This is a genomic window from Streptomyces sp. SLBN-8D4, assembly GCF_049739545.1.
GTDB classification, from domain to species: Bacteria; Actinomycetota; Actinomycetes; order Streptomycetales; family Streptomycetaceae; genus Streptomyces; species Streptomyces canus_C.
In genome coordinates this window covers 8,090,524-8,204,021 of sequence record NZ_JBMGQC010000001.1, presented here as the reverse complement: position 1 = coordinate 8,204,021, position 113,498 = coordinate 8,090,524, and the positions used below count along the sequence as shown (strand labels likewise).

Genomic DNA, 113,498 nt, shown 5'->3' with positions numbered 1-113,498 from the left:
GAGGGCGAGTTCCTCGGTGGAGGTGTCGCCGGCCTCGCCCTGGGCGGCGGCCAGCGCCCGCTGGACGAAGGCGAGGCGGCGCTCGGCCTCGGCCCGCTGTTCGTCGGCGCGCTGCGAGCCGGCGAGCGCGCGCTCCTCGGTCTCCCGGTCGACGTGCCCGGCGTCCTTGCGGGCGGGGGCGGGGTGCTCGGTGGCGCCGCAGACCGCGCAGGGCTCGCCGTCGGTGAGCTGTGCGGCCAGCTCGGCGGCGATGCCGTTCAGCCGCCGCTCCTTGACGTCCAGCCAGTCGGCGCGGGCCTGCTGCGCACGGTCCGTCGCGTCGATGACCTGCCGCTGGGCGTCGTCGGTGTCCCGGGCGAACTGGTCGCGCTGACGAGCGGCGGCGAGCCGCTTGCGGGCGGGCTCGCGCTGCACGGCCAGCTGTTCGGCGCGGGTGGCCGCCTCCTGGGCGGACTCGACGCCCTGCTGGAGCCCCGCGCGGGTCTCCTCCCACCCGGCGAGCCAGGCCTCGGCCTCGTGGAGGACGTCCTCGTCGGACCGCTCCTCGCTGTCCAGCTCGGTGCGCTCGCGTACGAGTTCGGCGAGCCGCTGCTCGGCGCGCCGGGCCGAGTCCAGTCCGCCGAGCTCCTCGGCCGTCCGGCGTGCGGCGGCGGCGAGTCCGGCGGCGCCCGCGTCCACGAAGGTCGCCGGCAGCAGCTCACGCGCGCGTGTCTCGGCTTCGGCGGCCCGCCGGTGCTCGGCCTCGGCCGCCTCCCGCAGTTCCAGTGCGGGCGCCACCGCCTCCGCCTTGCGGGCCCGCTCCATCCGGGCCTGCGCCTGGTGGTAGCCGTCGGCCCGCTCCTCCAGCAGCGCGGCCCGCTCGCGTGCCTGCGCGAACCGGCGTTGCAACCGGTCGACTTCGCGTACGTCGGCCAGCGCACGCTCGGCGGCGGCCTGGGCGGACTCGGCGGCACCGAGCCCGCAGTGGGCGATCGTCAGCTGTTCGCGGGCGGTGCTGCGGGCCACGGCGGCCGCGCTCAGGACGGCCTCGGCAAGCCCCGGCTCACCGGGCGTCAGCTCGGGCAGCTCCATGGCGCCGCCGGCCGCCTGCTGCATGCGGTGCGCGTCGGCCAGCAGGGCCGCGTCACCCTCGCGCACCTGCGCCTCGGCCGCGCGGCGCCGCTCGGCCAGCCGCTTCTCGACCTCGGCGAACCGGTGGGTGTCGAAGAGCCGTCCCAGCAGCTTGCCGCGCGCCTCGGCGTCGGCCCGCAGGAAGCGCGCGAAGTCGCCCTGGGGCAACAGCACGACCTGGCAGAACTGCTCGCGGCTCATGCCGAGCAGCTGGGTGATCTCCTCACCGATCTCCTGGTGGGACCGGCTCAGGTCCTTCCAGGCCGCGGCGGCGCCGTCGTACTCGCGCAGCCAGCTCTGCGCCTTGTCGAGCGTCGTGCCGGTACCGCGCTTCTTCGGGCGCTCCCAGGGCGGTTGCCGGGTGATCTCCAACCGGCGTCCCGCGACGGTCAGTTCGAGACGGATCTCGGTGCGGGTGCTCGGGGCGGCGTGATCGCTGCGCAGTGCCGTCCCCTGGCCGCTCTGCCGGGCCCCCGGTGCCGAGCCGTACAACGCGTAGCAGACGGCGTCAAGCACGGAGGTCTTGCCGGCCCCCGTAGGACCGTGCAGCAGGAACAGTCCGGCCGCCGACAGCTCGTCGAAGTCGACCGTCTGGGTGCCGCCGAACGGCCCGAAGGCGGTGATGTCCAGCCGGTGCAGCCTCACCGCGCCACCTCCCGCACGGCCTCGTCCGCCCGCACGGCGTCGAACGCGTCCCGCAGCACGGCCTGTTCGCGCTCGTCGGGCCCGGCCCCGCGCACGTGGGCCACGAAGTCCTCGGCGATCTCCTGGTCGCTGCGCCCGGCCAGCCGCCGGGCGTAGGACACGTCGGGGTCGTCCGGCGCCCGCTCGGGATCGAACACGAGGCTGAGCGTGTGCGGGAAGCGCTCGCAGAGGCGGGCCATGGGTTCGGCGGGGCGGACCGGGTCGGTGAGGGTCGCCTCGACCCAGGCCTCCTGCTGCGGCACGAGCCGCGGATCGGCGAGGAGTTCCTCCAGCGACCCGCGGATGCGGGCCAGCGCCCGTGGCACGGGGCAGTCGACGCGCTCGGCGGTGACCGCGCCCCCGGCATCCAGGTCGACCAGCCACATGCTCTTGCGGTGGTCGCTCTCCGAGAAGGAGTACGGCAGCGGGGAGCCGGAGTAGCGCACCCGCTCGGTGATGGTCTGGCTGCCGTGCAGATGCCCGAGGGCCGCGTAGTCGACCCCGTCGAAGACACCGGCGGGAACGGCGGCCACTCCGCCCACGGTGATGTCCCGCTCGCTGTCGCTGGCCTCGCCGCCGGTGACGAAGGCATGGGCGAGGACCACGGACCGTGTCCCCGGCGCGCGCGTCGCGAGGTCGGCGCGGACCCGGTCCATGGCGGCGGCGAGCACGGCCTCGTGACCCGTCTTCTGCACCCCGAACTCGTCCTTCACCAGGGCGGGTTCCAGATAGGGCAGGCCGTAGAAGGCCACATCCCCATGGGTGTCGGCGAGCACCACGGGAGTCCCGCACGCCGCGGGCTCGGTCCGCAGATGGATGCCGGCGCGCCCGATCAGTCCCGCGCCGACGCCCAGGCGGCGGGCGGAGTCGTGGTTCCCGGAGATCATCACCGTCGGCACGCCGAGGTCGGCGAGCCGGTGCAGGGCGTCGTCGAACAGCTCGACCGCGGCGAGCGGCGGCACCGCACGGTCGTACACGTCTCCCGACACGACCACCGCGTCCACCGCGTGCTCCCGCACGGTGGTGACGAGGTGACCGATGAACTCGGCCTGGGCCCCGAGCATGTTGACCCGGTGGAACGCGCGGCCGAGATGCCAGTCGGAAGTGTGCAGCAGTCTCATGATCCCCGACCCTAACGGCCGGGTCTGACATCACGGGCGGTTACTCCCGTATCGCCCCGTCATGACCGGACACAAGCAAGGGCGTTATGTCCGAAAAGAGCAACTAGGCGTCTCCGTACGCCTCTCCCCCGAGCTCGAACCCCGCCGTCCCAGCGGTCGCGTCCGCCAGCCACCCCCGGAACGCCTCCACGTCCGCGTCCGGCAAGCCGATCTCGATCGTGACCGCCTCGCCGTAGCGGACGTCCCGCACCTCGCGGCCGGTCGAGCGGAGGTCGTTCTGCACCTTGCCGGCGCGCTGGTGGTCGACGGTCACCGTGGCGAGGCGGAACCGGCGGCGCGTGCGGGTGCCCACCGCGTCCAGGGCCTCGCCGACCGCGCCGCCGTACGCCCGGATGAGCCCGCCCGCACCGAGCTTGACGCCGCCGTAGTAGCGGGTGACGACGGCGACGACGTACCGCATGTCGCGGCGCAGCAGCATCTGGAGCATGGGGACTCCGGCGGTACCGCCGGGTTCGCCGTCGTCGCTCGCCTTCTGGATCGCGGCTTCGGCGCCGATGACGTACGCGTAGCAGTTGTGGGTGGCGTCGGAGTGCTGCTTGCGGACGGCGGCGACGAAGTCCTGGGCCTCCCGCTCGGTGGCCGCCGGGGCGAGGGCGCACAGGAAGCGGGAACGGTTGACCTCGGTCTCGTGCACACCCGCGCGGGCCACTGTGCGGTACTCGTCCGGCATCCGGTCAGCCTAATCCGTGCCCGGGCGTCGGCCACGCGTGCGCGTGGGCCTCCCCTGGTCACTTCCTCCCGCGCGGCACCATGACGGAGGTGAGCAGCGCCGTCCCCGGCGCCAGATCCCGCCAGGACGTGCCGTGCCAGGCCAGCACCGCGATCGCTGACGTCGGGAACTTCACCCGTACCTCGTCCAGCGCGTCGTCGAGGCCGTCCCCGGCCAGGGTGAGGACCAGCTCCTCAAGACCGGGGTTGTGCCCGACGAGGAGCAGGGTCACGACCTCGGGAGGTGTCTCGTGCAGGGCCGCCAGCAGCTCCGGTACGTCGGCCCCGTACAGCCCGGGGTCGAGGCGTACCGGCGGCGGGGTGCCCCACTGGGCGGACGCCAGCTCCCAGGTGTCCCGAGCGCGTACGGCGGTGGAGCACAGGGCCAGGTCGGGGAGCAGGTCGGAGGCGGCGAGGACGCGGCCCGCCTCCGGAGCGTCCCGGCGGCCGCGGGGACCGAGGGGCCGTTCGTGGTCGGGGACGCCCTCGGGCCAGGCGGACTTGGCGTGTCGGAGCACGACCAGGCGGCGCAGCGGGCCGGCTCCGGTGCGCGCGATCATGCCGGGGATCCCAGGTCGCGGGTGAGTTCGAGGCCGAGCAGCCGGTCCGCGTAGGCGTACGTCTCGAAGCGGGCGCCCTCCGGCAGGTCCGACTCCTCGACCCACCGCAGCACACGCAGCACCTCGGGTACGTCCAGGTCGTCCTCCCAGGCGGTACGGAGCCGTCCGCGCACCTTGTCGGGGACGGGCCGGGACGGATGCCGGGCCCACGCGGCGACGGCCCGGCGCCAGCGCTGGAGGGTGCCGCGGGCCTGGGCCAGGGCTGCCTCGTCGAGCCGTGCGGGCGTGCTCCGGGACGGGGTGAACAGGGCGAGACGGACCTCGGCGGGATCTGCGCCCTCCGGGAGGTCCGGGGTCTCGACGGGCGCGACGGCGACGCGGATCCCGTCCGGAGCCGCGCCGCCCTGCGCGACGACATGGACGACCTGGCTCTCGCCCCAGCCGGGGCCGACGTCCCGGCGGTCCTCGAAGGGCCGGATGCCCAGGGCGGCGGCGCCCGCGTGCAGCTCCGCCTGTTCGCGGTCGCCGGTGAGCAGCGCCCACACGGGCGTGCCGCCGATCTCCAGGGCTCGGGCGAGGAGGTCGGCGACGAGCAGGATGCGGAGGGCGGAGGCGTCGTAGCCCGGCACATGGGCCTCGACTCGGGTCAGGCCCCTGCGGGCGGGGACGGCGTCGACGGGCTCGCCGGTTCGGGCGTCGGTGATGCGCAGCACGGGGCGAGCGTAGGCGGACGAAGGGCGCCGCGCAGGTGACTGACCGGTATTCCGGACACGGTTACGGGATTCAACCAACCGCGCCCGCGCGGAGTGGGTGCGGACGCGGACGCGGTCCGGTACGGCGAGCGCGGACGTCTCGCGAGGAGGTCGGCCACCGGCTGCCGTGCGCCCCATCCCTCAGAGCCGTACGATCCGGCGCGGGCCCTCACCTGGTGGGTCGGTCGTCCGATTCCGGCTGCTCCAGCTGCGAGGCCAGGACCGCGGCCTGGACGCGGCGCTGGACGCCGAGTTTGGCCAGCAGCCGGGAGATGTGGTTCTTGACGGTCTTCTCGGACAGGTAGAGCTTCTTGCCGATCTCGCGGTTGGTCAGTCCGTCGCCGATCAGCGTGAGGATGTCCCGCTCACGGGGCGACAGGCTCGCCAGTTCGGGCGCGATCACCGGCGTCTCGACGGGGTCGGCGCGCAGGGAGCGCATCAGACGGGCCGTGGTCGCGGGGTCCAGCATGGACTGGCCGGAGGCGACCGTGCGGACCGCCGAGACCAGGTCGGAGCCCTTGATCTGCTTGAGGACGTAGCCCGAGGCCCCGGCCATGATGGCGTCGAGTAGGGCGTCCTCGTCGTCGAACGACGTCAGCATCAGACAGGCCAGCTCCGGCATCTGGCTGCGCAGTTCACGGCAGACGGTGATGCCGTCGCCGTCCGGGAGGCGTACGTCGAGCACGGCCACGTGGGGGCGCAGCGCCGGGCCGCGCACCAGGGCGTGCTCGACGGTGCCGGCGTCGCCGACCACCGAGATGTCCGGTTCGGCGTCGAGCAGGTCGGTCAGGCCCCGTCGTACGACCTCGTGGTCGTCCAGCAGGAAGACACGGATCGGGTTCTGCTCCGTGAAGGTGCCTGGCTCGGTCATGACGACCCCTCGTTCCCCGGTGGCGGACGGACTCGGGCTGTCCGTGAGGACGATCATCGCGCGCGGGAGGCGGGACGCACTAGGGCCGACCGGCCCAACGCGCGCCGGCGGGCGGGGCGCCCGCGGAGTCCGACGGGCCGTGCTCCCCCTCCGGCTCGAAGTCCACGTCCACCACGCCTTCGACGGCTCGCACCAGACGGGCGGCCACGGGGATCAGGGACGTGTCCCGGACCCGGCCGACGAGCCGCACCGCACCGTCGTCCACCCGGACGCGGACCGAGGAGCCCGGTGGCGGGAAGAGGTACGCCACGATCTCGCGCCGCACCTCCTCGGCGATCTCCTCGTCGTCGCGCAGGAACACCTTGAGCAGGTCGGATCTGCTGACGACGCCCTGCAGCAGTCCCCGTTCGTCCACCACGGGCAGCCGCTTGATCCGGGCGTGGGCCATGGTGCGGGCGGCCTGCGCGAGCGTCGCGTCCGGGCGGGTGGTGAGCGCCGGTGAGGTCATCAGCTCCTCCGCGGTGACGGCCCCGGCCTTCGCCAGGTCGGTCAGGCGGCGCAGCTGGGTGCGGCTGTCGGGGTCGCTGTCGCGGAACTCCTCCTTGGGCAGTAGATCGGCCTCGGACACGACCCCGACGACCCGGCCCTCTCCGGCCGTGCGGCCGACGGCGGCGACGGTGCGGGTCATGACGTCGCCGACGGTGTGCGGAGTGCCGTGCATGCTGGCTCCTCTCCCTCGGACGACTCCCTCAGACGACTCCCTCAGACGATGCTGCCGGAGCCGTACGGGGCGTACAGGTCCAGGAGCCGGATCCGCGCGGAGTGCAGTCGGTGGGCGAGCACGTCCCCGACCCACTGAGCCACTGCGCTGCCCATGGCCGGGTCCTCCCGGCACATCTGGCGGACGGCCGTGGCGTCGAACTCGTACGCCCGCACCGGGCTCGTCGCCTCGGCACCCAGGTGCCAGCAGTGCGGGGCGAACAGCCAGGACCAGCCGACGAGTTCGTTGTGCCGCAGGGCCTCGATGACGGCCGGCCGACGTCCCGGCACCCGCATGTCGAGCTCGACGGTGCCCGTCCGGATGATCCAGAACCGGTCGGCCCGGCTCCCCTCCTCGAACAGCCGCGTCCCCTGCGGGAAGGACACCTCATGGGCGACGCGCATCAGCCGCTGCCGGTGCTCGGCGGGCAGGGCGCGCAGCATGCTGGGCGTGGGCGTGGTGATCATGACGTGCCTCCCGACGGATGCGGAACCGCTACCGCCAGCGTCCGCCCGCCCCCGGCCACGTCCCATGGGCCGTTCGACCCTCCAGCCGAGCCACCCGGCTCCCCGCGAGCCACCTCGTCGACGCCTCCCGCGAGGCCTCCCTGGTCGTGGTCGGGCGCCGGATCCGCCGCGGCGCGCTCGGCACCCACATCGGGCCCGTCACGCACGCCGTCCTGCACCACTCCATCGCCCCCGTCGCTGTCGTCCCGCACAACTCCACGACTGACCCCAGCTAACCGCAACTGACCGCAACTGACCGCCGCTGCGGATCGTGAACGCCTGCCTGTGGGAACGCTACGAGGGCGCCGCTCTCGCCCACGACCTCGGCGAACCCGCCGGAGGGGTGCTGCCGCAGGACGTGGTCCAGGGTGCCGTCCGGCGCGCCGGCGCCCGTCATCCCGAGCTGAAGGTGACGTCCGAGGTGGTCTTCGAGGAGCCCGAGTACGCACTGGTGCGGGAGAGCCGCGGCGCCTGTGCGCTGGTGACCGGCACCCGCGGGCGCGGCGGCATGACCGAGGCCCTGCTGGGCTCCGTGAGCCTGACAGTGGCCGGACACGCCCACTGCCCGGTGATCGTCGTCCGGGGCAGCCATGACAACCGGGTCCGGTCCGGGCGCCAGGGCCTCATCGTCGTCGGGGCCGGAGACAGGACGACCTCGGCCTTCGCCTTCGAGGAGGCCGCGCGGCGCGGGGCGGCGGTGGAGGCGATACGGGCCTGGCGCTGCCCGGCACGCGCGAGCACCGACCACCCGCTGCTCGCCGGGGAGCCCGCCCGGCTGCACGAGCGGCAGGCGGTCGAGGCCCTGGACTCGGCACTCCAGGACGCGCCCGGCACTGCCGAGCTGCGCCGCCGAACCGTCGAGGGTCCTGCCGGGGCGGTGCTGGTCGACGCCTCGCACCACGCCGACCTCCTGATCGTGGGCGCCAGGCGCCGCCCTCGGCACTTCGGGCTCCAGCTGGGGCGGGTGGCCCACCGGGTGCTGCACCACTCCGCCTGCCCGGTAGCGATCGTGCCCGAGGAGGGGTGAGCGGCTCCGCTCAGAGACTCGCCGCGTGGTCGGGGACGTAGGTCTGCAGGTCGCGCGGCGGGCGCTGGTACCCGGTCGACCTCGGCCGTTCGGGCAGTTCGAGGACCGGCGGCGGGACCTCGCGGTACGGTACGGAGCCGAGCAGGTGGGCGATCATGTTCAGCCGGGCCCGGCGCTTGTCGTCGCTCTCCACGACGAACCACGGCGCCTCCGCGATGTCGGTGTGCACCAGCATCTCGTCCTTGGCCCGGGAGTACGCCTCCCAGTGGGTGATGGACTCCAGGTCCATCGGCGACAGCTTCCAGCGCCGCAGCGGGTCCTCCAGACGCTTGCGGAACCGCTCCTGCTGCTCGGTGTCGCTCACGGAGAACCAGTACTTGCGCAGCACGATCCCGGCCTCGACGAGCATCCGCTCGAAGATCGGGCACTGGCGCAGGAACAGCTGGTACTCCTCCCTGGTGCAGAAGCCCATCACGTGCTCGACGCCGGCCCGGTTGTACCAGGACCGGTCGAACAGCACGATCTCGCCGGCCGCCGGCAGGTGCTCGACGTACCGCTGGAAGTACCACTGGCTGCGCTCGCGCTCGGAGGGCTTCGGCAGCGCCGCGATCCGGGCGACACGGGGGTTGAGGTGCTCGGCGACCCGCTTGATGGTGCCGCCCTTGCCCGCCGCGTCCCGGCCCTCGAACACCACGACCACCCGGGCGCCCTCCGCACGCACCCACTCCTGAAGCCTCACCAACTCCGTCTGCAGACGCAGCAGTTCCTTCTCGTAGGTCTTGCGCGGCAGCTTCTCCGCGCCCTTCTCGGCCATGCCGCCTCCACCCTCCGACCACCGCCGGACAGCCATCCCGTGCCCAAGGTCGAAACCTGGCCGCCACCGTACGTTCCGCCACCGGCCCACGCACGCCGAAGGCCCGTCGACGCGCGGCCGAGCCTCCCCTGGGGCGTACCCCCGTCCTGCAGCCGCACCGCCGGGTGAGACCTGCGCACGGACCGTCCGTCCGGGCCGACGCGGAACGATGGTATCGGGGCGCCCGGCAGCGCCTCCGCGGTGGCACGGCAGTGCCGGGGCGCCCGGGCACGCCCGTCCGGCAGTCACCCACTCGCTCCCGGAGGTTGCCGAGCCGGCCGCCCGGGCAACCTCCTCCAGCCCGCCGCCACCCTGCGGCGCACAGCCCCGAGCACCCGCAGCCGGGCCTTGAGCCCCCACCAGGCTGCGCCCCGTCGGCACTGCGCCGGACAACCGCCGCAGCGCACCACGCGACACGGCGGAACGGACCCCCCGAACGGCCAGCGCCCGCCAGGGCCACACGCCGGGAAGACCAGGACCGCAACCGGTGTTCCCACACATGCCGAAGTCCCCCTCCCAAGGAGATCTACCGTGTACGGCGACCAAGCCACGATCCGCAAGATCCTCACCGAACTCGGCGACACCTGGGCCGTCGTGGGCCTGTCGTCGAATCAGGGGCGCGCGGCCTACCGCGTCGCCGAGGTGCTCCAGCGCCACGGCAAGCGGATCGTGCCGGTCCACCCCAAGGCGGAGACGGTGCACGGCGAGCAGGGGTACGCCTCCCTCGCGGACATCCCCTTCGACGTGGACGTGGTCGACGTGTTCGTGAACAGCGACCTGGCGGGGGCGGTCGCCGACGAGGCCGTGGCCAAGGGCGCGCAGGCGGTGTGGTTCCAGCTCGACGTCATCGACGAGCCCGCGTACGACCGCACCCGTGCCGCCGGCCTGGACATGGTCATGGACAAGTGCCCTGCGATCGAGATCCCCCGCCTGGGCTGATTCCTCTCCCGAATCCCTGAAACACTCGCAAGGAATTCCCCGCAGAGAAGTCAAATATACGACAACCGCCTTTAGTTCAAAGGAGGTTGATTCGTAATCTGGGGCCGCTCACACAGTAAATGTATGTAATTCGTGAGAGGCCCCCTAATTTATGGTAAGCGTCGATTCAGCACCGGGGACAAAGGGAACACCGGGCGGCGGCCTACGGCGGGACGTGGGGCTGATCGGGCTCATGTGGGCCTCGGTGGGTTCCATCATCGGCTCGGGCTGGCTCTACGGCGCCCAGGAGGCCGTCGTCGTGGCCGGCCCCGCGGCCGTGATCTCATGGGTGATCGGCGCGGTCGCCATCGCGCTGCTCGCCCTCGTCCACGCGGAACTCGGCGGAATGTTCCCGGTGGCGGGCGGCACCGCCCGCTATCCGCATTACGCTTTCGGCGGCCTCGCCGGAATGTCCTTCGGCTGGTTCTCCTGGCTCCAGGCGGCGACCGTGGCGCCGATCGAGGTCGAGGCGATGATCGGTTATGCCGGTCACTGGTCGTGGGCGCAGGGACTCCAGCACTCGGACAAGACGCTCACCACGAGCGGACTCCTCGTCGCCGTACTCCTCATGGCCGTCTTCGTGGTCGTCAACTTCCTCGGCGTACGGGCGCTCGCGCACACCAACAGCGCCGCCACGTGGTGGAAGATCGCGGTACCGCTGGCGGCCATCTTCATCATCGCGATCGGCAACTTCCACCCGGGCAACTTCCACTCGGAGGGCTTCGCGCCGTTCGGTGCCAAGGGGGTGCTGAGCGCGATCAGCACCAGCGGCATCATCTTCGCCCTGCTGGGCTTCGAGCAGGCCATCCAGCTGGCGGGCGAGAGCCGCAACCCCAGGCGTGACCTGCCGCGCGCGACCATCGGCTCGGTGGCGATCGGCGCGGTCATCTACGTACTGCTCCAGGTCGTGTTCATCGGCGCGCTGCCGCACAGCACGTTCGCGCACGGCTGGGCGAAGCTCGACTACCCCGGCATCAGCGGCCCATGGGCCGGCCTGGCGACCCTCGTGGGCCTCGGCTGGCTGAGCGTGGTGCTCTATCTGGACGCGGTGATCTCGCCGGGCGGCACCGGTCTCATCTACACGACCGCGACCTCGCGGGTCTCCTACGGCCTGTCCAGGAACGGCTACGCACCCAAGCTGTTCGAGCGGACCGACCGGCGGGGCGTGCCCTGGTTCGGCCTCGCGATCTCCTTCGTGACCGGCGTGGTCTGCTTCCTGCCCTTCCCGAGCTGGCAGCAGCTGGTCAGCTTCATCACCTCGGCGAGCGTCCTGATGTACGCCGGTGCCCCGCTGGCGTACGGCGTCTTCGCCGACCGCCTGCCCCAGCACGAGCGCCCCTACCGGCTGCCCGCCGGCTCGGTCCTGTCCCCGGTGTCCTTCGTGGTGGCCAACCTCATCATCTACTGGGCGGGTTGGCACACCCTGTGGCGGCTGGGCGCGGCGATCGTCCTCGGCTATGTGCTGCTCGGCGGTTACGCGCGCTACGCCCTCGCCAAGGGCCTGCCCGACGCGCCCCGCCTGGACTGGAGGGCCGCCCGGTGGCTGCCGGTCTATCTGGTGGGACTGGGCCTGATCTCCTGGCAGGGCGGCTTCGGCGGCGGCTCGGGCCGGATCGGTCTGTGGTGGGACATCCTGCTGATCTCGGTCTTCTCCCTCGCGATCTACTACTGGGCGCGGGCCACCGCGTCCCCGGCCGCGGAGATCGAGCGCAGCATCGACGAGGTCGCCGTCACCGACGCGCCCGCACACTGAGGCACCCGGCACCCGGCGCCCCTCCCCGCCCGCACCGCGTCGCCGACATAATGGCCCGGTGACCTCCCACTCCAACTCCGGTGCGCCGCAGCGCTTTCCGGTCGTCATAGTCGGTGCCGGACCCGCCGGGCTGACGGTCGGCAACATCCTCCGGGCCGCGGGCGTGGACTGCCTCGTGCTGGAGGCGGAGACCCGCGCGTTCATCGAGCAGCGGCCCCGCGCGGGCGTCATCGAGGAGTGGGCCGTGCGGGGTCTGCAGCGGCGCGGTCTGGCCGACGCCCTCCTGGAGCGCGCCCAGTTGCACACCGAGTGCGAGTTCCGCTTCGCCGGCGAGCGCTTCCGCTTCGGCTACGGCGAGCTGACGGGACAGCACCACTTCGTCTATCCGCAGCCCCTGTTGGTCACGGACCTGGTCCACGAGTACGCCGACGCGAGAGGCGGCGAGATCCGCTTCGGCGTCCAGGACGTCCGGCTGCACGACCTGGAGACGCCCCGGCCGTCCGTGTCGTACACCGATGCCGACACGGGCGAACGGCGGCTGGTCGAGTGCGAGTTCGTGGCCGGCTGCGACGGGGCCCGCGGGGTGAGCCGCACCGTTCTTCCCGAGACCACGCACATCGCCCGGCACGACTACGGCATCGGCTGGCTGGCCCTTCTCGCCGAGGCCCCGCCGTCCTCCGACTGCGTCCTGTTCGGCATCCACCCGAACGGTTTCGCCGGGCACATGGCCCGCAGCCCCGAGGTCACCCGCTACTACCTGGAGTGTCCGCCCGGCGACGACCCCGAGAACTGGTCCCACGACCGGATCTGGGCCGAACTCCAGCAGCGTCTGGGCGCGGAAGGCACCCCGCCGCTCACCGAGGGCCCGTTGATCGAGAAGCGCGTCCTCGACATGCACAACTACGTCGTCGAGCCCATGACGTACGGCCGCCTCTTCCTCGCGGGAGACTCCGCCCATCTGACCGCGCCCATAGCGGCGAAGGGCATGAACCTCGCCCTGCACGACGCATTCCTGCTCGGCGACGCGCTCGTCGCCCACCTCGGCAAGGACGACGGCAGCGGCCTCGACGGCTACTCGCAGGCCTGTCTGCGGCGCGTGTGGGACTACCAGGAGTTCTCGCAGTGGCTCTCGGAGGTCTACCACGGCACCTCGTCGGGCGACGAGTACCGCGCGGGCACCACCTTCGCCCGCCTCCGCCGCCTGTTCACCTCACCGTCGGCCGCGGCGGCCTTCGCGGAGCAGTATCTAGGTACGGCGGCCGCGTACTGATCCCTCAGTCGTGCACCGGCCGGTCGCTGAGCCGGTGGTCGGCCACGTTCAGGGCCTCGTCGACGAGCCGGCGCAGATGCCCGTCGCGCAGGGTGTAGATCACCCGGCGCCCCTCCTTCCGCGTGTTCACCAGCCCGGCCAGCCTGAGCCGCGCCAGGTGCTGGCTGACGGCCGGCCGGGCCGCCCCGCATGCCTCGGTGAGGGTCGTGACATCGGCCTCTCCCCCGGTCAGGGCGTGCAGGAGGGTGAGGCGGGTGCGGTCGCCGAGCAGCGCGAGGATCTCGGCGGCGAGGGCGAACTGTTCCTCGCCGGGGGTGCGCGGGTGCGCATCGTGTGCAGTTGATAGGTGCGTGCGTGCGCTCATACGCACATAATGGCTCCGTGGGCGCGGTACGTCCACCAGCGCGCGCATCGGAAGGGGCACCACGTGAGCGACCACGACCACCACCACGGCCATCCGCATGGTCACGAGCACCGACGCCACGGCTTCCGTCACCGCCTCGGTCACCTCCTCACCCCCCACTCCCACGAGACCGCCGACAAGCTCGACTCCGCCCTGGAGTCCTCCGCCCGCGGCCTGCGCGCCCTGTGGGTCTCGCTGGCGGTGCTGGGGGTCACGGCCCTGGCGCAGGCGGTCGTCGTGGCCGTGTCCGGGTCCGTCGCGCTGCTCGGCGACACGGTGCACAACGCGGCGGACGCGCTGACCGCCGTACCGCTGGGCATCGCCTTCGTGCTGGGCCGGCGTGCGGCCACCCGCCGATTCACGTACGGCTACGGCCGTGCCGAGGATCTCGCGGGCATCGTGATCGTGCTGACGATCGCCGCGAGCGCCGCCTTCGCGGGATGGGTGGCGATCGACCGGCTGCTCGATCCGCGTCCCGTGGCGCACGTCCCGGCGGTCGCCGCGGCGGCGCTGGTGGGCTTCGCGGGCAACGAGTGGGTCGCCCGCTACCGCATCCGGGTGGGCCGGGACATCGGCTCGGCCGCGCTGGTGGCGGACGGACTGCACGCCCGCACCGACGGGTTCACCTCACTGGCCGTGCTCGTCGGGGCCGGCGGCTCGGCCCTGGGCTGGCAACTCGCGGACCCGATCGTGGGGTTGGCGATCACGGCCGCCATCGCGCTGGTACTGCGCGATGCGGCTCGCGAGGTGTTCCGGCGGGTGCTCGACGCCGTCGACCCGGCCCTCGTGGACCGGGCCGAGGACGCGCTGCGGGAGGTCGAAGGGGTGCGCGGGGTCGGCGAGTTGAGGCTGCGCTGGATCGGGCACCGGCTGCGCGCGGAGGTGGCGGTCGTGGTGGACGGGGAGATGACGGTACGTCAGTCGCACGCGGTCGCCGTCGAGGCCGAGCACGCCCTGCTGCACGCGGTGCCCCGCCTCACGGCAGCCCTGGTGCACGCCGACCCGGCCCCGGCCCCGGGCGAGACCGACCCGCATCTCGCCCTCGCCCACCACGCGCCGGCCTGAGGTCAGGCGACGCCGAGCCCTTCGAGCACCACCGCACCGGGCAGTTCCGCGAAGGCCTTCCCCGGCACCAGCAGCTTGCCCCGCCGGCGTCCGCTGCCGACCAGGACGTACGGCAGGTCGACCACGGCCGGGTCGACCAGCACCGACCAGTCGGCGGGAAGCCCGATCGGGGTGATGCCGCCGTACTCCATGCCGGTCTCCCCCGTCGCGGTGTCCATCGAGGCGAACGAAGCCTTGCGCGCGCCGAGTTGACGACGGACGACCCCGTTGACGTCGACCCGGGTGGTGGACAGGGCCACGCACGCGGTGAGGGTGGTCTCGCCCCCGCGCTTGCCGGCCACCACGACACAGTTCGCCGACTGTTCGAGGAGCTCCCGGCCGTAGTGCTCCACGAAGACCGCGGTGTCGGCCCACTGCGGGTCGGTGTCGACGTACACGATCTGCTCGGCGGGGACGCTGCCGCTCCAGTGGCGTACGGCGTCGGCGACCGGGCGGATCAGCTCGTCGAGGGCGGCGGGGGCAGGGGTGGCGTGGTCGAAGTGTCCGATGGGTGCGTCCATGGCGGCACGCTAACAGCCGCTCAGGACACCGCCGGTACCGAGACGGCCATGACCATCTCCGTCGGTACCGTGCCCTGATTGCCGTACGTGTGCGGGGTGTTCGCCTCGAAGGAGGCGCTCGCGCCCGCGGGGACCCGGTGCTCCACCCCGTCGACGGTGAGGGTGAGCTCGCCGGCCAGGACATGCACGAGCTCGACCGTGCCCGTGGGGTGCGGGTCCGACGGGCTGCTCTCGCCGGGCATCAACCGCCAGTCCCACATCTCCAGCGGGCCAGGGGCCTCGGCGCCCGCGAGGAGCCGGTTGTAGCTCCCCGCGTCGGTGTGCCACAGCCGTACGGCCTGCTCGGCGGGGACGATCCGCACTTTGGGTCCCTGCTCGTAGTCGAGGAGCGTGGTGATGCTGATCCCGAGGGCGTCGCCGATCTTCACGACCGTCCCGAGACTGGGGTTGGTGCGGGCCTGCTCGATCTGGATCAGCATGCCGCGGCTGACGCCCGCTCGGGCGGCGAGCGTGTCCAGGGTGAATCCGCGCTCGGTCCGCCAGCGCTTGACGTTGCGCGCGAGGGACTGGGTCAGGAGGTCGAGGTCCGACACGTCACGTCCAATATTCTGTATGACACAGTGCAACTGAATGAACTACGGTGGGGTGCACCCGATCGTTCACCGAACTGTACTGCGAGGCGACCCATGACAGCATTCTTCGCCCTGGCCACCAGCCTGTTGTGGGGGCTGGCCGACTTCGGCGGCGGGGTGCTGACCCGACGGCTCCCGGCGCTCACCGTGGTGGTCGTGTCGCAGGGGATCGCGGCGGCCGTACTCGGCGCGATCGTGGCGGCGACCGGGGGCTGGAGCGAGGCGGGGCCCCGGCTGTGGTTCGCGTTCGCCGCGGGGCTGGCCGGACCGGTCGCCCTGATCTGCTTCTACAAGGCGCTCGCGCTGGGCCCGATGGGAGTCGTCTCCCCGCTGGGCACGCTGAGCGTGGCGGTCCCGGTGGGCGTCGGTCTCTGCCTCGGCGAGCGTCCCGGGGCGGTGCAGGCCGCGGGGATCGCGGTGGCCGTCGTCGGAGTGGTCCTGGCGGGCGGTCCCCAGGTGCGCGGGGCCCCGGTGCAGCGTCAGGCGATCGTCCTCACCCTGATCGCGGCTCTCGGCTTCGGCACGGTGTTCGTCCTGATCGCGGAGGCGTCCACGACGGTCACCGGCCTGTTCCTCGCCCTGTTCGTGCAGCGCCTGGTCAACGTGGCGGTGGGGGGCGCCGCTCTGTACGTCTCGGTGAAGCGGGGCGCCCCGGCCCTCCCGGCCACCGGCTTCCCCTGGCCGTCCCTCCCCGCGCTCGCCTTCGTCGGCCTCGCGGACGTGGCGGCGAACGGCACGTACTCGGTGGCCGCCCAGCACGGCCCGGTCACCGTGGCCGCCGTCCTCGCCTCGCTCTACCCGGTGGTCACGGCCCTGGCCGCCCGCGGCTTCCTCAGCGAACACCTCCGGACCCTCCAGGCAGCGGGCGCGGGCCTGGCCCTGGTCGGCACCCTGCTCCTCGCTACGGGCTGACTGCACACGGTTCAGTTCAGGGACCAGGGTGCATGTCGGTCCGCGTGGGCCGAGGGGGCAGTGGCGCTTCGTTGCGGGGCGGGCCCGGCCGACTGGGCCGAGGGCGGCGGAAGCGCCGAGGCCAGGTCAGCTCGGCCGGCCGCCTTCGCGACCCCGTCCAGGCGGATCACCGAGGGCTCGACCCACCTTGCGCCGAACTGCCCAGCCCCTCGGCCGAGTCGGCTCGCCAGGCACCGCCCCCACCCCTGAGCCCAGCCCACACCACGCACCTCTCAACGAACCGGCCCGGTCACGCCGCTGGCCCAGCCGAGTCCCCCTCCGCACTTCCCCGACCCGGTACACACCCGCCCTCGGCGCCCGGCGCTCCTCAGTCCAGTCCCGCAAGTCTTGTCGCCGCGTCCTCGTCCAGTTCGGCGAGTCTCGCCGCTGTCTCCTCGTCCAGGCCGGCCAGCGCGTTGAGCTGTTCCGCCGTGGCGCCCTCCGGGATCGGGACCGGTGCCGGGGTCCTGAGCGGTGGCTGCCAGCCGTCCTCAGCGGTCCATCGGCGTACGACCCGGGCGGGCGCCCCCGCCACCACGGCGTGGTCCGGCACCACACCCCGGACCACGGCACCGGCGGCGACCACGACGTTCCGGCCGATCCGCGCCCCCGGCAGAATCACCGCCCCGGTCCCGATCCAGCACCCCGGCCCGATCTCCACAGGCTCCATCCGCGGCCACTGCTTGCCGATGGGCTCGTGGGGATCGTCGTAGGAGTGATTGGTGGACGTGACATAGACGTACGGCCCGAAGTAGCAGTCGCTGCCGATGGTGACCGTGGTGTCGGCGATGACGTGGCTGCCGCGCCCCAGCACGACTCCGTCGCCGATGCGCAGGATCGGCTCCGGGCCGAGGTCCAGGTCGGGCATCAGACCGGCGGTCAGGGTGACCTGCTCGCCGACGATGCAGTGGGAGCCGACATGGATCCACGGCTCACCGAACACCGTGCCCAGCGGAAAGGCCAGGCGGCTGTGCGCACCCAGCGCGCCGAAGCGGAAGCGCCCCGGGCGCTCGGCCGTGACCGAGCCCGTGCGCTGCACCCAGGCCCAGCCCGCGTGGACGGCACGCTGGACGAGGCGGCCCCGCCAGGATGAGAACGCGTTCTTGTTCTTCGGCACGAGCTCACGGTACTGAGCACACGCCGTCCGCATGAGTCCGAGGGCTTGTGATCTTCGCCCCACCGGGTGGCGTACGGTTCGGGATATCGCGAACCAGGAGGCGAAATGGCGCACAAGGCGTTGATCACGGGCATCGGCGGAAGGGAACCGAGGATCGACGGGGAGGCCTTCGTGGCGCCCACCGCCTCGGTGATCGGGGACGTGACGCTTCAGGCGGGGGCCAGTCTCTGGTACGGCGCGGTGGCCCGCGGCGACGTAGAACGCATCTCAGTCGGCGCCCAGAGCAACATCCAGGACAACTGCACGCTGCACGCCGACCCCGGCTTCCCGGTGACGATCGGCGAGCGGGTCTCCGTGGGGCACAACGCCGTAGTCCACGGCGCGACGGTCGAGGACGACTGCCTGATCGGCATGGGCGCGACGGTCCTCAACGGCGCGGTGATCGGCGCCGGTTCGCTGGTCGCGGCACAGGCACTGGTCCCGCAGGGCATGCAGGTCCCGCCGGGTTCCCTGGTGGCGGGCGTACCGGCGAAGGTGCGACGGGAGCTGACGGAGGAGGAGCGACAGGGGGTCACCCTGAACGGAACGCTCTACGCGGACCTGGCCAAGGCCCACCACGAGGTGCACGAGGCACCGTGAGGGTCACTCGGCGGCCGGGACGGGCTCCGGTTCGGCCGCCTGCGGCTGGGCCGTCGCCTTCTTCGCCTTGCGCTTCAGCACGAGCATCGAGGTGAGCCCGATCAGCACGGCCAGCACCAGCCCGAGCCACGAGAACCGCTTCAGCCAGGACTCCGCGACGATTCCGACGTAGTAGATGACCGCCGTCGTGCCGCCCGCCCAGATGATCCCGCCCAGGACGTTGGCGATCAGGAACTTCCAGTACGGCATCCGCAGCACACCGGCGAGCGGCCCGGCGAAGATCCTCAGCAGTGCGACGAAGCGGCCGAAAAACACCGCCCACATGCCCCACTTCTCGAAGGACCGCTCCGCCGTGGCGACATGGCCCTCGCTGAAGTGTCTCGGGAACTTGTCGCCCAGCCAGGTGAGCAACGGCCGGCCGCCCTTGCGTCCGATCGCGTAGCCGATGGAGTCACCGACGACCGCCCCGACGCTGGCGCATGCGCCGAGCACCACGGGGTTGACCCCCGCGTGCTGCGAGGACAGCAGCGCGGCGGAGACCAGGATGATCTCGCCGGGCAGCGGAATGCCCAGGCTTTCCAGGCCGATGACCAGGCCCACCAGGGCGTAGACAGCGGCCGGGGGCACGGTGTCGAGCCATTCCTGGACGTGCAACGCCGGTTCCTCCTGAGTCGCGTTCCCGGCGCGCGCCACTACAGACGCACGCCGAGGCAGCCTACCGGTTCACGAGAACCGGTGTCCGGTGCGCGGGGTCACCCGCCGATGCCCCGCACCGCACCGGCGAGGAGTGCGGCCGGCGTCGAAATACCGGGCGCCGTCACCGATCTCACGGTGCCCACGACCGCGCCCACCGCCGGTCCGGCGTCGCTGTGGTCGACCTGGGCAACCCGGGTCCGGTACTGCCCGGGTGGGGTTCCGTGCTGGTCCGAGGGCTGACCGGAACTCGGTTCGCGGGAGGCGTCGGGACCGGAAGGCGGGGCCGGGGCGAGATGGGGTGCGACCGGATCCTCGCCCGGCCCTCCGGAGGGCAGGCCGGGTTCCGTGTCCTGCGGCGACCGCGTGCCCTGTTGTCCCGGCGCGCTCTCGCCGGTGGACTCCAGCAGCCACCGCTGTCCCTTCGAGCCGTTCCGCTCGGTGATGACGACGGTGTCACCCTTTCCGGGCGCGACCAGGAGCCCCTTCCCGCGGCGCAGCAGCAGTTCGCCGCGCACGGTGAGGTCGTAGCGGACCTCCCCTGTGCGGGTCAGGCAGTCGGCGACCACGACCGACCGCCTCTCGGTGTCCGCGTCGAGGCAGAGCCCGGGGTCGGCCGCGCTGCGCAGCAGTCCGTCCGCCTGGTACGTCCACTGCTGGGACCCGGCGGCGGAGCACTCCGCCAGTACGGCCTTCGCCCCCGCCACGGTCCGGGCGTCGTGGGTGTCGAGACACAGACCGGCGTCGGCACTGCGGAGCCTGCCGTGGCCGACCTCGACGGGGTGGCTCATGGAGGCGGTGGACGGGGACCCGGTGCCCTGGGTGACCTCCGACCGGCTCGGCCGTACGGTGTTGCCGCTCACCGCGCCCCAGGTGGCGCCCGGGGTCGGAGCCCCGCCGTCCTCGGACCAGCCCTTGGCGACCAGCACCGTCGCGAGCAGGGCCAGGGAGGTCAGACCGGCGCCCACGAGAACGGCCCTGGCGCCCCTGCGCGGCTGGGCGAGGAAACCCGCCGGGACAGGGCGGTGCCGCCCGCCGGGCTTCGTGCGGGCCGTACCGGACGGGGACGCGACCGGGGCCGGGCGCTCGGCCACCCGCGCAGGCCGTGAGTCGAGATAGCGGTGGGCGCCCCAGCCGAGCACCGTCTCGGCGAGCAGCACCTCCAGGCCGCCCTCGAAATGGCTGAGCTGTTCGGCGGCGTGACGGCAGTAACGGCATTCCGTCAGATGTTTGCGAACATCGGGCAGAAGGCCCCCGCCCCGACGAATCGGGACATCCAGGAGACGATTGTAGAAACGGCATTCACTGGTGGGCGCGAGTTCCCGGTGGGCACGGACACATCCGGTACGGAATTGCTCGCGCGCCTGCTCGACGGCGGCCGCCGCACGGGCCGTGTCCACACCCAGCAGACCGGCCGGTACGGATATGGGTTCGGCCTCGACCTCGACATGCCACAACAGGCATTGGGAAGCCCCGGGAAGGGCCCGGAATGCGCGCTCGGCGAGCAGTCGCCTTTCGGGGGTGGCGGACCTCGCCGCGCGTAGACCACGGCCGCCGATCGTCTTGCGGAGTTCCGGCAGTACGCCGGCGATTTCGTCGTCCGCGGCCCACTCCTTGACGAACTCCCTGACCGCGACGAGAAGTTGGGGACGCAGTGCGCCGTCACCCGCCCGGCCGAGCACGCGGTGAAAAGCAGCAGCGGCCGCCATCGAGGCCGAACCGGACCAGGAGGCGAGGCAGATGACGGAGTACGCGTAGGTCGCCTGCCAGTGTCGCGCCATCAGCAGGGCGACGGCATGGCCGTCCACGCCGTTCTCCCCCAGCCGGGCCAGGAGATTGCGGTCGGACTCCGCCGGACCCGATCCGGGGCGTGGCGGGTAAGGGGGACGTGGGGGGTAAGCGGATTGCACGGGACCTATTCCTTCCAAGCCGAAGGAACGCATGGAATATGCGCTCCCCGGAAAGCAGGTGCCTGATTGGTGCATACCTATGCCGTGTCAGATTGTGACCCGGCCGTCGCAGGGCGCTCACCTTCGCACGATTGGCGCACAGCAAACAAGAAGGTGGAGTGAACCATGTTCAAAAAGAGGCGAGTTCAGAAAAGTTACCGCCGGTATCCGCACCCGTATTCGAAATAAGCGGGACACGGGAGTCGGGTTGTGCACGGCGGCCGGATGCTTGGCACACGAAATCTCCCGCCCCCGCCCGGTCCGCAGCGGGGTCCACAGCGGACTCTCGGGCATCTCCCGGTGTGCTCTCATGCCCGTGCCGCAGCATGATCCGCATGATCGTCCCCCACACGACCGACACCCCCGTCCCCACCCGCACGGTCCGCAAGGCGGTCGTTCCGGCCGCCGGGCTCGGCACCCGGTTCCTGCCGGCGACCAAGGCGACGCCGAAGGAGATGCTCCCGGTCGTCGACAAGCCGGCCATCCAGTACGTCGTCGAGGAGGCCGCCGCGGCCGGGCTCGACGACGTACTGATGGTGACCGGCCGCCACAAGCGTGCCATCGAGGACCACTTCGACAACGCCTTCGAGCTGGAGCAGGCCCTCGCGGCGAAGGGCGACGCGGTACGGCTCGACGCCGTGCGCGATCCCGCACGCCTGGCCAACATCCACCACATCCGCCAGGGCGAGCCGCTCGGCCTCGGCCACGCGGTGCTCTGCGCCCGCCGCCACGTCGGCGACCAGCCCTTCGCCGTCCTCCTCGGCGACGACCTGATCGACCCGAGCGAGACCCTGCTCAGCACGATGCTCGACGTCCGCGAGCGGCACGCGGGCAGCGTGGTCGCCCTCATGGAGGTGCCTCGCGAGCAGATCCACCTCTACGGCTGCGCGGCGGTGGAGCCGACCGGGGAGGAGGGCGTGGTCCGCGTGACCGGCCTCGTGGAGAAGCCCTCCCCCGAAACCGCCCCCAGCGCCTACGCGGTCATCGGCCGCTACGTCCTCGACCCCGCCATCTTCGACGTCCTGGAACGCACTGAGCCGGGCCGCGGCGGCGAGATCCAGCTCACCGACGCCCTCCAGACCCTCGCGACCGACGCCTCGGTCCACGGCGTCGTCTTCGACGGCCTCCGCTACGACACCGGCGACAAGGCCGACTACCTCCGCACGGTGGTCCGCCTGGCCTGCGCCCGCCCCGACCTGGGCCCGGAATTCACCACCTGGCTCAAGGGGTTCGTGGCGGAGCTGGAGAGCGGGGAGGGGGTCGGACGGGGACGGGGGTGGGCGGCCTGAGGGACGGATGCCGCCGCTCCCTCCAACTCAGCCGTTCGGGCGCAGGGTCCACACCACCGTCATCTCGCCGGTGACCGCCCCGTCGCCGCGGCGGATCTCGATCGTGACCGGGAACTCGGGGCGCTCCCCGGCGTCGAGCTGGGCGACCACCTCGGAGGCCGGGCGGCCCAGGGTCGCCGTGGCGGTGACCGGGCCCATCGCGAGCTTGCGGTAGGCGATCTCGGCGTTGACGGCCAGCGGGACCGCACGCGAGAGCTGGTCGCCGAAGGCGGCCAGGACGACCGCCCCGCTGGCCGACTCGGCGAGCGTGAACATGGCCCCGGCGTGCGGCCCGCCCACGTGGTTGTGGAACTCGCCCTGGTCGGGCAGGGCGACCACGACCTTCTCCGGGCCGGTCTCCAGGAACTCGAGGTTCAGGGTCCGCACCATGGGCACGGTCGCGGCGAGCATCTCACCGACGGACATCTGGTCTGCGCTCATACCCAGGATGTTACCCACGGGTAGATCGCACTGACCAGGCCCGGCACCAGTGATCGGCGTCTCCTCCCGGTCTGGCCCGCAAATCGTTTGGCAAGGCGGCACCACGGCGGCGATAGTCGGCCGGTGACCCCCTCCACCGACACCTCCCGCGTCCGCAGGCCCGCCTGGGCGAGCCGCAACTACGGCCTGCTGACCGCCGCCGCGTTCATCACCAACCTCGGCAGCAACGCCGCACTGATCGCCGCCGCGTTCGCCGTGCTGGAGGCGGGCGGCGACAGCGGCGACGTGGGCCTGGTGGCCGCCGCGCGCACCCTCCCGCTGGTGGTGTTCCTGCTGATCGGCGGGGCCGTGGCGGACCGCCTGCCCCGGCACAGGGTGATGGTCGCGGCCAACACCCTCAACTGCCTCTCCCAGGGCGCGTTCGCCGTCCTCGTCCTGGCCGGCGAACCCCGGCTGTGGCAGATGATGCTGCTGACCGCCCTCGGCGGAACCGGCCACGCGTTCTTCAGCCCGGCGGCCGAGGGCATGCTGCTGTCCTCGGTGAGCGGCGAACAGGCCGGCCGGGCCTTCGCGGTGTTCCGGATGGCGATGCAGGGCGCGGCGCTGGGCGGTGCCGCGCTCGGCGGTGCGATGGTCGCCGCGGTAGGCCCCGGCTGGGTGCTCGCGGCGGACGCCCTCGCGTTCGCGGTCGCCGGTTCGCTGCGTGCCTTCCTCGACGTCAGTCACATCCCGGCCCGCGCACCGGGCGCCGGCATGCTCGCCGACCTGCGGGACGGCTGGCGCGAGGTCGCGAGCCGGCCGTGGCTGTGGGGCATCGTCGTCCAGTTCTCCGTGGCCAACGCGGTCCTGGGCGCCGCCGACGCGGTCTACGGCCCGCTCGTCGCCCGGGACGACCTGGGCGGCGCGGGCCCCTGGGGCGTGGCCCTCGCCTTCTTCGGCGCCGGGACCGTCGTAGGGGCTCTCCTCATGACCCGGTGGAAACCGCACCGGCTGCTGTTCGTGGGAATCCTCTGTGTGTTCCCGATGGCGTTGCCGTCCGCCGCGCTGGCCGTGCCGGTGTCGGTGCCCCTGCTGTGCACGGCGATGTTCGTGGCCGGCGCGACCGTCGAGGTGTTCGGCGTCTCCTGGATGACCGCCCTGCACCAGGAGATACCGGAGGACAAGCTCTCCCGCGTCTCGGCCTACGACTGGTTCGGTTCGGTCGCCCTCATGCCTCTCGCGGCGGCGCTGGCGGGGCCCGCGGAATCGGCGTTCGGACGCTCCGCGGCCCTGTGGGGCTGCTCGGGCCTGATCGCCGCGGTCACGGCGGCCGTCCTGTGCGTGCCGGACGTCCGCAACCTGCGCCGGAGCACCAAGCAGGTGGCCCAGGTCGCCGTGACCGGCTCAGCCGATGCCGAACGCCCCGTCGGGGGGCTCGGGTGACGCCACGGCCTCCGTGTCCCGCACCGGCCGCGCCGCAGCGATGAACTTCCGCAGCCCGGCGCCGTGTTCGACCCGGGCGGGGAACGCGTCGGCCGCCGTGCGCCGTGCCATGGCCGCCGTGTCGAGAGGCACCCGCGCGGCGACGAGCACCGCGTTCCCGAACCGCCGCCCGCGCAGCACCCCCGGCTCGGCGATCAGCACGAGCTCCTCGAACGAGTCGGCGAAGTTGGCCAGTTGGGACCGGAGAAAGGCGAAGGGTGCCGCGTCGGCGAGGTTCGCGAGATAGAGCCCGTCGCTCCGGAGCACCCGTGCGGCCTCGCGGGCGTACTCCAAGGAGGTCAGGTGCGCCGGGACCCGGGACCCGCCGAAGACGTCGGCGACCAGCACATCGGCACAGTCCGCAGGGGCACTTTCCAGCCACGCCCGCGCATCGGCCGCGTGCAGCGCGATCCCGGACCCGTCCGGAAGCGGCAGCTGCTCGACGACCAGGTCCAGCAGAGCCCGGTCGGCCTCGACGACGTCCTGCCGGGACCCGGGCCGGGTGGCGGCCAGATACCTCGGCAGCGTCAGAGCACCCCCGCCGAGATGCACGACGTCCAGCGCCCGCCCCGCCTCCCCGATGCCGTCGAGGACGTGCCCGAGCCGCCGCGTGTACTCGAACTCCAGATGCGTCGGCTCGTCCAGGTCGACGTACGACTGCGGAGCCCCGTCCACGGTCAGCAGCCAGGCACGCTCCCGATCGACGTCGGGCATCAACTTGGCGAACCCGTGATCGACGGCACGGGCGACGGGAAGCGACTCGGTCATGCTGCAATTGTGCCTGGCCGAAAGCGCCCTGTTGGGGGCGCGGGGAACTGCGCGACCAGTCACAAACCGGCCCGCAGTCCCCCCACGACCGAACCGCCCTCATACAAGGGCAGTGACGGTCCCCGCCCCGACGGTCCGCCCGCCCTCACGGATGGCGAATCCGAGCCCCGGCTCAAGCGGCACGTCCCGACCCAGTTCAACGGTCATCACGACGCGATCCCCGGGCCGGGCGACCCCCACCTCACCCAGGTCCACATCCCCCACGACATCCGCCGTACGGATGTAGAACTGCGGCCGGTACCCGGTGGAGACGGGTGTCGTACGCCCGCCCTCCCGCGCCGACAGCACGTACACCTGCGCGGTGAAGCGACGGCTGGGCACGACACTGCCGGGCTCGGCCACGACATGGCCCCGCCGTACCGCGTCCCGGGGAACCCCGCGCAGCAGCAACGCCACGTTGTCCCCGGCCTGCGCCTCCTCCATCGGCTTGCCGAAGGTCTCGACGCCGGTCACCACCGTCTCCAGGGCGGCCCCGAGCACGTCGACCCGGTCCCCGACCCGCACGGTGCCCCGCTCGACCGCACCGGTCACCACGGTCCCCCGGCCGGTGATGGTCAGCACGTTCTCCACGGGCATCAGGAACGGCGCGTCCAGATACCGCTCGGGAATGGGCACGTAGGTGTCCACCGCGTCGAGCAGCGCCTCGATCGACGCCGTCCAGCGCGGGTCCCCCTCCAGCGCCTTCAGCCCGGAGACCCGTACGACGGGCACGGCGTCGCCGCCGTAGCCGTGCGCGGTGAGCAGCTCGCGGACCTCCAGCTCGACGAGCTCGACCAGTTCCTCGTCGGCCGCGTCGGCCTTGTTGAGGGCGACCACCACGTGGTCGACGCCCACCTGCCGCGCGAGCAGCACGTGTTCGGCGGTCTGCGGCATGATCCCGTCGAGCGCGGAGACGACGAGGATCGCCCCGTCGAGCTGCGCGGCCCCGGTGACCATGTTCTTGACGTAGTCGGCGTGGCCCGGCATGTCCACGTGCGCGTAGTGCCGGGTGTCGGTCTCGTACTCGACGTGCGCGATGTTGATGGTGATCCCGCGCGCGGCCTCCTCCGGGGCGCGGTCGATGCGGTCGAACGGCACGAACGTGCCGCTGCCGCGCTCGGAGAGCACCTTGGTGATGGCGGCGGTCAGGGTGGTCTTGCCGTGATCGACATGACCCATCGTGCCGATGTTCAGGTGCGGCTTGGTGCGCACGTAAGCGGTTTTGGACATGGCTGTACCTCGAAGCCTCTTCGTGTTCGCGGAGGAACGGGGACCCCGAGGACTCGCCGACCCTCCCCCTGCGGGGTCCGCCGGACTGTCCGGGAAGGGTCAGCTTCGGGCGCCGTCTGCGGCGACCAGGAACACGGGAACGGCAGCCTTCGGCGCATCCGCGACTGCGGATGCTGCGAGAGCGAAGGCGTACCGGAACATGACGCAGATCATGTCCGACGCGTCGTCCCACGTCGAACGGTTTTTTGTCACCGCCCGTCGTCGCCCGTCCGCACAACCGACGGCATCCGTACGGCGATCACCCCTCGGTGTCGGTTACCGTCACAGGATGCTCGATGCCACCACCCGCTCTGGGGGCACCGCCACGGCCACTCCCCCGGCCATCGCCACGGAGTTCGCTCTCCCCGCCCCCGCTCCGGTGGGTCTCACCGCCCGCTGCACGAGAGTGCTGCTGTCGCCGTGGTCCCGGCTCTCCCTGCTCGTCGCGCTGCTCGCGGGCGCCGCGTCCACGGTCCTGCTGTTCGAGCCGCAGAGACTGCTCTCGGACGGCTGGCCGCCCCAGCTCGGCGGAGTGGCGGCCGCTGTCGTGTTCGGGGTGGCGTACGGGCTGTGCACGGTGGCGTTCGTGCCGCGGCCACTGCTCAATCTGGCCGCCGGAGCCCTCTTCGGGTCGCAACTCGGGCTCGCCTCGGCGCTCGCGGGCACGGTGCTCGGCGCGGGGATCGCGTTCGGTCTGGGCCGGGTGCTCGGGCAGGAGGCGCTGCGTCCGCTGTTGCGGGGGCGATGGCTGAAGGCGGCGGACGGGCAGTTGAGCCGGCACGGGTTCCGCTCGATGCTGGCCGCGCGGCTGTTCCCCGGGGTGCCCTTCTGGGCTGCCAACTACTGCGCCGCCGTGTCCCGAATGGGTTATGTGCCGTTCCTCGTCGCGACGGCGCTCGGGTCGATCCCGAACACCGCCGCGTACGTGGTCGCTGGGGCGCGGGCCTCAGCCCCGACCTCGCCGGCGTTCCTGATCGCCATGGCCGCGATCGCCCTGCCGGGGTTGGCGGGTGCGGTGGTCGCGTGGCGCAAGCGGCATCATCTGCGTCGCCCTTGAAGTCTGCGGCGCCCCTGAAGGACGCCGATCACACCCTCTCCAGAATCATCGCGTTGGCCAGTCCGCCCGCCTCGCACATCGTCTGGAGGGCGTAACGGGCCCCGCGTTCCCGCATCGCGTGCACCAGCGTCGTGGTCAGACGGGTGCCGCTCGCTCCCAAGGGGTGGCCTATCGCGATCGCGCCCCCGTGGACGTTGACCTTGGCCGGATCCGCGCCCGTCTCCTGCCGCCAGGCCAGGACCACGCTGGAGAACGCCTCGTTGACCTCGAACAGGTCGATGTCGTCGAGGGTGAGGTGGGCCCTGCGCAGGACCTGCTCGGTGGCCGGGATGACGCCGGTGAGCATGAGGATCGGGTCGGAGCCGGTGACGGCGAAGCTGTGCAGGCGGGCCAGGGGGCGCAGGCCCAGGCGTTCGGCCGTCTCGCCCGACATGATGAGGACGGCCGAGGCGCCGTCGTTGATCGGGCTGGCGTTGCCCGCCGTGACGTTCCACTCGATCTGGGGGAAGCGTTCGGCGAAGTGCGGGTCGTAGTAGGCGGGCTTGAGGCCGGCGAGGATCTCGGGGGTGCTGCCCGGGCGGACGCACTCGTCGCGCGAGACGCCCTCCAGGGGTGCGACCTCGGCGTCGAAGAGGCCCTGCTCCCAGGCCGCCGCGGCCTTGCGGTGCGAGGAGACGGCGAAGTCGTCCATCTGCTCGCGGCCGATCGACCACTTGGCGGCGATGAGTTCGGCGCTGATGCCCTGCGGGACCAGGCCCTCCTCGTAGCGTGCGGCGACCCCGGGGCCGAAGGGGTCCTTGCCCTCGGGGACGTTCGACCACATCGGCACGCGGCTCATCGACTCGACCCCGCAGGCGACGACGATGTCGTACGCGCCCGCCATCACGCCCTGCGCGGCGAAGTGCACGGCCTGCTGGGAGGAACCGCACTGGCGGTCCACGGTGGTCGCCGGGACCGTCTCCGGGAACCCGGCCGACAGGGCCGCGTAGCGGGTGGTGTTCATGGCCTGCTCGCCGACCTGGTCGACGGTGCCGCCGATGACGTCGTCGATGAGCGCCGGGTCGACGCCGGAGCGCTCGACGAGGGTGCGCAGGGTGTGGGCGAGGAGTTCGACGGGGTGCACGTGCGCGAGGGCGCCGCTCGGCTTGCCCTTGCCCACGGGGGTGCGTACGGCTTCGACGATGACTGCGTCACGCATGGTGCGGGCCTCCATCAATGATGGGCGATTACTAGCGAGTAGGAAATCCAAACTCACCATAGTTCGACGAGTTGGAAAATCCAACCCTCCCTTAGACTGGGGTTCATGGCCGCCACCAAAGACCCGCGCCCCTGCTCCATCGCCGACACCCTGGCGCTCGTCGGCGAGAAGTACTCCCTGCTCGTGCTGCGGGAGGTCTGCCTGGGCAACAGCCGCTTCGACCAGCTCGTGCGCAACATCGGGGCCCCGCGCGACATCCTGGCCACCCGGCTGCGCCGGCTTGTCGACGCCGGGATCCTCACGAAGCGCGCCTACAGCGAGCGGCCGCAGCGCTTCGAGTACCGGCCCACGCAGGCAGGGCTCGAACTGGAACCCGTGCTGCTGACCCTCATGGCCTGGGGAGACCGGCACGTGCGCAACGACGACGGCCGGCCGATGGTCGTCGAGCACGGCTGCGGCAACGAACTGCTGCCCGTGGTCACCTGCTCCGCCTGTGGGGACACGGTCCGCCACGAGGACCTGACAGCTCACCCCCAGGCCCCCGGCTGGACGGTGACCGGACCGACGGCGGCCTGACCGCCCCTGTGGCCGGGCCGTCACCGGGGGGCGTTACGCTGCCCTCGCACCCCGATCACCGCGCCCGGTGATGCGGCGCGCCCCGACTCCCGCCACACGACCAGCACTTGGACGCCGTAACTTCATGTCTTGGTTCGAATCACTCATCCTCGGACTCGTCCAGGGGCTGACCGAGTTCCTTCCCGTCTCCTCCAGCGCCCATCTGCGCCTGACCGCGGCCTTCTCGGGCTGGAAGGACCCCGGGGCGGCCTTCACCGCGATCACCCAGATCGGCACCGAGGCCGCCGTGCTGATCTACTTCCGCAAGGACATCGGGCGGATCGTCTCGACGTGGAGCCGTTCCCTCGTCAAGAAGGAGCTGCGCGGCGACCACGACGCCCAGATGGGCTGGCTGGTGATCGTCGGGTCCATCCCCATCGGCGTGCTGGGGCTGCTGTTCAAGGACCAGATCGAGGGGCCGTTCCGCGATCTGCGCATCACCGCCACGATGTTGATCGTCGTCGGTATCGTCATCGGCGTCGCGGACCGGCTGGCGGCACGCGACGAGACCGGCGGGCGGCATCGCGCGCCCAAGCAGCGCAAGGGACTTGAGGACCTCGGCGTCAAGGACGGCCTGATCTTCGGCCTGTGCCAGTCCATGGCCCTCGTCCCCGGCGTCTCCCGCTCCGGCGCCACCATCAGCGGCGGCCTCTTCATGGGCTACCGGCGCGAGTCCGCGGCCCGTTACTCCTTCCTCCTCGCCGTCCCGGCCGTACTCGCCTCCGGGCTCTTCGAGTTGAAGGACGCCCTGGAGAGCGACCACGTCTCCTGGGGCCCCACGATCTTCGCCACGGTGATCGCCTTCGTCGTCGGTTACGCGGTCATCGCCTGGTTCATGAAGTTCATCTCGACCAAGAGCTTCATGCCCTTCGTCTGGTACCGCATCGCCCTCGGCGTCGTCATCATCGCCCTGGTCACGATGGGCGTCCTGAGCCCCCACGCGGCGGAGTCGGCGGGCTGAGTCACCGGCGGTCCGCACCCGACCGCCCCGCAACCGGGCGGCCGCCCCGAAATCCGTGACCCATCACATACGTTGTGCGTAGCCGTCCGGTAGCGGACTGTCAGTGCTTGCGCCTAGGCTTGTGCGCATGTCCCCCGATTCCGTGACCCGTGGTTCCGTGCGGTCTGCTGCCGAGGTGAACGAGCAGATCCGGGCGCTCTGGATGCGTGCCGGCGGCACGCTGTCGTCACAGGAGCGCGCGGAGTACGAGCTGTTGGTGGTCGAATGGGCGGCCGCGATCCGCGATGACGTCATCAAGGCGGCCTGAGCTCCCAGGAAAAAGGCGCATCCCTCGAAGTGAGGTCATGCCATGAGAGCGATCGTCGTGGGCGCGGGCATCGGCGGCCTGACCGCGACACTGAGCCTGCTCCGGGCGGGCCATGACGTGACCCTCGTCGAGCAGTCGCGGCGGCTCACCGAGATCGGCGCCGGCATCCAGCTCGCCCCCAACGCCACCCGCGTACTGCGCCGGCTGGGGCTGCTCGACACCGTCGCCGAACAGTCCACGCGCCCGGCCCACATGAGCTTCCGCACCTGGTCCGACGGTTCCGAGATCTGCCGTTACGTCATCGGACGCGAGGCGGAGGAGGAGTTCGGGGCGCCGTACCTCCAGCTCCACCGGGCCGATCTCCAACGCGCCCTGGTGGCCGCCGTACCGCCCGATGCGCTGCGTCTTGCCACCGCCGTCGTGGGGATCGACCAGGACGACAGCGCGGCCCACGTGACCACGGCGAGCGGCGAACGCCTGGACGCCGACCTCGTCGTGGCCGCCGACGGCATCCGCTCCGCCGCCCGCCGGTGGCTCTTCGGCGCGGACGAGGCGGTGTTCTCGCACACCGCCGCCTACCGGGCCCTCCTCCCCGCCGCGGAGGTCGCCGACCTGGATCTCCCCGAGTACGCGGGCTGGCTCGGCCCGGACCGCCACGTCGTCCACTACTGGCTGCGCGGCGGCGAACTCCTCAACATGGTGGCCGTGTTCGTGACGGACCGGGCCGCCCAGGAGTCGTGGACCGCGCGGGCGGAACCCGGTGAGCAGCTGCGCACCTTCGCCGGCTGGGACCCCCGGCTGCTGAGCGTTCTCGACCGCGCGGGCCAGGTGTTCCGCTACGGCATCCACACGCGTGCCCCGCTCCCGCGCTGGAACCTCGGCCGGGTCACGCTCCTCGGGGACAGCGCCCACGCCATGGTGCCCTTCCAGGCCCAGGGTGCGGCCCAGGCCGTCATGGACGCGGCCGTCCTCGGCGACTGCCTCACCGACACGGCACCTGCCGAGGTGCCCGAGGCTCTGGATCGGTACGTCCGCAGACGGGCCCCGGCGGCCACGACCGTGCAGGCGAGCTCCACCCGCGCGGGCGACGACTACCACCTGCCGGACGGCCCCGAGGCCGAGGCCCGCAACGCCCGCATGGTCGCCCTCGCGGCCGAGAACAGATTCGGCCCGCACTCCACCGCCTGGCCCCTCGACGTCCTGGCCAACGACTGACCGCCCGCCCCCGCTCACCAGCCGCCCCGATCGTCCCCATCGTGCAGGCGACCTCCACCCCCGCCGCCGACGACAACCCCAGGCCCGACGGCCCCGCGACAAACGCCCGCAACGCCCGCATGGTCGCCCTCGCGGCCGAGAACAGATTCGGCCCGCACTCCACCGCCTGGCCCCTCGACGTCCTGGCCAACGACTGACCGCCCGCCCCCACTCACCAGCCGCCCCGATCGTCCCCACCGTGCAGGCGACCTCCACCCCCGCCGCCGACGACGCCGACCCCAGGCCCGACGCCCCCGCGACAGACGCCCGCAACTGATTGCCCGCCCCACTCACCGGCCGTCCCGATCGTCCCCCGCCCCGCCCTCCGAATGTCCCCGCACGCCCCTTGGCTCGGCTCGCCCCATGCCCAACACTGAGCCGATGACGCAGCGTGTGGAGCTCGCGACCGTGATGGACCGGCTGACCGTGGACGCACTCGTCACCGATTACGCCGTGGCCGTGGACGACGGCGACTGGGAGGCGTACCGGGGACTGTTCACCTCGGACGGGCGGGCCGACTACCGCTCGGCCGGCGGGATCGAGGGGGACGCGCACCACGTCGCCGCATGGCTCGCGGAGAGCCTGCGGCTGTTCTCGATGCGCCAACATCTGATCGTCAACCGCCGCGTCCGCTTCGGCACCCTGGACCAGGACACCGGCGACACGGCCGTCGTCCAGGCCGACTACATCAACCCCATGCGCCTCGCCGACGACGCCCCCTCCACCGCCCCCGACTTCGTCTGCGGTGGCCGCTACGCCTTCGCCCTGCTGCGCACGGACGACGGCTGGCGGCTGCGCGAGGTCGTCGTGCGGGAGAAGTGGCGGCGTCTGCCGGACCCCCGGAGCACACCTGTGATCAACTGAGCCGACACCCTCGGGGTGGTCAACCACACGCACACTGGTCACCCGCACGGGGTAGGAGGCGCCGTATGAACTTGTTCGGCCACTGGCTTGCCTCCCCGTGGCGGCGCTCGACCGTCGCGGTGCTGGCAGGCGCCCTCCCCGTCCTCGCGTTCCCGGCACCGTCCCTGTGGTGGCTCGCCTACGTCGCCCTCATCCCCTGGATCGCACTGATCCGCTCGGCTCCTACGGCGAAACGGGCGGCGTACGACGGCTGGGCCGGCGGTTTCGGGTTCATGGTGGGGATGCACCACTGGCTGCTGCCGAGCCTGAGCGTGTTCATCTTCGTCATCGGCGCCCTGCTCGGCGCGCTGTGGGCCCCATGGGGCGCGCTCGTCCGCCACTTCCTGGCCGGAACTCCCTCGCGCGGCCGGATCGCCGCCGCCCTGGCCGTACTGCCGTCGGGCTGGCTCGGCATCGAACTCGTCCGCTCCTGGCAGGGGCTCGGCGGCCCCTGGGGCGTGCTCGGCGCCAGCCAGTGGGAGGTCGCTCCGGCCCTGCGGCTGGCCTCGGTGGGCGGGGTGTGGCTGGTCAGCTTCCTGATCGTGGCCGTCAATGTGGCGCTCGCCGTGCTGGTGACGGTCCGCGAGTCCCGGGTCCCCGCGGTGGCGGGCCTGGTCGCCACCGCCGCCGTGACCTCGGCGGCCTGGATGTGGTCGCCGCGTCCCGACACGGGCGGCAGCACCCGGATCGCCGTCGTCCAGCCCGGTGTCGTCGACGGCCCCGACCGGCGCTTCGCCCGCGAGGAGCAGCTGACCCGCGACCTCGCGGGGCAGGACCTCGACCTGATCGTCTGGGGCGAGAGCAGCGTCGGTTTCGACCTCGGGGACCGGCCCGACCTGTCGAAGCGGATCGCGGCGCTCTCCGAGGAGACCGGCGCCGACATCCTCGTCAACGTGGACGCCCGCCGCTCCGACAAGCCCGGCATCTACAAGAGCTCGGTCCTGGTCGGCCCCGGCGGGCTCACCGGCGACCGCTACGACAAGATGCGCCTGGTCCCCTTCGGCGAGTACATCCCGGCCCGCTCGCTGCTCGGCTGGGTCACCTCGGTCGGCAAGGCGGCGGCCGAGAACCGCAGGCACGGCTCCGAGCAGGTCGTGATGAACGTCGGCCACGGGCTGAAGGTCGGTCCGATGGTGTGCTTCGAGTCGGCCTTCCCCGACATGAGCCGTCATCTCGCCGAGGACGGCGCCCAGTTGCTGATCGCCCAGTCGTCGACCTCCTCCTTCCAGCACAGCTGGGCCCCCGAGCAGCACGCCTCGCTGGCCGCCCTGCGCGCAGCCGAGACGGGCCGACCGATGGTGCACTCGACCCTGACCGGGGTCTCCGCGGTCTACGACGGGAGCGGCCGGCGCGTCGGACAGTGGGTCGCCACCGACGCCAGCACCGCGCGCGTGTACGACGTACCCCTGGCCACCGGGACGACGCCGTACGTCCGCTTCGGCGACTGGCCGGTGCACGCGGCGCTGCTGGTCCTCGCGGTGTGGTGCGCCGTGCAGCTGGGGCGGCGGTTCAGGCGGCCTGCTCCCGCACCGCGCGTACCACCCGCTCGCACAGCTCATGGGTCGCCAGCGCGTCCCGGGCGCTGAGCACCTTTCCCGCGCGCACGGCGTCGAGGAAGGCGAGCACCGCCTGCTCGATGCCGCGCTGCCGGGCCACCGGCACCCAGTCGCCGCGCCGCCGCACGGTGGGCTGGCCCTTGTGGTCGACGACCTCGGCGAGGTTGAGGACCTGCCGCTTGGTGTCCTGCCCGGACACCTCCAGGATCTCCTCGGCCGAGCCGCTGAGCCGGTTCATCACCCCGAGCGCGGTGAAGCCCTCCCCCGCCAGCTGGAGCACGACGTGGTGCAGCAGGCCGTCCTCCACGCGCGCGCGTACCGTCACGTCGTCGACCGGCCCCGGCACCAGGAACCGCAGGGTGTCGACGACGTGGATGAAGTCGTCGAGGATCATCGCGCGCGGCTCCTCCGGGAGCCCGATCCGGTTCTTCTGCATGAGGATCAGCTCGCGCGGGTGCTCGGCGCACTGCGCGTAGCCGGGGGCGAACCGCCGGTTGAAGCCGACGGCCAGGCTCACGTTCCTCCGCTCGGCGAGCGCGACCAGCCGTTCGGAGTCGGCGAGTTCGTATGCGAGCGGCTTGTCGACGTACGTCGGTACGCCCGCCTCCAGCAACCGCGCGACGATCTCGGGGTGCACGCTCGTCGGCGCGTGCACGAACGCGGCGTCGAGGTCCTGGGCGAGCAGCGAGTCCAGGTCCTGGTGCCGTTGCCCCTCGGGCAGGTGGAGCCCGTCGGCGACCCTTGTCAGCGTCGCCGGGGTCCTCGTCTGCACATGCAGTTCGACGCCGGGCCGACCGCCGAGCACCGGCAGATACGCCTTCTGCGCGATGTCACCGAGTCCGATGCAGCCGACCTTCACGTGGACTCCTCCAGTTGTCTGGCCAGGGCCTTGCCGGAAGCATACGGCGGCGCCGATGGGCCTCGGCCGGCGACCGGGAATTCGCTGGTTGTCGGGGATGAGCTGGGTAAGGATGCGGACATGACGACTCAGCGCGCCGAACCCCCGACCACCGCCGACGAACGCATCATGCTGGAGGGCTGGCTGGACTACCACCGGCAGACGCTGGCCTGGAAGTGCGAGGGTCTGACCGACGCCCAGCTCAGGACCGCCTCGGTGGAGCCGTCCACGCTCTCCCTGCTGGGCCTGGTGCGGCACATGGCGGAGGTGGAGCGCAGCTGGTTCCGCCGGGTCCTGGCCGACGAGGACGCGGGACCGATCTACTACAGCGAGGCCGACCCGGACGGCGAGTTCCGGCTCACCGAGGCCGACACCTGGCAGGAGGCGTACGGCACCTGGCAGGCCGAGATCGACACGAGCCGGGAGAACGCGGCCCGCTTCGGCCTCGACGACATCACCGTGGGCAAGCACCGCCGGACCGGCGAGCGGTTCAACCTGCGCTGGCTCTACACCCACATGATCGAGGAGTACGCGCGCCACAACGGCCACGCCGACCTGATCCGCGAGCGCATCGACGGCGCCGTCGGCGACTGACGTCAGCATCGGGCGGCCCGAGCACACCGTACGGGGGCGGAGATCACCCGTGCGGGGCAACCTCTGCTTGTCCGCTGTCGCCGAGGTCGCCCGAACCAGCAGAGTGACGCGGGTGCATCGAACCACGACTACCGCAACGCTCCTGGTCACCGTGGCTGTCTCGGCTCTCACCGGCTGTGTGACGGTCCAGCGTCCACCCGTGTCCGGGCCGCCGACGACGGCACCGTCGCAGCTGCCGGCGCCGGGGCACGCCCGTCCGGACGGTCAGGCGGAGCCGCAGATCGTGCAGGCCCCGGCCCAGGAGGCGCTGTCCATGATCGACCCGTCCCCGTCCTCGAAGCCGGGGGGAACCACGTCCCGCGACCGGACCCCGGGGGCCGCCGGGGCCCCCGCGCGGCCGCAGCCCCCACAGCCGGCCCACGCGCATCCGGGACACCACCCGGAGCGCCCCGCGCGCCCGGCCCGTCCCGAGCCGTGGAACCCGGACGCCCCGCACCACCGCAAGCCGCGCGTCGAGATCCCGGACGTGGCCAGGTCGGTCCCCAAGTCGGTTCCCAGGGGCCCCAAGGACGTCTGTGGGCTGGGCAGGAAGTACGGCCGCTGGCAGGAGGGCAGCCCCGAGTCGGTCATCTGCGACCAGACCTACGGCCGTTGAGGCACTCGGATCTCAGGGCCGCTGCCGCGGGGGCCCCCACCTTCCGTCGCCGGCGGATCCGCCGTCACCGAGCCGCAGCTCCAGTCTGCTGATCGCCGCCCGCACCCCGTCGCTGTAGCTGTCCTCCCCCAGGGCGTCCGCCGCCCTGCGGGCCCGGCGCAGATGGGTGCGGGCGGCGTCCGCGCGGGCGAGCCGCACATAGTCGGCGGCCAGGTTGAGGTGCAGTGAGGGATACAGGGCGCGCACGGCGATCGCGCTCTCGTGCCGGGCCGGCCGGTCGTCGGTGAGCTCCTCGGCGGCCGTCAACGCCCTGAGGTCCCAGGCGAGTTCGTCGCAGGGGTCCTCCTGGGCGTCGGCCATGAAGTGGGCCAGGGTGCAGCGGTGCAGCGGGTCGCCGTCCTCGCCGATCTCCGCCCACAGCTCCAGGAAGCGGTGCCGGGCCTCCTCGCGGTCCCCCGCGTAGCACAGCATGACGACCTGCCCGATCCGTGTCATCACGGCATCCGGCGCCGTCTGCTCCTGTCGCTCCGTCACGCGTCCTCCAGGCCCTGGTCGGGTGTCGTCGCTGTCCTTCCCGACGCTAGCCGTCCGCACCGACAATCCCGGTCAGGCGGCACCGGGCCCGGTCGGTGCGGCACCGGGCCGGTGGCGGGGTCAGCCGAGGTTCGGGATCGTCCAGTCGATGGGCTCGTGGCCCTGCCGGGCGACCGCCTCGTTGATCTGCGTGAACGGGCGGGAGCCGAAGAACTTCTTCGCCGACAGCGGGGAGGGGTGCGCGCCCTTGACCACCACGTGGCGGCTCTCGTCGATCAGCGGGAGCTTCTTCTGCGCGTAGTTGCCCCACAGGACGAAGACCGCCGGGTCGGGTCGCTCGGCCACGGCGCGGATCACGGCGTCGGTGAACTTCTCCCAGCCCTTGCCCTTGTGCGAGTTGGCCTCGCCGGAGCGGACCGTGAGCACCGCGTTGAGCAGCAGAACGCCCTGCTGGGCCCAGGGCATCAGGTAGCCGTTGTCCGGGATCTCCAGGCCCAGCTCCTCCTTCATCTCCTTGTAGATGTTGCGGAGGGAGGGCGGGGTCTTGACACCGGGGCGGACCGAGAAGCACAGGCCGTGGCCCTGGCCTTCGCCGTGGTACGGGTCCTGGCCGAGGATCAGGACCTTCACCCGGTCGTAGGGCGTCGCGTCGAGGGCGGCGAAGACCTCCTCGCGCGGCGGGTAGACGGGACCCCTAGCCCGCTCGTCCTCGACGAACTCCGTCAGCTCCTTGAAGTACGGCTGCTGCAGCTCGTCGCCCAGAACCCCGCGCCAGGACTCGGGCAGCATGGCGGTGTCGGTCACGTCAATTCCTCACGATGTGCGGTCACTTGCAGGCTTCAGAACCTACAGGCGCCCACTGACAATCGCTGCCGTGAGGGGACCTACCAGCTGGTCTTCCAGTACAGCTCCCACATCGTCATCATGGTCGCCGGGTCGATGACCTTCTCGAGACCGGCGATCTCCTCGTTCGCGGCCACGTACTGCTTGCCCTGCCACAGCGGGACCAGCCGGGCGTCCTTCACGAAGACCTGCTGGGCTTCCTCGATCTGCGGTGCCACGGCCCCGCGGTCGCTCTCCGCGCGCGACTCGGGGAGCAGTTTGCCGGTGATCTCGGGGGCGTCGTACGGGGTGCCGAGCGCGTTCTGCTTGCCCACGAAGGGCGAGATGAAGTTGTCGGCGTCGTGGAAGTCGGGGAACCAGCCGCGCCCGAACACCGGGTACTCGCCCTTCTGGTAGCCCTCGACGTAGGTCTTCCACGGGCGGCTCTTGAGGGTGATCGTGAACAGGCCGGAGGCCTCCAGCTGCTTCTTCAGCTCCTGGAAGGCGGGCTTGGTCGTCGAGCCGTAGCGGTCGCTGGTGTACCAGAGGGTCAGCGGGACGCGCTCGGTGATCCCCGCCTCGGTGAGGAGCTTCTTGGCCTTGGCCACGCTGGGGTCGCCGAAGTCGTCGAAGAAGCTCGTGGTGTGGCCGGTGAGTCCGGCCGGGACCATGGAGTACAGCGGCTCGACGGTGTCCTTGTAGACGTAGTGCACGAGCGCCGGGCGGTCGACGATCTGGGCGACGGCCTTGCGGACCGCGGGCTTCGCGGACCACGGGTCGCGGGGGTTGAACACGAGGTAGCTGATCTCGGTGGTGGGGTTCTCGATGAGCTGGAGCCCCTCCTTCTGCTGGTTGACCTCGATGTCCACGGTGTCGGAGGCGCCGAGTCCGCGGTAGACGACCGAGATCTCCTTGTCCTTGAGGGCCTTGACCATCTCGTCGGACTGCTTGAAGTAGCGGATGGTGACGGCCTTGTTCTTGCGGTCCGCGATGCCCTTGTAGTTGTCGTTGCGGACGAGCTCGGCCTTCTCGCCCTCCTGGTAGGAGTCGAGGCTGTAGGGCCCCGAACCACTGATCTTCCCGTCCTTGCGGATCGAGGTCGCGGAGTACTCCTCCGGGTCCACGATCGACATGGCCGGCGTGGTCAGCACCAGGGGGAAGGTGGCGTCGGGCTGGCTGAGGTGGAAGACCACCTCGCGATCGCCCTTCACCTGGACCCGGGACAGCGTTCCCAGCAGACCGGCGGGGCCGCCGTTGACGTTGATCTTCTTGATGCGGTCGATCGAGTACTTGACGGCGTTGGCGTCGAGCGTGTGCCCGTTGGAGAACTTCAGGCCCTCGCGCAGCGTGCAGCTGTACACGGTGCTCGACGCGTCCGTGAACTCACAGCGCTCGGCGGCGTCGGGTTCGGGGTCCGACCCGCCCGGGGAGTAGTTCAGGAGCGTCTGGTAGACGTTGCGGAACAGCTCCCAGGAGTTGTCCCAGGAGGCCGCCGGGTCCAGCGTGGCGGGGGCGCTGGTGGTCCCCACGACGATCGCCTTCCCGCTGTCGGAGGAGTCCGAGGAGAACACACCACATCCGGCCACCGTGGATATGGACACGAGCGCCGCGAGAGGCGGCAGGTACCGGTTCCGCTTGAACACGCGCTTGCTCCTCGAATGCCGTGCCGAGAGTCGGCAAAACATACCGCAGTGGTGCGCACACTCAACCGGTTCGTCCACGGGCGACTTGATCATCTCATCGGTGATGACCCTGTAGTGCACTTGTGAGGCTTTTGTGCGTCGACACGGGCGCCGTCACTGTCAACGGACGCCCGTGCCGAGGCGACGACTTTCAGCCCACGCCGGCGTTGAGGAAGATGCCGCCGTCCACGACGAGCGTCTGACCGGTGACCCAGTCGGACTGCGAGGAGGTGAGGAAGGCCGCGGCCCCGCCGATGTCGGAGGGCACCCCGAGCCGGGCCAGCGGGTAGGACGCGGCGGCCTCCGCCTCCCGGCCCTCGTACAGGGCCGACGCGAACTTGGTCTTCACGACGGCCGGGGCGATCGCGTTGACCCGCACCCCCGGCGCGAACTCGTGCGCGAGCTGCTGGGTGAGGTTGATCAGCGCGGCCTTGCTGACGCCGTAGGCGGCGATGAAGGGCGAGGGCGCGATGCCCGCGACGGAGGCGATGTTGACGATCGCGCCGCCGTTGTCCTTCTGCCAGGCGTGCCAGGTCTTCTGCGCGAAGCCGAGCGCGGAGATCACGTTGGTCTCGAAGACCTTGCGGGCCACGTTCAGGTCGAGGTCGGCGATGGGCCCGAACACCGGGTTGGTACCGGCGTTGTTGACCAGGTAGTCGATACGGCCGAAGGCGTCCATGGCGCGCTCGACGGCGGCGGTCTGGTGCTCCTCGTCGTGCGCCTTGCCCGCGACGTAGACGGCACGCTCGGCGCCGAGCTGCTCGACGGCCTCCTTGAGCGAGTCCTCGGTGCGGCCGGTGATGACCACCCGGTCACCGCGCGCGACGAGCGCCTCGGCGACGCCGTAACCGATACCGCGGCTGGCGCCCGTGATGAGCGCGACCTTGCCCGAAAGCTCGGGGAGTTGCGAAGTCATGGTCCCGTTTCCCTAGTCGAGCGGTCCGCCGGCGACGTACAGCACCTGGCCGGAGACGAATCCGGCCGCCTCGCCCGTGAAGAAGGCGATGGCGTTGGCGATGTCGTCGGGCTCGCCCACGCGCGCGACCGGGATCTGGGTGGCGGCCGCGGCCTTGAACTCCTCGAAGCCCATGCCGACGCGCTCGGCGGTCGCGGCGGTCATGTCGGTGGCGATGAAGCCGGGGGCGACGGCGTTGGCGGTGATGCCGAACTTGCCGAGCTCGATGGCGAGGGTCTTGGTGAAGCCCTGGAGACCGGCCTTGGCGGCGGAGTAGTTGGCCTGGCCGCGGTTGCCGAGCGCCGAGGACGACGACAGGTTGACGATCCGGCCGAAGCCCGCGTCCACCATGTGCTTCTGGATGGCCTTGGTCACCAGGAACGAGCCCTTGAGGTGCACGTTCAGGACGGTGTCCCAGTCGGAGACGCTCATCTTGAACAGCAGGTTGTCGCGGAGCACGCCCGCGTTGTTCACGAGGATCGTCGGCGCGCCGAGCTCCTCCGCCACGCGCGCGATGGCGGCCTGCACCTGGGTCTCGTCCGAGACGTCCGCGCCGACCGCGATCGCCCGGCCGCCGGCCGCGGTGATCTGCTCCACGGTGTCCTTGCAGGCTGCCTCGTCGAGATCGATCACGGCGACCGCGCGGCCCTCGGCCGCCAGTCGTACGGCGGTGGCGGCGCCGATGCCGCGCGCGGCACCGGTGACGACGGCTACCCGCTGCTCAGTGGTGGACATTGCTGATTCTCCTCGCCCTTGAGAACGTTCGGCCCGACCAGGTCGGTGAGCGACCGCTTAGTACCTTCGGCACGTGACGCTAGAAGCCCTGGCACGCGGTGTCAACGTCCCACGGGACCGGTGTGATCCATTACCTCACCAGCAGGTCGAGCAGACGCTCCGGCTCGGCCGCCGGATCCAGGGTGAGTCCGGTGTGCACGGGGCCCGGCTGCACGACCGTGGAGCGGGGTGCGACGAGCCACCGGAAGCGGCGCCCGGCGTCGTCGCGCGCGGCCTGCCCGGCCGTCTCGCCGCCCGCGCAGACCGCTTCGACGCCACTGAGGGCGGCCCGGACGCCTGCCACGTCCGCGGCGGGATCCAGCGCGCGCAGCCGGTCCTCGTCGAGGTGGGTACGCACACCTACGTACGCCTTCGCCCGGCAGTAGACGATTACGCCGGCGTTGATGGACTCGCCGCGCTCGACTCGGGGAACGACCCTCAGCAGGGCGTACTCGAAGACATCCCGTTCGCTGGCCCGCCCGCCCTTGATGACGTGGCGCTCCACCACACTGCCGGCCATGTGGATGTGGCGCTCGCTCACTTGTCCCCCTCGATGCCGCTGATGCGTTCGTGGACTGCGGCGGCCCGCAGGAGCAGGGGCCGGGCGTACGCCCTTCTGAGCTCGTCCGGGGTGTCGAAGCCGGGCTCGTCCGCCAGCCAGGCGTCCGGGATCTCGGCGGTGACCTCGGCCAGCAGGTCCTCGGTGACGCGGGGGGCCAGTTCGGCGGCGGCGGTGGCGAGATCCGGCGCGAAGGGCTTCAGGACGTGGTCCGAGGCGTCGTAGGGACGGGCGGCGGACTTCTCGGCGCCGGGCCAGTTGTGCTGCCAGATCATGGTCGCGCCGTGGTCGATGAGCCACACCTCCCGCTGCCACCACAGCAGGTTGGGGTTGCGCCAGGAGCGGTCGACGTTGTTGACCAGCGCGTCGAACCAGACGATTTGGCCGGCCTCCTCGGAGCTCACCGGGAAGGCGAGCGGGTCGAAGCCGAGTGCTCCGGAGAGGAAGTCCATGCCGAGGTTCGTGCCGCCGCTGGACTTGAGAAGCCCCTGCACCCGCTCGTCGGGCTCGCCGAGCCCCAGGTCCGGGTCGAGGTCGAGGGTCAGGAGCCGCGGCACCCGGAAACCGAGCCGGCGGGCGAGTTCCCCGGCCACCACCTCGGCGACCAGCGTCTTGCGGCCCTGTCCGGCGCCGGTGAACTTGATGACGTACGTCCCGCGGTCGTCGGCCTCGACGAGCCCCGGCAGCGAGCCGCCCTCACGCAGGGGCGTGATGTAGCGGGTCGCGATGGCTTCCTTGAGCATCGCCCCAGGTTACTGGGGGGTGTCTGAACAACAGGCACTCCGGGGCCGTACCTCAGGGCAGTTCGGAGAATCCGTGGAAGGGGACGTCAACATGGCCAGCGAATCGATTCATCCCGCATCGGCCCCCAGTCGCCGGGTCGTCGTTGCGGCGGTCGGCGCTGCGGGACTCGCCCTCACCCTGAACGCGTGCGGGTCGGGGGACGACGCCTCCTCGTCGTCGGACGCGCCCGCCGCCGGCAGCGTCCTCGGGAAGACCTCGGACATCCCCGAGGGCGGCGGCAAGATCTTCAAGGACTCGGGCGTGGTGGTCACCCAGCCGACGGCGGGCCAGTTCAAGGCGTTCTCGTCGAAGTGCACCCACCAGGGGTGTGCGGTGACGGGGATCGCCGACGGGGTCATTACCTGCCCGTGCCACAAGAGCGAGTTCTCGGTGGCCGACGGCAGCGTGAAGAAGGGGCCGGCGACGCAGCCCCTGCCCGAGGAGAAGATCACCGTCAGCGGCGACTCGATCACGCTGGCATGAGGTGTCAGGCGCGGCGCGGCCGTCGGAGACAGGCCAGTACTTCGTCCGTGGTCGCGAGCGTGGCGACGAGGGCCAGCGTGTGACGGATCATCGCCGGGGTGTAGTCGGAGGGCACCCCCGCGATGGCGTCCGTCACCACCAGGGCGCGGTAGCCGCGGTTGACCGCGTCGAACACGGCGTTGGGCACCGCCACGTTGGCGGAGACGCCGGTCACGACCAGCGTGCGGCAGCCGAGGTTGCGCAGCAGCGCGTCGACCTCGGTGCCCTGGATCGGCGACAGGCCGTGCAGCCGTCGTACGACGAAGTCCTCCTCGCTCACCTCGATCGGGGGCGCCACCCTTACCGCGGTGGTCCCGGACAGCTGCTGGACGGGCAGGCGTTCGGCGGCCTGGAAGAGGCGGGCGTTGCGGTTGGCGCCGCGCCCGTCCGGACGGCGTTCGGCGATCGCGTGGATCACCTGGACCCCGCTCTCGTGCGCGGCGGCGACCAGCCGGGCGACGTTGGCGAGTGCGCCCGAGGTCCGTGCCGCACGGGCGAGTTCGGGCAGGGCGCTCTCCGGTCCGACCACGCCCTGCTGGCACTCGACGGTGAGCAGGACGGTGCTCTCGGGATCGATCAGCTCGCTGAGTTGTTCGTACGACGGCACGGTTCCCCCCTTGTCGCCGACGGCCCGGAGCCGGTGACAGTAGCGACCATTGCGTGTGGGCGGAAGACGACCCATCCTTTTCTGACGTGATGTCAGAGGATCTCTCCTCTGACACGACGTGAGAGAAAGAGGGGGACGCATGACCGTCACTCAGCGCCGGGGCCGGAAGATCATGATGACGCCGGGCGAACTGGACGAGTTCCTCACCAGCCAGCGCACCTGCCGGGTCGCCACGGTCTCCGCCGACGGCGCTCCGCATGTGAGCACGCTCTGGTTCGCCTGGGACGGCACCTCGATGTGGCTGTACTCCGTGGTGCGCAGCAAGCGCTGGACGGATCTGCGCCGCGATCCGCGGGTCGCGATCGTCGTCGACACGGGCGAGGAGTACGACGAACTGCAGGGCGTGGAGCTGTCCGGGACCGTGGACTTCGTGGGCGAGGCCCCGCGCACCGGCGAGCTCCGTGCCGAACTCGACGTGCCCGAGACGTTGTTCGCCCGCAAGAACTTCCGGCTGGAGGAGATGCCGCACGACGGGCGGCACGCGTGGATACGGCTGACCCCGGAGAAGATCGTCTCCTGGGACTTCCGCAAGCTGGGCTCCGCCTGACTCACACGGCCTGCTCCGCCGCCGACTTCAGCGCCTCGACCGCCGCCCGGATCGACGGGCGGCGGTCGGCGTCCGCGCGCCACACGGCGTAGATGTGCCGGCTGACCGACTGCCGTACGGGCACGGTCCGCACGCCCTGCGGGACCGGACCGCGTCCGAGCCGGGGCGCCACGCACACGCCGAGTCCGGCGTCGACCAGGGCGAGTTGGGTCGGGTGCTCCTCCGCGCGGTGCGCGACGCGCGGTTCGATCCCCTTGGAGCGCAGGGTGTGCATCAGCCACTCGTCGCAGAACTCGCCCTCGCCCCAGGTGACCCAGTCGTCGTCGGCGAAGTCCTCCAGATCGACCTCATCGCGGTGCGCGTGCCGGTGGGTCGCGGGCATCGCCACGTCGGCCGTGTCGTCGACGATCGAGAACTTCACCAGCCCGTCCGGCATCGGCAGCGGCTTGTTGTACCAGTCCAGGACGACCGCGAGATCGTAGTCGCCGCGGATCACGGCGTGGACCGCGGCTTCCGGGTCCATCTCACGCGAGCCGATCCGCAGCGCGGGATGCGCCGAGCGCAGTTGGGCGAGCGCCGCCGGGAACAGTCCGCGCACGGCCGTCGGGAACGCGGCGAGCCGCAACTCCCCCACCACCTGGCCGCGCTGGGCCTCCAGGTCGGACTGGGCGAGTTCGACCTGGGACAGGATGCGCGCCGCGTGGTCGGCGAGGAGCCGGCCTGCGTCGGTGAGCCGCACTCCCCTGCCGTTCTTGGCTAGCAGCTGCTGGCCGACCTCGCGCTCCAGCTTGGACATCTGCTGCGAGACGGCCGATGTCGTGATGTGCAGGCCCTCGGCGGCGCCGCTGACCGAGCCGTGCCGGGCGAGGGCGTCGAGGGTGCGCAGGCGCTCCAGGTTCAACATGTAAGCGATCCTACGAGATATCTCGCGGAAATACTCGCTTGTGCTACGAGATCGCTTGCCGGATCGTGGTCGGCATGACCACCGCGACCGTCGCCGAAGCCCCTGTCCGGGCCGCCCGCCGCCCCGCCCTCGACTGGCGTCTGCGCTTCGGCGTGCTCTCGCTGATCTGGGGGTTCAGCTTTCTCCTCATCAAGGTGGGCACCGAGGGGTACGCCCCCTTCCAGGTGACGCTCGGGCGGCTGGCGTTCGGGACGTCGGTGCTGGCCGCGGTGATGGCGGTGAAGCGGGAGCGGCTTCCTCGCGGGGTGCGGACGTGGGGGCATCTGACGGTCGCCGGGTTCCTGCTGAACGCGCTGCCGTTCTCGCTCTTCGCCTACGCGGAGCTGACGATCCCCTCCACGCTGGCGGGGATCTGCAATGCGACCTCGCCGTTGTGGGGGATGGCGCTGTCCGTGGTCGCCCTGTCCGAGGACCGGCCCACGCGCGTGCGTGTCGCGGGGCTCGGTCTCGGATTTCTGGGGGTGCTGACGGTTCTCGGCGCATGGCAGGGGTTCAGCGGACTGGACGGCAGGGGGACGGCGATGGCTCTGCTGGCCTCGCTCAGCTATCCGGTCGGGTGGATCTACGTGCGACGGACCCTGGCCGGAGTGGGGTACTCCCACATATCCCTGACGGGGGCGCAGTTGCTGCTGGCCACACTGCAACTGGCGGTCGTCACTCCACTGTTCACCGGTGTGCCGACCCACGTCGAGCTGCTGCCCCTGCTCGCGGTCGCTGCCCTGGGGGCGCTCGGTACGGGACTGGCCGTGCTCCTGCAGTACGGGTTGGTCGCCGAAGTGGGGCCGACCACCGCGCAGATGGTCACGTACTTCATTCCGGTCATCGCCACGGGCGCCGGGGTCGCGGTGCTCGGGGAGTCGTTGAGCTGGTCGACGCCGGTGGGGGCGGTGGTCGTTCTTGCGGGGGCCGCGCTGACTCGGGTTCGGCGGGGCGCCTGATGCGGCGGGGCCCGACGATCGCCTGCGGCTGCGGGTTCGTTGTGGCTGGTCGCGCTCACGCGGCGGAGCCGCATATCGACACAGCCCCGCACCCCTGCGCAGGTCGACCGTGCCCCGCTACACATGGTTCCGGGTCGGTGCAGGGCCCACCGCCTTCGCGATCGCGTTCGCCAGCGAGGGGACTTCGCCACTGCGCAATGTCGCCACCGTCACCCTGATCCCCTGCGGTGTGCCCATCCTGAAGCGGGCGCCCGGGGCCACCGCCCACCCTGCGTGCAGAAGGCGGGACACCGCGCCCGTCTCGTCCGGGACCGGGATCCACACATTGAGGCCGCTGCGGCCGTGGGCCTCGACCCCGCGTTCCGCCAGTGCGCCGATCAGCCGGTCGCGGCGCTCACGGTAGGCGGCCGCCACCTCCGCGGTGTCCAGTACGCCGTCCGTCCACAGGTGCACCACCGCCCGTTGGGTGATGCGGCTGACCCAGCCGGGACCCAGGCGGTGGCGGCCGTGGACGCGGTCGACGGTGACCTCGTCACCGGTGAGGACGGCCAGCCGCAGATCGGGACCGTACGCCTTGGCCACCGAGCGGACGAAGGCCCAGTGGCGGGTGACTCCGGCCAGAGGGTGCAGGGGGAGGTCGACGATGCCGTGACCGTGGTCGTCCTCGACGAGAAGGATGTCCGGGTGGTCCCCGAGGACCGCGCGGAGGGCACGCGCGCGCGTAGCGGTCACCGAGGCGCCGGTCGGATTCTGCGCCCGGTCGGTGACGATCAGGGCTCGGGCGCCCGCCTCCAGGGCCCGGCGGACGTCCTCGGGGCGCGGCCCCTCGTCGTCCACACCCACCGGGGCGATCCGCAGACCCAGCGCCGGGACCAGGTCGAGGAGGCTGCCCCAGCCGGGGTCCTCCACGGCGACCGTGTCGCCCGGCTTGAGGTGGGCGGCCAGCACCCGCTCGATCACGTCCAGGGATCCGGAGGCGACGGCGAGAGGCCCGTCCGGGACGCCGTCCGCATCGAGCGCACTGCGCGCAAGGCGCGCGAGCTCGGGGTCCACGGTCGCCTCTCCGTACAGGACCGGCTCCCGGTCGCCCTGTGCGGCGGCCGCCGCGAAGGCGGGCGCCAGCGGGGGCAGCAAGGCGGGGTCCGGGTTGCCGTTCGCCACGTTCCGCACGCCCTCCGGTACCTCCACCCGGATGTCCTCGCGGCCCGTGGTCGCCGGCTTCGGCCGGACCCGGCTGCCTCTGCGGCCGGCGGTCTCGATGACCCCGCGCTCGCGCAGGGTGCGGTACGCCGCCGCGACCGTATTGGGATTCACGCCCAGCTCGTTGGCCAACTCCCGCATGGGTGGTAGCAGTTGGCCGGGCTCCAGCTCCCCGGCACCCACCGCACGCTCGACGCTCGCCGCAATCTCCGCTGCGCGTCGCCCTTCGATCCGATATTCTCCTAGCACAAAGCAGATTATGCACTAGTGCAATGGAGACCGCAATGCAGGGGACCACCGCGACCACGCCGGAGCCGACCGCCTACGCGCCGACGGACCGCACCGTCCCGACGCGCTCCCCCGACCGGGCCTCGTACGACAGGGAACTGGTGCACTCGATACTCGACGAGGGCTACGTCTGCCATCTCGGCTTCGTCCGGGACGGCGCCCCGGTGGTGCTGCCCACGCTGTACGGCCGGGTGGGCGAGCGGCTCTACGTCCACGGCTCGACCGGTTCGCGCCCGCTGCGGATGACCGGCCAGGCGGACCCCGGGCTGCCGGTGTGCCTGACGGTCACGCACGTCGACGCGTTGATCCTGGCCCGCTCGGCCTTCCACCACTCGATCAACTACCGCTCCGTGGTGGTGCACGGACTCGCGTACGACGTCACGGACCCCGAGGAGAAGCGCCTCGCCCTCGACGCCCTGGTCGACCACGTGGTCCCGGGGCGGGCACTCGACTCCCGCCCCGCCAACAAGAAGGAACTGGCCGCCACCGCCGTCATCCGCCTCGACCTCGACGAGGTCTCCGCCAAGCTCCGCACCGGCGGTGTCAACGACGAGCCCGAGGACCTCGCCCTCCCCCACTGGGCCGGCGTGGTCCCGCTGCTCAAGGGCTACGGCACCCCGGTCGCCGACGGGCACCTGGACCCCGGCACCGAGGTCCCGGACTACCTCGCGGTGCTGTGATGCTGATCCATCCGTGGGACGCGGCCCGTGACGACGCCGAGTGGCAGCAGTGGCTCGCCGTCCACGACTTCGGGCAGCTCGCCGTCAACGGCCCGGCGGGCGACCCGCCGTTCGTGCAGCCCTTGCACTTCGTCCACGACCCCGCCCGGGGCGAAGTCCTCACCCACCTCGCGCGGCCCAACCCGCTGTGGGGTGCGCTGGAGGCGAGCCCGGACTGCCTGCTGAGCGTCGTCGACGACTACGCGTACGTCCCGGGCCCGTGGCAGGCCGACCCGGACGGCCCGTCCGAGCACGGCACGCCCACGAGTTTCTACGCGGCGGTGCAACTGCGCTGCCGGGCCCACGTGGTGGACGACCCGGCCGAGAAGGCGGTGCTCCTGAACCGCCAGGTCGGTCACTTCCAGCCGCAGGGCGGCTCCGCGCGGGTGGCGGTGGGCCAGGTGCCGTACGGGCGGATGCTGTCGGGGATTCGCGGACTGCGGCTCGAAGTGACCGGTGTGCGGGTGAAGTTCAAGTACGCCGGCAAGAGAAGCGCAGAGGTGCGGGACCGGATCGCGGACAGGCTGGCGGAGCGGGCCGGTCCCGGGGACGCGGCGGCGCGCGAGCACCTGCTGCGGCGGCAACGCGCCTGAGCGGAGGGGCCCTTCATGGAGAAGGGCCCCTCCGCCTGTCAGGCGGGCACGCACGTCTCGGTCACCGCGAGCCCCGCGACCGCGCCCAGCATCAGCAGGGTGCCGAGGAGGACGGCCGGGGTGAGGCGCTCGCCGAGGAGCAGGACGGCGAGCACCGCCGCGCTCACCGGTTCGAGCAGCATGATCACGGAGACGGTGGTGGAGCGGACGACCGCGGCGGCCGCGAAGTAGAGGCCGTAGGCGAGAGCCGTCGGGACGGTCGCCAGGTAGGCCAACAGGCCCAGGAGCAGGGCGGGTCGGGCCGTGTGCGGGAGCAGTCCCTCGGCCAGTGCGAGGGGCAGCAGACACAGGCTGGTGACGGCGAACACCGCCACCGACGTTCCGGAGGACTCCGCCCGGGCGGCACGCGTGATCAGGGTCATCACACAGCAGCCCGCCGCTGAGAGCAGCCCGAGCAGCACACCCAGGGGGCGCACCGACGCGTCCGCACCGCCCAGCGTCAGCACACCGAGTCCGGCGAGCGCTCCGGTGACGGCGACGGCTCCGCCGCGCCCGAGCCGCTCCCCGAGGGTGAGGCGGGCCCCGAGTGCGATGAGCACGGGGCCTGCGCCCAGGGTGACGACGGTGGCCACGGCGAGGCCGGTGGACCGTACGGCGGCGAAGTAGGCGGTCTGGAACACCGCGAGCCCGACGCCCGACGCGCCGACCCGCAGGGCCCTGCGACCGAGCGGTTCCGGGGCGGCCGTACGCGCGCGTGGCCGTACGAGACGGACCGCGAGCAGCACCATCAGTCCGGCCGCGCAGCGCCAGAAGGACAGGGACACCGGGCCCAGGTCACTGGTCCGGTAGACCAGGGAGGCGACCGCTCCCGCGGTGCCCCAGGTGGTGCCGGCGACGATCAGATAGAGGAGGCCTCGCCCGACGGGCAGGCCTGAGGAAGCATGCGACACGTGTTCTCTCCGCAGTCGCGCCGAGGCGCGGAAGTTCGGAAGAGGACGCCCGCTCGTGGGCGGGGTCCGCGGACTTCGTCTGCGGGCAGCACCGTTCGGCCCGGCGACAGACCGGGCGTGGTCTCCGGAGGGCCCGCCTCAGGCGGCCGGCGGAGAGACGATCCGGGTGCGTGTGTGCATGATCCGGGAGCCTAGGCGGCGTTCTCCCGGGCGGGCAACCGGGTTTCGGCGCCCCCGGCGGCGACCGGCTCCGCGGACCCCTTGGCCGGGGTCGAGGACTGCGCGATGAAGGCGCCCAGCAGGACGACCGCGCCACCCACGATCTGCGGTGCCGATAGGTGCTCGCCGAGCAGCACCCAGGCGAGGACGGTCGCGACGACCGCTTCCAGGCAGGCCACGACCCCGGCTATGGCCGGTGAGAGCCTGCGCACCGAGACCACGCCGGTGACATAGGCGAGGACGGTGGCGATCAGCACGATCCAGCCGAGCAGCAGTCCGGCCGCGACCGGGGTGCCGTTCATGTCGGCGCGCTGCGCGAGGACGGAGAAGTCCATGGTCCAGGGGTGGGCCACGGCGGTCAGGAGGGCGGTGCCGACGAGCAGGCCGTAGGCGATCACGCCGAGCGGGTCGGGAGCCAGGTCCCCGGAGTCGCTGCCCTGGTCGGACAGGACGAAGTAGCCGACCTGGCAGCAGGCGGCGCCGAGTGCGAGGAGCAGTCCGAGGGCGTCGAAGCTCAGGCCCGACCAGACCTCGACGACACAGGCGAGCCCGCCGACCGCGAGGACCACGCCGAGCGCGGCGGCGCGGGTGACCGGCCGCCGCTGCACGAACCGCACCCAGCCGAGCACCAGGGCCGGGGCGAGGTACTCGACGAGCAGGGCGACACCGACCGGGATGCGGGAGATCGAGGCGAAGTAGAAGGCCTGGACGCCCGCCACGCCGAGCAGCCCGAAACCGGCGAGCAGGGCGGGACGGCTGCGCAGCAGCGCGCGGTGGCGGACGGCGAGCGGCAGCATCACCAGGGCGGCGCCCGCCACCCGCAGCCACACCACGTGGAGCGGATCGAGGCCCGCCTCGATCAACGGCTTGGCCGCGACCCCGGATCCGCCGAAGGCGAGCGCGGACACCAGCGCGAGACCGAGTCCGACACCCTTGCCGTCACCGAGACCGGCTCCCTTGCCGTCACCGGCCGCCCTGCTGCTCTCAGACGTGTGCACCGGCCCATGATGACAGGGCACGACATGAGCGTCACCCCCGTTGACTCCTGTCTCATCGACTGGACCGCGGCGGCCCGCCCCACAGGCCCCCGGGCAGACGGTCGTCGATCCGCGCCGACACGGCCCGGGCGTCGATTCCCGCACGGGTCAGCACCTCGACGGCCCGCGACTCGGGGTCCACCAGGATCGCCGCGAGCAGGTCGATCCCGCGGGCCGGCCCGTCGGCGCGCTGCTCGGCCCGGACGCAGGCGTACTCCATCGCGCCCGCGGCGAGCGGTGAGAAGCCCTCGGCCACCGGCACCACGGGGACCGCGCCGGAGTCCTCGACGCTGCCCTGCCAGCGCAGGCCGTAGCCGATGCTGCGCTGCACGAGATATCCGAGGAGCCGCGGCAGCTGGGGATCCGCGTCGAGGACGGCGTACGCCTCGGCGTCGGCGTCCAGCAGGGAGTGCAGCAGATGGGCGGTGTCGATCTGCCGGTCCCCGTCCCTCAGCGCCCGCCTGCGGGCACCGGACACCACCGCTGCCAGTTCCGCGCTGAGCCTGACATCGCCGTCCGGGCGGACCGGCGGCGGGCCGCTCTGTTCGCGGGCCGACTGCCGGGGGATACGGGGGTGCACATCCCCCACCCCATCAGTCCCACCGAATCCGGGCATCCCCGAGGGGAAGCATCTTCGCGTCCCACGGAGAGCGGACGCCGGCGCCAGGATCTCCTCCTTACGGATGAGATCACGCCGTTCCGCCCTGGTGGGCGCGCACCACCTTGCCGTGCGCCCCTCGCGCAACCGTCGCACGACGTCGTTCGTCCCACACAGGAGTGGAGAGCGGGAGCCGGCTGGTGACATTGCCGGCCGTGGACGGCAGGCAGTACGTGTACCGGGTGTACGCCCCGGAGGACGCGCTGCTCGCCGACCTGTTCTGGGAGGCGTGGCACTGTCACGACGAGAGCGCGCACCCGCGCGCGTGGGATCTGTTCGACGCGGCGGTGATACGGCAGGTGGGGTGAACACCCCTTCCTGTTTCCCTACGTTCTGACGTTTCATCAGTATTGAATGTTGCGCCCCCTGCGGCTACTTTCCGCGACACCACAGCCCGACACGAAGAGGTGGCCGCATGGCGGAAATCAGCGCGGAGGCACGCATCCCGGCACCCGCGGAGAAGGTCTGGGCCCAGCTCACCGACTGGTCCGCGTACGGGGAGTGGAACGCGACCCACACCAGCTTCCCCAACGGCGGCCCTACGGTCCTGGAACCGGGCGGGACCTTCCAGGAGAACATGAAGCTGATGGGCTTCCCGGCCGAGGTCGAGTGGACCATCGACCAGGTGGAGCCGGCCCGGCTGTTCGCCATCCGGGGCAAGGGCCCGATGGCGGTGAGCGTGGCCACGCGCTACACCCTGACTCCCGACGGGGACGCCACAACCGTCCGCATCGACGGCGAGTTCACGGGCGCGGCCGTCTCCCTGATGGCGGGCAAGCTGAAGGACTCGGGGACCGCCGCACTGAACGAGTCACTGCGGAAGCTGGCCGGACTGGTGTCCTGACGGCGGCACACCTGACGGCGCCACACAGGAAGGCGCCCCGGGAGTCTCCTCCCGGGGCGCCTTTCGCCGCCGTACGCCTGTGATCAGTCCTCGTCGGCGAGGATCAGGTACAGCTTCTTGCGGGCCTCGTTGATGACGGCCACCGCCTTCTCGCGCTGTTCCTTGCTGCCGGTCTTCCAGACCTGGCCGAAGGCCTCCATCAGACCGAAGCCGGCCTGCCGGATCTCGCCGAGCGCCTCGAAGTCGATGCCGCGGGAGGCTTCCTCCCAGGGCGCGTCGGGACCCTCGTCGGCCGCGGTACGGCCGGCCTCGGTGAGCGAGAACAGCTTCTTGCCGCCCTCGGTCGCACTGGCGATCAGCCCCTCGTCCTCCAGCAACTGGAGGGTGGGGTACACCGAACCGGGGCTGGGCTTCCACGCCCCGCCGCTGCGCTCGGCGATCTCCTGGATCATCTCGTAACCGTGCATGGGCCGGTCCTTGAGCAGGGCCAGGATCGAGGCGCGCACGTCACCGCGCCGCGCCCTCCCCCTGGGTCCGCCCCGCCCCCTCGGCCCCCAGGGCCCGGGGCCGAAGCCCGGCCCTCCGAAGCCGGGGCCACCGGGGCCGCCCGGACCGAAGGGCCCGAAGGCACCCCGCAGGCTCTCGGGACCACCACGGCCCCGACGACCGGCTCCACCATGTCCACGCTCGAATCCGTGGGAACGCATCGCAGTCACTCCATTCCATCGTTGATCTGTCGCGATGCTTCAACGATATATCGGAACCGATCGCATGGCAAGGCCCTCAAGTCGGATCGCGTGTCCCGTCTCACCCGGTCGCGCGACTGAGGGCGCTCCGGTTCGAGGATGTCGATGCGGTACGTACGTTCCGGTGGTCGCGCGGTGAGCGTCACTTCCCGGGGTGGCACTGTGCGGCGACGACCGGGCGGCACGTCGGCTTCGAGTCGCGGCCGGAGCGGGACCGACTGCTGCTGATGGAGTTCGATCCGAATCCGGTGGGGATCGGCTCGCAGCCGTTCTGGCTGCACTGGCATGACGGTGAGCGGGAGCGTTCCTCTTAAGCGATCTCGATGCTGAGTTGGGAGCCCAGTTCCTCGAAGCCCAACGCGGCCGCAACACGCCGGGAGGCGGGAGGGCGCGCGCGCCACTGCGGCAGCAGGCCGGCGGCAAGGGCATGAGCGACCGCAGCTGAGCCCGTCACTCGGGCCAGTCCTCGCCCTCGCACTTCTGGCGCCGTCAGCACGCTGATGTGGGCCGTCCGCCCCGGCCAGACCTGATATCCCGCAGCAGCAACCACCTGGCTGTGCTCGCGGACCACGAACGCGGGCGACGTGATCTCGTCCAGAGCAGCCTCACCGGCGTCCTCATGACCAGCCGCTTGCTCCAGGATCCGCAAATCCGGTTGAGCAGCTGACAGTTGCTCCACCGTCAACGCGCCGGCTTCCACCGGCCGGAAACTGGCTGGGGACACATAGGACAGCGCCGCCGGCCCGAGCACCCGAGCCACCGGAAGGGCCTCCCGGACCAAAGCGCTGTCCACGACGGCCTCGACCGGCAGTCTCCCGAGTGCGCCACGAACGATCACGGCGGCACTTTCACTCGGCGCGGTCACGATCGCAGATCCGCCCAGCGCAACCACGCCGACCCAGCCCACCGGGCACAGCCCGGACCGGGGGGAGACCACGACGTTCACACCGCCCGACGGGGCGAACGACACCGGCACTTGGGCCAGGTCTTCCCAGAGCTCACGGGCCCGGACCACTAACGCATCCATCGACGGCGACCAGATGGATTGAGATGCCGGGCTGCTCAAAAACCGCCCCGAGAGGATGGGCCGAACCATTTCGGCGGTGCTCCCGTGCCGGGCGGCGGCGCCAGTATCGCGTGAGTCGCGAGCGAGGTCGGAGAGCAAGAGCCGTCACCCATGGGCAGAGGAGTGGGCCCGTGTTGGACCTGCCATCGCCTTCTTCACGCGTGGGTCTGCGGCGAGCCCGGCCGGCAGCCGGGTGGCCGCGTCGAATTTCGCGGACAGTAGCTGCTGCACGGTGACCTTGGCCGTCCTGTCCGGAATATCACTGGTGCGCCCTCCCATCGAGGACCGGGTCAGATCAGCACCTCGCAGATCGGCTTCGGTGATATCGGCTCCGCTGAGGTCGGCGGAGCCGAGTGTCGCATCGCGCAGGTCCACTTTGTTCATGAACGCTTTGCGCAGGTCCGCACCTCCCAGGTAGGCGCCTCGCAGATCCGCGAAGACCTCGGCTTGCCGCAGGTCCGCCGCGGGCAGGAACGCACCACGCAGATCCGTTCCCAGCAGGTTGGCGCGACGCAGGTCCGCAGCATCCAGGTAGGCGTCCCGCAGATCCGCGGCCATGAGCGACGCGTCGCTCAGGTCCACCTGGCTCACACTGACATTCCGCAGGACCGCATGGAACAGATTCGCTCGGCGCATGACCAAATGCTGGGCCTCCATATCGCTCAGCCGGGCTTGACTCAGATCGGCGCCGCTCAGGTACGCATCGTTGACGGACGCGTCCCGCACGTCGGTGTGGCTCAGATTCGCACCGCGCAGGTCGGCACCGTTGAGGTTGACGTGGGGGAGATACGTTCCCTCAAGGTCTACGACGGCCGTACCGTCGTGCCGGCCGTCCCTGACACACAGCACCGATAGGGCTGCCGCCGCGTCCCTGGTCAGACGGTCCAGGGCGGCAGCGCCCTTCTTCGGTTTCGGCGCGTGTGCACGAATGTAGGCGGAGAGGACCTCGACGACGGTGTGCTGATCGCGTGGGGAGTCCTGCATGATGCGCTGCAGGGCGTAGATGCCACCCAGGCGGACGTCCTCGGAGTCGTCGCCGAGGTTGCCGATGGCCGCGTTGTAGCGGTCGGTTATCTGCCCCTCCCGGGCGATGGCCTGCTCATGACCGACCTGTTTGATCGAGACCCATGCGAAGGCGGCAACGGCGAGGGACGCCATCGTGGCGAGCAGGCCGAGGGAGCGTTCCAGGCGGACCCACCAATTGATGCGCTCGGCGGCACCGCTGTGCGCCGCGCCTGGATGCGGATCACCGGCGGCGACCGACCCGGTGAGCGTACGGGGCCGCCCAGTGGCCCCTGCGCGCTGGCCGCGCTGCCGGGCTCCGAGTGGGGAGCCGACCGACGTCCTCCGCGGTTGCCTCCTCCGCCCGGCGATGCGCTGGATCTGCGCACGCCGCGCCCCCGGCCGTGGTGTGCCCCCCGTTGTCATGAACCCACTGTGCGCCCACCAGCGGGCAGCCCGCTCACCGTTTGCACAACCGACGCACGTCGGGTGACTCCCTGGTGCGGGCCTCGGCGAGTCCGTCGGGCTGCCGGCGCAGGTCCAGGACCTCGCCCGGGTCTGCTGATCGCCACCAGCGTCGGGCCCTGCGGCCACGAGCCCGGCCCGATGGTCTCCGCAAGCTCCCGGTACGCCGCCTTGCCCGCAACGTTCAGGTCGAAGTGGGACCTGCGCCCGGCCTTGTTGCTGGCGTTGACCCGCGAGAAAGACCAGTTGGTGCACCTTCGCCTCGTTGGCCGGCGTCGATGAGGACCACCTTGGCCCCGTGCCGAGACAGGTTCCAGCCCACACCGGCTCCGAGAATGCCCACTCCGATGACAGCAACGCGTTCAGACCGCTGCGCGCACCCGACGCTCACGAACGGCCCCCTTCCAGGGGTGCGGCCCGACTCCCACCACCCAGCGTGCCCTCACCCCTGTTCCTCAGGCGATCCGGTCCGCGGCGGCCTCGTCGTCGCTCATGGCCGAGTAGACGGTGACGATCGACGCGACGTCATCCACCTCGACGGGACCGACGATCCTCAGCCACGCGAGCTCGGGCATCCGCCGAACCGACCGACCATATCGGCGGTTTCGGCGGGCCAGGGGTACGGCGTCCGCGGCAGGTGGACCAGGTCCGCCCATGATCTCCGCCGGATCTAGTCGCCGGTCGTGCCGTCGAGCATCTCGCGCAGGATGTCCAGGTGGCCGTTGTGGCGGGCTGTCTCCTCGGTGAGGTGGAGGAGGATCCAGCGCAGATCGACGTGGAGGCCGTTGCGGCCCGCTCGCTGGGCCTGCTTGTCCAGGCTGGTCCCGGCGACCAGTTCGCGATAGCGGGCGCTCTGCTCGGCGTATTCGTCGAGCAACTGCGGGAGCGGGAAGTCGACGGCGATACGCATCTCGCGGTCGGGGTCCTCCTCGGTCCAGGGGCCCCGGTCCTCCTCGCCGAGGAAGACCACTTGGAACCAGTAGTACTCGACCCAGCGGAGGTGGTTGATCACTCCGCTCATGGTCATCAGCGGTGAGCCCGGCAGGAGCGACTTGCGGGCGTTCTCCGCAGAGACGCCATCGCACTTGGCGCGGGCGGTGTCACGTGTGTAGTCGAGAAACGTGGTGAGCTGGGTGCGCTCGTCCCACGCGGGCGGCGTGTCGTCGATTCTGGTCATCGAGCGAAGCGTCTCCGATCACCACGACCTACGTCGAGGTATTTAACGACAGACCCAACTCGCTCCACCCCGGCTCCTTCCCCGGCGGGCGGCTACAGCGATTCGGCGCCGGTGGGCGCCCCGGCATGATCCGCCGAGCAGGCCCTGGTTCCTGGCCTGCGGGCATGACGGAGCACCCCGGGTTCGGCGCGATGCTGGCGCGACTGCCGGACTGGCCACAGAGGCCTCGTCCGGCATGCCCTGGCCGACCGATCCGGGCTGGGCTGGGCGAAGGCGAGGTCCGTGCGGTGCTCGCGGGGGACGGCCCCGGTGCGGAGCTGCTCCGGCGGCCGACGCCCGCGCCGGGCTTCCCCACCGTCGACACCGACGTCGCACCGGAGACCTACGCAAGGAAGGGTGGCCGCCATGCCCGACCTGTTCGTCCACGCTCGACGGGCGGTCCGGGACGACATGGCGCCGCTGGACGCCACGACTGCGCCCCGGGTGGAGAGCACGGTGACAGCCTCGGTGCGTCTCCCGGCGGCGGAACGCCGTGACCTCCTGCGGCTGGTCCACTCACTGCCCCAGGAAGGGGGTGATCGGCTCAGGTCGCAACGAACTGGCCCCGCGCCTGGTGACGGACCTCGCCGCCCTGCCGGGGATCGACGCCCGCGCCCAGGCACGACACGTCTGCGAGCTCGCGCGCTCCCTGCGGGGCCCTTCCCGAGACGCGCACCTCTCCACAGGTCAGCGGCACGATCAGGACTGACGTCGTCGGGACGGGACGGTCACTTCAGGGCCTCGCGCAGCGTGCCGGCCATCAGGTCGATGGCTTCCTTTCCGGCCGCCACCGGGCCGGTGTGGGTGAAGTAGTGGTCGACCCCCTCGAAGACGCGGTGGGTGACCGGGACACCCGCGGCCTCCAGGGCCTTGGCATAGGCGTCCCCCTCCTCGCGCAAGCGGTCGTTCTCCGCGGTGACGACCAGGGCGGGCGGAAGTCCGGCGAGATCGTCGGCGAGGCCGGGCGAGACGAGAGGGTGGGCGAGGTCGGCGGGGTCGGGGACGTAGGCGGCGGTGAAGATCCGCATGAGCTGCGGGGTGAGCAGCGGCTTGGCCACGAGGGACCGCTTGGTGGCCGGGTCGGCGAGCTGGTCCAGCGGTGCCGAGTCGAGGATCTGGAGCCGGGGCGAGAAGGTGCCGCGCTCCCTGGCCAGGCGGCACACCGCGGCGGTCAGGTTGGCCCCGGCGCTGTGTCCGCCCACGGCGAGCCTCGAACCGTCCCAGCCGCCGGCGGCGCCGTTCTCGGCGACCCAGGCGGTGACGTCGTAGGCCTGGGTGACCGGTGCGGGGTACGGCCGCTGCGGCGCGACCGCGTAGTCGACGTTGATGACGACGCAGCCGGCCGTGGCGGCGATGTAGCGGCAGATGTGGTCGTCCTGCTCGGGGCGGGCGACCACGAACCCGCCGCCGTGGAAGTTGACGTACACGGGGGCGGGGGTGGCGGTGGTGGCCGGCGGACGGTAGACGGTGCACGTCACCGGCCCGGCACCGGTTTCCACCCGGAGGGTCTCGGTGCGCGCCGGGATGTCGGTGAAGCGCAGGTCCTTGTGTACACGGGACATCACGCGGCCGAGCAGGAGCTGGATCCCCCTGGCCTTGGTTCCGGAGCTGAACGACATGACTGAGCACCCATCGCTACAAGATTAAAATAACAGGAATCCTGATAATGGATGCTCCCCGTCGGGAGCGCAATGGGCGGACTCTCACTCCGCCGTCGGCACCGACCGGAGCGTCAGCGCAGTCCTCGACGCGACCCGGGTCAGCTTCTGCGGATTGCGGACGTAGTACAGGCCGGTGATACGGCCCTCCTCGACGCGGACCGCGAGAACTCCGTCGATCTCGCCGTTCACCCGCAGGACGAGCGCCGGGCTGCCGTTGACCTCGGTGGCCTCGCCGGTGAGGGTGACGGTGAACTTGGCGATTCCACCCGCGATGAAGCGGGCCACCTTGTCGGCGCTGACGATCGGACGCAGTGCGGCCTGCTTGACGCCGCCGCCGTCGCTGACCAGGACGACGTCGGGGGCGAGCACGTCGAGCAGCCCCTGGAGGTCCCCGGTCTCCAGCGCGCGCCGGAACGACGCCACCGCCGCCCGTGCCTCACCGGCGGACGCCGTCCTGCGGGGCCGCCGGGCGTCGACGTGCCGACGGGCCCGGTGGGCGATCTGGCGCACCGCGTCGGGGCTCTTCTCCACGGCGGCCGCGATCTCGTCGTAGTCGACGTCGAAGACCTCCCGCAGCACGAACACGGCACGCTCGGTCGGTGACAGGGTCTCCAGGACGCACATCAGCGCCATCGACAGACTCTCGGACAGCTCGACGTCCTCGGCCACGTCCGGTGCGGTGAGCAGTGGCTCGGGCAGCCAGGGCCCTACGTACGCCTCCTTGCGGCGGGTCAGGGTGCGCAGCCGGTTGAGGGCCTGCCGGGTCGTGATGCGGACCAGGTAGGCACGCCGGTCCCGGACCTCCCCGAGGTCGACCTTGATCCACCGCAGCCAGGTCTCCTGCAGGACGTCCTCCGCGTCGGCCGCCGACCCGAGCATCTCGTAGGCGACCGTGAAGAGCAGGTTGCGGTGGGCGACGAAGGTCTCGGTCGCCGGGTCGGTGGTGTGCTCGCTCATGTGTGGGTTCCTCCCCCGTCGCAGCGCGCTGTCTAGGCCGTCTGTCCGGCGGTGACCGGCGCCTCGGTCAGCTTCTGCCGGCGCTTGGCGTCCTTGGCCCACCAGGTGCGTACACCGGGCTTGCGCGCCTCGTAGCCGAGCTGCCAGACGGTGCTCCGGCAGATGATCTCCTTGAGCCTGGCACCCAGGAAGCCGCCGAGGTAGAGGCCGATCGCCGTGTCGTCCTTGCGCGCGAACTGGAAGATCCCGACCCGTCGGCCCAGGCTGATGCACTGACCGGCGAACCCCACGTCGACGGTGGCGGGCCGCTCGCCCGCGATCCTGCTCAGCACGGTCTGCGCGGCCTGCGGGCCCAGCTGCACCGCGGACTGGCAACCCATCCGGTACGGCAGGTCCGACGGCGCGGCCGAGTCGCCGGCCGCGACGATGCGCTCGTCGTCCACGCTGGTCAGGGTCTCGTCGGTGCGCAGGCGCCCCAGGGCGTCGGTGCTCAGCCCGCTGCGCGCGGCGAGGTCGGGCACACCGAATCCGGCGGTCCAGACGGTCACCTCGCTCAGCAACTCACGGCCGTCGTCGAGCCGTACGGCATCGCGGGCCACGGCCGTCACCCTGGTCCCGGGGCCTTCGAGGACGGCCACCCCCAGGCGGGCCAGGCGCCGCGCGACCGAGAGCCGGCCCCGCGGGTGCAGGTACGGGCCGAGCACACCACCGCAGACCAGGGTCACCGCGCGCCCCTCCTCCGCCAGTTCGGCGGCGGTCTCGATACCGGCCGGGCCGGCTCCCACCACCGTCACCGGTGCCGTCGAGGGCACGGCGTCGACGACGGGCCGCAGTCGCCTCGCGTCCTCCAGGGTGGCGATCGGGTGGGCGAACTCGGCCGCTCCGGGCACGTCCGGGTCGGCGCTGCCGCTGCCCACCGCGTAGACCAGGTAGTCGTAGCCGAGCCTGTCACCGGTCGCCAGCGTCACGCCGCGCCCGGCCGCGTCGATCTCGGTCACGGTGCCGACGAGCAGCCGCACCCGCTCGGCGAGGACCTTGCGGTACGGGGCCACCGCGTCGTGGGAGCCGCCGACCAGCTGGTGCAGCCGGATCCGCTCGACGAAGTCCGGGCGCGGGTTGATCAGGGTCACCGTCACGTCGTCGCGCTGGGTCAGGCGGTTGGCCGCCATGACGCCCGCGTATCCGCCGCCGATCACGAGGACTTCGGTGCTCATGATGTCTCCTCCGTCTCAAGGGGTTCGGCCTCAAGACACCGGGTGGGCGGACGCTGTGACAGCCTGTGACCCGGATCACTTTCCAGGAGCGGGAATTCGGTCCAGCGGCCTCCGATTGGCCTTGTCCCGGCCGCGAGATCACGCCGTACCGTCGGCCCATGCGCATTCGAATCGTCGACGCCTTCACCGACCGCCCGTTCGCCGGCAACCCGGCCGGGGTCCTGCTCCTGGACGACGCTTTCCCGGACGACGACCGGCTCCAGAACATCGCCCTGGAGGTCAACCACGCCGAGACGGCCTTCGCCCACCGGCTTCCCGCGGGCGGCGAGGCCGACTGGGCGCTGCGGTGGTTCACGCCCGCCACCGAGGTGAACATGTGCGGGCACGCCACGCTCGCCACGGCCCACGTCCTGCACGGCACCGGCGCCCACCGGGGCCCGGTGCGGTTCGCGACCCGCAGCGGTGTCCTCGTCGCCACGCCCGGCGAGGACGGTTCGATCACCCTGGACTTCCCGACCGCCCCGCTGACGCCGGTCGCGCTTCCCGAGGGGGTCGCCGAGGCGCTGGGCGCCGAGCCGCTGAGCGCCTTCGACACCGGTCCGAACATCGGTGACCTGCTGCTCGAACTGGCCGACGAGAAGACCGTCCACGCCCTGCGCCCCGACCTCAAGGCCCTGGGCGCCTACTCCGAGCGCGGGATCATCGCCACCGCCCGCGCCGAGAACCCGGACCTGGGCTACGACTTCGTCTCCCGCTGCTTCTTCCCTAACGTCGGCATCGACGAGGACCCGGTCACCGGCAGCGCCCACACCGCCCTGGCGCCCTACTGGGCGGAGCGGCTCGGCCGTACGGATCTGACCGGACTGCAGGCCTCGCCCCGCTCCGGCCGGGTCCGCACCGGGTCGCGCGGCGAGCGGACCCTGTTGACGGGCCGTGCGGTCACGGTGATCGAGGGCGAGCTGCTCGCCTGATCACGCGGTCGGCAGCCAGCCCACCTTCCCCGCGAGCAGCGCGTAGCCCACGAACGCCCCGATGTCGAGCAGGGAATGCGCCACCACCAGGGGGCCCACCCGGCCCCACCGCCGGTACAGGTAGACGAACACCACGCCCATGACCATGTTGCCGAGGAAGCCGCCGATGCCCTGGTAGAGGTGGTAGCTACCGCGCAGTACGGAACTGGCCACCAGGGCGGTGCCCGGGGTCCAGCCCAGCTGGTTCAGCCGGCGCAGCAGATAGCCGACGACGATCACCTCTTCGAGGATCGCGTTCTGCATCGCCGACAGGATCAGCACGGGGTACTTCCACCACACGTCGGGCAGCGCCTCGGGCACCACGGTGAGGTTGAAGCCCAGGCCGCGTGCGGCCAGGTAGAAGGCGATTCCGGTGCTGCCGATCACCGCCGCGATCCCGGCCCCGCGGGCGAGGTCGGGGCCGGGCCGGGTGCGGTCGAAGCCGAGGGTCCGCATGCTCTGGCCCTCCCGCAGGAGGAAGTGCGCGACCAGGGCCACGGGCACCAGGGCCGACGCGATCCCGAAGAGCTGCCAGGCGAGATCCAGCCAGGGGCGGCCGGGCGCGGCCGAGGCGTTGAGGGTCGCCGCCTGGTCCTTGAGACCCCCTGGTTTGGTGACCGATCCGACAAAACTGATCAGCGCGGACACACCGCTCGCACCGAGCGAAAGCCCCAGAACGAGCAGCGTCTCGTCACGGAAGAACTTCCGTGAGAGCGCCATCTGCGGAAAAGAATCGGCCACTGCCCCTTCCTCCGCCTGCACACCTGCCTCCAGTTGAGTAATCCAGCCTCATCCGTATCCCCGCGCCGCTAGGGTCCTTCGAAAGAAGTTACGAAGATCGTGCGCAAGGCCGTCGGGGGGACGGACGCCGTACGGGGGCGTACCTCCCTCCTTCCTGCCGCCAAGGCTGTGCCGGCACGAGGTTCAGGGGAGGGCACCACCGACATGGGACGTCACAGCTTGCCCGATCAGTATGGGGCGGGCGGCAGCAACCCCCGTCCACGCACGCGCCGCCGCACCGTGGCCCTCGCGACCGCGCTCGTCCTGGCCGTCGCCGGCGGTACGGCCGCCGCCGTCCAGGGCGGTCTGCTCTCCTTCGGCTCCTCCTGCCGGGACGAGGCGGTACGGATCGAGGTCGCCGCCTCCCCCGACGTGGCCCCCGCCCTGCGCGCCGCGGCCGGTCGGGCGCACGACGAGAACCTCACCTCCGACGGGCGCTGCCTCGCCATCTCGGTGACCGCGCGCGAGTCGTACAAGGTCAGGGACACGCTCGGGGCAGGCAAGGACCCCGGGGCGCAGGTGTGGGTGCCGGACTCGGACGTGTGGCTGGAGCAGCTCTCCACGGACGCGGGCGCGACGAAGGTGGCCCGCGTGGGCAACGTGGCCTCCAGTCCGGTCGGGATGGCGATGGTGCCGACCGCCGCGAAGTCGCTGGGCTGGCCGCAGAAGACGTACGGCTGGCTCGAACTGGCGGGCGCCACCCTGCAGGGCGACTCCCTCAAGCTGGGCGCCGCCGACCCCGCGCGCAGCGCGTCCGGGCTGCTCGCCCTGACCCGGCTCAGCAGTGCGGCGGGCCGGGTCGAGGACGGGGCGACGCAGGCCGCGGCGATGATGAAGTCGCTCTCGCAGCGCATCTCCGACAGCGACGGCCAGCTCGTGGAGACGCTGCCGCGGGACTCCTCGGGCACCGAGCGGGGCAATCCGAAGCGCAACCAGGCGCTGGTCGTGTCCGAGCAGGCGGCCTTCGCGCACAACTCCTCGGCGGAGTCCGGGGACGATCTGGACTTCTTCTACCCCAAGGACGGCTCACCGCGGCTGGACTACCCGTACGCGCTGGTCGACGAGACACGGCTGAGCACGGACGAGAGCCGGGCTGCGATCCGCTTCATGACCTATCTGCACAAGCCCGAGCAGGAACAGCTGCTGACGGACCGGGGGTTCAGGACCTCCGACGACCAGGTGTCGTCCGCACTGGTCGCGAAGGCCGGCGGCCGGGCGCCGCAGCCGTACGCGGCGGCGGCCGGTGAACCCGCCTCCGCGACGGCGCTCCAGGAGGCCCTCGGCATCTGGACGATCACCGTCCAGAGCGCGCGGATCACCACGGTCGTGGACGCCTCCGCCTCCATGTCGGAGCCCGTGCCGGGGACCGGCCGCTCCCGCATGGACGTGACCAAGGCGTCCCTCCTCCAGGCCCTCGCCACCTTCACCCAGGAGGACGAGATCGGCCTGTGGGAGTTCTCCACCAAGCTGGACGGCGACAAGGACTACAAGATCCTCGTGCCGACGGACCGGCTGGGCGACAGCACGGCCGCGGGCACCACCCAACGGGAGCGGCTGTCGGCGGCGTTCGGCGGCCTTGAGCCGGTGCCGGGCGGCGCGACGGGGCTGTACGACACCACGCTCGCCGCGTACAAGGCGGCGACCTCCTCCTACGCCGAGGGGAAGTTCAACGCTCTGGTGGTGCTGACCGACGGGGTCAACCAGGACCCCGGCAGCATCTCGCGCGGGGCGTTGATCTCCGAACTGGAGAAGCTCTCCAGCCCGGCCCGCCCGGTCCCCCTGATCGTGATCGCGGTGGGCCCCGACGCCGACCGAGCGGAGGCCGAACAGCTCGCCGAGGCCACCGGTGGCTCCGGCCAGCAGGTCAACGACCCGGCCCAGATCCACACGGTGATCCTGAAGGCGATCGTGGCCGCGGGCGCTCAAGGTGGCAGCGGCGGCTGACCCCGCGTCCGCCGGCGCCCCTCACCCCAGCGGCGCCGGCTCCGGCAGCCCCACCGGCCAGGTGTGCACCGGCTCTCCCGTGCGCATCAGCTCGCCGTACCGCCGTGTCGTGGCCGCGAGCGCCGCGTCCCGCGACAGTCCCGCCTCCAGTGCCCGGTGGAACGTCGCCGCCTGCCAGGAGGCCCCGTTGGCCCGGCGCCGGCAGCGCTCCTCGATCACCCCGAGATACAGGTCCCGGTCGGCGGGCTCGACGCCCCACGCCGCGAGCCCGGCCTCCGCCAGCGGCAGCAGTTCGTCCCGTACGAGGCTCACCGCGTCGACCTCGACCGTGCCGCCGTACCGACCGCGCCGGGGCCAGGTCATGCGCGCGTCGATGCCGTGCCGGCAGGCCGCGTCGAAGTTGGCCGCGCCCGCCTCGAAGGGCATCCGGGTCCACACCGGGCGCGACTCCTCGGCGAGGGCGCGGACGAGGCCGTAGTAGAAGGCCGCGTTGGCGATGACGTCGGTGATGGTGGGTCCCGCGGGCAGCACACGGTTCTCGACGCGCAGGTGCGGGACGCCGTCGGCGATGTCGTAGACGGGCCGGTTCCAGCGGTACACCGTGCCGTTGTGCAGGACGAGTTCGGCGAGCGAGGGCACCCCGCCCTCGTCGAGCACCTTCAGCGGGTCCTCGTCGTCGCAGATCGGCAGCAGGGCCGGGAAGTAGCGCAGGTTCTCCTCGAAGAGGTCGTACGCCGAGGAGATCCACCGCTCCCCGAACCAGGTGCGGGGCCGCACGCCCTGGGTCTGGAGTTCCGGCGGGCGGGTGTCCGTCGACTGCTGGAAGAGCGGCGGCCGGGACTCGCGCCACAGCTCGCGGCCGAAGAGGAAGGGCGAGTTGGCGCCGACGGCGATCTGTACGCCGGCCACCGCCTGCGCGGCGTTCCACACGTCGGCGAAGCGCCCCGGGGTGACCTGGAGGTGCAGTTGCACCGAGGTGCAGGCGGCCTCCGGGGCGATGGACTTCGAGGTGCAGGTGAGGCGTTCCACCCCGTCGATGTCGAGGACGAAGTCCTCGCCGCGGGCGGCCACGATCTGGTCGTTGAGGAGGGTGTAGCGGTCGACGTCGGACAGGTTGGAGGAGACCAGGTCGTCCCGGTCCAGGGTCGGCAGGATGCCGATCATGACGATTCCCGCGTCGAGCTCGCCCGCTTTACGGTCGGCATATGCCAGCGAGGTACGGAGTTCCTCCGCGAGCCGGTCGAATACCCGCCCGCCCAGCCGGTGTGGGGCTATGTTGACTTCCAGGTTGAACATGGCGAGTTCTGTTTGGAAATCTCGGCTTGCGATGCGTTCCAGTACCTCTCCATTCAGCATTTTCGGCATACCGTCGGTGCCGACCAGATTCAATTCGATCTCCAGACCCATCAGGTTCTTGGGGCGATCGAACCGCTGCTCCGCCAGTAGCCGCTCCAGCCCCGTCAGGCACCTGCGGAGCTTGTCGCGGTAGCGCTGGCGATCGGACAGGTCGAACTGGCCTGCCACGACCTTCTCCCCCATGAAGGGTCCCTCCTCGCTGCGTCATGAGTCAGGTGGGATGATGCCCAGTCGGAACGATCGATAACGTCCCGCCGCGGCCCCGAGCCCGCTACGCTGTCGGATGTGACCGGTGGCACATTCACTCGGCATGGGGCCGTCAGCAGTTTCGAGTGCCCCGAAGAACTCGTGAAAAACGCCGACGAGAATTGGCCGACCGCTTCCCGAACATTCCCCGAGGTCACCGGCGCGAAGCAGCCGCGGTATCGGGATGATTCTCGCGTATCGCCGACCGAATGCGTCCTTGCCCGATACAGCGGAAACGGCTAGACGAAACATCGACTGAACACATGTCGTATAAACTCCGCGAACAAGGCAGAGGGTTGGCACCCGCGGTCCTGGATCCTGCCGTCAGGTGACGTACGGCAGTCCCACCCGCACCTGCGTCACCGGACCCCGGCCCCCGCCTCTCTGACCCCCTGAGCTGACAGCGTCGTCCGCCCCCGCCCTCGTGCCACCGTGCCTGTCGAATGAGAGGCGACCCACCATGCCGCTGCATGTCCCTCCGGCTCCCGCACCCGCACTTCGCTCCGTCCTCACCGCACTCGCCTCGCCCACCGCGGTCCGCGAGGCCCGGACCCCTTCCCTGTTGCGCGCCCAGGGCCCCGTCACACCCGAGCTCCCGCTGCCCGTACACGTCCTGGACGGATCCGCCACCAGGCTGGCCGGATGGCGGTTCCTGATCCGCTGCGGCGAACGCTCGGTGGCCGCGGCCGAGACCATGCTGACCCCGGACGGCTGGGCGTTCTCGCACTTCTTCGAGGGGCCCTACATCGCGTCCACCGAGCGCGCGCTGCGTCAGGCGGAGGTGATGCAGCAGTCCTACCAGCCGCGCCTGCTGTCGATCCCTGGCCTGTACATGCTCGCGCTGTGGCTGCACGGCGACTGCGCGGCGGACGCCGCCACTGGCCGCCTCGCCGCCACCGACCTGCTCGTCCCGCTGGCACCGGCCCCGCCCGGTATCGCCGCGCACCGCCCGCACCGGGCCGACGAACTGCTTCCGGTGCTGACCCATCGGGTGACTCCGGCCCCGCTGCTCGGCTCGCCCGCCTGACACCCCGCCCGGCGTCCTCGTACCCCGCCCCGCATTTCCGGGTAGCGGGGTACGACTCCGTTTCGGGTGGCATTAAGGTCGTACGCAATCCCCGGGGATCACCCGGAAACCATTTGCTCGTACGAGCAGAGAATTGCTCGGACGAGCCGATTGCGGGACCCGTTCCAGGCGGACTAGCCCTTTCAGGCCCCCTCGAACCACCCGAAGGGACAGTGCAGTTGGACTGAACCGTCCGACCGGGTGACGCGTCTCCAACCTGTGAAGAAGTGGTGATGCGAAATCCCTGCGGATAGACGCCCGTAGGGCAACACTGGGTTCCGACTGAGTTATCGCAACGGGGGACGTCATGACCACAACACAGCGAAAGATCCCACCAATGTGCCAGCACCAGCCGCCGTGTCCCACCGCCGACTCCGCCGACCGGGAATCCGCCCGTCTCGTGGCGCACCACCCGGAACAGGGCTGGAGCCTGCTGTGCAACGGCGTTCTGCTCTTCGAGGACACCGGTGAGCTCCTGCCCGACGGTCGGGTCATCGCCCCGCACCGCCCACTCGCGGCAGCCACCGCCGCCTGAGCACGACCGGGCGGCGGCCGCCGTACCGCCCGGGGACCTTGAGGGGCCGGCTCGCAGCGACTGTCTGCGCACCGGCCCCGACGCATGTCGGTCGGCGATCACTCCCTGTGACGCCTTGTGTATGGGCCCACTTTTCCGGAAGACTCCTGGAAGTTCCGAGCCCGACGTATTCGAGGCTCCGACGCGGAGGTGGGCAAGTGACAGCAGGCGAGGCCGACGCCGAACCCCGGGGCAGAGTCACCATCACGGAGATCGCCCGGCAGGCCGGGGTCTCGGTGCCGACGGTGTCCCGAGTGGTCAACGGCCGGTCGGACGTGTCCCCGCACACCCGCGCGCGGGTCGAGGAACTGCTCCAGCAGTACGGCTACCGCAAGCGCCCCGCGGCCCCCGGCACCCGCGCCGCCCTGCTCGACCTGGTCTTCAACGACCTCGACAGTCCCTGGGCCGTGGAGATCATCCGTGGTGTCGAGGAGGTCGCCCACACGGAGGGCGTCGGCACCGTGGTCTCCGCGATCCACGGCCGCTCCGGCGACGCGCGCGAGTGGATGCGCAACCTGCGCGCCCGCGCCTCCGACGGGGTCATCCTGGTCACCTCGGCGCTTGACATGGTCCTCCACGACGAACTGCGCGTGCTCGGTGTCCCGTTGGTGGTCGTCGACCCGGCCGGCTCCCCCGCACTGAACGCCCCCACCATCGGCGCGGCCAACTGGTCGGGAGGGCTCGCCGCCACCGAACACCTGCTGTCCCTCGGGCATCGCAGGATCGGCCTGATCGCCGGGCCGCCCCGGCTGCTCTGCTCGCGGGCCCGCCTCGACGGCTACCGCGCCGCCCTCGAAGGCGCCGGGCTCACCTTCGACGAGGCCCTGGTCGTGCCCGGCGACTTCCACCCGGAGTCCGGCTTCGCGGGCTGCGAGAAGCTGCTCGACCTGCCCGAGCCGCCGACCGCGGTGTTCGCGGCCAGCGACCAGATGGCCCTCGGCGCGATCGAGGCGCTGCGGAGGCGTGGGCTGCGGGTGCCGGAGGACATGAGCCTGGTGGGTTTCGACGATCTTCCGGAAGTCCGCTGGTCGGCTCCGCCGCTGACGACCGTCCGCCAACCCCTCGCCGACATGGGAAAACTGGCCGTCCGCACGGTCCTCGAACTGGCCCGCAACCAACGCCCGGACTCGCCGCGCGTGGAACTGGGGACGGAATTGGTGGTGCGCTCCAGCACCGCACCACCGACCACTACCTGAGGAGCCAGAACGCCCGTCTCCCGCCCGGGCGGCACCGGCGAATGGCGCGCCCGGCAGCCGGCCCGGACCCGGCCATCAGGATCCCCGCCACTCCTCGACCGTCGCTCAAGCCAACCGGCGGCCCCGGCAGGACAACGTGAATCCGCCGCGGCCGCCCAGGCCCGCCCCTCTTCCTCGCCCCCTACTTCAGCGCGGCCCGAATCGCGTAGTACGCCGGCTTCGGCTGGAGTTGCTCGTCCCAGGGCAGCGCGGCTCCCTGGCCCTCGAAGAACGCCGGGATCCAGGAGTACTTGTCGGTGTAGTCCCAGATGGTGATGCCGACACACCGCCGCACCGCGAGGCACGCGTCGGTCAAGTCGGCGTACCACTGGGCCTGTTGGGCCAGCTTCTCCTCGGTCGCGGGCAGGATCATCCGGATGTCGACCTCGGTGAGCGCGGTGTCCAGGCCGAGCTTGGCGAAGCGGCGGAGGTTGTCCTCCAGGGTGGTCGGATAGCCGTACTGGAGCGCCAGATGGGTCTGGAGTCCGATCCCGTCGAGCGGAACGCCCTTCGCCTTCAGCTCCTTGGCCAGGTTGTAGTAGGCGTCGCTCTTCGCCCCGATCCCCTCGATGTTGTAGTCGTTGAGGTAGAGCTTGACCTTGGGGTCGGCCTGGCGGGCCCAGCGCAGGGCGTCGGCGATGTACCCGGGGCCGAGGGTCTTGTAGAAGACGGACTCGCGGTAGGTGCCGTCCTCGTTGAAGGCCTCGTTGACGACGTCCCAGGCGAAGACCTTGCCCCGGTAGTGCCGTACCTCGGTCTGGACGTGCTTCTTCAGTACGGGCCTCAGCTCCGCCGCCGTCCACTCGCGCGAGGTGATCCAGTCGGGCAACTGGCTGTGCCACACGAGGGTGTGACCGCGCACCTTCTGGTGGTTCGCGCGGGCGAGGTTCACGATCTCGTCGCCGTTGGTCCAGTCGAAGACCCCCGGCTGGGGTTCGGTGGCGTACCACTTCATGCCGTTGCCCGGCGTGATCTGGTCGAACTCGCTGCCGAGGACCTTCTTGTACGGCTCGTCGACGAGCTCGGGGTTGTCGGTGGCGCTGCCGAAGTAGCGGCCGTGGCGCTGGGCGAGGTCAGCCAGTGTGGCCGGCTTCCCGTGGGCCTGGGCGGGTGCGCCGAGGCCGGTGACGACCAGGGCCGCGGCCAGGACTCCGACGAGTCTCAGACGGTTTTTGCGCATGGGGCGACTCCTCACGTGCGGGTGCGGGGTGGGTGAGCCGTACTTTTCGAGACGCCGCCGTCAGCCCTTCGTGGCACCGGCGGTGAGGCCGCCGACGAGCTGGCGCTCGGCGACCGAGTAGAAGGCCAGGGCGGGCACCATCGCCAGGACGAGATAGGCGAAGACACGGGCGTACTCCGCGGAGTACTGGCCCTGGAACTGCTGCACCCCGATGGGCAGCGTCCACCACGTGTTGTCGGTGAACACCAGCAGCGGCAGCATGAAGTTGTTCCAGCTGGTGACGACGGCGAGCACCGAGACCGTGCCGAGCGCGGGCCGTGCCATGGGCAGCAGCACCCGCCAGAAGAACCCGAAGGAGCTGCACCCGTCGAGGGTGGCCGCCTCCTCCAGTTCCCCGGGGATCTCCCGGAAGAAGGCCCGCAGGATGATGATCGTCATCGGCAGTCCGAAGGCGGCCTGCGGCAGGATCACGCCCAGCGGGTTGTCCAGCAGCCCCAGATAGCGCAGCAGCAGGAACAGCGGCAGGACCGCCACCGCGAAGGGGAACATCAGCCCCATCGTGAAGAGCGTGAACAGCGCCTCCCGGCCGCGGAAGGCGAACCGGGCGAAGGAGAACGCGGCGAGCGCGGACAGAGCGACCACCAGCACCGTCGTACCGACCGCGATCAGGGTGCTGCTGCCGAGCAGCCGCCAGAAGTCGCCGCCGCCGAGGATGTCGGTGTAGTTGCTGGTCAGCCAGTGCTCGGGCAGCCCGAAGGGATTGCTGGAGAGCTCGTCGGTGGACTTGAACCCGGACAGGACCGCATACACGAGCGGCACGATCATCACCGCGCCGACGACGACGAGGATCACGTGCAGCGGCAGGGTGCGCACACCCTCTGTACGGCGCGTCACTTGCCGTCCCCCCTCATCGTCGTGGTGGCCCCTTCGAGGTCGCGGCGGAGCACGAACCGCTGGTAGGCGAGGGCGAAGACGAGGCAGATACCGAACATGACCACGCTGATCGCGCTGGCGTAGCCGACCTGGTAGCGCTTGAAGCCGTACTGGAACATGGTCACGGCCATCGTCTCGGAGTGGTGGTCGGGCCCGCCCTGGGTGATCACCCAGACCAGGTCGAAGAGCTGGATCGCACCGATGACGGACAGGAAGACGCTGATGCGCAGGGTGGGCGCGAGCAGCGGCAGGGTGACGTTGCGGAACCGCTGCCAGGCGCCGGCGCCGTCGATGAGCGCCGCCTCGGTCAACTCCCGTGGGATGGACTGGAGTCCGGCCAGGTAGAGCATCATGTGGAAGCCGAAGTACTTCCAGGTCATGACGAGGAAGAGCGTCGCCATGACATACGACGGGTCGGCGAACCACAGCCCGCCCAGGCCGTCGAGTCCGACCGCGCCCAGGACATGGTCGGCGAGTCCGTCGTCCGGGGCGAAGACCATGCTGAACAGCACGCCCGTGATCGCCTCGGACAGGACGTAGGGCGCGAAGAACAGCATCCGGTAGACGGCCCGGCCGCGGAGCTTCTGGTTGAGCAGGACCGCCATGGCGAGCGCGAACGGCAGCTGGAGCACGAGGGAGAGCAGCACCAGGACCAGGCAGCGCCACAGGTCGCCGAGGAAGATCGGGTTGTCGAAGAGGTTGGTGAAGTTGTCGGTGCCGACGTAGTCGGAGGGCATGCCGAAGCCGCCCCAACGGAAGAAGGCGGCGTACAGCGCGAACAGCATCGGCAGCAGGACCATGCCGATGAACAGCACCAGGGCGGGCAGTTGGAAGCCCACCGCGGTCAGCCAGTGCAGTACGCGCCGGCGGCCCCGCCCCCGGGCCCTGACCGATTCCGGGGGCGGGAGATCGGTGCCCGGACCGCTCCGCTTGTCTGCGAGGAACGTGGAGGTCATCGCGGGCTACTGCTCTTCCTTCGCGGTCTGCGTGATCGACTGGGCGACCTGCTCGGGGGACTTGGAGCCGGCGATCAGCGCGGCCACGCTGTCGTTGACCTCCTGGCCCACGGCGGGGGCGTACGCCTGGTCGAGGTAGAGCTGGAAGCCGGTGGCGGCCTTCAACTGGGCCTGGACGAGCTTGAGGTTGGGGTCGGTCATGGCCTTCTCCGCGTTCGGCAGCACGGGAAGGATGCTGGTCTTCTTGACCAGTTCCAGTTCGGTGGCCTCGGAGGCGAAGAACTTCAGGAACTCGACGGCCGCCTGCGGGGCGCCCCGGCGCAGGGCGTGTCCGCCGCCCCCGCCGAACACCTCGGTGATGGCGCCCTTGCCGCCCTCGACCGCGGGGAACGGGAAGAACCCGAGGTCGTTGCCGAGGCCCTTCCCGGCGTCGGCCTCCACGGACGGGGCCCACTGGCCCATGAGCTCCATGGCCGCCTTGCCGTTGCCCACGGCGGCCGCCTGGCCGGTCGGGGTGGAGTAGGCGGCGTTGAGGAAGCCCTTCTGGAAGGGCTGGAGGTCCACGAGCTGCTTGAGGTGCCGGCCGGCCTCGACGAATCCGGCACCGGTGAAGTCCTTGTCCTCACTGGCCTTCTGGAGCGCGTCGATGCCCGCGGTGCGCATCGCGAGGTAGGCCCAGTAGTACATGCCGGGCCACTTCTCCTTGCCGGCGAGCGCGATGGGCGTGATGTTCTTCGCCTTCAGCTTGCTCACGGCCTCGAGGAATCCGCCCCAGGTGGTGGGCGGTTCGCTGACACCGGCCTGCTGGAAGAGCTTCTTGTTGTACCAGAAGCCGATCATGCCCATGTCGAACGGAATGCCGTAGACCTTGTCGTCGTAGATGTACGGCTCCTTGGTGACCTTCAGCAGACCGTCCGCCCACGGCTTGGTCCGGTCGGTCAGATCCTCGACGAGGCCCGCGTCGACCTGCTGCTTGAGAACGCCGCCGCCCCAGGTGTGGAAGATGTCGGGGAGCTTCCCGGAGGCGGTCAGCGCCGTCATCTTCGACTTGTAGGCGTCGTTCTCCAGCTGGACGATCTTTATCTTGATCTTGGGGTTCGCGGCCTCGAACTTCTTGGCGAGGGCCGCCCAGACACTCTTCGACGGCTCGGTGGTGGAGATGTTCCACCACTCCACCGTGGTCGTCCCGTCGGACGAACCTCCGTCCGAGTCGCCGCCACAACCGGTCAGTGCCGTCATGCCCAGACCGGCCGCGGCGGACGCCGCCAGAAAACCACGGCGGGACAGTGCCGGGTCGCCCATGATGCGCTCCTTGGGTACGGGACGGAGCCGTCCTTGTCCGTCCTGAGGTCCGAAAGTTTCGGAGTAGATCCAGAAAGCTTCGCTGCTGCCGCACCCTAGAGACAGCTACTAAACGGTGGCAACCCCCTGTGCACGGGGAATGTTCGGGGATTGACCCGCCAACTCGTCCCGGAGGGCCTCGCGTCGGGGAACGGGGAGCGCTTGCCGTGCGAGCACTCGCCCTGCGACCGCGATCCGGGACGCCCCGCCCGGCTCCCCCCGACGGCAGGGCGCCGAGGCGTCGAGACCACCTGAGGGTCACACAGCGGGCGGGGGCACGGCGGCCGGACCCGGCGGCCGTGCCCGGAACTCGGAAGCCGGACGACGCTCCCGCGCGATGCAGGGCGATCGACTCACCCGCCGGACAGTCACTCCGTACGGGGCGGTCCACAGTGCACGAGGACGGCGGTAGCCTCCTACGGCTATGTCGTCGCGCCCGTGTGCGCCTGCCCCCCTGAAGTGCCGAAACATTCGCCATCTCTGGCGAACATTACGAAGCGGATCGGTGTCGTCGCCCGGCACACCCGGTCGGAACACCACGCCGGGTGCCGATCGGCGAGACGGTGAGTTCACGGCCCCGGTCCCGACATGACGCTGCGTGTCCACCTCGGCCGACCCGCCCCAGCAGTTCGAACCGGGACGAGACAGCCCCCTCAACTGGACCGTCCCTCGTCTCCGACGTCCCTCATGCCGAGTCTTAACGGAAGTTTGACGCCCCTGCAGCCTTGCACCGCGGGCCCGAGCGTCACTCTCCGCTTACGCTGGTCCCGCCGTCGGACGGGCGGCCGGACCCGAACCGAGCCGTACCTAGGAGCGCCCCCGATGGCCACCACCGAGCACCCGCCCCCGAGCCGTCTGCGCTCCTGGATGCTGGAAGGCCTCTCGGACATGGGCAAGGGCGGCGGCCATACCGGTCCGCACGCCAAACCCGAGCCCCCGCACAAGGGTCAGCCCTGGTGGCGGGTGATGTGCCTGACCGGCGTCGACTACTTCTCCACCCTCGGCTACCAGCCCGGCATCGCCGCCCTCGCCGCCGGCCTGCTCTCCCCCATCGCGACCATCGTGCTCGTCCTCGTCACCCTGGCCGGCGCCCTGCCCGTCTACCGTCGCGTGGCCGAGGAAAGCCCGCACGGCGAGGGCTCCATCGCCATGCTGGAACGCCTCCTGTCGTTCTGGCAGGGCAAGCTCTTCGTCCTGACCCTGCTCGGCTTCGCCGCCACCGACTTCCTGATCACCATCACCCTCTCGGCGGCGGACGCCTCCACCCACCTGGTCGAGAACCCCCACCTGACCAGCGCCCTGCACGACAAGCAGATGCTGATCACCCTCGTCCTGGTGGCCCTGCTCGGCGCGGTCTTCCTCAAGGGCTTCCTGGAGGCCGTGGGCGTCGCGGTCGCCCTGGTCGGCATCTACCTCGCCCTCAATGTGGTCGTGGTGGTCGTCGGTCTGTGGCACGTCGTCACCGCAGGGCACGTCGTCACCGACTGGTCCAGCGCCCTGACCGCCGAGCACGGCAACGTCTTCGCCATGGTCGGCGTGGCCCTGCTGGTCTTCCCCAAGCTCGCACTCGGCCTGTCCGGCTTCGAGACCGGCGTCGCCGTCATGCCGCACGTCAAGGGCGACGCCGGCGACACCGAGGAGCGCCCCACCGGCCGGATCCGCGACACCAGGAAGCTGCTCACCACCGCCGCCCTGATCATGAGCGTCTTCCTGATCGCCACCAGCTTCATCACCACCCTCCTGATCCCGGAGAAGGACTTCGAGTCCGGCGGCCCGGCCAACGGCCGCGCCCTGGCCTACCTCGCCCACGAATACCTCGGCGGCGCCTTCGGCACGGTCTACGACGTCTCCACGATCGCCATCCTGTGGTTCGCCGGCGCCTCCGCGATGGCCGGCCTGCTCAACCTGATGCCCCGCTACCTGCCCCGCTACGGCATGGCCCCGCACTGGGCCCGCGCCGTGCGCCCCATGGTCATCGTCTTCACCCTGATCGGCTTCCTGGTCACCTGGACCTTCGACGCGAGCGTCGACGCCCAGGGCGGCGCCTACGCCACCGGCGTCCTGGTCCTCATCAGCTCAGCGGCGATCGCCGTGACCATCGCCGCGCACAAGGCCGTCCAGCGGGGCTGGACGATCGGCTTCGCGGTCATCTCGACGGTCTTCCTCTACGTCACCGTCGCGAACATCATCGAACGCCCCGACGGCGTCAAGATCGGCGCCTGCTTCATCGCCGGCATCATCCTCGTCTCCCTCCTCTCCCGCCTTGCCCGCGCCTTCGAGCTGCGCGTGACCAGCGTGACGCTCGACCCGATGGCGGAACGTTTCATCCGGGACATCGCCAGCCGCAAAATCCGCTTCATCGCCAACGAACCCGACCAGCGCGACAAGGCCGAGTACCGCGAGAAGATCGAACAGATCCGGGACGACCACGACCTCCCCGGCGAGGACTTCGTCTTCGTCGAGGTCACCGTCCTGGACCCCTCCGAGTTCGAGGCCGGCCTCACCGTCCGCGGCGAGGTCCTGCACGGCCGCTACCGCGTCCTGACCCTGGAGTCCTCCTCCATCCCGAACGCCCTGGCCGCCCTCCTCCTGCATGTGCGCGACCTCACCGGCTGCATCCCCCACATGTACTTCGAATGGACCGAGGGCAACCCCTTCCGCAACTTCCTGCGGTTCTTCCTCTTCGGTCAGGGCGAAGTCGCCCCCGTCACCCGAGAGGTCCTCCGCGAGGCGGAACCCGACCGCGCCCGCCGTCCCCGGGTCCACACCGCCTGATCCACGCAGCCGGCGGCACATTCCCCCGAGCGAACAGTCCCCGGCGCAAAGAAGAAGGGCCCCGTCCGAGACGGGGCCCTCTTCACGTCAGGTCAGTCGTCGTACGCGTCCAGCGGCGGGCACGAACACACCAGGTTCCGGTCACCGAACGCCTGGTCGATCCGTCGTACCGGCGGCCAGTACTTGTCCGCCACCGACACCCCGGCCGGGAACACGGCCTCCTCGCGCGTGTACGCGTGCTCCCACGCACCGCCCAGCGCACCGGCGGTGTGCGGAGCGTTCCGCAGCGGGTTGTCGTCCGCGTCCCACTCCCCTGCCCCGACCTTCTCGATCTCCCCGCGAATGGCGATCATCGCCTCGCAGAACCGGTCGAGCTCGGTCAGGTCCTCGGACTCCGTCGGCTCGATCATCAGTGTCCCGGCCACCGGGAACGACATGGTCGGCGCGTGGAAGCCGTAGTCGATGAGCCGCTTGGCCACGTCGTCGACGCTCACCCCGGTCGCCTTGGTCAGCGGCCGCAGATCGATGATGCACTCGTGCGCCACCAGTCCGCCGGGACCGGTGTAGAGCACGGGGTAGTGCGGCTCAAGCCGCTTGGCGATGTAGTTGGCGGAGAGCACCGCCACCTGCGTGGCCCGCTTGAGCCCCTCACCGCCCATGAGCCGGACGTACGCCCACGAGATCGGCAGGATCCCCGCGGAGCCCCAGGGAGCGGCCGAGACGGGCCCCACGCCGGTCTCCGGGCCGGCCTCGGGCTGCATCGGATGGTTCGGCAGATACGGCGCCAGGTGCGCCCGTACGCCGACCGGACCGACGCCCGGGCCACCGCCGCCGTGCGGGATGCAGAAGGTCTTGTGCAGGTTCAGGTGCGAGACGTCACCGCCGAAGTGCCCCGGCTTGGCCAGCCCCACCAGGGCGTTGAGGTTCGCCCCGTCGACGTACACCTGACCGCCGGCCTCGTGCACCTGGGCGCAGATGTCGGCGACGTGCTCCTCGAACACGCCGTGCGTCGAGGGGTAGGTGATCATCAGCACGGACAGCTCGTCGCGGTGCTGCTCGATCTTGGCCCGCAGGTCCTCGACGTCGATCTCGCCGTCCCCGGCGGTCTTCACGACGACGACCTTCATGCCCGCCATCACGGCGCTGGCGGCATTGGTCCCGTGCGCGGACGACGGAATCAGACACACGGTCCGCTGGTCGTCCCCGTTGGCCCGGTGATACCCGCGCACGGCGAGCAGCCCGGCCAGCTCGCCCTGCGAGCCCGCGTTCGGCTGCAGGGACACCTTGTCGTACCCGGTGACCTCGGCGAGCTGCTCCTCCAGCTCGCGGATCAGTGTCAGATACCCCTGCGCCTGCTCGGCGGGCGCGAAGGGGTGCAGCTGCCCGAACTCGGGCCAGGTGACCGGCTCCATCTCCGTGGTCGCGTTGAGCTTCATGGTGCAGGAGCCCAGCGGGATCATGCCGCGGTCGAGCGCGTAGTCGCGGTCGGCGAGCCTGCGCAGGTAGCGCAGCATCGCGGTCTCGGAGCGGTACTGGTGGAAGACGGGGTGGGTGAGGAAGTCGTCGCCCCGCAGCAGAGCGTCCGGCAGCGCCTCCTCGGTGGCCGCGTCCAGCGCCTCGATGTCGGCCTCGACCCCGAACGCGTTCCACACGGCACCCACCTGGGCCCGCGCGGTGGTCTCGTCGCACGCGAGGGACACGTGGTCGGCGTCGACGAGGTGCAGGTTGACGCCGTTCCGGCGCGCCGCGGAGACGATCTCGGCGGCCCTGGCCGGCACCCGCACGGTCAGCGTGTCGAAGTAGGACCCGTGCACGACCTCGACCCCACCGGCCGTCAGCCCCGCGGCGAGGACGTTCGCGTACCGGTGCGTCCGCCGCGCGATGCCCTTCAACCCGTCGGACCCGTGGTAGACGGCGTACATCCCGGCCATGACCGCGAGCAGCACCTGCGCGGTGCAGATGTTGCTGGTCGCCTTCTCCCGGCGGATGTGCTGCTCACGCGTCTGCAGCGCCAGCCGGTAGGCCTTGTCGCCGTCGGCGTCCACGGACACGCCCACGAGCCGCCCGGGCAGGCTCCTGGCGAACTTCTCCTGTACGGCCATGTATCCGGCGTGCGGGCCGCCGAAGCCCATCGGCACACCGAACCGCTGCGTGGTACCGACCGCGATGTCCGCCCCGAGCTCACCCGGCGACTTCAGCAGGGTCAGCGCGAGCAGATCGGCGGCGACGGTCACGAGAGCGCCGAGCTCGTGAGCCTGGTCGATGAGCGGCTTGATGTCCCGTACGACTCCGGAGGCGCCGGGGTACTGGACCAGCACGCCGTTGATCTCACGCCCGGCGATCTCGGCCGGGATCCCGTCGCTGAGGTCGGCGACCACGACCTCCAGGCCGGTCGGTTCGGCACGGGTCTCGATCACGGCGATGGTCTGCGGCAGCACGTCGGCGTCGACGAGGAAGAGCCCCTTCTTGTTCTTCCCCATGCGGCGGGACAGTGCCATGGCCTCGGCCGCCGCGGTTCCCTCGTCGAGCAGCGAGGCACCGGAGGTCGGCAGCCCGGTGAGCTCGGCGACCATGGTCTGGAAGTTGAGCAGAGCCTCGAGCCGTCCCTGCGAGATCTCCGGCTGATACGGCGTGTAGGCCGTGTACCAGGCCGGGTTCTCCATGACGTTGCGCAGGATGACGGGCGGAGTGAAGGTGCCGTAGTACCCGAGTCCGATCATGGAGTCGAGCACCTGGTTGCGGTCGGCCAGCGACCGCAGCTCGGCCAGCACCTCGGCCTCGGTGCGCGCACGGGGCAGTTCCAGCGCATCGGCGTTCTTGATCACGTCGGGTACCGCGGCGGCGGTCAGCTCGTCGAGCGAGCCGTAGCCGACCTGGGCGAGCATCTTGGCCCGGGCTTCATGATCCGGACCGATGTGACGCTGCTCGAACGGGATCCCCTGCTCGAGCTCTGCGAGCGGAATGCGGTGGGCGGTCATTGCGGAGGCCTCCTGGTCTGACGCGACCTTCGAGGGGTACCCCGGCGCGGGTACCCCGACGGCCTCCCCCTCTGTCATCTCGACCTGAGAGCTTCACCGGCCGCCCGAAGGCCGCCGGCTTTCACCGTCGGTGAGAGCGGAAGCCGTCGACACCCGCCCTGCTTTCCAGAGTGACCTCGTCCGTGCGGTACGTGAGCCTGAGAGATTCCGGGGAGGATTTGCTCCTTCGGCGCCTCCGATGGTGTCCGGAGGACTCTCCCGCGCGGGGTCAGCAGCCGCTCGCAAGCCTACCAGCGAGGCCACCGCACGGGTCTTCGAGTGGCCGCACACCCCGATGTGCTCTTTCGTAGTGCTTACGACCGCTTCGGATGAGTTGCGACCAAGTGGAGGGCACGTGCAGACCGACATCGATCCGCGCAACCTGATCGGCCGCAAGGCGTTCGACCGCAACGGCACCAAGATCGGCACCGTTGACGAGGTCTACCTCGACGACGCGACGGGCGTGCCGGAATGGGCCGCCATACGCACCGGCCTCTTCACCCGGGACGCCTTCGTCCCCCTGGAGCCGAGCGAACTGGTCGACGGCTCCCTGCACGTCCCCTTCGACCGCACCCTCATCAAGGACGCCCCCGACTTCGGCGTGGGCCGCCACCTCTCCCCCGACCAGGAACTCCAGCTCTACCACCACTACGGACTCGACCTGGCCACACCACCGGCACTCCCGGACCGGGACTTCGGCAAACTGGCGGGCACGGAGGACGTGGAGGCCTGACCACCGCGCTCTCCCCGCCCCGAGGCCGCCTCGCCCCCTGCCCAGCCCCTGCCGGACGCCCAGCCCCGCGAGGCGGGCGGTGGGCCCCGGCCCAGCCCCCGCAGCCGAGCGGTACCGACGAAGGCCCTGCAGGACCGACGCCAGGCCGGCCGTGAGCGCCGCCCCGAACCACCCGCCTCCGACCCACCGCAATCCAGCAGCACCCGCCCCACACCAGACCGAGATCCCGCCCGACCGACACCAGGGCGCGCCCAACTCGCTGTCCGTGCTCAGCCGACACCCGCCCCGACCCCGCCGGCCGGTCCACCCGGACGCTTCCCATGCCCCGCTGCTCCACCCCGATTCCGACAAGCACCCTGCCCCCCGCACCCGCCCCAGCCCGGCCTGGCGGAGCCACCCGCACCCGACGACGAGCCCGTCACGGAGGGCACGGACGGGCACCCATCACCTCAACCAACGGCAACGGCTCGGCCGACTCCAGCGCAGGGTCATCGACAAGAAACGTCCGCACCCGCCCCGGCTCCGAATCCGGCGTCTCGAACCGCACGGTCACCCGCCCCAGCCCGCTCCCCTGCACCCACCCGTGCCCGTACTCGGCGTGCCGGACGTCATGCCCGGCAACCCACCGCCGCTCGACCACCACGTCCCGCTCCTCGGCAGGGACGTCGTCAGCCACCTCCTCGACGGCATGGTCCAACCTCTCCCCCGCAGCCTGCGCGAACAGGTCCTCCTGCGTGAAGTCGGCAAGCCCGGACACCCCCACCCCCAGCAACCGCACGCCCCCCGTCGAGTCGACGCCCTCCAGCAAACGCAGGGCGGCCTCCCGCACCACCGCGGGATCGTCCGTGGGCCCCCGCAGGGTCTCGGACCGCGTCAACGTCGAGAAGTCGTACCGCCGCACTTTCAACACGATGGTCCGCCCCGACAACCCGGCCCCCCTCAACCTGCGCACACACCGGTCCGCCAACCGCTGCACTTCGAGCCCCACCCGAACCCGGTCATGGATGTCCACGTCGTACGTGTCCTCCACCGACACCGACTTGGCCTCCCGCTCCGCCACCACGGCCCGCTCGTCCCGCGCCAGCGCCATGGCGTACAGCCCGTGCCCGTGCGCCTTCCCGAGCAGCCGTACGAGCTCGTCCTCCCCGGCCTCGACGATCTCGTCGACGGTATGGATCCCGGCCCGCCGCAGATGGTCCCCCGTCGCCGGCCCCACCCCCGGCAGGGTCCGCACCGACAACGGCCCGAGCAGCGCCCGCTCGGTGCCGGGCTCGATCACCACCAGCCCGTCCGGCTTGGCCTGCTCGGAGGCGATCTTCGCGAGCATCTTGGACGCGGCCAGCCCCACCGACCCCGTGAGCCCCGTGAAGGCCCGTATGTCGGCCCGCAGCTTCGTCCCGACCAGCCGCGCCGACGCCTCGTCCCAGGCCGCTCCCCCGGCCTCCAGATCCACGAACGCCTCGTCCAGGCTCAGCGGCTCCACGAGCGGCGACAGCTCTCGCAGCAGCGCCATCACCTGCTCGCTGATCGCCTTGTAGAACCCGAAGCGCGGCACGAGATACGCGGCGTTCGGCGCGAGCCGTCTCGCCTGGGCCATGGGCATCGCCGAGTGCACCCCGAACACCCGGGCCTCGTAGGACGCGGTGGCCACCACTCCCCGCGGCCCCAGCCCGCCCACGACGACGGCCTTCCCACGCAGACTCGGCTTGGACGCCTGCTCCGCCGAGGCGTAGAAGGCATCCATGTCGAGATGCAGGATCGTGGGCGCTTTTCTCACATGTCCGATGCTGCCCTACGCCACTGACAATGCCCCGCCCCAGAAAGCGGGGCAGGACTCAGACCGCCCGGTTGCGGCGCCTGGCCAGCTCGTCCGCGGGGTTGTGCCCGACGAGCGTCTCCCCCGTGTCGATGCGCTCCCCGTGCAGCTGCGACAGGGCGCTCTCGACATCGCGCCAGACGACCCCCACGGCGATCCCGAAGACGCCCTGGCCGCCCTGCAGCAGCGCGTGGACCTCGTCGGGCGAAGTGCACTCGTAGACCGTGGCCCCGTCGCTCATGAGGGTCATGCGCTCCAGGTCCTGGAACCCTCGCTCCCGCAGGTGCTGGACGGTGGTGCGGATGTTCTGGAGGGACACGCCGGTGTCCAGGAACCGTTTGACGATCTTGAGGACGACGACGTCCCGGAAGCTGTAGAGCCGCTGCGTCCCCGACCCGTGGGCGGGCCGCACGCTCGGCTCCACGAGCCCGGTGCGTGCCCAGTAGTCGAGTTGCCGGTAGGTGATACCGGCAGCCGCGCAGGCCGTAGGGCCGCGATAGCCGATCTGCTCGGACGCCATGGACGTCGCCCCTCCGCTGCTCGGCACTGCCGTCGGTCGCTGCGGGGCGTGATCGGCCGCGCTGCCCTGAAAAGGGCTGCCGGGATGGGGGTTCCCCCAACTCGAACGCAGTTGAGAGCCTGGGGGAGGGTACGGACCGCTCGCCCCGAGACTCCGTCCGGGGGCACCCCCAGCCGTACCGTCGCCGCTGCTTCTCACGCCGACCTCCGTCCTTGACCTGCCTTCTCGACGGTAGGCAGTCACCAGGGGTGCGTCAACGATCGCCACACTCGGCACGCCGAGTGATAATCACCCTAGGAGTGGTTTGCCGTACCCCACTGCGGGGAAAGGCTAGCCGAATGCGCTCCGAACGGGTCGCAGGACGCTCTCACGCGCCGGTGGCAAATGCCAGCATTTCGGTGACGACCGGACACTGCCGACCCGTCACGGACCACTGATCCGCCAGGCCGGCCGCATCCGCCTCACTGGCTGCTGGTGCCGAAGTCCTCGGGGGAGATCTGGTCGAGGAACTCGCGGAACTTCTCCACTTCGTCCTCCTGCTCGTCCGGGATCGCGATACCGGCGTCGTCGAGCACCCCGTCGCTGCCGTAGATGGGCGTCCCGGTGCGCAGGGCCAGCGCTATGGCGTCGGACGGCCGCGCGCTCACCTCGACCCCGCTGGCGAAGACCAGCTCCGCGTAGAAGACGCCCTCACGCAGATCCGTGATGCGCACTTCGGTGAGCTCCTGACCGACCGCCTCCAGCACGTCCTTGAACAGGTCGTGCGTCAGCGGTCGTGCGGGGGCCATGCCCTGCTGCGCGAAGGCGATCGCCGTCGCCTCTCCCGGCCCGATCCAGATGGGGAGGTAGCGGTCGCCTCCCACTTCACGCAGGAGCACGATCGGTTGGTTGGAGGGCATTTCGACCCGGACACCTACGACATCGAGCTCGTTCACACAGCAACCCTAGGCCGTGCCCGGGACGTTTGGGTAGTCGGGCAGGAAACGGGGGACGATCCCGTGCCCGGCGCCGTCAGGGCAGGCGTACGCCGAGGGCGGTCTGCACGAGTGCCGCGTGCAGCCTCACAGTGAGTCCTGCGAGTTCCTTGGCACGGGCTTCGGCGTGGGCGCGGGTCTGCGGGTTGCGGTGGCGCTTCAGCGGGGCCACCACCTGGTCCACGAGTCCCGCCTCACGGTCGGCAGCCGCCTTCATCGCCCGCAGATGCCGAGGCTCGATCCCGAACCGCCCCAGCTCCACGACGAGCGCGGCCACGGTCACCGCCTCGGCGTCGTAGCCGCCGTCCGGCAGCGGCGTGATGAGCCCGTACGACTCCCACTCCGCCAGCTCCGGCTCGCCGATCTCGGCGGCGGCGAGCAGCTCGGCCCTGCCGATCCGGGCCGCGGTCGGGCCTTCGGCGACCTCCAGGACCGTTTCTCCGTCCCGCTGGCGGCCCACCGTGGGCAGCGCGACGGCCTCGCCGCGCTCCACGGCGTCCAGGTGCTCCCGGATCACCTTGAGCGGCAGATAGTGGTCCCGCTGCATCCTCAGGACGTGGCCGAGGCGCTCGACGTCCCGGTTGCTGAACTTTCGGTACCCGGAGGGGGTCCGCTGCGGCTCGATGAGGCCCTCGGACTCCAGGAAACGGATCTTGGAGATCGTGACCTCGGGGAACTCGTCGCGCAGCACGTTCAGCACTGTGCCGATGCTCATCAGCCCACTGTCCGTGGCGGCGGTACCGTGTCCGGCACCGCCGCTCGGTGTTTGAAGCATGGACCTTCCCTGGGAGGGTCAGTAGCCCTGCTGGCTCGCGTAGAACACCAGCCGGTACTTGCCGATCTGCACCTCGTCGCCGTTGTTCAGAGCGACCGCGTCGATCCGCTCGCGGTTGACGTAGGTACCGTTGAGACTGCCCACGTCGGACACCGTGAACGAACCGTCCTGACCGCGGCGGAACTCCACGTGCCGGCGCGAGACCGTGACGTCGTCGAGGAAGATGTCGCTCTGCGGATGACGGCCGGCCGTGGTCAGCTCGCCGTCCAGCAGGAAACGGCTGCCCGAGTTCGGTCCGCGGCGCACCACCAGGAGCGCGGAGCCCAGCGGGAGGGCGTCGACGGCCGCCTGCGCCTCCGGGGAGAGCGCCGGCATCTGGGTCTGACCGGTGACCTCGGAGTCGTAGGCCTCGAGTCCCGAGATGGAGATGGTGGAGGTCGTCTCCGAGGGGCGCTCGGGCACGGCACCGGGCCGCAGCGGGGCGCCGCAGTTGGAGCAGAAGCGGCTGTTCTCCGCGTTGCGGTTACCGCACCTCGTACACACCTGGGCCGACATAGGGGAAAACCCTCCACCCGTACTTGAGGTTGACGGCTGCCCGAAACTTATGCCGCCGGACTGGGCAGGGTCAACAGTCGGCACGCCCTGACCTCCGGAAACGTCACCACCCTGACCGGCGACCTGGTCCCGGAACAGCGGGCGCTGACCCTCGGCGTCGGGCTGTGCGCGATGACGAGCGGTCGCGTTGTTGTCGCTGCCTTCTCGCGCGCTCTTGCCGAACAACTTCGCAAACAACTTCACGGGCGATTCCCCTTGACCGAAACAGACCCGCCCGTGGGGCAGGACGAACCCTGATTGAACACACCGGTCGACCCGGACATCCTCACAACGTCCGTTTCCACCAGACAGTTTCCACCACGCACCACCCATTCGGTGCGCCGACCCCCCGCAACCTCATGCCCTGGCCGGATGCCCCCCATGCACCGCCGGTTCACTGGGAGGACGACCGAGCGTAGTCAGGCCGCTTCGCCGCTCGCAAGGCGTCCACGACGATCTTGCCCGACCGATCGACGGTAATGGTGGCCTGCTCCTTCTCGAGCGTCTGCACCACGCCTCCAGGGATGTTCAGCGCCGGTTCGAGGTCCTGCGGATTGCCGATGACCTTGAAACGAAACGGCGCGGTGATCTTGTTCCCGTCGACGCTCACGCTCTTGCCCGAGTCCGACAGATAGGTGCCCGCGACGACCCGTACGCCGTTCACCTGGATCGCCTCCGCGCCGGCCGCCCGCAGCTCCTGGATCGCGTCGAGCAGCATGTCCGCCTCGACCCTCCCCTTGTTGTCCTCGATCGTCATCGTGATGCCCGGCCCCTGAGCGGCCACCGTGCCCGCGAGGATGCCGAGTTGCCGCTCCTTCTCGACCGTCTGCTTGCGGGCCTCCTCGGCCTGGTCGGAGCTGTTCTCCAGCTCGTCCCGCTGCTTCTCGAGGCCCTGCTTCTCGTCTTCAAGACGCTGAGTACGGTCGTCCAGTTCATCGAGGATGCGGACAAGATCTTCCTGCCTGGCCCCCCGCAGCGCGCTGTCACTGTCACTGTTGGACGCCACCTGGACGGCAAGGCCGAATCCGAGGCCGAACAGCAGGACGGCGACGATGAGTTGGGCCCGCGTCACGCGCGGCGGCCACAGCCCCTGCACCAGCCGCTGACGGCCGGTCAGCGCGGGTTCCGCGGCCGGCGCACCGGCCCCCTCGGTCTCCTCCGCCGGCGTGGCCGGGAGTTCCTCGGGCAGTTCCTTGCGCAGCCTGCCGCCGGGGGTCTCTTCCTGTTCGCTCATCGGCGTCACGCCCGGAAGACGTGCCGACGGATCGCCGCGGCGTTGGAGAAGATCCGGATGCCGAGCACGACGACGACACCGGTCGACAACTGGGCGCCCACGCCCAACTTGTCGCCCAGGAACACGATCAGCGCGGCCACGACCACGTTCGACAGGAACGACACGACGAAGACCTTGTCGTCGAAGATGCCGTCGAGCATGGCCCGCAGCCCTCCGAACACTGCGTCGAGCGCCGCCACCACGGCGATCGGCAGATAAGGCTCGACGACCGCCGGAACCTCGGGCCGGACCAACAGGCCGGCCACGACTCCCACGACGAGGCCCAGTACGGCGATCACGATGTGCCCTTCTCAGTTCTCGGCTCTGCTGTACGTACGATCACACTCGGTGCGGCCGGCAGCCGGAGGTCGTCCTCCGCGGAGATGGCGGTCCGGATGCCGTAGTTCTCTTGCAGGGCGTGCAGATACAGCCCGTCGGCGCTGTCCTGGAACCTGGTGCTCAGCCGCTGCCCGTCCCCCACCGCAAGCACCGTATACGGCGGAACCAGCGGCTTGTTGTCGACCAGTATCGCGTCACCCGCGGCCCTGATCGCCGACAGCGCGGTCAGCCGCTGTCCGTTGATGGAGATGGCCTCGGCTCCCGACTCCCACAGCCCGTTCACGACCCGCTGCATGTCACGGTCGCGCACCCGCCCGGTGTCGGAGAAGCCCGACGTCTCTCGCGGGTTGCCGTCGCCGCCCGTGGTGGCTTCCTTGGCGTCGTTCACGACCAGTTTGACGCCCGGGCCGTGGACCTCCACGGCGCCCGAGAGGATGCCCACGAGGTCAGCCTGGCCGCTGTCGCCCGTGTGTTTGAGCGCCTCTCGCTGCCGCGTGGTCACGTCGTCTCGCAGCTGGTCGACGCTCTTCTCGAGCTTGTCCGCCGTCCCGGTCTCACGGTCGATACGGTCGATGAGCTCCTCGCGCTCCTTGGCCACGACCGGAGCTGCCACCCGCGCCTGCGCCGCCCCCACGGTCACCACGAGCGCGGCGAGCACCAGCCCGAGGGCCAGCCCCATCCTGGCCCTCAACGTCTTGGGCAGCCCACCGTCACCGGCCGCCTTCTTGCGGGCCGCGGCCTCCGCGTACCCGTCGTCGAGGCTGTGGTCCATGACGTTGGTGAGCAGCGACATGGAGGCGTCCGGGCGCGACGGGCGCGTGGGGGTGCTCCGAATGGGGGGCTGCTGCGGCATGCCGCACATCGTCGCACGTCGCGGCCCCTACCTCCGAATGGCCCCATCGGCGTGCCGGACAGGCCCCCATTGGGGACACATGTCCGGCACGCGCGTGTGCGTGGCTCAGCGGCCGGCGCTGTCCACCACCGCAGACCACTCGTCGAGCAGGGCCTGTGCGGACGCGTCGTCGGGTCCCTCGGCCCACAGATGGGTGACCGCCTCCGCCGGGTCCGGCAGCACCATCACCCAGCGTCCGTCGGTCTCGACGACCCGGACACCGTCGGTCGTGTCGACAAAGCGATCGCCCGCCGCCTCCACGACCCTGCGCATCACCAGCCCCTTGACGGCCCACGGGGTCGCCAGGTCCCGCTTGAGGACATGCGCCCGCGGAATCCGCGCGTCGATCTGGCTGAGCGTGAGCTGCGTCCTTGCCACCAGCCCGATCAGCCGTACGAAGGCCGCCGTACCGTCGAAGACACTGCTGAACTCCGGAATGATGAAGGCACCCTTGCCGTCACCACCGAAGATCGTCGAGTCGTCGCGTCCGACCCGGGTCAGATCGTCGGGCGAGGTGGTCGTCCACTCGACCTGCGTCCCGTGATACGCCGCCACCTGCTCGGCGATCCGCGTGGTGGTCACCGGCAGCGCCACACGGCCGCTGCGCCGCTCAGCGGCCACCAGGTCGAGCATGACCAGCAGGGCGCGGTCGTCCTCGATGATCCGGCCCTTCTCGTCCACCAGGGACAGCCGCTCACCGACCGGGTCGAACCGCACACCGAAGGCGGCCCGCGCGGACGCCACGATCTCGCCCAGCCGCACGAGCCCGGACCGCCGGGCCTCCGCCGTCTCCGTCGGCCTGGACTCGTCGAGCCCCGGGTTGATGGTCAGCGAATCCACCCCGAGCTTCCCGAGCAGACTCGGCAGCACCAACCCGGCACTACCGTTCGACGCGTCCACGACGACCTTCAGCCCGGCCTCGGAGATCCCGGTGATGTCGACGTTCCGCAACAGTGATCCGGTGTACGAGTCGAAGACGCTCGCGGGGAAGTGCAGGTCCCCGATCTCGCCGGGGAACGCGCGCCGGTATTCCTGCCTCGCGAACACCCGGTCCAGCTTGCGCTGGCTGCCCTGGGAAAGGTCCGCGCCCCCACCGTCGAAGAACATGATGTCCACGGAGTCCGGCACCCCGGGCGTGGTCCGGATCATGATCCCGCCGGCACTCCCCCGCGCGGTCTGCTGCCGCGCGACGGGCAGCGGTACGTTCTCAAGGTCGCGTACGTCGATGGCGCTGGCCTGCAGAGCGGAGATGACGGCCCGCTTCAGTGCCCGCGCGCCACGGGAGTGGTCGCGGGCGGTGGTGACGGTCGAACCCTTCTTGAGGGTGGTCGCGTAGGCGCCGGCCAGCCGGACCGCGAGTTCAGGGGTGATCTCGACGTTGAGGATGCCGGAGACGCCACGGGCGCCGAAGAGATGCGCCTGGCCCCTGGACTCCCAGATGACCGAGGTGTTGACGAAGGCGCCGGCTTCGATGGTCTTGAACGGGTAGACCCGTACATTCCCCTGAATAATCGATTCCTCGCCGACGAGACACTCGTCGCCGATGACCGCACCGTCCTCGATACGGGCCGCCCGCATGATGTCGGTGTTCTTCCCGACGACACAGCCACGCAGATTGCTCTGCTGCCCGACATACACGTTGTCGTGCACGACGGCCTTGTGCAGAAACGCCCCGCTCTTCACGACCACGTTCGAGCCCACGACGGTGTGCTCGCGGATCTCGGCGCCGGCCTCGACCTTGGCGTAGTCACCGATGTACAGCGGACCACGGAGAACGGCATCGGGATGCACCTCGGCTCCCTCGGCCACCCACACGCCCGGCGAGATCTCGAAGCCGTCGATCTCGACGTCGACCTTGCCTTCGAGGACGTCGGCCTGGGCCTTCACGTAGCTCTCGTGCGTGCCGACGTCCTCCCAGTAGCCCTCCGCGATATAGCCGTAGATCGGCTTGCCTTCCTTCATCAGCTGAGGAAAGACATCGCCGGACCAGTCCACGGGCACATCGGGGTCGACGTAGTCGAAGACCTCGGGCTCCATGACGTAGATACCGGTGTTCACGGTGTCCGAGAAGACCTGGCCCCAGGTCGGCTTCTCCAGGAAGCGCTCGACCTTGCCTTCCTCGTCGACGATGGTGATGCCGAACTCGAGCGGATTGGGCACACGCGTCAGACAGACGGTGACCAGCGCGCCCTTTTCCTTGTGGAAGTTGATGAGCTCGGTGAGGTCGAAGTCGGTCAGGGCATCACCGGAAATGACGAGGAAAGCATCGTCCTTCAACGCCTCTTCGGCGTTCTTGACGCTTCCGGCGGTACCGAGTGGCTTCTCCTCATTGGCATAGGAGAGCTCCATTCCGAGCTCTTCACCGTCACCGAAGTAGTTCTTGACCAGTGAGGCCAGGAACTGCACGGTGACGACGGTCTCGTTGAGCCCATGCCTTTTGAGCAGCCGCAGAACGTGCTCCATGATCGGCCGGTTTACCACCGGCAGGAGCGGCTTGGGCATGCTCGAGGTCATGGGACGAAGGCGTGTGCCTTCGCCTCCGGCCATCACGACGGCCTTCATGTCGGAAGCGTCCTCCTTAAAGATGACGGTCCAGCCGACTTCACCCGTCCAGATTCTCCCGCACTTTTCTGCCGGGGGCCATCGAACCACTACGGCCGTGCCAAGGGGCGAGTTCAGTCGGCCTGGGCGTCCGCACGGACCAGTCGGCGGACTTGGACCACATAGAGCACTCCTGCCCACCAGTACAGGGTTGTACCCCATCCGGCGAACGCCCATCCGAAAATAGCAGCGAGTGACGAGATCCATCCAGTTCCGTCACTGAGCAAGAGCAGCGGGAAGGCGTACATCAGGTTGAAGGTGGCGGCCTTGCCGAGGAAGTTCACCTGCGGCGGCGGATAACCGTGACGCCTGAGGATGCCCACCATCACCAGGAGAACCAGCTCTCGCAAGAGCAGTACAGCGGTCAACCAAAGTGGCAGAATCTCGCGCCAGGTGAGGCCGACCAGGGTCGAGAGAATGTAGAGACGGTCGGCCGCGGGATCGAGCAGCCGGCCGAGGCTGCTGATCTGGTTCCACCGCCGGGCCAGTTTGCCGTCCAGGTAGTCGCTGATGCCGCTCAGAGCCAGTACCAGCAACGCCCAGCCGTCACTCTTGGGCCCTCCGAACTCGGGCCTGAGGATCAGCCACAGGAAGAGCGGCACCCCAACGAGCCGCGCCATGCTGAGGATGTTGGGGATGGTGAGGACCCGGTCCGTCTGGACCCGGGTCTCCTGGACCTCCACCCGGGGGCCTCCTGTGGGAAACGTGCGAACGATGCTCCCTGACCCTACCTCAACGCAAAAAAGCTCTGGCTCTTGGGCTGTATGCCCAAGAGCCAGAGCTCTAAAAGGAGTTCGGCGGTGTCCTACTCTCCCACAGGGTCCCCCCTGCAGTACCATCGGCGCTGTAAGGCTTAGCTTCCGGGTTCGGAATGTAACCGGGCGTTTCCCTCACGCTATGACCACCGAAACACTATGAAGTTCGACCGGAAAAAGACACAGTCGTTGCCTCAGAACTAACACAGTGGACGCGAGCAACTGAGGACAAGCCCTCGGCCTATTAGTACCGGTCACCTCCACCCATTACTGGGCTTCCAGATCCGGCCTATCAACCCAGTCGTCTACTGGGAGCCTTAACCCCTCAAGGGGGTGGGAGTCCTCATCTCGAAGCAGGCTTCCCGCTTAGATGCTTTCAGCGGTTATCCCTCCCGAACGTAGCCAACCAGCCATGCCCTTGGCAGGACAACTGGCACACCAGAGGTTCGTCCGTCCCGGTCCTCTCGTACTAGGGACAGCCCTTCTCAAGACTCCTACGCGCACAGCGGATAGGGACCGAACTGTCTCACGACGTTCTAAACCCAGCTCGCGTACCGCTTTAATGGGCGAACAGCCCAACCCTTGGGACCGACTCCAGCCCCAGGATGCGACGAGCCGACATCGAGGTGCCAAACCATCCCGTCGATATGGACTCTTGGGGAAGATCAGCCTGTTATCCCCGGGGTACCTTTTATCCGTTGAGCGACGGCGCTTCCACAAGCCACCGCCGGATCACTAGTCCCGACTTTCGTCCCTGCTCGACCCGTCGGTCTCACAGTCAAGCTCCCTTGTGCACTTACACTCAACACCTGATTACCAACCAGGCTGAGGGAACCTTTGGGCGCCTCCGTTACTCTTTAGGAGGCAACCGCCCCAGTTAAACTACCCATCAGACACTGTCCCTGATCCGGATCACGGACCCAGGTTAGACATCCAGCACGACCAGACTGGTATTTCAACGACGACTCCCCCTGAACTGGCGTCCAGAGTTCACAGTCTCCCAGCTATCCTACACAAGCCGAACCGAACACCAATATCAAACTGTAGTAAAGGTCCCGGGGTCTTTCCGTCCTGCTGCGCGAAACGAGCATCTTTACTCGTAGTGCAATTTCACCGGGCCTATGGTTGAGACAGTCGAGAAGTCGTTACGCCATTCGTGCAGGTCGGAACTTACCCGACAAGGAATTTCGCTACCTTAGGATGGTTATAGTTACCACCGCCGTTTACTGGCGCTTAAGTTCTCAGCTTCGCCACACCGAAATGTGACTAACCGGTCCCCTTAACGTTCCAGCACCGGGCAGGCGTCAGTCCGTATACATCGCCTTACGGCTTCGCACGGACCTGTGTTTTTAGTAAACAGTCGCTTCTCGCTGGTCTCTGCGGCCACCCCCAGCTCACCGTGTAAAACGGATCACCGGTGATGGCCCCCCTTCTCCCGAAGTTACGGGGGCATTTTGCCGAGTTCCTTAACCATAGTTCACCCGAACGCCTCGGTATTCTCTACCTGACCACCTGAGTCGGTTTAGGGTACGGGCCGCCATGAAACTCGCTAGAGGCTTTTCTCGACAGCATAGGATCATCCACTTCACCACAATCGGCTCGGCATCAGGTCTCAGCCTCATGTGCGACGGATTTACCTATCACACGGCCTACACCCTTACCCCGGGACAACCACCGCCCGGGCTGGACTACCTTCCTGCGTCACCCCATCACTCACCTACTACCACCTTGGATCAGCGGCTCCACCACTTTCCTTTCCCCGAAGGGTCCGGAACGGCTTCACGGCCTTAGCATCAATGGGTTCGATGTTTGACGCTTCACAGCGGGTACCGGAATATCAACCGGTTATCCATCGACTACGCCTGTCGGCCTCGCCTTAGGTCCCGACTTACCCTGGGCAGATCAGCTTGACCCAGGAACCCTTAGTCAATCGGCGCACACGTTTCCCACGTGTGTATCGCTACTCATGCCTGCATTCTCACTCGTGAACCGTCCACCACTAGCTTCCGCTGCAGCTTCACCCGGCACACGACGCTCCCCTACCCATCACAGCCACCGTTGGGCGTATTGCTGCAATGACACGACTTCGGCGGTACGCTTGAGCCCCGCTACATTGTCGGCGCGGAATCACTAGACCAGTGAGCTATTACGCACTCTTTCAAGGGTGGCTGCTTCTAAGCCAACCTCCTGGTTGTCTCTGCGACTCCACATCCTTTCCCACTTAGCGTACGCTTAGGGGCCTTAGTCGATGCTCTGGGCTGTTTCCCTCTCGACCATGGAGCTTATCCCCCACAGTCTCACTGCCGCGCTCTCACTTACCGGCATTCGGAGTTTGGCTAAGGTCAGTAACCCGGTAGGGCCCATCGCCTATCCAGTGCTCTACCTCCGGCAAGAAACACACGACGCTGCACCTAAATGCATTTCGGGGAGAACCAGCTATCACGGAGTTTGATTGGCCTTTCACCCCTAACCACAGGTCATCCCCCAGGTTTTCAACCCTGGTGGGTTCGGTCCTCCACGAAGTCTTACCTCCGCTTCAACCTGCCCATGGCTAGATCACTCCGCTTCGGGTCTTGAGCGTGCTACTGAAACGCCCTATTAGGACTCGCTTTCGCTACGGCTACCCCACCCGGGTTAACCTCGCAACACACCGCAAACTCGCAGGCTCATTCTTCAAAAGGCACGCAGTCACGAGAATGAAAGCAAGCTTTCATTCCGACGCTCCCACGGCTTGTAGGCACACGGTTTCAGGTACTATTTCACTCCGCTCCCGCGGTACTTTTCACCATTCCCTCACGGTACTATCCGCTATCGGTCACCAGGGAATATTTAGGCTTAGCGGGTGGTCCCGCCAGATTCACACGGGATTTCTCGGGCCCCGTGCTACTTGGGTGTCTCTCAAACGAGCCGCTGATGTTTCGACTACGGGGGTCTTACCCTCTACGCCGGACCTTTCGCATGTCCTTCGCCTACATCAACGGTTTCTGACTCGTCTCACAGCCGGCAGACCGTGAAAGAGAGATCCCACAACCCCGAATGCGCAACCCCTGCCGGGTCTCACACGCATACGGTTTGGCCTCATCCGGTTTCGCTCGCCACTACTCCCGGAATCACGGTTGTTTTCTCTTCCTGCGGGTACTGAGATGTTTCACTTCCCCGCGTTCCCTCCACATACCCTATGTGTTCAGGTATGGGTGACAGCCCATGACGACTGCCGGGTTTCCCCATTCGGAAACCCCCGGATCAAAGCCTGGTTGACGACTCCCCGGGGACTATCGTGGCCTCCCACGTCCTTCATCGGTTCCTGGTGCCAAGGCATCCACCGTGCGCCCTTAAAAACTTGGCCACAGATGCTCGCGTCCACTGTGCAGTTCTCAAACAACGACCAGCCACCCATCACCCCGCCCTCACAGGCGAGTTCACTGGGGCCGGCATCGAGGGGGTTCATTCCCTCAGACACCCAACAGCGTGCCCGGCACCTTCGCCACTCGTGATCAGCTTTCCACGCTCCGAAGAGCAGTACTGGCAGCCCGAGATGACTGAAAATGCCGAATAATCAACGTTCCACCCATGAGCAACCAGCATCGGACGTACGCCGATGTACTGGCCTCTGACCGAGCGAACCCGGTAAGAAGTGCTCCTTAGAAAGGAGGTGATCCAGCCGCACCTTCCGGTACGGCTACCTTGTTACGACTTCGTCCCAATCGCCAGTCCCACCTTCGACAGCTCCCTCCCCACAAGGGGGTTGGGCCACCGGCTTCGGGTGTTACCGACTTTCGTGACGTGACGGGCGGTGTGTACAAGGCCCGGGAACGTATTCACCGCAGCAATGCTGATCTGCGATTACTAGCAACTCCGACTTCATGGGGTCGAGTTGCAGACCCCAATCCGAACTGAGACAGGCTTTTTGAGATTCGCTCCACCTCACGGTATCGCAGCTCATTGTACCTGCCATTGTAGCACGTGTGCAGCCCAAGACATAAGGGGCATGATGACTTGACGTCGTCCCCACCTTCCTCCGAGTTGACCCCGGCGGTCTCCTGTGAGTCCCCATCACCCCGAAGGGCATGCTGGCAACACAGGACAAGGGTTGCGCTCGTTGCGGGACTTAACCCAACATCTCACGACACGAGCTGACGACAGCCATGCACCACCTGTACACCGACCACAAGGGGGGCACCATCTCTGATGCTTTCCGGCGTATGTCAAGCCTTGGTAAGGTTCTTCGCGTTGCGTCGAATTAAGCCACATGCTCCGCTGCTTGTGCGGGCCCCCGTCAATTCCTTTGAGTTTTAGCCTTGCGGCCGTACTCCCCAGGCGGGGAACTTAATGCGTTAGCTGCGGCACCGACGACGTGGAATGTCGCCAACACCTAGTTCCCACCGTTTACGGCGTGGACTACCAGGGTATCTAATCCTGTTCGCTCCCCACGCTTTCGCTCCTCAGCGTCAGTAATGGCCCAGAGATCCGCCTTCGCCACCGGTGTTCCTCCTGATATCTGCGCATTTCACCGCTACACCAGGAATTCCGATCTCCCCTACCACACTCTAGCTAGCCCGTATCGAATGCAGACCCGGGGTTAAGCCCCGGGCTTTCACACCCGACGTGACAAGCCGCCTACGAGCTCTTTACGCCCAATAATTCCGGACAACGCTTGCGCCCTACGTATTACCGCGGCTGCTGGCACGTAGTTAGCCGGCGCTTCTTCTGCAGGTACCGTCACTTTCGCTTCTTCCCTGCTGAAAGAGGTTTACAACCCGAAGGCCGTCATCCCTCACGCGGCGTCGCTGCATCAGGCTTTCGCCCATTGTGCAATATTCCCCACTGCTGCCTCCCGTAGGAGTCTGGGCCGTGTCTCAGTCCCAGTGTGGCCGGTCGCCCTCTCAGGCCGGCTACCCGTCGTCGCCTTGGTGAGCCATTACCTCACCAACAAGCTGATAGGCCGCGGGCTCATCCTTCACCGCCGGAGCTTTCAACCACCACCCATGCGAGTGGCAGTGATATCCGGTATTAGACCCCGTTTCCAGGGCTTGTCCCAGAGTGAAGGGCAGATTGCCCACGTGTTACTCACCCGTTCGCCACTAATCCCCACCGAAGTGGTTCATCGTTCGACTTGCATGTGTTAAGCACGCCGCCAGCGTTCGTCCTGAGCCAGGATCAAACTCTCCGTGAATGTTTACCCGTAATCGGGTGCACACACACGAGAGCGGAACAACCACCGGAATAAGGCGGTCGTTCACAGCGTCCTCGCTGTGTTTATTTCAAAGGAACCTCGCCACCGGAACAAGTCCGATGGACGGGGTATCAACATATCTGGCGTTGATTTTTGGCACGCTGTTGAGTTCTCAAGGAACGGACGCTTCCTTTGTACTCACCCTCTCGGGCTTTCCTCCGGGCGCTTCCCTTCGCTGTTCCAAACTCTATCAGTGTTTTTCCGGCCCTCTGACCACCGTTCTGCAGACATGCAGAAGGTGACCCCGAGATAGGATCTGACAAGTTGGATGCTGCCAGGCTGGGACGCTCGGTGGCGCCGCTCGGCCTCAAGCAGGAGTACGACTGTACACGGGGCCTCGAAGACGGTGCAAATCCATTGGGCTGGTGGTCTAGACCACCAGCCGGTATCTTCCGTGCGGAGCCCTTACTTCATCTGACATACGCTGCTGGACAGCGCCGCCCGAGACAAGCAGTGACGGCGCATATAGGCAGCTCCACCCCTGGGAGGCTTCCCATGACCACCGTGACGTCCCCGCTTGCAGGACGCGCCATCGGACTGGCCGCAGTGCCGGATCCGGTCTTCTCCGGGGCCATGGTCGGCCCGGGTACGGCGATCGAACCCGTGCGTGAACCGTCCGAGGCCGTCGCGCCCGTCGACGGTGTGATCGTCTCTCTCCACCCGCACGCGTTCGTCGTCGTGGACGAGCAGGGACACGGCGTGCTTGTGCACCTCGGGATCGACACCGTGCAGCTCAACGGTGAGGGCTTCGAGCTGCTGGTGAGCAAGGGCGACACCGTCACGCGCGGTCAGGCGATCGTGCGCTGGAATCCGGCCGCCGTCGAAGCCGCCGGCAAGTCCGCAGTCTGCCCGGTCGTGGCGCTGGAGGCCACGGTCGAGGCGCTCTCCGAACTCCGTGACAACGGCGATGTGAAGGCCGGCGACAGTCTCTTCAGCTGGAAGTGACGTCGCCGCCGTCGTACGACGGCGACCAGGACGACAACCACCGCGGCGGCGGGACCCGCCGCACTATCGGAGACGGGTGAGATGGACACAACGCTGCGAGGTGTCGGCGTGAGCCACGGTGTGGCGATCGGCGAGGTTCGGCACATGGGAACGGCGGTGTTGGAGCCGCCTGCCAAGCAGATTCCGGCGGAGGACGCGGAGCGTGAACAGGGGAACGCCCGCAAGGCAGTGGAAGCTGTGGCGGCCGACCTGATGGCGCGCGGCAATCTGGCCGGGGGCGAAGCCCAGGCGGTGCTCGAGGCGCAGGCCATGATGGCCCAGGATCCCGAGCTGATGGCGGACGTGGACCGGCGTATCGCCGTCGGCAGCACGGCCGAGCGGGCCGTGTACGACGCGTTCGCCGCCTACCGGGAGCTGCTGGCGGGTGCCGGGGAGTACCTCGCCGGGCGCGTCGCCGACCTCGACGACGTGCGGAATCGTATCGTCGCTCGGCTGCTCGGGGTGCCCATGCCGGGTATCCCGGACAGCGACGAGCCGTACGTCCTCGTGGCGCGTGACCTCGCTCCCGCCGACACCGCTCTGCTGGACCCGACGCTCGTTCTGGGTTTCGTCACCGAGGAGGGTGGGCCGACCAGCCACAGCGCGATTCTGGCGCGGGCGCTCGGGGTGCCGGCCGTCGTGGCGCTGCCGGGTGCGGGTGAGCTGGCGGAGGGCACGGTTGTCGCTGTCGACGGCAGCACCGGTGAGATCTTCGTGAACCCGAGCGACGAGAAGAAGGCCGAGTTGGAGGCCGCTGCCGCTGAGCGGAAGGCCGCGCTCGCCGCGTCGACGGGTCCGGGGGTCACCGCCGACGGTCACAAGGTGCCGCTGCTCGCGAACGTCGGTGGTCCGGCGGACGTACCTGCCGCGCTCGAGGCGGGGGCCGAGGGTGTCGGTCTCTTCCGTACCGAGTTCCTCTTCCTCGACGACAGCAAGAACGCTCCGTCCGAGGAGAAGCAGATCGAGGCGTACCGCCAGGTCCTCGAGGCGTTTCCCGAGGGACGAGTGGTCGTCCGTGTGCTGGACGCGGGCGCGGACAAGCCGCTGGACTTCCTGACACCGGCCGACGAGCCGAACCCGGCGCTGGGTGTGCGGGGGCTGCGGACGCTGCTGGACCACCCTGAGGTGCTGCGTACTCAGCTGACGGCGCTCGCGAAGGCCGCCGAGGGGCTGCCGGTCTACCTCGAGGTCATGGCCCCGATGGTGGCGGACCGTGCCGACGCCAAGGCGTTCGCCGACGCGTGCCGTGCGGCCGGGCTGCGGGCGAAGTTCGGCGCGATGGTGGAGATCCCCTCCGCTGCCCTGCGGGCGCGGTCGATTCTGCAGGAGGTCGAGTTCCTGTCGCTGGGGACCAACGACCTCGCGCAGTACACCTTCGCCGCCGACCGTCAGGTGGGTGCGGTGTCGCGGCTGCAGGATCCGTGGCAGCCCGCGCTGCTCGACCTCGTCGCGCTGTCCGCCGAGGCGGCGAAGGCCGAGGGCAAGAGCTGTGGTGTCTGTGGTGAGGCCGCGTCCGATCCGCTGCTCGCCTGTGTGCTGACCGGTCTTGGTGTCACCTCACTTTCCATGGGGGCGGCGTCCATTCCATACGTCCGGGCGGCGCTGGCGAAGTACACGCTGGCGCAGTGCGAGCGTGCTGCCGCAGCCGCGCGGACTGGCGACAGTGCTGAAGAGGCGCGTAACGCGGCTCAGGCGGTGCTGTCGGGCGAGTAGTCGGACCTGATCGGCCGGCTGACGGTTTCCGGAGGGCGCTCCACCTGTGGGTGGGGCGCCCTCCTTGTGTTCAGTGGCTGTGGTGTGGCGTCTGTCCTTCCGGTCCGAGGTCGGGGGGCGTGCAGTAGTCGACGTCCGATTCCGGGGAGATCAGATCGCCGGAGTCGATGTCGGTGCAGTAGGCGTCGAAGACCTCTCCTGCGGTGAGGGGTTCGAGGCCGTCGCCGCGCAGGCGCCAGCCGTAGATGCGGTCGGTGGTTCCGGGGCCGCTGGTGCGCATGACGAGTCCGCCGGGGCTCTGGGTGGCGATGCCGAGTGCGAGGACCGTGGTGAATTCAAGGGCCTCGGCCTCGTCGAGTTGTACGCATCCGTCGGTGTTCTCGTCGGAGTGGAGGACGGAGACGAGGGTTTCCGGAGTGCCGGTGACGCTGCAGACGAGGTGGTGTTCGCCCGGCAGGGCTGTGTCGAGGATCCGGAGGAGGAGGTCCGAGGCGCGGGTGAAGGCCGCGCGGCCGATGTCCTCCCCGCAGGAACCGCAGGTGCCGAGGCGTGCGAGGAGTGTGGTCGCGTACTCCCAGGTGGCCTGGCGGACCGCCTCGTCCACGAGGGCGGGTACGAGGTCGGTAAGTGGCTGGCCCTCGTACGGCAGTGTCGGGCCGGTGCCGGCGAGTTCGGCCGTGAAGCGTGTGCGGCTCGAGGGGACGTCCGGGTCGAGGCCCGTCTCCTCGCAGAACTCGGCGTACTCCTGGGGATCGAAGAGGGCGACGGTGGTGTGGCTGCCCTGTGCGGAGCGGGTCCTCAGCAGGTCTTCGACCTGTTTCAGGTAGGTCGCGTGGTCGTCGAAGGTGAAGGTGCGGTAGCGCCGCATGGCGCGGAAGTCGTGTTCGTCCGTGAGCAGGCCGATGGTGCCGGCGATTTCGCGGCGCAGGACGCGTCGCATCGTCTGGTGGTCGGTGTGCGCCATGTTTCCCCCTGTGCGCAGTCGATCAGTGCTCACTCACAGTAACCGGCGGCACTGACAAAGAGGGTTGGGTGAGGCGCTTCCGCACCAGTCGGTGCTGGATTGTGCAGGTCAGAGCGATAGCTGCGCCGAAGGTGGCCCATCCTGCCGGGCCGGTGGCGATGGCCGCGGTGACCGCGAGTGGTCCGATCGTGCGCTGCACGGACTGGGCCAGGCCGTGGACTCCGAGGTAGGCACCCTGCGCGGTGTCGGGGGCGAGAGCGACCGAGAGCTCCCACGAGACGGTGGCGTGGAGCATCTCGGCCATGGTGAAGGCGACTGCGGCGGCGGTGAGGAGCGCGGTGGCGGTGACGGCTCCGCCCGTGGCCGCGAGCGCCATGGCGGTGCCGCCCAGGGCGAAGGTGACGGAGAGCGGGAGGAGGAGGTTCCGGGCAGCCGCTGTGGTGGTGCCGAATCGTGCGAGGGGCACCTGGAGTGCCACGACCATGGCGTTGTTGAGGACCATCAGGAGTGGTGCGAGTCCGTTCGGGGCGTTGCTCTCGTGTGCGATCCACAGGGGCAGACCGACCTTGAACACGGCGTCGTCGAGGAAGAGGACGGTCTCGGTGGCGACGTAGGCGAGATAGGTGCGGTCGCGCCACGGGTTCGTCGGTCTGGTCGTCGGCGCCGGGTGCTTCGAGGTGATGACGGTGCGGGAAGGGGACGGGGGTTCGCCGCAGCGCAGGGTGAGAAGTGCTGAGGCGATGAAGGAGAGGGCGTCGCCGGCGAGGAGCCACTGGTAGGCGGTGGTGGTGCCGAGCGCCAGGGCCGCCGCGGCGATGAGGCCTCCCAGTGCCCAGCCCGCGTTGGCGACGGTTCGGTGGAAGGCCTGGTAGCGGACGCGGTCCGGCCCTGCGACCCGGGCGGCGTAGAGCTTGGTGAGGATGCTGGCGGCGCGGTCGCCGAGGCCGCCCACCGCAGAGAAGGCGATGAGCAGGGCGTAGTTGTTCGTGGTGAGCAGGGCGCAGGAGGCGACGGCACGCACGAGCTGGACGATCAGCAGGACTCGGGTGACCGGAAACCAGTCGGCGAGCTTGCCCCCTATGGGTGCCCCGGCGATGCCGATGGCGCCGGCGGCAGCGGCGAGGGTGCCGACCTGGGCGAGGGAGAGTGCGGAGACGTACGTGAAGTAGAGGACGGAGACGGACGCCCACAGTCCGCTGCCGACGCGGTCGACGAGCGCGATGGTGAGCATTCCGCGCCCGTCGCGCCCTCCGGGAACGCTTCTCGACCATGCTGCCGCGCGCCGTATCGGATGCACTGCTCCCCCATTGCCTGCTTGCTTTTCATTTATGTACTGATACATAATTAGCAACGTGGCAACACAATATGGGATCAGAGGTACGACGGCCAAGGGAATTGCGGCGTCCGTCGAACGGGCCGTGGCCGAGGGCTCCATGGCGCCCGGGGCTGCACTGCCTCCGGTGCGGCGCCTCGCGGACGACCTCGGCGTGAGCCCGGGAACGGTCGCGACGGCGTACAAGGAACTGCGGCAGCGCGGCATCGTGGTCACCCGGGGCCGAGGCGGGACCGTGGTGGCCCCGGCTCCGGCTGTGGCGTCACGTCGGCCGCCCAAAGTGCCCGAGGGGCTGCGGGACTTGGCGGGCGGTCACCCGGATCCTCGGCTGCTCCCCGGTCTGGTGCCGCCCTCGCGGCTGTCACCCGGCGCGCGTTCGCACCGTTCGACGCCCCGGCTGGCGCGGCTCGAGGAGGCCGTACGCGCGTGGCTGGGGTCCGACGGCGTACCGGTGGAGCACGTGACCTTCGCGCACGGGGCGTTGGATCTGGTCGGGCGGCTGCTCTCCGTCGAGCTACGGCCCGGTGACGCCGTGGCGATGGAGGATCCCGGATACCACCATCTGCTGGATCTGGTCACGGCGTTGGGGCTGCGCATGATCCCCGTCGCGGTCGACGACGAGGGAGTGCTGCCCGAGGCCGTGCGCGGGGCGCTGCGGGCGGGGGCGCGGGCGCTCGTGTGCAGTCCGCGGGCGCAGAATCCGTACGGCGGCCGCTTCTCCGCCGAGCGCCGGGAGGCGCTGCTGGGTGTGCTCCGGGAACACCCTGAGGTGCTGGTCGTGGAGAACGACCACGCTTCCGCCGTCGCCGACGCGCCGCTGCGGACGCTGACCGGCGCGGGGCTGTCGCGCTGGGTGCATGTGCGGACGGTGAGCAAGTTCCTGGGGACGGACCTGCGATGGGCGGCCGCCGCGTGTGATCCGATCACACTGGGGCGGCACGACGGGCGGCTGCTGCTGACGTCCGGCTGGGTCAGTCATCTGCTCCAGGAGACGGTGTACGGGCTTCTCACAGACGGGAGCACGCGCGCGTTGGTCGCTCGCGCCGAGGAGACCTACACCGTGCGCCGGAACGCTCTGGTACGGGAGCTCGGTGATCGGGGCATCCAGGCGCACGGGGCGAGCGGGATGAACGTGTGGGTGCCCGTCCGGGACGAGTCGGCCGTGGTGAACGGGCTGCGGTCGTACGGCTGGTGGGTCGCGGCCGGAGCCCGGTTCCGGCTGTCGGCGGGGCCGGGGGTGCGGATCACGGCTGCCGAGCTGGCGCCGACCGACGCGGCGCGGCTGGCCTCGGACTTCGCCGGAGTACTCGGTGAGTCCGAGGCCACCTACGGTGGTTGACCCGCTCGGTCAGGCGCGTTTGCGGGCCAGGTCCTCGTAGAAGTGGAGCAGGTCGAGGTTGTCGATGGAGCCCGGGTTGACCGCCTTTTCCAGAGGGGTGCCCTGGAGAAGGCGCTTGACGGGGACCTCGATGCGTTTTCCGGTGAGGGTGTGCGGGATGCCGGGGACCTCGATGACCTCGTCCGGGATGTGGCGGGGTGAGAGGTTCTCGCGGATGGTCTGCTTGATGCGGTCGAGGAGTGCCTGGTCGAGGACCGCTCCCCGAGCCAGCTGCACGAACAGCGGCATCCAGTAGCCGCCGTCGGGCTGTTCGATGCCGATGACCAGGGACTCCTGGATCTCTGGGAGTCGCTCCACGGCCTCGTAGATGTCGGCCGAACCCATGCGGACGCCCTGGCGGTTGAGCGTCGAGTCGGAGCGGCCGTGGATGACGACCGAGCCGCGCGAGGTGACGGTGATCCAGTCGCCGTGCCGCCACACTCCGGGATAGGTGTCGAAGTAGCTGTCGTGGTAGCGGCTGCCGTCGGGGTCGTTCCAGAAGTGGATCGGCATCGACGGCATGGGGTTGGTGACGACCAGCTCACCGACCTCGTCGATCAGGGGCTTGCCGGTCGGGTCCCACGACTGCAGGTCGGTGCCGAGGCTCGGTGCCTGGAGCTCGCCGATGTACACGGGCAGGGTCGGCGCGGCGCCCGCGAAGCACGAGCACACGTCCGTGCCCCCGCTGACGGAGGCGATCCACAGGTCGTCGCGGACCTCGTCGTGCAGCCAGCGGAAGCCGTCGGGCGGGAGCGGTGAGCCGGTGGTGGCCACGCACTGCACCTTGGAGAGGTCGAAGTCGCGTCCCGGGTGCACGTCGGCCTTGCGGCAGGCCATGACGTAGGCGGCCGAGGTGCCGTAGAGGGTGGCGCCCGTGCGTTCGGCGACCCGCCACTGGGCGCCCGTGTCGGGATAGCCGGGGCTGCCGTCGTACAGGACGACGGTCGTGCCCGTGAGGAGGCCGGAGACGAGGAAGTTCCACATCATCCAGCCCGTGGAGGTGTACCAGAAGAAACGATCCTCGGGCCCGAGGTCGCAGTGCAGGCCGAGTTGCTTGAGGTGCTCGACGAGGATGCCGCCCTGCGACTGGACGATCGCCTTGGGCAGGCCCGTCGTGCCGGAGGAGTAGAGCACCCACAACGGATGCGCGAACGGCACCTGTTCGAAGACCGGTTCCGTGTCCGTGCGCGTGAGGGCGGCCCACTCCAGGGCGCCTTCAGGAGCCTCGGTCCCGAGGAGCGGGATGTGGACGACGGCGCGCAGGGAGGGCAGTTCGCGGCGGAGTTCGGCGACCGTCTCGCGGCGGTCGTGCTCCTTGCCGCCGTAGCGGTAGCCGTCGACGGTGAACAGGACGACCGGTTCGACCTGCTGGAAGCGGTCCAGGACGCTGCGGGCGCCGAAGTCGGGGGCGCAGGACGTCCAGACGGCGCCCACGGCGGCCGTGGCGAGGAGGGCGACGACGGCCTGCGGGATGTTCGGGAGGTAGCCGCTGACGCGGTCTCCGGGGCGGACGCCCAGGGCGCGCAGCTCGGCGGTCAGGGAGCCCACCTGGCGGCGCAGCTCGGACCAGGTCACCGAGGCAGGCTCTTGGGTCTCGTCGACGTACAGAAGGGCGGGTTCGTCCGGGCGGGTGTCGGCCGCGCGCAGGGCGTGCTCGGCGTAGTTGAGGGTGGCGCCGGGGAACCACTCGGCGCCGGGCATCGCGCGGTCGCCGAGCACGCGCGCACAGGGCGTCGAGAACCGTACGTCGAACCACTGGGTGAGGGCTGCCCAGAACGGCTCCAGCTCGTCCACGGACCAGCGGTGGAGCGCCGCGTAGCCTCCCTCGGCCGGGGCGCCGTGGTGCTCGGCGGCCCATTCCTGGAACCTGGTGACCTGGGACCGGGCGATGCGCTGCGGATCTGGCTGCCAGAGCGGCTGGGGATTCTCGGTCGACATGGGGGCTCCCGGGCTGTGCGCGTCGTGTGCGTCTCCCGCGCACGGGCCAGGGGTGTGCGCGTGACGCGGCTGACAGGGACGATGCCATGTGATCAACTTCTACGCCAGGGTGCGCCCCACATAGTCCGTGTCGTGAAGATGTGGCCCCGGCACGGGTGAACGGCAGTTGAACGACACGCGCGCGTGGGGCGGTGAGTGGCAGGGTGAGCAGCATGAACGGTCGTGACCTGGTGCGTTCGATAAGGGCGGTCGGTTCGGCGGGAGCGCCCCAGGGGTTGCGTACCGTGCGTGCCGCGTGGCGCAGGAGGCGTACCGACGCCGTCGGGCTGCCGGCGCGGGGGGCCGAGCGGGCGCGGGTGCCGGGGCCGGTCCAGGACGCGGAGCCGGCTCCCGGCGGGGGTGTCGTCCGGTTCAGCCGCTCCGAGCTGCGGATCGTCGTCGCGGTGAACGGGGCGGTCTTCTGGGGGTGGGACGGCGCCGGGCCGGAGCCGTCGTACGCGCTCGCGGGCCGCTGCCCGGAGCCGGATCCCCGGGCGGTCCTGGAGCCGGACAAGGACGGCGGCTGGCGGGTCGTCGCCGAGCGGGCCACGGTCATGGTGTCGCGGCACGGAGCGGTCGAGGTGCGTACGCCCGGCGGGGTGACCCTGCGCCGGGATCTGCCACCCCGATGGTGGGAGCCGGTGGGCGGGGGTGAGGCGCGCTGGATGCAGCGGTCGGAGGTGGCCGCAGACGCCCGGTTCTTCGGACTGGGCGGGCGGGCCTCGGGGCCTCGGTTGCGGGACGGGACCTACCGGCTGTGGAACACCGATCCCGGCCGGCCCTTCGGACCGGGCGACGATCCCCTGTACGTCACGATGCCGGTGCAGCTGGTGGTGGCCGACGCCGCCACCCATCTCGTGTTCCACGACACCTCGTGGGACGGCACCGTGACCCTGCGGGAGGGCGAGGAGGGCGCCGGCTCCGGGCACGACCGGGCGGGGATGTCCGAGCTGCGGATGGCCGGCGGTCCGCTGCGCTGCTGGGTGATGGTGGGCACTCCCGCGCGCGTGCTGCTCGCCTGGGCCTCGCTGACCGGTGCGCCCGCGCTGCCGCCGTCCTGGGCGCTCGGCCATCATCACGCCCGCTGGGGCTTCGGCAGTGAGCAGGAGGTCCGGCGGATCGTCGCCGGGTACCAGGAGCGCGCTCTGCCGCTCGACGCCGTCCACCTGGACATCGACCACTACGACGAGCACCAGGTGTTCACGGTCGACCAGGAGCGCTTCCCCAAGCTGCCCCAACTGGCCGAGGAACTGCGCCGGGACGGGGTCCGGCTGGTGTCGATCGTCGATCCGGCCGTCAAGGCGGCGCCCGGCAACGCCGTCCATGACAGCGGGACGGCCGAGGACGCCTTCGTGCGGGACGCGTCGGGGCGGCTCGTGAAGGGGGTCGCGTGGTCCGGGGAGGCGCTCTTTCCGGACTTCACGCACGCGCGTGTACGTGCCTGGTGGGGTCGCCTCTACCAGGAGCGACTCACGGCGGGGTTCGCGGGCTTCTGGCACGACATGAACGAGCCCACGTCCTTCAACGCGTTCGGTGAGTCCACCCTGCCGCGCTCGGCCAGACACTCCCTGGAGGGTCGCGGTGGCGACCACCAGGAAGCGCACAACGTCTACGCGCTGTGCATGGCCCGGGCCGGATACGAGGGGCTGCGCGAGCTGGTGCCGGGCGAGCGGCCCTTCCTGTTCTCGCGCTCCGGCTGGGCCGGCATACAGCGGTACGGGGGCACCTGGTCGGGTGACGTGGCCACCGGATGGCCGGGCCTGCGGGCTTCGCTGTCGCTCGTGATGGGGCTCGGGCTGTGCGGGGTGCCGTACTCGGGGCCCGATGTGGGCGGCTACGACGGGCACCCCTCCCCCGAGCTGTATCTGCGCTGGTTCCAGCTCGGCGCCTATCTGCCGTTGTTCCGTACCCACGCGAGTCCGCGGGCCGGGCGCAGGGAGCCGTGGGAGTTCGGAGCCGAGGTGCTGGAGCACGCACGCGTGGCGCTCGTGGAACGCCGGCGGCTGCTGCCGTACTTCATGACGCTCGCGCAGCTGGCCCGGCGTACCGGAGCGCCTTATGTACGGCCCCTGTGGTGGTCCGTGCCCGAGGACCGCGCCCTGCGGGACTGCGAGGACGCCTTCCTGCTCGGCGACAGCCTGCTCGTGGCACCGGTGCTCGATCCGGGCGGCGACCGGCGTGCGGTGCAACTGCCGCGCGGGCGCTGGTACGACACGACCACGGAGCAGGTGTACGAGGGACCGGGACAGGTCCTGGTCGACGCCCCCCTGTCGCGGATCCCGGTGCTCGCGCGCGCGGGCGCCGTCATTCCGGTGCGGGGGGACCGACGGCGGGATCGAACTGGAGGTGTGGGCTCCGGCCCGGGGACGGAGCGGGGGCGGGCTGCTCGTCGAGGACGCGGGCGACGGTTGGGACGAACCGGAGATCGAACGGTACGTCGTCCGCTGGGAGGGCCGGAAGCTGGTCGTTCAGCGCGAGGGCGAGGACGGCTTGAGCGAGCCGTCCCACCCGGTGCGGCTGCGCGGGCTGGGAGCGCGCTGAGACTCAGAGGTAACGGCCCTCGAACCAGGCCCGTACGGCCAGCGTGTGCAGCGGGAAGGCGAGCTCCTCCGGCCTGCGCAGGAGGTGCCAGCCCTCCGTCTCGTTCGTGGCCGCGGACTGCGGGAGACCGTCGGCGGGACGCTCCGGCAATGCCCCGAACAGCAGCAGGTGGCCGTCGGGCGAGCTCAGCGCGTCGACGAGCCGTACGTCACGGCTCGCCGCCTCGATGCCGGTCTCTTCCCCGAGTTCACGGACCAGGGCGTGCCGCCAGTCCTCGCGGTCGTCGATGAAGCCGCCGGGCAGCGCGATGCCTCCGCGCGCGGGAGCGACGGTTCGGGTGATGACGACCAGGGCGGTGCCCTGGGTGTCGTACACGGGCTGGAGCGCGACGGCGACCGGCAGGGGGTTGCGGTACGCGACGGTGTGGCAGACGGGACAGGTGCGGGGCCAGCCCGCGACACCCTCTCCGTAGGGCGCTCCGCAGCTCGAACAGTGTGAGCCGGGGACGGAGTTGGGGGTGGAGTGCTGAGTTTCGGACACGCCGCGGACTGTATCCGATCATCAGGTGGTCCGGTTGCGCCGGGCCCTCTGCCCCTTTGCGGCCGCCCGTGGCACACTTCTGACGTTCCGTCAGATCTGGGCCGGGGAGGACCTGTGCCGCGCACGCACACACCTGTGGTCGCCGGGTGGTTCGCCGGTGACGGAGACGACTTCACACTTCTCGGAACCCGCTGCTCCGCCTGCACCTCGGTCTTCTTCCCGCGCGAGGACGGCTGGTGCCGCAACCCCGGATGCGCCGGTGGCGATCTGGCGGAGATTCCCCTTTCGCGGCGCGGTCGCGTCTGGTCGTACACGGACAGCCGGTACCGGCCTCCGTCACCGTATGTGACCGATCCGGAACTTCCGTGGGAGCCGCACACGTTGATCGCTGTGGAGCTGGCCGCCGAGCGGATGGTGGTGCTGGGGCAGGCGGTTCCCGGGGTCACCGCCGCCGATCTGACCGTGGGCGCGGAGGTGGAGGTCGTCCCCGGGGTGCTCCATGAGGACGGGGAGACGGTCTGGACGACGTGGCAGTGGCGGCCGACGGGGGTGACGGCATGACGGGAGAGGTGGCGGTGCTCGGCGCGGGCATGCACCCCTGGGGCAAGTGGGGGCGCAACTTCGTCGAGTACGGCGTGGCGGCGGCGCGCGCGGCGCTTGGCGACGCCGGCCTGGAATGGCGGGACATCGGATCGATCGTCGGCGCGGACACCGTGCGGGGCGGTTATCCGGGCTACGTGGCGGGGGCGACCTTCGCCAGGGCGCTGGGCTGGCAGGGGGCCCGCGTCGCCAGCGTGTACGCGGCCTGCGCGTCCGGAGCACAGGCCGTGGCCGCCGCGCGGGCGCAGATCCTCGCGGGCCTGGCCGACGTGGTGCTCGTGGTGGGTGCGGACGCCGCCCCCAAGGGGTTCTTCCGGCCCGCGGGCGGCGACCGGCCCGACGATCCGGACTGGCTGCGGTTCCGGGTCCTCGGGGCGACCAACCCGACCTACTTCGGGCTCTACGCGCGCCGGCGCATGGCCGTGCACGGGGACACGGTGGAGGACTTCGCGCAGGTCAAGGTGAAGAACTCGGCTCTGGGCGCGCTGAATCCGTACGCGCGCTACCGCAAGCGGGTCAGCGCGGACGAGGTCGCGGCCTCCGCCGTGGTCGCCGATCCGCTGCGGCTGCTCGACATCTGCGCCACCTCGGACGGCGGGGCGGCGCTGGTGCTCTCCAGCCTGGAGTTCGCGCGCCGCAGGGGCGTGGCCGAGCCCGTGCGGATCAGGGCGGTGTCGACGGTGACGCCGACGTACCCGAACACGGTGCTGGATCTGCCGGACATCGCGACGGACTCCGCCGCCGCTGCCGAGCCAGCCGCCGAGACGTTCCGCGCGTCGATCGCGCGCGCGGCCTACGAGGAGGCGGGTCTCGGGCCGGAGGATCTCTCCCTCGCCGAGGTCTACGACCTGTCCACCGCCCTGGAGTTGCAGTGGTACGAGGACCTCGGGCTGTGCGGTCAGGGCGAGGGCGCGAAGCTCCTGCGCGAGGGGGCGACGGCGCCCGGCGGGCGCATTCCCGTCAACACGAGCGGTGGGCTCGCCTCCTTCGGCGAGGCGGTGCCGGCCCAGGCGATCGCCCAGGTGTGTGAGCTCACCTGGCAGCTGCGGGGCGACGCGGGCGACCGGCAGGTCGAGCACGCGCGCGTGGGGATCACCGCGAACCAGGGGCTGTTCGGACACGGGTCGGCGGTGATCGCGGTGAGATGACCGGGCGGACCGGCGTCCCGAGAAAGGGGTTTCCACACGCTGTGTGAGCGGCCCGGAATCCTGCGTGAACGTCTCATGAACTGCGCTTGGGCCTGGTCTGAGAGCGCCATCATGCTCCCGTGCGCTCCTGGACGGATACTCTCCGCTTCGCCTTCCAGCCCGTGGTCAATCTGGCCACCGGCGGAGTCGCGGGGCTGGAGATACTCGCCCGCCCCGAGACCGGCGACGTCCTCGCGGAGGCCCGCCGCGACCCTGAACTCGACGGAAAGCTCGCCGTGTTGGCGGTAAGGGCGGCGGCACGCAGGGAAACGCTGCTGCCCCTGCACGTCAACGTGTTCGCGGGCACACTCGCCGACCTCGGCGGCCTCACCCCGCTGCACCACGCGGTGCGTGAGGTGGGGCGCCTGCCCTGGGAGATCACGCTCGACGTGGGTCCGCCGTACACACATGTGCCGCACCAGGCACTGCTGGAGGCGCTCGCCGAGCTGCGGGGGCAGGGCTTCCGGATCAGCGCGGACGGCGTGGGCGACGGGGACGTACCCCTGAGACTCCTTGTCGACATGTCGCCCGACCTCGTGAAGCTCGACGCGTCGCTGCTGGTCCGGCCGTCGGCCGTGCGGGCGATGCGGACCCTGTGCGACGAGCTGGGAGCGCTCCTGTGCGTGGAGGGCGTGGAGACGGAACTGCAGTACGGGGCCGCACTGTCGGCCGGTGCGCAGCTGGCGCAGGGCACGCTGCTCGCGCCGCCGTCACGGCTCCCCGCGGCGGAGGTGTATGTCCCGCCCCGCTCCCCCGCCGATGCGGCGCCCCTGCGCTCGGGTCCTTCGGTACGGGAGTTCGTGCGTCCCGCCGCGCTGTTGCCGGCCACCGCGTCCGCGGGGCAGGTGCGGACACTGCTGACCGGGTCGCCCGACGTGTCCGGGGTGCTGCTCGTGGACAGGGAGGGGGTGCCGTTCCGCTCGGTGCACCGGTCGCGCTTCCTGCTGTCGATGTCGGGGCGCTACGGACACGCCCTGTACGCCGACCGCCCCGCGGCCAAACTCGGCGATCCGCCGCGGACGGTGGGGATCGACGCCACCGCGTGGGAGGTCCTGGACGTGGTCGCCGTCGGCGACCGGGACCGTACGTCGGACGACGTCGCCGTGGTCGACCTCTTCGGCCGGTGCGTGGGAGTCGTGCGGCTCGCGGATCTCGTACGGGCGCTGAGCGAGACCCGGGTGGAGGAGGCGGCCGGGCTCAACCCGCTGACGCGGCTGCCCGGTTCGGACGCGATCACGGGCGAGGTGGACCGGCGTATCGCCGCCGGCCGGACGTTCGCGCTGAGCTGGCTGGACGTCGACCACTTCAAGGAGGTCAACGACGGGGCGGGATTCGCGGCGGGCGACGAACTCATCCGCGAGGTGGGACGGGCGCTGCAGCATGCGGCGACCGGCACCGCGCGCGTGGGGCACATCGGCGGGGACGACTTCCTGGTGCTGACGGACCCGGAGGAACTGGCCCCGCTGGCCGCGTCCGTTCTCGACGCCCCCTGGGCGGCGGGCGGGCGGCCCGTGACACTTTCCCTGGCCACCGTGGTGTGCGTGCCGGGCAGCGTGCCGGACCATCGGGAGGCGGCCGCCTGTCTGGCGCCGTTGAAGAAGGCCGCCAAGGCGCTCAGCGGGGCGAGCTGGGTCGTGGGACGGGCAGGACTTCCCGGGCAGGAGATCCGGCGCGGGACGGAGCCACAGGCACCTTCGGCGGGGTATGCGGTGGCTGAGCCGGGCAGGGGCTGAAGAGGCATCCGGTAAGTCGCCCCTTCGGTTCGAAGAGGGCTCGTCCGGCCCTCGCGCCCGTTGTTCAAGTCGGTTCGGGCGCCCGCCCCAACCGTTGCCGTCGGCGACCTTGACGCTCCCCGGGGCCCGGTGAACACTTCGGGTGTCGGTCGACATCGCCGTACATTCTCGGCGTTCCAGGCACCACGCCGCGCGGGCCCCCCACGAGCCAAGGCCCATACCCCCACGGGCGATTCGGCAGCGACGGCACGCTCGTCGCGGATGCCGGGCGGGGCGCGGGACCTCCCTGCCCTCGGCAGTTCGCCAAGGGAACCGCAACCCTGCACGGTGGACCGGGGCGGGAAGACCCCGGGCCAGGGCCTAGGAGCCGCCATGAGCAACGGAGACGTATTCCTCGGTGAGGTCATCGGTACGGCGATTCTCATCCTCTTCGGCGCCGGCGTGGTCGCGGCCGTCGTACTCAACTACTCCAAGGCGAAGGACGCCGGCTGGGTCGTCATCGCGTTCGGCTGGGGCTTCGGCGTGCTGGCCGGGGCGTACACCGCCGCACCGCTGTCCGGCGGGCATCTCAACCCCGCCGTGACCATCGGGATCGCCGTCGACACCGGGGACTGGGACCAGGTACCGGTCTACATCGCCGGGCAGATGGTCGGCGCCATGCTCGGAGCGGTCCTGTGCTGGCTGACCTACTACGCGCAGTTCCGGGCCAACGCCGAGGAGGAGATCGCCCAGCCCACGCTCGGGATCTTCTCGACCGCGCCGGCGATCCGCAATCCCGTGGCGAACCTGGTCACGGAGATCATCGCGACCATAGGCCTGGTCCTGCCGATCCTGGCCTTCGGGCTCACCAAGGGCCTCGGCGAGTCCGGTACCGCGGTCCTCGTCGTCGCCTTCCTGGTGGTGGGCATAGGTCTGTCGCTCGGCGGGCCCACCGGATACGCCATCAACCCGGCCCGCGACCTGGGCCCACGCATCGTCCACACGCTGCTGCCGATCCCCAACAAGGGCACCTCGGACTGGGGTTACGCGTGGATTCCGGTGGTGGGGCCGCTGATCGGCGGAGCGCTGTCCGGAGTGATCTTCAATGCAGCATTCTGAACCGCAGCCCTCGTGAAACGCAGCCTCGTGCAGGACCCGACGAAGGGGACGTCATGACGGACAAGTTCGTCGCCGCCATCGACCAGGGCACCACCTCCAGCCGCTGCATCATCTTCAACCAGGACGGCGCGATCGTGGCCGTCGACCAGCGCGAGCACCGCCAGATCTTCCCCAAGCCCGGCTGGGTGGAGCACGACGCCACCGAGATCTGGTCCAAGGTGCAGGCCGTGGTCGCCGGGGCGGTCGCGAAGGCCGGGCTGCGCGCCGGCCAGCTCAGCGCGCTCGGCATCACCAACCAGCGCGAGACGACGGTCCTGTGGGACCGCGCCACGGGCAAGCCCGTGCACAACGCGATCGTCTGGCAGGACACCCGTACCGCGGCCCTGACCCGCCGGCTCGGTGGCTCGGACGGCCAGGACCGTTTCCGCGAACAGACCGGACTGCCGCTGGCCACCTACTTCTCGGGGCCGAAGGCGGCCTGGCTGCTCGACAACGTGCCGGGACTGCGCGCGCGTGCCGAGAACGGCGAGATCGCCTTCGGCACCATCGACTCCTGGCTGATCTGGAACCTCACCGGCGGTACGGACGGCGGGCGGCACGTCACGGACGTGACCAACGCCGGACGGACCATGCTGATGAACCTGGAGACGCTCCAGTGGGACCAGTCCATCCTGTCCGCGATGGACGTGCCCGACGCGGTGCTGCCCGAGATCCGGTCGTCCGCCGAGGTCTACGGCACCGCGGTCGGCCAGCTCTCGGGCGTGCCCGTGGCGTCGGCGCTGGGCGACCAGCAGGCCGCGGTGTTCGGGCAGGCCTGCTACGACGTGGGTACGGCGAAGAACACGTACGGCACGGGCTCGTTCCTGCTGCTCAACACGGGCAACCGGCCGGTCCCGTCCAAGAACGGCCTGCTGACGACCATGGGCTACAAGATCGGCGGCGAGGCGCCGGTCTACTGCCTGGAGGGGTCCATCGCCATCACGGGCGCCCTGGTCCAGTGGTTCCGCGACCAGCTCGGCATCATCCGTACCGCCGACGAGATCGAGCCGCTCGCGGCCAGTGTCGAGGACAACGGCGGCGCGTACATCGTGCCCGCCTTCTCCGGCCTGTTCGCGCCCTATTGGCGTTCCGACGCGCGCGGGGTCGTCACGGGCCTGACGCGGTACGTCACCAAGGCGCACCTCGCGCGGGCCGTGCTGGAGGCGACGAGCTGGCAGACGCGCGAGGTCGTGGACGCCATGTACCAGGACTCCGGGGTGCAGATCACCACCCTGAAGGTGGACGGCGGCATGACCAAGAACGACCTGCTCATGCAGCACCAGGCGGATGTGCTCGACGTGCCGGTGGTCCGGCCGAAGGTCTCCGAGACCACGTGCCTGGGCGCCGCGTACGCGGCCGGGCTCGCCACGGGCGTGTGGAACGACCTCGACGAGCTGAAGTCCCACTGGCAGAAGGACGTCGAGTGGACGCCGAACATGGAGGCGTCCGTCCGGAACCGCCAGTACCACAACTGGCGCAAGGCCGTGGAGAAGAGCCTCGGCTGGGAGGAGGACGGCGACAACTAGGCACGCGCGCGCAGTGCCGTCGAGCCGCGGCCCCGTACCCCTGTCGGCGGGGGTACGGG

The 113,498-nt window shown here is 70.3% G+C and carries 102 protein-coding genes, 3 rRNA genes, 3 pseudogenes and 1 riboswitch (1 of these 109 running past the window's edge); of the genes and pseudogenes, 44 read left to right on the top strand and 64 right to left on the bottom strand.

All coding sequences use genetic code 11. From position 1 onward, the window contains the following. The 8 genes from RKD20_RS37345 to RKD20_RS37310 all read right to left on the bottom strand — a co-directional run. A protein-coding gene (locus RKD20_RS37345) for an AAA family ATPase (protein WP_424881551.1) crosses the window boundary here: on the bottom strand, positions 1–1,755 show its 5' portion. 1,236 nt of this gene lie to the left of the window's left edge; only the first 1,755 of its 2,991 coding nucleotides appear in the window; its start codon is at positions 1,753–1,755; its stop codon lies beyond the left edge, outside the window. Further along, complete coding sequence (locus RKD20_RS37340) at positions 1,752–2,915, bottom strand: exonuclease SbcCD subunit D (protein WP_424881550.1); 1,164 nt, start codon at positions 2,913–2,915, stop codon at positions 1,752–1,754. Before RKD20_RS37340 ends, RKD20_RS37345 begins: the two co-directional genes overlap by 4 nt. A gap of 103 nt (positions 2,916–3,018) precedes the next feature. After that, complete coding sequence (locus tag RKD20_RS37335; RefSeq protein WP_424881549.1) at positions 3,019–3,645, bottom strand: YigZ family protein; 627 nt, start codon at positions 3,643–3,645, stop codon at positions 3,019–3,021. Between the two features lie 58 nt (positions 3,646–3,703). Further along, on the bottom strand, positions 3,704–4,243 hold the full coding sequence (locus RKD20_RS37330) for a SixA phosphatase family protein (protein ID WP_424881548.1): 540 nt from the start codon (positions 4,241–4,243) through the stop codon (positions 3,704–3,706). Continuing rightward, a complete protein-coding gene (locus RKD20_RS37325) occupies positions 4,240–4,956 on the bottom strand; it encodes a hypothetical protein (RefSeq protein WP_424881547.1) in 717 nt (238 codons plus the stop codon). Before RKD20_RS37325 ends, RKD20_RS37330 begins: the two co-directional genes overlap by 4 nt. Before the next feature lie 208 nt (positions 4,957–5,164). Beyond that, complete coding sequence (locus RKD20_RS37320) at positions 5,165–5,866, bottom strand: response regulator (protein WP_424881546.1); 702 nt, start codon at positions 5,864–5,866, stop codon at positions 5,165–5,167. Between the two features lie 79 nt (positions 5,867–5,945). Beyond that, positions 5,946–6,587 carry a CBS domain-containing protein gene (locus RKD20_RS37315; protein WP_424881545.1) on the bottom strand — a complete coding sequence of 214 codons (642 nt, stop codon included), beginning with the start codon at positions 6,585–6,587 and terminating at the stop codon, positions 5,946–5,948. A gap of 41 nt (positions 6,588–6,628) precedes the next feature. Further along, positions 6,629–7,093 carry a cyclic nucleotide-binding domain-containing protein gene (locus RKD20_RS37310; protein WP_424881544.1) on the bottom strand — a complete coding sequence of 155 codons (465 nt, stop codon included), beginning with the start codon at positions 7,091–7,093 and terminating at the stop codon, positions 6,629–6,631. 101 nt (positions 7,094–7,194) lie between these two features. Here RKD20_RS37310 and RKD20_RS37305 point away from each other — a divergent pair. Continuing rightward, positions 7,195–7,368, top strand: a pseudogene (locus RKD20_RS37305) (universal stress protein); the annotation flags it as partial. A gap of 23 nt (positions 7,369–7,391) precedes the next feature. Continuing rightward, positions 7,392–8,159 (top strand): annotated as a pseudogene (locus tag RKD20_RS37300) (universal stress protein); the annotation flags it as partial. A gap of 10 nt (positions 8,160–8,169) precedes the next feature. Here the strand turns inward: RKD20_RS37300 and ppk2 are convergent. Beyond that, positions 8,170–8,973: a polyphosphate kinase 2 gene (gene ppk2, locus RKD20_RS37295; RefSeq protein ID WP_424881543.1), complete on the bottom strand. Its 804-nt coding sequence runs from the start codon at positions 8,971–8,973 to the stop codon at positions 8,170–8,172. A 570-nt stretch (positions 8,974–9,543) separates the two neighbouring features. Here ppk2 and RKD20_RS37290 point away from each other — a divergent pair. The 3 genes from RKD20_RS37290 (at position 9,544) to RKD20_RS37280 (ending at position 13,013) form a co-directional block, all read left to right on the top strand. After that, the gene (locus RKD20_RS37290) at positions 9,544–9,951 is read left to right on the top strand and encodes a CoA-binding protein (RefSeq protein WP_424881542.1); all 408 of its coding nucleotides are present in this window, start codon (positions 9,544–9,546) and stop codon (positions 9,949–9,951) included. Between the two features lie 151 nt (positions 9,952–10,102). Beyond that, a complete protein-coding gene (locus RKD20_RS37285) occupies positions 10,103–11,743 on the top strand; it encodes an APC family permease (RefSeq protein WP_424881541.1) in 1,641 nt (546 codons plus the stop codon). A gap of 58 nt (positions 11,744–11,801) precedes the next feature. Beyond that, positions 11,802–13,013 carry a 4-hydroxybenzoate 3-monooxygenase gene (locus RKD20_RS37280; protein WP_424881540.1) on the top strand — a complete coding sequence of 404 codons (1,212 nt, stop codon included), beginning with the start codon at positions 11,802–11,804 and terminating at the stop codon, positions 13,011–13,013. A gap of 4 nt (positions 13,014–13,017) precedes the next feature. Here the strand turns inward: RKD20_RS37280 and RKD20_RS37275 are convergent, their stop codons facing one another. Further along, entirely contained in the window at positions 13,018–13,377 is a 360-nt protein-coding gene (locus RKD20_RS37275; RefSeq protein WP_424881539.1) for an ArsR/SmtB family transcription factor, read from the bottom strand. A gap of 63 nt (positions 13,378–13,440) precedes the next feature. Here RKD20_RS37275 and RKD20_RS37270 point away from each other — a divergent pair, with 63 nt between their 5' ends. Continuing rightward, positions 13,441–14,481, top strand: coding sequence for a cation diffusion facilitator family transporter (locus tag RKD20_RS37270; RefSeq protein ID WP_424881538.1), 1,041 nt, complete (start codon positions 13,441–13,443; stop codon positions 14,479–14,481). Between the two features lie 2 nt (positions 14,482–14,483). On the opposite strand, the gene RKD20_RS37265 is transcribed toward RKD20_RS37270, so the two are convergent. Together RKD20_RS37265 and RKD20_RS37260 are read right to left on the bottom strand one after the other, a co-directional pair. After that, positions 14,484–15,041: a YbaK/EbsC family protein gene (locus RKD20_RS37265; RefSeq protein WP_424881537.1), complete on the bottom strand. Its 558-nt coding sequence runs from the start codon at positions 15,039–15,041 to the stop codon at positions 14,484–14,486. A 20-nt stretch (positions 15,042–15,061) separates the two neighbouring features. Further along, positions 15,062–15,634: a helix-turn-helix domain-containing protein gene (locus RKD20_RS37260; protein WP_424881536.1), complete on the bottom strand. Its 573-nt coding sequence runs from the start codon at positions 15,632–15,634 to the stop codon at positions 15,062–15,064. A gap of 93 nt (positions 15,635–15,727) precedes the next feature. Here RKD20_RS37260 and RKD20_RS37255 point away from each other — a divergent pair, with 93 nt between their 5' ends. Then, complete coding sequence (locus RKD20_RS37255) at positions 15,728–16,585, top strand: EamA family transporter (protein WP_424881535.1); 858 nt, start codon at positions 15,728–15,730, stop codon at positions 16,583–16,585. 367 nt (positions 16,586–16,952) lie between these two features. Here the strand turns inward: RKD20_RS37255 and RKD20_RS37250 are convergent, their stop codons facing one another. After that, on the bottom strand, positions 16,953–17,741 hold the full coding sequence (locus RKD20_RS37250; RefSeq protein ID WP_037903108.1) for an acyltransferase: 789 nt from the start codon (positions 17,739–17,741) through the stop codon (positions 16,953–16,955). A 105-nt stretch (positions 17,742–17,846) separates the two neighbouring features. Here RKD20_RS37250 and RKD20_RS37245 point away from each other — a divergent pair, with 105 nt between their 5' ends. Further along, positions 17,847–18,380, top strand: coding sequence for a gamma carbonic anhydrase family protein (locus RKD20_RS37245; RefSeq protein ID WP_424881534.1), 534 nt, complete (start codon positions 17,847–17,849; stop codon positions 18,378–18,380). A gap of 3 nt (positions 18,381–18,383) precedes the next feature. On the opposite strand, the gene RKD20_RS37240 is transcribed toward RKD20_RS37245, so the two are convergent. Next, positions 18,384–19,034: a DedA family protein gene (locus RKD20_RS37240; RefSeq protein ID WP_424881533.1), complete on the bottom strand. Its 651-nt coding sequence runs from the start codon at positions 19,032–19,034 to the stop codon at positions 18,384–18,386. A gap of 98 nt (positions 19,035–19,132) precedes the next feature. Continuing rightward, the gene (locus RKD20_RS37235) at positions 19,133–20,881 is read right to left on the bottom strand and encodes a ricin-type beta-trefoil lectin domain protein (RefSeq protein WP_424881532.1); all 1,749 of its coding nucleotides are present in this window, start codon (positions 20,879–20,881) and stop codon (positions 19,133–19,135) included. A 476-nt stretch (positions 20,882–21,357) separates the two neighbouring features. Between RKD20_RS37235 and galU the strand changes: the two genes are divergently transcribed. Beyond that, positions 21,358–22,311, top strand: coding sequence for a UTP--glucose-1-phosphate uridylyltransferase GalU (gene galU, locus RKD20_RS37230; RefSeq protein ID WP_424881531.1), 954 nt, complete (start codon positions 21,358–21,360; stop codon positions 22,309–22,311). Between the two features lie 27 nt (positions 22,312–22,338). On the opposite strand, the gene RKD20_RS37225 is transcribed toward galU, so the two are convergent. After that, positions 22,339–22,776, bottom strand: coding sequence for a DUF4442 domain-containing protein (locus RKD20_RS37225; protein WP_007380505.1), 438 nt, complete (start codon positions 22,774–22,776; stop codon positions 22,339–22,341). Between the two features lie 138 nt (positions 22,777–22,914). Between RKD20_RS37225 and RKD20_RS37220 the strand changes: the two genes are divergently transcribed. Continuing rightward, positions 22,915–24,213 carry an MFS transporter gene (locus tag RKD20_RS37220; RefSeq protein ID WP_424881530.1) on the top strand — a complete coding sequence of 433 codons (1,299 nt, stop codon included), beginning with the start codon at positions 22,915–22,917 and terminating at the stop codon, positions 24,211–24,213. Here the strand turns inward: RKD20_RS37220 and RKD20_RS37215 are convergent. Both RKD20_RS37215 and tuf read right to left on the bottom strand, forming a co-directional pair. Next, on the bottom strand, positions 24,175–25,020 hold the full coding sequence (locus RKD20_RS37215; protein ID WP_424881529.1) for a spermidine synthase: 846 nt from the start codon (positions 25,018–25,020) through the stop codon (positions 24,175–24,177). The two genes, RKD20_RS37220 and RKD20_RS37215, sit on opposite strands and share 39 nt — an antisense overlap. Before the next feature lie 99 nt (positions 25,021–25,119). Then, a complete protein-coding gene (tuf, locus tag RKD20_RS37210) occupies positions 25,120–26,289 on the bottom strand; it encodes an elongation factor Tu (RefSeq protein WP_424881528.1) in 1,170 nt (389 codons plus the stop codon). A gap of 328 nt (positions 26,290–26,617) precedes the next feature. Here tuf and RKD20_RS37205 point away from each other — a divergent pair, with 328 nt between their 5' ends. Continuing rightward, positions 26,618–27,385 (top strand): TVP38/TMEM64 family protein, encoded by a 768-nt coding sequence (locus RKD20_RS37205; RefSeq protein ID WP_381342377.1) that lies wholly within the window; start codon positions 26,618–26,620, stop codon positions 27,383–27,385. 28 nt (positions 27,386–27,413) lie between these two features. Here RKD20_RS37205 and RKD20_RS37200 read toward each other — a convergent pair whose 3' ends face one another. Beyond that, a complete protein-coding gene (locus RKD20_RS37200; RefSeq protein ID WP_424881527.1) occupies positions 27,414–28,583 on the bottom strand; it encodes a thiolase family protein in 1,170 nt (389 codons plus the stop codon). Between the two features lie 105 nt (positions 28,584–28,688). On the opposite strand from RKD20_RS37200, the gene RKD20_RS37195 reads away from it, so the two are divergent. The 7 genes from RKD20_RS37195 to lnt all read left to right on the top strand — a co-directional run bounded on the left by RKD20_RS37195 (position 28,689) and on the right by lnt (position 34,209). Beyond that, entirely contained in the window at positions 28,689–29,159 is a 471-nt protein-coding gene (locus RKD20_RS37195) for a winged helix-turn-helix transcriptional regulator (RefSeq protein WP_424881526.1), read from the top strand. 124 nt (positions 29,160–29,283) lie between these two features. Then, on the top strand, positions 29,284–30,159 hold the full coding sequence (locus RKD20_RS37190) for an undecaprenyl-diphosphate phosphatase (protein ID WP_424881525.1): 876 nt from the start codon (positions 29,284–29,286) through the stop codon (positions 30,157–30,159). Between the two features lie 127 nt (positions 30,160–30,286). Then, the gene (locus RKD20_RS37185; RefSeq protein ID WP_424881524.1) at positions 30,287–30,466 is read left to right on the top strand and encodes a hypothetical protein; all 180 of its coding nucleotides are present in this window, start codon (positions 30,287–30,289) and stop codon (positions 30,464–30,466) included. Positions 30,467–30,508: 42 nt separating this feature from the next. Continuing rightward, positions 30,509–31,681, top strand: a complete 1,173-nt coding sequence (locus tag RKD20_RS37180; protein WP_424881523.1) for an FAD-dependent monooxygenase — start codon at positions 30,509–30,511, stop codon at positions 31,679–31,681. 41 nt (positions 31,682–31,722) lie between these two features. After that, positions 31,723–31,878 (top strand): hypothetical protein, encoded by a 156-nt coding sequence (locus RKD20_RS37175; protein ID WP_424881522.1) that lies wholly within the window; start codon positions 31,723–31,725, stop codon positions 31,876–31,878. Positions 31,879–32,101: 223 nt separating this feature from the next. Next, the gene (locus tag RKD20_RS37170; RefSeq protein WP_424881521.1) at positions 32,102–32,584 is read left to right on the top strand and encodes a nuclear transport factor 2 family protein; all 483 of its coding nucleotides are present in this window, start codon (positions 32,102–32,104) and stop codon (positions 32,582–32,584) included. 65 nt (positions 32,585–32,649) lie between these two features. Beyond that, positions 32,650–34,209: an apolipoprotein N-acyltransferase gene (gene lnt / locus RKD20_RS37165; protein WP_424881520.1), complete on the top strand. Its 1,560-nt coding sequence runs from the start codon at positions 32,650–32,652 to the stop codon at positions 34,207–34,209. Here lnt and RKD20_RS37160 read toward each other — a convergent pair. Beyond that, positions 34,133–35,038, bottom strand: a complete 906-nt coding sequence (locus tag RKD20_RS37160; protein WP_424881519.1) for a Gfo/Idh/MocA family protein — start codon at positions 35,036–35,038, stop codon at positions 34,133–34,135. The two genes, lnt and RKD20_RS37160, sit on opposite strands and share 77 nt — an antisense overlap. 120 nt (positions 35,039–35,158) lie before the next feature. On the opposite strand from RKD20_RS37160, the gene RKD20_RS37155 reads away from it, so the two are divergent. Next, positions 35,159–35,671 (top strand): DinB family protein, encoded by a 513-nt coding sequence (locus RKD20_RS37155; protein ID WP_424881518.1) that lies wholly within the window; start codon positions 35,159–35,161, stop codon positions 35,669–35,671. A gap of 199 nt (positions 35,672–35,870) precedes the next feature. After that, entirely contained in the window at positions 35,871–36,326 is a 456-nt protein-coding gene (locus RKD20_RS37150; protein ID WP_424881517.1) for a hypothetical protein, read from the top strand. Between the two features lie 12 nt (positions 36,327–36,338). Here RKD20_RS37150 and RKD20_RS37145 read toward each other — a convergent pair whose 3' ends face one another. From RKD20_RS37145 to RKD20_RS37115, 7 genes are all read right to left on the bottom strand, one after another. Next, positions 36,339–36,860 carry a hypothetical protein gene (locus tag RKD20_RS37145; RefSeq protein ID WP_424881516.1) on the bottom strand — a complete coding sequence of 174 codons (522 nt, stop codon included), beginning with the start codon at positions 36,858–36,860 and terminating at the stop codon, positions 36,339–36,341. A 120-nt stretch (positions 36,861–36,980) separates the two neighbouring features. Further along, positions 36,981–37,664 (bottom strand): uracil-DNA glycosylase, encoded by a 684-nt coding sequence (locus tag RKD20_RS37140; protein WP_020123495.1) that lies wholly within the window; start codon positions 37,662–37,664, stop codon positions 36,981–36,983. A gap of 80 nt (positions 37,665–37,744) precedes the next feature. Then, positions 37,745–39,325 carry an ABC transporter substrate-binding protein gene (locus tag RKD20_RS37135; RefSeq protein ID WP_424881515.1) on the bottom strand — a complete coding sequence of 527 codons (1,581 nt, stop codon included), beginning with the start codon at positions 39,323–39,325 and terminating at the stop codon, positions 37,745–37,747. 190 nt (positions 39,326–39,515) lie between these two features. Next, positions 39,516–40,280: an SDR family oxidoreductase gene (locus RKD20_RS37130; RefSeq protein WP_424881514.1), complete on the bottom strand. Its 765-nt coding sequence runs from the start codon at positions 40,278–40,280 to the stop codon at positions 39,516–39,518. Positions 40,281–40,292: 12 nt separating this feature from the next. Next, entirely contained in the window at positions 40,293–41,054 is a 762-nt protein-coding gene (gene fabG / locus RKD20_RS37125; RefSeq protein ID WP_424881513.1) for a 3-oxoacyl-ACP reductase FabG, read from the bottom strand. Between the two features lie 130 nt (positions 41,055–41,184). After that, positions 41,185–41,634, bottom strand: a complete 450-nt coding sequence (locus RKD20_RS37120) for a DUF3037 domain-containing protein (RefSeq protein WP_359431869.1) — start codon at positions 41,632–41,634, stop codon at positions 41,185–41,187. Then, positions 41,631–42,395, bottom strand: a complete 765-nt coding sequence (locus tag RKD20_RS37115; protein WP_424881512.1) for a HipA family kinase — start codon at positions 42,393–42,395, stop codon at positions 41,631–41,633. Before RKD20_RS37115 ends, RKD20_RS37120 begins: the two co-directional genes overlap by 4 nt. Before the next feature lie 91 nt (positions 42,396–42,486). Here RKD20_RS37115 and RKD20_RS37110 point away from each other — a divergent pair, with 91 nt between their 5' ends. Then, the gene (locus RKD20_RS37110) at positions 42,487–42,918 is read left to right on the top strand and encodes a Rieske (2Fe-2S) protein (RefSeq protein ID WP_424881511.1); all 432 of its coding nucleotides are present in this window, start codon (positions 42,487–42,489) and stop codon (positions 42,916–42,918) included. A 4-nt stretch (positions 42,919–42,922) separates the two neighbouring features. Here RKD20_RS37110 and RKD20_RS37105 read toward each other — a convergent pair whose 3' ends face one another. Next, the gene (locus RKD20_RS37105) at positions 42,923–43,564 is read right to left on the bottom strand and encodes a cysteine hydrolase (RefSeq protein ID WP_424881510.1); all 642 of its coding nucleotides are present in this window, start codon (positions 43,562–43,564) and stop codon (positions 42,923–42,925) included. A gap of 139 nt (positions 43,565–43,703) precedes the next feature. On the opposite strand from RKD20_RS37105, the gene RKD20_RS37100 reads away from it, so the two are divergent. Further along, positions 43,704–44,171, top strand: a complete 468-nt coding sequence (locus tag RKD20_RS37100; protein ID WP_359431873.1) for a pyridoxamine 5'-phosphate oxidase family protein — start codon at positions 43,704–43,706, stop codon at positions 44,169–44,171. 1 nt (position 44,172) lies between these two features. On the opposite strand, the gene RKD20_RS37095 is transcribed toward RKD20_RS37100, so the two are convergent. Next, complete coding sequence (locus tag RKD20_RS37095) at positions 44,173–45,075, bottom strand: LysR family transcriptional regulator (RefSeq protein ID WP_424881509.1); 903 nt, start codon at positions 45,073–45,075, stop codon at positions 44,173–44,175. A 74-nt stretch (positions 45,076–45,149) separates the two neighbouring features. On the opposite strand from RKD20_RS37095, the gene RKD20_RS37090 reads away from it, so the two are divergent. Continuing rightward, the gene (locus RKD20_RS37090; RefSeq protein WP_424881508.1) at positions 45,150–46,073 is read left to right on the top strand and encodes a DMT family transporter; all 924 of its coding nucleotides are present in this window, start codon (positions 45,150–45,152) and stop codon (positions 46,071–46,073) included. A 117-nt stretch (positions 46,074–46,190) separates the two neighbouring features. Here the strand turns inward: RKD20_RS37090 and RKD20_RS37085 are convergent, their stop codons facing one another. Further along, entirely contained in the window at positions 46,191–47,522 is a 1,332-nt protein-coding gene (locus RKD20_RS37085) for an aminotransferase class I/II-fold pyridoxal phosphate-dependent enzyme (RefSeq protein ID WP_424881507.1), read from the bottom strand. A 35-nt stretch (positions 47,523–47,557) separates the two neighbouring features. Between RKD20_RS37085 and RKD20_RS37080 the strand changes: the two genes are divergently transcribed. After that, positions 47,558–48,241 (top strand): pyridoxamine 5'-phosphate oxidase family protein, encoded by a 684-nt coding sequence (locus RKD20_RS37080; protein ID WP_424881506.1) that lies wholly within the window; start codon positions 47,558–47,560, stop codon positions 48,239–48,241. After that, the gene (locus RKD20_RS37075) at positions 48,241–48,873 is read left to right on the top strand and encodes an FMN-binding negative transcriptional regulator (RefSeq protein ID WP_424881505.1); all 633 of its coding nucleotides are present in this window, start codon (positions 48,241–48,243) and stop codon (positions 48,871–48,873) included. The genes RKD20_RS37080 and RKD20_RS37075 overlap by 1 nt, the downstream gene beginning before the upstream one ends. 38 nt (positions 48,874–48,911) lie before the next feature. On the opposite strand, the gene RKD20_RS37070 is transcribed toward RKD20_RS37075, so the two are convergent. The 3 genes from RKD20_RS37070 to RKD20_RS37060 form a co-directional block, all read right to left on the bottom strand. Continuing rightward, a complete protein-coding gene (locus tag RKD20_RS37070) occupies positions 48,912–49,823 on the bottom strand; it encodes a DMT family transporter (RefSeq protein ID WP_424881504.1) in 912 nt (303 codons plus the stop codon). A 191-nt stretch (positions 49,824–50,014) separates the two neighbouring features. Further along, positions 50,015–51,040 (bottom strand): EamA family transporter, encoded by a 1,026-nt coding sequence (locus tag RKD20_RS37065; RefSeq protein WP_424881503.1) that lies wholly within the window; start codon positions 51,038–51,040, stop codon positions 50,015–50,017. A 52-nt stretch (positions 51,041–51,092) separates the two neighbouring features. Continuing rightward, entirely contained in the window at positions 51,093–51,659 is a 567-nt protein-coding gene (locus RKD20_RS37060; protein WP_424881502.1) for a Clp protease N-terminal domain-containing protein, read from the bottom strand. A gap of 218 nt (positions 51,660–51,877) precedes the next feature. Between RKD20_RS37060 and RKD20_RS37055 the strand changes: the two genes are divergently transcribed. Continuing rightward, complete coding sequence (locus tag RKD20_RS37055; RefSeq protein WP_424881501.1) at positions 51,878–52,045, top strand: hypothetical protein; 168 nt, start codon at positions 51,878–51,880, stop codon at positions 52,043–52,045. A gap of 107 nt (positions 52,046–52,152) precedes the next feature. Continuing rightward, a complete protein-coding gene (locus RKD20_RS37050) occupies positions 52,153–52,581 on the top strand; it encodes a type II toxin-antitoxin system Rv0910 family toxin (protein ID WP_007380551.1) in 429 nt (142 codons plus the stop codon). A gap of 83 nt (positions 52,582–52,664) precedes the next feature. On the opposite strand, the gene RKD20_RS37045 is transcribed toward RKD20_RS37050, so the two are convergent. From RKD20_RS37045 to RKD20_RS37030, 4 genes are all read right to left on the bottom strand, one after another. After that, entirely contained in the window at positions 52,665–53,288 is a 624-nt protein-coding gene (locus RKD20_RS37045; protein WP_028808617.1) for a PadR family transcriptional regulator, read from the bottom strand. Between the two features lie 349 nt (positions 53,289–53,637). Then, on the bottom strand, positions 53,638–54,354 hold the full coding sequence (locus tag RKD20_RS37040) for a GNAT family N-acetyltransferase (protein WP_424883406.1): 717 nt from the start codon (positions 54,352–54,354) through the stop codon (positions 53,638–53,640). A gap of 144 nt (positions 54,355–54,498) precedes the next feature. Continuing rightward, positions 54,499–55,551: a pentapeptide repeat-containing protein gene (locus RKD20_RS37035; protein ID WP_424881500.1), complete on the bottom strand. Its 1,053-nt coding sequence runs from the start codon at positions 55,549–55,551 to the stop codon at positions 54,499–54,501. Between the two features lie 979 nt (positions 55,552–56,530). After that, positions 56,531–57,037 carry a DinB family protein gene (locus RKD20_RS37030; RefSeq protein WP_424881499.1) on the bottom strand — a complete coding sequence of 169 codons (507 nt, stop codon included), beginning with the start codon at positions 57,035–57,037 and terminating at the stop codon, positions 56,531–56,533. Between the two features lie 574 nt (positions 57,038–57,611). On the opposite strand from RKD20_RS37030, the gene RKD20_RS37025 reads away from it, so the two are divergent. Next, positions 57,612–57,785: a hypothetical protein gene (locus tag RKD20_RS37025; RefSeq protein WP_424881498.1), complete on the top strand. Its 174-nt coding sequence runs from the start codon at positions 57,612–57,614 to the stop codon at positions 57,783–57,785. A 19-nt stretch (positions 57,786–57,804) separates the two neighbouring features. Here RKD20_RS37025 and RKD20_RS37020 read toward each other — a convergent pair whose 3' ends face one another. The 3 genes from RKD20_RS37020 to RKD20_RS37010 form a co-directional block, all read right to left on the bottom strand. Continuing rightward, entirely contained in the window at positions 57,805–58,695 is an 891-nt protein-coding gene (locus RKD20_RS37020) for an alpha/beta hydrolase (RefSeq protein ID WP_424881497.1), read from the bottom strand. 84 nt (positions 58,696–58,779) lie between these two features. Further along, entirely contained in the window at positions 58,780–59,694 is a 915-nt protein-coding gene (locus tag RKD20_RS37015; protein WP_424881496.1) for an RNA polymerase sigma-70 factor, read from the bottom strand. Between the two features lie 32 nt (positions 59,695–59,726). Then, positions 59,727–60,908, bottom strand: coding sequence for an NAD(P)/FAD-dependent oxidoreductase (locus RKD20_RS37010; protein WP_424881495.1), 1,182 nt, complete (start codon positions 60,906–60,908; stop codon positions 59,727–59,729). A 158-nt stretch (positions 60,909–61,066) separates the two neighbouring features. Between RKD20_RS37010 and RKD20_RS37005 the strand changes: the two genes are divergently transcribed. Next, on the top strand, positions 61,067–61,879 hold the full coding sequence (locus tag RKD20_RS37005; protein ID WP_424881494.1) for a PhzF family phenazine biosynthesis protein: 813 nt from the start codon (positions 61,067–61,069) through the stop codon (positions 61,877–61,879). On the opposite strand, the gene RKD20_RS37000 is transcribed toward RKD20_RS37005, so the two are convergent. Beyond that, positions 61,880–62,680 carry a CPBP family intramembrane glutamic endopeptidase gene (locus tag RKD20_RS37000; protein WP_424881493.1) on the bottom strand — a complete coding sequence of 267 codons (801 nt, stop codon included), beginning with the start codon at positions 62,678–62,680 and terminating at the stop codon, positions 61,880–61,882. Between the two features lie 183 nt (positions 62,681–62,863). Between RKD20_RS37000 and RKD20_RS36995 the strand changes: the two genes are divergently transcribed. Then, entirely contained in the window at positions 62,864–64,642 is a 1,779-nt protein-coding gene (locus RKD20_RS36995; protein ID WP_424881492.1) for a substrate-binding and VWA domain-containing protein, read from the top strand. 21 nt (positions 64,643–64,663) lie between these two features. On the opposite strand, the gene RKD20_RS36990 is transcribed toward RKD20_RS36995, so the two are convergent. Then, positions 64,664–66,181, bottom strand: coding sequence for a glutamate-cysteine ligase family protein (locus tag RKD20_RS36990; RefSeq protein WP_424881491.1), 1,518 nt, complete (start codon positions 66,179–66,181; stop codon positions 64,664–64,666). A 523-nt stretch (positions 66,182–66,704) separates the two neighbouring features. On the opposite strand from RKD20_RS36990, the gene RKD20_RS36985 reads away from it, so the two are divergent. The 3 genes from RKD20_RS36985 to RKD20_RS36975 all read left to right on the top strand — a co-directional run bounded on the left by RKD20_RS36985 (position 66,705) and on the right by RKD20_RS36975 (position 69,080). Next, positions 66,705–67,271: a hypothetical protein gene (locus tag RKD20_RS36985; RefSeq protein WP_424881490.1), complete on the top strand. Its 567-nt coding sequence runs from the start codon at positions 66,705–66,707 to the stop codon at positions 67,269–67,271. Positions 67,272–67,647: 376 nt separating this feature from the next. Next, the gene (locus RKD20_RS36980; protein WP_020123464.1) at positions 67,648–67,845 is read left to right on the top strand and encodes a DUF5999 family protein; all 198 of its coding nucleotides are present in this window, start codon (positions 67,648–67,650) and stop codon (positions 67,843–67,845) included. Positions 67,846–68,042: 197 nt separating this feature from the next. Next, positions 68,043–69,080, top strand: coding sequence for a LacI family DNA-binding transcriptional regulator (locus RKD20_RS36975; RefSeq protein WP_424881489.1), 1,038 nt, complete (start codon positions 68,043–68,045; stop codon positions 69,078–69,080). Between the two features lie 181 nt (positions 69,081–69,261). On the opposite strand, the gene RKD20_RS36970 is transcribed toward RKD20_RS36975, so the two are convergent. The 4 genes from RKD20_RS36970 to RKD20_RS36955 are packed head-to-tail and all read right to left on the bottom strand — an operon-like array spanning position 69,262 to position 73,490. Beyond that, the gene (locus tag RKD20_RS36970; protein ID WP_424881488.1) at positions 69,262–70,299 is read right to left on the bottom strand and encodes an endo-1,4-beta-xylanase; all 1,038 of its coding nucleotides are present in this window, start codon (positions 70,297–70,299) and stop codon (positions 69,262–69,264) included. 60 nt (positions 70,300–70,359) lie between these two features. Further along, positions 70,360–71,193, bottom strand: coding sequence for a carbohydrate ABC transporter permease (locus RKD20_RS36965; protein WP_424881487.1), 834 nt, complete (start codon positions 71,191–71,193; stop codon positions 70,360–70,362). Continuing rightward, entirely contained in the window at positions 71,190–72,188 is a 999-nt protein-coding gene (locus tag RKD20_RS36960) for a carbohydrate ABC transporter permease (RefSeq protein ID WP_424881486.1), read from the bottom strand. Before RKD20_RS36960 ends, RKD20_RS36965 begins: the two co-directional genes overlap by 4 nt. Before the next feature lie 6 nt (positions 72,189–72,194). Beyond that, positions 72,195–73,490: an extracellular solute-binding protein gene (locus RKD20_RS36955; RefSeq protein WP_020123459.1), complete on the bottom strand. Its 1,296-nt coding sequence runs from the start codon at positions 73,488–73,490 to the stop codon at positions 72,195–72,197. A gap of 861 nt (positions 73,491–74,351) precedes the next feature. On the opposite strand from RKD20_RS36955, the gene RKD20_RS36950 reads away from it, so the two are divergent. After that, entirely contained in the window at positions 74,352–76,304 is a 1,953-nt protein-coding gene (locus RKD20_RS36950; protein WP_424881485.1) for an amino acid transporter, read from the top strand. A gap of 92 nt (positions 76,305–76,396) precedes the next feature. On the opposite strand, the gene gcvP is transcribed toward RKD20_RS36950, so the two are convergent. After that, positions 76,397–79,282 carry an aminomethyl-transferring glycine dehydrogenase gene (gene gcvP, locus RKD20_RS36945; protein ID WP_424881484.1) on the bottom strand — a complete coding sequence of 962 codons (2,886 nt, stop codon included), beginning with the start codon at positions 79,280–79,282 and terminating at the stop codon, positions 76,397–76,399. Positions 79,283–79,457: 175 nt separating this feature from the next. After that, a riboswitch (glycine riboswitch) is annotated at positions 79,458–79,553 on the bottom strand. Between the two features lie 123 nt (positions 79,554–79,676). Between gcvP and RKD20_RS36940 the strand changes: the two genes are divergently transcribed. Next, positions 79,677–80,054, top strand: coding sequence for a PRC-barrel domain-containing protein (locus RKD20_RS36940; protein ID WP_424881483.1), 378 nt, complete (start codon positions 79,677–79,679; stop codon positions 80,052–80,054). Between the two features lie 418 nt (positions 80,055–80,472). Here RKD20_RS36940 and RKD20_RS36935 read toward each other — a convergent pair whose 3' ends face one another. From RKD20_RS36935 to RKD20_RS36875, 13 genes are all read right to left on the bottom strand, one after another. Continuing rightward, a complete protein-coding gene (locus RKD20_RS36935) occupies positions 80,473–81,831 on the bottom strand; it encodes a DNA polymerase IV (RefSeq protein WP_424881482.1) in 1,359 nt (452 codons plus the stop codon). A 58-nt stretch (positions 81,832–81,889) separates the two neighbouring features. Then, positions 81,890–82,588: a MerR family transcriptional regulator gene (locus tag RKD20_RS36930; protein ID WP_424881481.1), complete on the bottom strand. Its 699-nt coding sequence runs from the start codon at positions 82,586–82,588 to the stop codon at positions 81,890–81,892. Positions 82,589–82,851: 263 nt separating this feature from the next. Continuing rightward, positions 82,852–83,325 carry a bifunctional nuclease family protein gene (locus RKD20_RS36925; RefSeq protein ID WP_004002801.1) on the bottom strand — a complete coding sequence of 158 codons (474 nt, stop codon included), beginning with the start codon at positions 83,323–83,325 and terminating at the stop codon, positions 82,852–82,854. A gap of 76 nt (positions 83,326–83,401) precedes the next feature. Continuing rightward, positions 83,402–84,139 (bottom strand): MerR family transcriptional regulator, encoded by a 738-nt coding sequence (locus RKD20_RS36920; RefSeq protein WP_424881480.1) that lies wholly within the window; start codon positions 84,137–84,139, stop codon positions 83,402–83,404. Between the two features lie 18 nt (positions 84,140–84,157). Further along, positions 84,158–85,066: an FHA domain-containing protein gene (locus RKD20_RS36915; protein ID WP_424881479.1), complete on the bottom strand. Its 909-nt coding sequence runs from the start codon at positions 85,064–85,066 to the stop codon at positions 84,158–84,160. A gap of 61 nt (positions 85,067–85,127) precedes the next feature. Beyond that, the gene (locus tag RKD20_RS36910) at positions 85,128–85,967 is read right to left on the bottom strand and encodes a DUF881 domain-containing protein (RefSeq protein ID WP_424881478.1); all 840 of its coding nucleotides are present in this window, start codon (positions 85,965–85,967) and stop codon (positions 85,128–85,130) included. 5 nt (positions 85,968–85,972) lie between these two features. Next, the gene (locus RKD20_RS36905; RefSeq protein WP_003988855.1) at positions 85,973–86,305 is read right to left on the bottom strand and encodes a small basic family protein; all 333 of its coding nucleotides are present in this window, start codon (positions 86,303–86,305) and stop codon (positions 85,973–85,975) included. Next, complete coding sequence (locus RKD20_RS36900; protein WP_424881477.1) at positions 86,302–87,198, bottom strand: DUF881 domain-containing protein; 897 nt, start codon at positions 87,196–87,198, stop codon at positions 86,302–86,304. The genes RKD20_RS36905 and RKD20_RS36900 overlap by 4 nt, the downstream gene beginning before the upstream one ends. Before the next feature lie 105 nt (positions 87,199–87,303). Further along, positions 87,304–89,799, bottom strand: a complete 2,496-nt coding sequence (locus RKD20_RS36895; RefSeq protein ID WP_424881476.1) for a sugar phosphate nucleotidyltransferase — start codon at positions 89,797–89,799, stop codon at positions 87,304–87,306. A 113-nt stretch (positions 89,800–89,912) separates the two neighbouring features. Next, on the bottom strand, positions 89,913–90,521 hold the full coding sequence (locus RKD20_RS36890; protein WP_424881475.1) for a CDP-alcohol phosphatidyltransferase family protein: 609 nt from the start codon (positions 90,519–90,521) through the stop codon (positions 89,913–89,915). 109 nt (positions 90,522–90,630) lie between these two features. Next, a 5S ribosomal RNA gene (rrf, locus tag RKD20_RS36885) occupies positions 90,631–90,747 on the bottom strand. Between the two features lie 70 nt (positions 90,748–90,817). Further along, positions 90,818–93,939: ribosomal RNA gene (locus tag RKD20_RS36880) — 23S ribosomal RNA — on the bottom strand. A 299-nt stretch (positions 93,940–94,238) separates the two neighbouring features. Further along, positions 94,239–95,766, bottom strand: a 16S ribosomal RNA gene (locus RKD20_RS36875). The 16S, 23S and 5S rRNA genes sit together here, the layout of an rRNA operon. 555 nt (positions 95,767–96,321) lie before the next feature. On the opposite strand from RKD20_RS36875, the gene RKD20_RS36870 reads away from it, so the two are divergent. Continuing rightward, a complete protein-coding gene (locus RKD20_RS36870) occupies positions 96,322–96,771 on the top strand; it encodes a PTS sugar transporter subunit IIA (protein ID WP_031059261.1) in 450 nt (149 codons plus the stop codon). An 81-nt stretch (positions 96,772–96,852) separates the two neighbouring features. Then, on the top strand, positions 96,853–98,523 hold the full coding sequence (gene ptsP, locus RKD20_RS36865; protein WP_424881474.1) for a phosphoenolpyruvate--protein phosphotransferase: 1,671 nt from the start codon (positions 96,853–96,855) through the stop codon (positions 98,521–98,523). Positions 98,524–98,593: 70 nt separating this feature from the next. Here the strand turns inward: ptsP and RKD20_RS36860 are convergent, their stop codons facing one another. Together RKD20_RS36860 and RKD20_RS36855 are read right to left on the bottom strand one after the other, a co-directional pair. After that, positions 98,594–99,487, bottom strand: coding sequence for a hypothetical protein (locus RKD20_RS36860; protein ID WP_424881473.1), 894 nt, complete (start codon positions 99,485–99,487; stop codon positions 98,594–98,596). Between the two features lie 22 nt (positions 99,488–99,509). Then, the gene (locus tag RKD20_RS36855; protein WP_424881472.1) at positions 99,510–100,718 is read right to left on the bottom strand and encodes an MFS transporter; all 1,209 of its coding nucleotides are present in this window, start codon (positions 100,716–100,718) and stop codon (positions 99,510–99,512) included. A gap of 121 nt (positions 100,719–100,839) precedes the next feature. On the opposite strand from RKD20_RS36855, the gene RKD20_RS36850 reads away from it, so the two are divergent. Next, positions 100,840–102,159: an aminotransferase class I/II-fold pyridoxal phosphate-dependent enzyme gene (locus RKD20_RS36850; protein ID WP_424881471.1), complete on the top strand. Its 1,320-nt coding sequence runs from the start codon at positions 100,840–100,842 to the stop codon at positions 102,157–102,159. Positions 102,160–102,168: 9 nt separating this feature from the next. On the opposite strand, the gene RKD20_RS36845 is transcribed toward RKD20_RS36850, so the two are convergent. Then, the gene (locus RKD20_RS36845; RefSeq protein WP_424881470.1) at positions 102,169–104,136 is read right to left on the bottom strand and encodes an acetoacetate--CoA ligase; all 1,968 of its coding nucleotides are present in this window, start codon (positions 104,134–104,136) and stop codon (positions 102,169–102,171) included. A gap of 212 nt (positions 104,137–104,348) precedes the next feature. Between RKD20_RS36845 and RKD20_RS36840 the strand changes: the two are divergent. Next, positions 104,349–106,716: pseudogene (locus RKD20_RS36840) on the top strand (TIM-barrel domain-containing protein). Between the two features lie 3 nt (positions 106,717–106,719). On the opposite strand, the gene RKD20_RS36835 reads toward RKD20_RS36840, so the two are convergent. After that, positions 106,720–107,256, bottom strand: coding sequence for an NUDIX domain-containing protein (locus RKD20_RS36835; protein ID WP_424881469.1), 537 nt, complete (start codon positions 107,254–107,256; stop codon positions 106,720–106,722). Between the two features lie 135 nt (positions 107,257–107,391). Here RKD20_RS36835 and RKD20_RS36830 point away from each other — a divergent pair, with 135 nt between their 5' ends. From RKD20_RS36830 to glpK, 5 genes are all read left to right on the top strand, one after another. Beyond that, the gene (locus tag RKD20_RS36830; RefSeq protein ID WP_424883405.1) at positions 107,392–107,817 is read left to right on the top strand and encodes a Zn-ribbon domain-containing OB-fold protein; all 426 of its coding nucleotides are present in this window, start codon (positions 107,392–107,394) and stop codon (positions 107,815–107,817) included. Then, the gene (locus RKD20_RS36825; protein ID WP_424881468.1) at positions 107,814–109,004 is read left to right on the top strand and encodes a lipid-transfer protein; all 1,191 of its coding nucleotides are present in this window, start codon (positions 107,814–107,816) and stop codon (positions 109,002–109,004) included. The genes RKD20_RS36830 and RKD20_RS36825 overlap by 4 nt, the downstream gene beginning before the upstream one ends. 119 nt (positions 109,005–109,123) lie before the next feature. Next, positions 109,124–110,776, top strand: coding sequence for an EAL domain-containing protein (locus RKD20_RS36820; RefSeq protein ID WP_424881467.1), 1,653 nt, complete (start codon positions 109,124–109,126; stop codon positions 110,774–110,776). A gap of 372 nt (positions 110,777–111,148) precedes the next feature. Further along, positions 111,149–111,874: an MIP/aquaporin family protein gene (locus tag RKD20_RS36815; RefSeq protein WP_359427193.1), complete on the top strand. Its 726-nt coding sequence runs from the start codon at positions 111,149–111,151 to the stop codon at positions 111,872–111,874. A gap of 53 nt (positions 111,875–111,927) precedes the next feature. Next, the gene (gene glpK / locus RKD20_RS36810; protein ID WP_424881466.1) at positions 111,928–113,439 is read left to right on the top strand and encodes a glycerol kinase GlpK; all 1,512 of its coding nucleotides are present in this window, start codon (positions 111,928–111,930) and stop codon (positions 113,437–113,439) included. Positions 113,440–113,498: the final 59 nt, after the last annotated feature.

What these genes read in the sequence shown, in the direction of transcription:
- RKD20_RS37340 (WP_424881550.1), bottom strand. Translation starts at nt 2,915, where the DNA reads ATGAGACTGCTGCACACTTCCGACTGGCATCTCGGCCGCGCGTTCCAC.
- RKD20_RS37335 (WP_424881549.1), bottom strand. Translation starts at nt 3,645, where the DNA reads ATGCCGGACGAGTACCGCACAGTGGCCCGCGCGGGTGTGCACGAGACC.
- RKD20_RS37330 (WP_424881548.1), bottom strand. Translation starts at nt 4,243, where the DNA reads ATGATCGCGCGCACCGGAGCCGGCCCGCTGCGCCGCCTGGTCGTGCTC.
- RKD20_RS37320 (WP_424881546.1), bottom strand. Translation starts at nt 5,866, where the DNA reads ATGACCGAGCCAGGCACCTTCACGGAGCAGAACCCGATCCGTGTCTTC.
- RKD20_RS37315 (WP_424881545.1), bottom strand. Translation starts at nt 6,587, where the DNA reads ATGCACGGCACTCCGCACACCGTCGGCGACGTCATGACCCGCACCGTC.
- RKD20_RS37310 (WP_424881544.1), bottom strand. Translation starts at nt 7,093, where the DNA reads ATGATCACCACGCCCACGCCCAGCATGCTGCGCGCCCTGCCCGCCGAG.
- ppk2 (WP_424881543.1), bottom strand. Translation starts at nt 8,973, where the DNA reads ATGGCCGAGAAGGGCGCGGAGAAGCTGCCGCGCAAGACCTACGAGAAG.
- RKD20_RS37285 (WP_424881541.1), top strand. Translation starts at nt 10,103, where the DNA reads ATGGTAAGCGTCGATTCAGCACCGGGGACAAAGGGAACACCGGGCGGC.
- RKD20_RS37275 (WP_424881539.1), bottom strand. Translation starts at nt 13,377, where the DNA reads ATGAGCGCACGCACGCACCTATCAACTGCACACGATGCGCACCCGCGC.
- RKD20_RS37265 (WP_424881537.1), bottom strand. Translation starts at nt 15,041, where the DNA reads ATGGACGCACCCATCGGACACTTCGACCACGCCACCCCTGCCCCCGCC.
- RKD20_RS37255 (WP_424881535.1), top strand. Translation starts at nt 15,728, where the DNA reads ATGACAGCATTCTTCGCCCTGGCCACCAGCCTGTTGTGGGGGCTGGCC.
- RKD20_RS37245 (WP_424881534.1), top strand. Translation starts at nt 17,847, where the DNA reads ATGGCGCACAAGGCGTTGATCACGGGCATCGGCGGAAGGGAACCGAGG.
- galU (WP_424881531.1), top strand. Translation starts at nt 21,358, where the DNA reads ATGATCGTCCCCCACACGACCGACACCCCCGTCCCCACCCGCACGGTC.
- RKD20_RS37225 (WP_007380505.1), bottom strand. Translation starts at nt 22,776, where the DNA reads ATGTCCGTCGGTGAGATGCTCGCCGCGACCGTGCCCATGGTGCGGACC.
- RKD20_RS37215 (WP_424881529.1), bottom strand. Translation starts at nt 25,020, where the DNA reads ATGACCGAGTCGCTTCCCGTCGCCCGTGCCGTCGATCACGGGTTCGCC.
- tuf (WP_424881528.1), bottom strand. Translation starts at nt 26,289, where the DNA reads ATGTCCAAAACCGCTTACGTGCGCACCAAGCCGCACCTGAACATCGGC.
- RKD20_RS37205 (WP_381342377.1), top strand. Translation starts at nt 26,618, where the DNA reads ATGCTCGATGCCACCACCCGCTCTGGGGGCACCGCCACGGCCACTCCC.
- RKD20_RS37200 (WP_424881527.1), bottom strand. Translation starts at nt 28,583, where the DNA reads ATGCGTGACGCAGTCATCGTCGAAGCCGTACGCACCCCCGTGGGCAAG.
- RKD20_RS37195 (WP_424881526.1), top strand. Translation starts at nt 28,689, where the DNA reads ATGGCCGCCACCAAAGACCCGCGCCCCTGCTCCATCGCCGACACCCTG.
- RKD20_RS37190 (WP_424881525.1), top strand. Translation starts at nt 29,284, where the DNA reads ATGTCTTGGTTCGAATCACTCATCCTCGGACTCGTCCAGGGGCTGACC.
- RKD20_RS37185 (WP_424881524.1), top strand. Translation starts at nt 30,287, where the DNA reads ATGTCCCCCGATTCCGTGACCCGTGGTTCCGTGCGGTCTGCTGCCGAG.
- RKD20_RS37180 (WP_424881523.1), top strand. Translation starts at nt 30,509, where the DNA reads ATGAGAGCGATCGTCGTGGGCGCGGGCATCGGCGGCCTGACCGCGACA.
- RKD20_RS37170 (WP_424881521.1), top strand. Translation starts at nt 32,102, where the DNA reads ATGACGCAGCGTGTGGAGCTCGCGACCGTGATGGACCGGCTGACCGTG.
- lnt (WP_424881520.1), top strand. Translation starts at nt 32,650, where the DNA reads ATGAACTTGTTCGGCCACTGGCTTGCCTCCCCGTGGCGGCGCTCGACC.
- RKD20_RS37155 (WP_424881518.1), top strand. Translation starts at nt 35,159, where the DNA reads ATGACGACTCAGCGCGCCGAACCCCCGACCACCGCCGACGAACGCATC.
- RKD20_RS37130 (WP_424881514.1), bottom strand. Translation starts at nt 40,280, where the DNA reads ATGACTTCGCAACTCCCCGAGCTTTCGGGCAAGGTCGCGCTCATCACG.
- fabG (WP_424881513.1), bottom strand. Translation starts at nt 41,054, where the DNA reads ATGTCCACCACTGAGCAGCGGGTAGCCGTCGTCACCGGTGCCGCGCGC.
- RKD20_RS37115 (WP_424881512.1), bottom strand. Translation starts at nt 42,395, where the DNA reads ATGCTCAAGGAAGCCATCGCGACCCGCTACATCACGCCCCTGCGTGAG.
- RKD20_RS37110 (WP_424881511.1), top strand. Translation starts at nt 42,487, where the DNA reads ATGGCCAGCGAATCGATTCATCCCGCATCGGCCCCCAGTCGCCGGGTC.
- RKD20_RS37100 (WP_359431873.1), top strand. Translation starts at nt 43,704, where the DNA reads ATGACCGTCACTCAGCGCCGGGGCCGGAAGATCATGATGACGCCGGGC.
- RKD20_RS37095 (WP_424881509.1), bottom strand. Translation starts at nt 45,075, where the DNA reads ATGTTGAACCTGGAGCGCCTGCGCACCCTCGACGCCCTCGCCCGGCAC.
- RKD20_RS37090 (WP_424881508.1), top strand. Translation starts at nt 45,150, where the DNA reads ATGACCACCGCGACCGTCGCCGAAGCCCCTGTCCGGGCCGCCCGCCGC.
- RKD20_RS37080 (WP_424881506.1), top strand. Translation starts at nt 47,558, where the DNA reads ATGCAGGGGACCACCGCGACCACGCCGGAGCCGACCGCCTACGCGCCG.
- RKD20_RS37075 (WP_424881505.1), top strand. Translation starts at nt 48,241, where the DNA reads ATGCTGATCCATCCGTGGGACGCGGCCCGTGACGACGCCGAGTGGCAG.
- RKD20_RS37050 (WP_007380551.1), top strand. Translation starts at nt 52,153, where the DNA reads ATGGCGGAAATCAGCGCGGAGGCACGCATCCCGGCACCCGCGGAGAAG.
- RKD20_RS37045 (WP_028808617.1), bottom strand. Translation starts at nt 53,288, where the DNA reads ATGCGTTCCCACGGATTCGAGCGTGGACATGGTGGAGCCGGTCGTCGG.
- RKD20_RS37040 (WP_424883406.1), bottom strand. Translation starts at nt 54,354, where the DNA reads ATGGATGCGTTAGTGGTCCGGGCCCGTGAGCTCTGGGAAGACCTGGCC.
- RKD20_RS37035 (WP_424881500.1), bottom strand. Translation starts at nt 55,551, where the DNA reads ATGGCGTCCCTCGCCGTTGCCGCCTTCGCATGGGTCTCGATCAAACAG.
- RKD20_RS37030 (WP_424881499.1), bottom strand. Translation starts at nt 57,037, where the DNA reads ATGACCAGAATCGACGACACGCCGCCCGCGTGGGACGAGCGCACCCAG.
- RKD20_RS37020 (WP_424881497.1), bottom strand. Translation starts at nt 58,695, where the DNA reads ATGTCGTTCAGCTCCGGAACCAAGGCCAGGGGGATCCAGCTCCTGCTC.
- RKD20_RS37015 (WP_424881496.1), bottom strand. Translation starts at nt 59,694, where the DNA reads ATGAGCGAGCACACCACCGACCCGGCGACCGAGACCTTCGTCGCCCAC.
- RKD20_RS37010 (WP_424881495.1), bottom strand. Translation starts at nt 60,908, where the DNA reads ATGAGCACCGAAGTCCTCGTGATCGGCGGCGGATACGCGGGCGTCATG.
- RKD20_RS37005 (WP_424881494.1), top strand. Translation starts at nt 61,067, where the DNA reads ATGCGCATTCGAATCGTCGACGCCTTCACCGACCGCCCGTTCGCCGGC.
- RKD20_RS36995 (WP_424881492.1), top strand. Translation starts at nt 62,864, where the DNA reads ATGGGACGTCACAGCTTGCCCGATCAGTATGGGGCGGGCGGCAGCAAC.
- RKD20_RS36990 (WP_424881491.1), bottom strand. Translation starts at nt 66,181, where the DNA reads ATGGGGGAGAAGGTCGTGGCAGGCCAGTTCGACCTGTCCGATCGCCAG.
- RKD20_RS36985 (WP_424881490.1), top strand. Translation starts at nt 66,705, where the DNA reads ATGCCGCTGCATGTCCCTCCGGCTCCCGCACCCGCACTTCGCTCCGTC.
- RKD20_RS36980 (WP_020123464.1), top strand. Translation starts at nt 67,648, where the DNA reads ATGTGCCAGCACCAGCCGCCGTGTCCCACCGCCGACTCCGCCGACCGG.
- RKD20_RS36970 (WP_424881488.1), bottom strand. Translation starts at nt 70,299, where the DNA reads ATGCGCAAAAACCGTCTGAGACTCGTCGGAGTCCTGGCCGCGGCCCTG.
- RKD20_RS36960 (WP_424881486.1), bottom strand. Translation starts at nt 72,188, where the DNA reads ATGACCTCCACGTTCCTCGCAGACAAGCGGAGCGGTCCGGGCACCGAT.
- RKD20_RS36955 (WP_020123459.1), bottom strand. Translation starts at nt 73,490, where the DNA reads ATGGGCGACCCGGCACTGTCCCGCCGTGGTTTTCTGGCGGCGTCCGCC.
- RKD20_RS36950 (WP_424881485.1), top strand. Translation starts at nt 74,352, where the DNA reads ATGGCCACCACCGAGCACCCGCCCCCGAGCCGTCTGCGCTCCTGGATG.
- gcvP (WP_424881484.1), bottom strand. Translation starts at nt 79,282, where the DNA reads ATGACCGCCCACCGCATTCCGCTCGCAGAGCTCGAGCAGGGGATCCCG.
- RKD20_RS36920 (WP_424881480.1), bottom strand. Translation starts at nt 84,139, where the DNA reads ATGCTTCAAACACCGAGCGGCGGTGCCGGACACGGTACCGCCGCCACG.
- RKD20_RS36915 (WP_424881479.1), bottom strand. Translation starts at nt 85,066, where the DNA reads ATGGGTGGTGCGTGGTGGAAACTGTCTGGTGGAAACGGACGTTGTGAG.
- RKD20_RS36910 (WP_424881478.1), bottom strand. Translation starts at nt 85,967, where the DNA reads ATGAGCGAACAGGAAGAGACCCCCGGCGGCAGGCTGCGCAAGGAACTG.
- RKD20_RS36900 (WP_424881477.1), bottom strand. Translation starts at nt 87,198, where the DNA reads ATGCCGCAGCAGCCCCCCATTCGGAGCACCCCCACGCGCCCGTCGCGC.
- RKD20_RS36895 (WP_424881476.1), bottom strand. Translation starts at nt 89,799, where the DNA reads ATGAAGGCCGTCGTGATGGCCGGAGGCGAAGGCACACGCCTTCGTCCC.
- RKD20_RS36870 (WP_031059261.1), top strand. Translation starts at nt 96,322, where the DNA reads ATGACCACCGTGACGTCCCCGCTTGCAGGACGCGCCATCGGACTGGCC.
- ptsP (WP_424881474.1), top strand. Translation starts at nt 96,853, where the DNA reads ATGGACACAACGCTGCGAGGTGTCGGCGTGAGCCACGGTGTGGCGATC.
- RKD20_RS36860 (WP_424881473.1), bottom strand. Translation starts at nt 99,487, where the DNA reads ATGGCGCACACCGACCACCAGACGATGCGACGCGTCCTGCGCCGCGAA.
- RKD20_RS36855 (WP_424881472.1), bottom strand. Translation starts at nt 100,718, where the DNA reads ATGCTCACCATCGCGCTCGTCGACCGCGTCGGCAGCGGACTGTGGGCG.
- RKD20_RS36845 (WP_424881470.1), bottom strand. Translation starts at nt 104,136, where the DNA reads ATGTCGACCGAGAATCCCCAGCCGCTCTGGCAGCCAGATCCGCAGCGC.
- RKD20_RS36825 (WP_424881468.1), top strand. Translation starts at nt 107,814, where the DNA reads ATGACGGGAGAGGTGGCGGTGCTCGGCGCGGGCATGCACCCCTGGGGC.
- RKD20_RS36815 (WP_359427193.1), top strand. Translation starts at nt 111,149, where the DNA reads ATGAGCAACGGAGACGTATTCCTCGGTGAGGTCATCGGTACGGCGATT.
- glpK (WP_424881466.1), top strand. Translation starts at nt 111,928, where the DNA reads ATGACGGACAAGTTCGTCGCCGCCATCGACCAGGGCACCACCTCCAGC.